The organism is Pseudomonas sp. NPDC090201, from assembly GCF_044746825.1.
Classification (GTDB): domain Bacteria; phylum Pseudomonadota; class Gammaproteobacteria; order Pseudomonadales; family Pseudomonadaceae; genus Aquipseudomonas; species Aquipseudomonas putida_AD.
Map to the genome: position 1 here is coordinate 57,672 of NZ_JBIVCX010000009.1, position 115,004 is coordinate 172,675.

Genomic DNA, 115,004 nt, shown 5'->3' on the forward strand with positions numbered 1-115,004 from the left:
GACCAACTGCCGGCCGAGCTGTTCGAAGAACAAGCCAAGCGTCGCGTCGAGCTGGGCCTGATCGTTGCTGAAGTGGTCAAGCAGTTCGACCTCAAGCCTGACGAAGCTCGCGTTCGCGAACTGATCCAGGAAATGGCTTCCGCCTACCAGGAGCCTGAGCAGGTCGTGGCCTGGTACTACAAAAACGAACAGCAGATGAACGAAGTGCGTTCGGTTGTGCTGGAAGAGCAAGTTGTGGATACTGTTTTGCAGAAAGCGAGCGTGACCGACAAAGCGGTCTCGTACGAAGAAGCAGTCAAGCCGGTAGAAGCTCCAAAAGCCGACTGATTTCCTCTCTCGTTCGAAAACACCATAAGCCAGCCTTCGTGCTGGCTTATGCGTATTCAAGACATGACTATTTGGGAGTGAATGCGAGACATGTCCCGCAATTCTTATATTCAGCAGAACTCTGACATCCAGGCCGCTGGCGGCCTGGTCCCGATGGTTATCGAGCAGTCCGCCCGTGGCGAACGCGCCTATGACATCTACTCCCGCCTGCTCAAGGAACGCGTGATCTTCCTGGTAGGTCCGGTTGAAGACTACATGGCCAACCTGATCTCGGCGCAATTGCTGTTCCTGGAAGCCGAGAACCCGGACAAGGATATCCATCTCTACATCAACTCCCCAGGTGGTTCGGTGACCGCTGGCATGGCGATCTACGACACCATGCAGTTCATCAAGCCCGACGTGTCGACCACCGTCATGGGGCAGGCCTGCAGCATGGGCGCGTTCCTGCTGGCAGGTGGTGCGAAGGGCAAGCGTTTTGCCCTGCCCAATTCCCGCGTGATGATTCACCAGCCACTGGGCGGTTTCCAGGGCCAGGCGTCGGACATCGACATTCATGCCAAGGAAATTCTGTACATTCGCCAGCGCCTGAACGAACTGCTGGCGCACCACACCGGTCAATCGCTTGAAGCCATCGAGCGTGACACCAACCGCGACAATTTCATGAGCGCCGAGCGCGCTGCTGAATACGGTCTGGTGGACTCGGTGCTCGACAAGCGTCAAATGATCAAATGATTGCTTGATAGGCAGTAAATCCCGGGTGGCGTGCACGTGCGTGCCACCTGCGGACTTGAAAAAGCCCGCAATTGCCTTCATCTTGTGTTGCAAGCCTACCGGATTGGATCGATCGAATGACTGACACCCGCAACGGCGAGGACAACGGCAAACTGCTTTATTGCTCCTTCTGCGGCAAAAGCCAGCATGAAGTGCGCAAATTGATTGCCGGCCCCTCGGTATTTATCTGTGACGAGTGCGTCGACCTGTGCAATGACATCATCCGCGAGGAGGTGCAGGAAGCACAGGCAGAAAGCAGCGCGCATAAATTGCCATCGCCTAAAGAAATCAGCGGCATCCTTGACCAGTACGTCATCGGTCAGGAGCGTGCCAAGAAGGTTCTCGCAGTAGCGGTGTACAACCACTACAAGCGCCTGAACCAGCGCGACAAGAAAAATGACGACGTTGAACTGGGCAAGAGCAACATCCTCCTGATCGGGCCTACCGGCTCGGGCAAGACCCTGCTCGCGGAAACGCTGGCACGTTTGCTCAACGTACCGTTCACCATCGCCGACGCCACCACCCTGACCGAAGCCGGTTATGTGGGTGAGGACGTGGAAAACATCATCCAGAAGCTGTTGCAGAAATGCGATTACGATGTCGAGAAGGCCCAGATGGGTATTGTCTACATCGACGAAATCGACAAGATTTCGCGCAAATCCGACAACCCTTCGATTACCCGCGACGTGTCCGGCGAAGGCGTGCAACAGGCCTTGCTGAAACTGATCGAGGGTACCGTGGCTTCGGTTCCGCCCCAGGGCGGTCGCAAGCACCCACAGCAGGAATTTCTGCAAGTGGACACGCGCAACATCCTGTTCATCTGCGGCGGTGCGTTCTCGGGCCTTGAAAAGGTCATCCAGAACCGCTCCACCAAAGGCGGCATCGGTTTCAACGCCGAAGTGCGCAGCAAGGAAGAGGGCAAGAAGGTTGGCGAATCCCTGCGTGAAGTCGAGCCTGACGATCTGGTCAAGTTCGGTCTGATCCCGGAATTCGTGGGCCGTCTGCCAGTACTGGCAACGCTCGACGAGCTGGACGAAGCTGCGCTGATGCAGATTCTGACCGAGCCGAAGAACGCGCTGACCAAGCAGTACGCCAAGTTGTTCGAAATGGAAGGCGTGGACCTTGAGTTCCGCACCGATGCGCTGAAATCTGTTGCCCGTCGCGCGCTGGAGCGCAAGACCGGTGCCCGTGGCCTGCGTTCCATCCTCGAGGGCGTGTTGCTCGACACCATGTATGAAATCCCGTCGCAGACCGACGTGAGCAAAGTGGTGATCGACGAAAGCGTGATCGAAGGGACTTCCAAGCCGCTGTTGATCTACGAAAACAGCGAGCCACCTGCCAAGGCGGCTCCCGACGCGTAACCCTCTGGGCTGCGCACCGGGCGACTGGAACAGAAAAGGGGCCCTCGGGCCCCTTTATGCATTTGGGCCTCTCTTTCTCATTAACTAAAAGCGAAGCTTGTTTTTTTGGGGCAGTGCCCCCATCTTGGTTTTCAGCTTATTTCTATCTGTCCATGGCCTTATGGCCGCCGTAGAGGCGAAATCATGAAGACGACCATTGAATTGCCTCTTTTGCCATTGCGTGATGTCGTGGTGTATCCGCATATGGTTATCCCACTGTTCGTGGGGCGCGAGAAGTCCATCGAGGCCCTTGAGGCCGCGATGACCGGCGACAAGCAGATCCTGCTTCTGGCGCAAAGAAACCCCGCAGACGATGATCCCGGTGAGGACGCTCTTTATAGCGTGGGTACCGTTGCAACCGTATTGCAGCTGCTGAAACTGCCGGATGGCACCGTCAAGGTGCTGGTCGAAGGCGAGCAGCGTGGTTCCGTCGAGCGCTTCATGGAAGTGGACGGTCACTGCCGTGCCGAAGTCGCGCTGATCGACGAAGCCGATGCCCCTGACCGCGAATCCGAAGTGTTCGTGCGCAGCCTGCTGGCGCAGTTCGAACAATATGTACAGCTGGGCAAGAAGGTCCCGGCTGAAGTCCTGTCCTCGCTGAACAGCATCGATGAGCCTGGGCGCCTGGTCGACACCATGGCCGCGCACATGGCGCTGAAGATCGAGCAGAAGCAGGAAATCCTCGAGATCATCGATCTGCCAGCCCGTGTCGAGCACGTACTGGCGCTGCTGGATGCCGAAATCGACCTGCTGCAGGTGGAGAAGCGCATCCGTGGTCGCGTGAAGAAACAAATGGAGCGCAGCCAGCGCGAGTACTACCTGAATGAGCAGATGAAGGCCATTCAGAAAGAACTCGGCGACAGCGACGAAGGCCATAACGAAATCGAAGAGCTGAAAAAGCGCATCGATGCCGCTGGCCTGCCTAAGGACGCCATGACCAAGGCCACTGCCGAGCTGAACAAGCTCAAGCAGATGTCGCCAATGTCTGCCGAGGCAACCGTGGTGCGCTCGTACATCGACTGGCTGGTCCAGGTGCCGTGGAAGGCCCAGAGCAAGGTGCGTCTGGATCTGGCGCGCGCCGAAGACATCCTCGATGCCGACCACTACGGTCTGGAAGAAGTCAAAGAGCGGATCCTCGAATACCTCGCCGTGCAGAAGCGCGTGAAGAAGATTCGTGGCCCTGTGCTGTGCCTGGTCGGTCCTCCTGGTGTGGGTAAAACCTCGCTGGCCGAGTCGATTGCCCACGCCACCAACCGCAAATTCGTACGCATGGCCCTGGGCGGCGTGCGTGACGAGGCTGAAATCCGTGGTCACCGTCGCACCTACATCGGTTCGATGCCAGGTCGCCTGATCCAGAAGATGACCAAGGTGGGCGTACGCAACCCGCTGTTCCTGCTCGATGAAATCGACAAGATGGGCAGCGACATGCGCGGCGATCCGGCCTCGGCACTGCTTGAGGTGCTCGACCCCGAGCAGAACCACAACTTCAATGATCACTATCTGGAAGTCGACTACGACCTGTCCGATGTGATGTTCCTCTGCACCGCCAACTCGATGAACATTCCGGCGGCCCTGCTGGACCGTATGGAAGTGATCCGTCTGCCGGGCTACACCGAGGACGAGAAGATCAACATCGCCACCAAGTACCTCTCGCCCAAGCAGATCGCTGCCAACGGCCTGAAGAAAGGTGAAATCGAGTTCGAAGAAGAGGCCATACGCGACATTATCCGGTACTACACGCGTGAAGCGGGTGTGCGTAGCCTGGAGCGTCAGATTGCCAAGGTCTGCCGCAAGGCGGTCAAGGAGCACGCCGGCGAGAAGCGTTTCACCGTCGTGGTCACGGCCGCGATGCTGGAAAATTTCCTGGGCGTGCGCAAATTCCGCTACGGCCTGGCCGAACAGCAGGACCAGATCGGTCAGGTGACGGGCCTTGCGTGGACTCAGGTGGGTGGCGAATTGCTGACCATCGAAGCCGCCGTGGTACCGGGCAAGGGCCAGTTGATCAAGACCGGTTCCCTGGGTGACGTGATGGTCGAATCCATCACCGCCGCGTTGACCGTGGTGCGCAGCCGCGCCAAGAGCCTGGGCATTCCCCTGGACTTCCACGAGAAGCGCGACACCCACATCCATATGCCGGAAGGGGCAACGCCCAAAGACGGCCCCAGCGCGGGCGTAGGCATGTGCACGGCGCTGGTATCGGCGCTGACACAGATCCCGGTACGCGCCGATGTGGCAATGACCGGCGAAATTACCCTGCGCGGGCAAGTTCTGGCGATCGGCGGTTTGAAGGAAAAACTGCTGGCGGCTCACCGCGGCGGAATTAAAACGGTGATCATTCCGGAAGAAAACGTACGTGATCTGAAGGAAATCCCCGACAATATCAAGGCCGACCTGCAAATCAAACCTGTTAAATGGATTGACGAAGTCCTGCAAATTGCGCTGCAATACGCGCCGGAGCCCTTGCCGGATGTGGCTCCGGAGATGGTTGCAAAGGATGAAAAACGCGAGTCTGACTCTAAGGAAAGAATTAGCACGCATTAGTCTGGGGGGCTTCCTTGACAGCTTTTTAGAGCCCTTGTTATAAAGCGGCTCTTTGAAGCCCATGCAGTCAATGCAGCGGGGCCACACAGCGTTCGTTTAGTGACATCAAAAAACTTAGAAAATATACTCAATATAGATATAAGGGGACTTAGAGTGAACAAGTCGGAACTGATTGATGCTATCGCCGCATCCGCTGACATCCCGAAAGCTGCTGCTGGCCGTGCGCTGGACGCAGTAATCGAATCCGTCACTGGCGCTCTTAAGGCTGGCGACTCTGTTGTACTGGTTGGTTTCGGCACTTTCTCCGTAACTGATCGTCCTGCCCGTACTGGCCGCAACCCGCAGACCGGCAAGACTCTGGAAATCCCAGCGGCCAAGAAGCCAGGCTTCAAAGCCGGTAAAGCTCTGAAAGAAGCGGTCAACTAAGTTTCTTTTTTACCTTTGCCCAGCCAGGACAGCGTTACCTCTGTCCTGGTCGCGAAGCGGCAAGTGCGGTTGGTCAAGCGCTGGCCTGTCACCCCAGGGGACGCACATTCGAACCCTGTCCGCTTAGCACGTTACGGGAAGGCGCATCCTCGGATGCGCCTTTCTTCTATCCGGAATACACCCACGCTCCGCTCCGTGTGTCGCAGCTTGGTGAGTTGAGTACAACCCTCTGGGGGACGCATGCTGCAGAATATCAGGGACAATTCACAAGGCTGGATTGCCAAGACCATCATCGGCGTTGTCATGGCGCTGATGGCACTGACTGGCTTCGATGCCATTTTCAGGGCCACCAGCCACAGCCAGGATGCCGCCAAGGTCAATGGTGATGAAATCACCCAGACCGAACTGGGCCAGGCCGTAGAGATGCAACGCCGCCAGCTCATGCAACAGCTGGGCAAGGATTTCGATCCTGCCATGCTCAACGAGAAGATGCTGCGTGACTCGGCCCTCAAAGGCCTGATCGATCGCAAGCTGCTGCTGCAAGGCGCAGCCGACGCCAAGTTCAGCTTCTCGGAAGCCGCGCTGGACCAGCAGATCCTGCTCACGCCTGAATTCCAGGTCGACGGCAAGTTCAACGCCGACCGTTTCGACCAGGTGGTTCGTCAGCTCGGTTACAGCCGGATGCAATTTCGCCAGATCCTCGGTCAGGAAATGCTGATCGGCCAGATCCGTGCGGGCATTGCCGGCAGTGCCTTCATTACCGATGCCCAGGTTGATGCGTTCGCCCGTCTGGAAAAACAGACCCGCGACTTCGCCACCCTGACGCTGCCTGCCGATCCGTCCAACGTGAAAGTCACCGACGACGAAATCAAGGCCCACTACGATCAGCACGCCAAGGAATTCCTGAGCCCTGAGCAAGTGGTGCTGGACTACATCGAGCTGAAGAAATCCTCGTTCTTCGACAAGGTTTCGGTGAAGGATGCAGACCTGCAAGCCGCTTACCAGAAGGAAATCGCCAACCTGGCCGAGCAGCGTCGCGCTGCGCACATCCTGATCGAAGTCAACGACAAGACCACCGATGCCCAGGCCAAGGCGAAGATCGAAGAGATCCAGCAGCGCCTGGCCAAGGGCGAAGACTTCGCGGCGCTGGCCAAGGAGTTCTCCCAGGATCCGGGCTCGTCGGCCAAGGGTGGTGACCTGGGCTACGCAGGCAAGGGCGTTTACGACCCGGCCTTCGAAGACGCGCTGTATGCGTTGAACAAGGACCAGGTATCGACCCCGGTCAAGAGCCAGTTCGGCTGGCACCTGATCAAGCTGCTGGGCGTCGAGGCGCCGGTGGTACCGACCTTCGCCAGCCTGAAAGACAAGCTGACCCACGACCTCAAGTCGCAGCAGGTCGAGCAGAGCTACGTGGACGCCAGCAAGAAACTGCAGGACGCCGCATATGAAGCCTCCGACCTGGCTCAGCCTGCCCAGGACCTGGGCCTGAAGGTGCAGACCACCCCGGCGTTCGGTCGTGAAGGCGGCGAAGGCATCGCGGCCAACCGTGCCGTGATCCAGGCTGCGTTCAGCCCGGAAGTGATGGAAGAGGGCTCCAACAGCTCGGCCATCGAGCTGGATCCTGAAACCACCATCGTGGTGCGCGTCAAAGAGCATCGCCAGCCTGAGCAATTGCCTCTGGAAGCGGTCTCTGATGCGATTCGTGCGCAACTGACCAAGGACCATGCAAGCGAGGCCATCAAGGCCAAGGGCGACACGCTGCTGGCTGGTCTGCGCGATGGCAAGGTGCCGTACACCGCCATCCAGCAGGAAGGTCAGAACTGGAAAGTCGTGGAAGCGGCATCGCGCGGCCAGGAGGGTGTCGACCCTCAGGTGCTGCAGGCGCTGTTCCGCATGACCAAGCCGCAAGGCAAGGACAAACCGGTCTACGGCAGCCTCACCGCCGCCGACGGCAGCTTCGTGATCGTGCGCCTCAACGGCGTGAATCAGGCAGCCCCGGCGACCGACGCCGAGAAGACCCAGTACCGTCGCTTCCTGGCATCCCGCGAGGGCCGTCAGGACTTCGAATCGTTCCAGGCACAGCTGCAATCGGCAGCGAAGATCGAGAAATACTGATCCTCGCAACACGCTGAAACAAAAAGCCCCGGCTCGAAAGAGTCGGGGCTTTTTGTTGGGTGGCGTTTATTACGTAGCAGCACGGCTTGCTGGCGGGGGCGATCATGAGGACGCCGTCGCGGGCAAGCGCGCTCCTACAGGTAACAGCCCCTAGCCGTCCGGCCTGCCGGCGAAGGCACTCGGTCGGGTAACGCAGTGTCGTTTGCCCCGACGCTTTCGCGGGCGAGCCCGCTCCCAAACAAAAAGCCCCGGCTCGTGAGAGTCGGGGCTTCTTTTGGCAGCACGCTATCGCTGTAGGAGCGCGCTTGCCCGCGATGACGTCGTGTCAGGCACCACCAAGGTCACTGGCCGATGGCTGTCGCGGGCAAGCGCGCTCCTACAAAAAGCGCGTCAAGCCCTTGTGAATCAGTCCTGCAGATCACCCATCGCAGTGGTGTTGAAACCACCGTCAACGTACATGATCTCACCGCTCACACCCGACGCCAGGTCCGAGCACAGGAATGCGCCGGCGTTGCCGACTTCGTCGATGGTCACGTTGCGACGGAGCGGAGTCTGAGCCTCGTTGGCGTCCAGCATCTTGCGGAAGTTCTTGATACCCGAAGCTGCCAGGGTACGGATCGGACCTGCCGATACCGCGTTCACGCGGGTGCCGTCCGGGCCCAGGCTGCGGGCCAGGTAACGTACGCCGGCTTCAAGGCTGGCCTTGGCCATGCCCATCACGTTGTAGTTGGGCATGGTGCGCTCGGCGCCCAGGTACGACAGGGTCAGCAGGCTGCCGTTGCGGCCTTGCATCATTTCACGGCCAGCCTTGGCCAGGGCCACGAAGCTGTAGGCGCTGATGTCGTGAGCGATGCGGAAACCGTCACGGGTAGTGGCTTGAGTGAAGTCGCCGTCCAGTTGGTCACCCGGGGCGAAACCTACGGAGTGAACGATGCAGTCCAGGCCGTCCCACTTCTTGCTCAGCGCTTCGAAGACCTTGGCGATTTCTTCGTCGCTGGCCACGTCGCAAGGGAAGCACAGGTCGGCATTCGAACCCCAGCCAGCGGCGAATTCTTCGACGCGGCCTTTGAGTTTTTCGTTCTGGTAGGTGAAGGCAAGCTCAGCACCCTCGCGATGCATGGCGGCAGCGATACCGGATGCGATGGACAGTTTGCTGGCGACACCGACGATCAGGACGCGCTTACCGGCGAGAAAACCCATGGTTTTTTCCTCTTCAGGTTAATCGACAGTTGCTGGTGCCAGAAAAGCGGCTTCCAGCAACTGCTGTGTATAAGGATGTTGCGGTGCGGCGAAGATATCTTCTGCCACACCCTGTTCGACCACTTGGCCTTGCTTGACCACCATCAACTGGTGGCTCAGCGCTTTGACTACCGCCAGGTCATGGCTGATAAACAAATACGTCAGGTTGTACTTCGCTTGCAGGGAGCGCAGAAGCTCCACCACCTGGCGCTGAACGGTCCGGTCGAGGGCCGAAGTGGGCTCGTCCAGTAAAATCAGCGCAGGTTTTAACACTAATGCCCGTGCGATGGCGATCCTTTGCCGCTGTCCGCCGGAAAACTCATGGGGGTAGCGGTGCCGGGTTGCCGGGTCCAGGCCTACCTCCTTGAGCGCTTCGATCACCGCCGTTTCCTGCTCGGCGGGGGTTCCTATCTGGTGAATCCGCAGGCCCTCGCCAACGATGTCGCACACCGACATGCGCGGGCTGAGGCTGCCGAACGGGTCCTGAAACACCACCTGCATCTGCCGGCGCAGGGGCCTGACCTGATCCTGCTTGAGGCAGGCCAGCGACTGGCCCTGAAAGCGTATCTCGCCTTCGCTGCGAATCAACCTGAGAATCGCCAGGCCCAACGTCGATTTGCCCGAGCCGCTTTCGCCGACGATCCCCAGCGTCTGGCCCTTGGGCAGACTGAAGTGGATGCCGTCCACGGCCTTGACGTGATCGACGGTACGCTTGAACACACCTTTCTTGATCGGAAACCAGACTTTGAGGTCTTCTACTTCCAGCATCGGTGCGCCCGGAGCGTTGTCTGCCGGCCCCCCTTTGGGCTCGGCACTGAGCAATTCTTTGGTGTACGGATGCTGCGGCGCACGGAACAGTTCTTCGCACGATGCCTGTTCGACGATGCAACCGCGCTGCATGACACATACTCGGTTGGCTATTTGTCGAACCACGTTCAAATCATGGCTGATCAGCAGCAGCGCCATGCCCAGACGGGCCTGCAATTCCTTGAGCAGTTCGAGGATTTTCAGCTGCACCGTGACGTCCAGTGCGGTGGTCGGCTCGTCGGCGATCAGCAGTTCTGGCTCGTTGGCCAGGGCCATGGCGATCATCACCCGCTGACGCTGGCCGCCCGAGAGCTCGTGGGGCAGGGCCTTGAGGCGCTTGAGCGGTTCGGGGATGCCGACCAGCTCCAGCAACTCCAGGGTGCGGCGTGTGGCCGCCTTGCCGGTCAGACCCTTGTGCAGGCCGAGCACCTCGTTGATCTGCTTTTCCACCGATTGCAGCGGATTGAGCGAGGTCATCGGCTCCTGGAAGATCATGGCGATGCGGTTGCCACGGATGGCGCGCATGCGTTTTTCGCTGACCGTCAGCAGCTCGTTCCCGGCGTACTGGATGGTACCCGTCGGGTGGCGCGCCAGCGGGTAGGGCAGAAGGCGCAGGATCGAATGCGCAGTGACCGACTTGCCCGAGCCGCTTTCCCCGACCAGCGCCAGGGTCTCGCCCTTGCGGATGTCGAAGCTGATGCCCTCGACCACGCGCTGGGTTTTCTGGCCGGTGACGAACTCGACCGACAGGTTGCGGATTTCGATCAGATTGTCCTGATTCATCTCATTTCCTCGGGTCGAATGCGTCACGGGCGGATTCACCGATGAACACCAGCAAACTCAACATCAGTGCCAACACCGCAAAGGCACTGATGCCCAGCCACGGCGCCTGCAGGTTGGATTTGCCCTGCGCGACCAGTTCGCCCAGCGACGGCGAGCCTGCGGGCAGGCCGAAGCCCAGGAAGTCCAGCGCGGTCAGGGTGCCGATGGCGCCGGTGAGGATGAACGGCATGAAGGTCATGGTCGAGACCATGGCGTTGGGCAGGATGTGACGGAACATGATCCCGCCGTTCTGCATGCCCAGCGCCCGGGCGGCGCGCACGTATTCCAGGTTGCGGCCGCGCAGGAATTCGGCCCGCACCACGTCCACCAGGCTCATCCACGAGAACAGCAGCATGATGCCCAGCAGCCACCAGAAGTTGGGCTGCACGAAGCTGGCGAGGATGATCAGCAGGTACAGCACCGGCAGCCCCGACCAGATTTCCAGAAAGCGCTGGCCGACCAGATCGACCCACCCGCCATAGAAGCCCTGCAGGGCGCCGGCGATGACGCCGATGATCGAGCTGAGCACGGTCAGGGTCAGGGCGAACAGTACCGACACCCGGAAGCCGTAGATCACCCGGGCCAGCACATCGCGGCCCTGGTCATCGGTGCCCAGCAGGTTGTCCCGCGAGGGCGGGGCAGGGGCGGGGACCTTCAGGTCGTAGTTGATGCTCTGGTAGCTGAAGGGGATCGGCGCCCAAAGCGTCCAGCCATCCTTGCTGGCGATCAGCTCCTTGATGTAGGGGCTCTTGTAGTTGGCTTCCAGCGGGAATTCGCCGCCGAAGGTGGTCTCCGGGTAGCGCTCGAACACCGGGAAATACCACTGGCCGTCGTATTTGACGATCAGCGGCTTGTCATTGGCGATCAGTTCGGCGCCAAGGCTTGCAACGAACAGGATCAGGAACAGCCACAACGACCACCAGCCACGCTTGTTGGCCTTGAAGCGTTCGAAACGGCGTCGATTGAGAGGGGACAACGTCATGTCAATGATCCCTGCGGTCGAAGTCGATACGTGGGTCAACCAGCGTGTAGGTCAGGTCGCCGATCAGTTTCACCACCAGCCCCAGCAGGGTGAAGATGAACAGGGTGCCGAACACCACGGGGTAGTCGCGGTTGATCGCCGCCTCGAAACTCATCAGGCCCAGGCCGTCGAGGGAGAAGATCACTTCGACCAGCAGGGAACCTGTGAAGAAAATGCCAATGAATGCCGACGGGAAGCCCGCGATCACCAGCAGCATGGCGTTGCGGAACACGTGACCGTAGAGCACCCGGCGCTGGGTCAGACCCTTGGCCTTGGCGGTAATGACGTACTGCTTGCCGATTTCGTCCAGAAAGCTGTTCTTGGTGAGCAGGGTCATGGTGGCAAAGTTGCCGATGACCAGCGCGGTGATCGGCAACACCAGGTGCCAGAAGTAATCACCGACCTTGCCCAGCCAGCTCAATTCGTCGAAGTTGCTGGAGGTCAGGCCGCGAAGCGGGAACCAATCGAAATAGCTGCCGCCGGCGAACACCACGATCAGCAGGATGGCGAACAGGAACGCCGGGATGGCATAGCCGACGATGATCGCCGAACTGGTCCAGACGTCGAACTGGCTGCCGTGGCGCGTGGCCTTGGCGATCCCCAGCGGGATCGACACCAGGTACATGATGAGCGTGCTCCACAGCCCCAGCGAGATCGACACCGGCATCTTCTCGGCGATCAGGTCGATGACCTTGGCGTCGCGAAAGAAGCTGTCGCCGAAATCCAGCTTCGAGTAGTTCTTGACCATGATCCACAGGCGTTCCGGGGCCGACTTGTCGAACCCGTACATGTGCTCGATTTCCTTGATCAGGGCCGGGTCCAGGCCCTGGGCACCACGGTAGTTCGAGCCGGCCACCGAGACCTCGGCGCCGCCACCGGCGATGCGGCTGGTGGCGCCTTCGAAGCCTTCGAGCTTGGCGATCATCTGTTCCACCGGGCCGCCTGGTGCGGCCTGGATAATCACGAAGTTGATCAGCAGGATGCCGAACAGGGTCGGCACGATCAGCAGCAAGCGCCGCAGAATGTACGCCAGCATGTTATTGCTCGTCCTTGGATGGGGCCGCTTCAGGCTCGGCGCCGTCTTGCGCCGGTTGCACCGAAATGGCTGGCGTGGTGTCGGGCTTGACCCACCAGGTCATGGTGCCGATGTCGTACAGCGGCGATTTCTTCGGATGGCCCAGATGGTCCCAGTACGCCAGGCGCCAGGTCTTGATGTGCCAGTTGGGAATCACGTAGTAGCCCCACAGCAGCGCACGGTCCAGCGCACGAGTATGGTCGATCAGGCTCTGGCGCGAGTCGGCGTTGATCAGGCCGCTGACCAGTGCATCCACCGCCGGGTCCTTGAGGCCGATGAGGTTGTAGCTGCCCGGCTTGTCGGCGGCCGACGAGTCCCAGTATTCGCGCTGTTCGTTACCTGGCGAGCTGGACTGCGGGAAGCTGCCGACGATCATGTCGTAGTCCCGCGAGCGGCGCCGGGTGACGTACTGCGAGACATCGACCCGGCGAATCTCCAGGTTGATACCGATGTCGGCCAGATTGCGCTTGAACGGCAGCAATACCCGTTCGAACTCGGTCTGGGCCAGCAGGAATTCGATGCTCACAGGCTTGCCCTGGGTATCGACCATCTTGTCGCCGACGATCTTCCAGCCGGCTTCCTTGAGCAGGGCAAAGGCCTTGCGCTGCTGTTCGCGGATGATGCCGCTGCCATCGGTGATCGGCAGCTTGAACTCCTCGGTGAATACCTGCGGCGGCAGTTGTGCGCGCAGCGGTTCGAGGATTTTCAGCTCGGCTTCAGACGGCAGGCCGCGCGAGCCCATGTCCGAGTTGTCGAAGTAGCTCTTGGTGCGCGTGTAGCTGCTGAAGAACAGCTGCTTGTTGGTCCATTCGAAGTCCAGCAGCAGGCTGATCGCCTGGCGCACGCGGGCGTCCTGGAACATGGGCTTGCGCAGGTTGAAGATGAAACCCTGCATGCCTTGCGGGTTGCCGTTGGCGATTTCTTCCTTGACCAGCCGGCCCTGCCTGACAGCCGGGACGTCATAGGCGGTGGCCCAGTTCTTGGCGGTCATTTCCTGCCAGTAGTCGAACGCACCGGCCTTGAGGCCTTCCAGCGCAACCGTGTTGTCGCGGTAATAGTCGGTGGAGAGGCGGTCGAAGTTGTAGAAGCCCTTGTTCACCGGCAGATCCTTGCCCCAGTAATCCTTGACGCGCTCGTAGCGGATCGAGCGGCCGGCCTTGACCTCCGACACCTTGTACGGCCCGCTGCCCAGCGGGATTTCCAGGTTGCCCTTGTTGAAGTCCCGGGTGGCCCACCAATGCTTGGGCAGCACTGGCAGTTGCCCGATGATCAACGGCAACTCACGGTTGTTGGTGTGCTTGAACTTGAACAGCACCGTGAGCGGGTCTTCGGCCACCACCTGATCGACGTCGGCGTAGTAGCTGCGATACAGCGGCGAGCCGTCTTTTATCAGGGTGTCGAAGCTGAACACCACGTCTTCGGCGCGCACCGGATGGCCATCGTTGAATTTCGCCTCGGGGCGCAGGTAGAAGCGCACCCAGCTGTTGTCCGGGGCCTTTTCGATCTTGCCGGCGATCAGGCCGTACTCGGTGAACGGCTCGTCCAGGCCCTGGCGCATCAGGGTGTCGTAGATCAGGCCGATGTCATCGGCGGGCACGCCCTTGCTGATGAACGGGTTGAGGCTGTCGAAGCCGCCGAAACTGGCGCTGCGCAGGATCCCACCCTTGGGCGCGTCCGGGTTCACGTAATCGAAGTGCTTGTAGTCGGCAGGGTACTTGGGGGCTTCGCCGTACAGGGTAATGGCATGCTGCGGGGCGGCGTGCACGGAGCAGGCCAGCCCGAACAGGAACAGGCCGCCAGCCCGCGTCAGTGAGCGCAGTGCGGTCATTGGGTTTTCTCCGAAGGCTTGAGCCACCACGCACGCAGGCCCAGGGTGTAGGGCGGGGTGGTGACCATGGCGAAACGACTGCGGTACGCCAGACGATGATTGTTGAGGTACCAGTTGGGAATCATGTAGTGCTGCCAGAGCAGGACGCGGTCCAGGGCCTTGGTGGCCGCGACCTGGTCGTCACGGGTTTTCGCGGCCAGCAGCTGGTTCAGGAGGTTGTCCACCACCGGGCTTGCGACACCTGCATAGTTCTTGCTGCCCCGGATACCGGCCTGGCTTGAGTGGAAATACTGCCACTGTTCGAGGCCGGGGCTGAGCGTCTGGTTCAGGGTCATCAGAATCATGTCGAAATCGAACTGGTCCAGACGCTGTTTGTATTGGGCGCGATCCACCGTGCGCAGGCGCGCGTCGATGCCGATCCGCGTGAGGTCTTCGATGTACGGTTGCAGAATGCGTTCAAGGTTCGGGTTGACCAGCAGTATCTCGAATCGCAACGGCTGCCCGGCACTGTTGGCAAGGCCGCGGTCAGTGTATTTCCAGCCGGCCTCGGCGAGCAGCCCCAGAGCTTTACGAATCGTGTCGCGAGGCACGCCGCCACCGTCGGTTTTCGACACGGCGAAGGGCTGGGTGAAGAGTTTTGCCGGCAGTTGATCGCGGTACGGCGACAATGCCAGAAATTCACGCCCGGCCGGCAGGTCCGTCGCCGAGAACTCGCTGTTGGGGTAGTAGCTGACCGAACGGCTGTAGGCGTTGTTGAACAGCGTGCGGTTGGTCCACTCGAAATTGAACATCAACCCCAGCGCCTCGCGCACCTTGATGTCAGCGAAAGTGCTGCGGCGGGTGTTCATGAACAGGCCCTGGGTCTGGGTCGGGATCTGGTGCGGAATCTGCGCCTTGATCACGCTGCCGTTGGCCACGGCAGGGAAGTCGTAGCCGGTGAACCAGTTCTTGGCCTGATGCTCGATGTAGATGTCGAACTCGCCGGCCTTGAAGGCTTCGAAGGCCACATCGGCATCACGGTAGAACTCCACCTGCACGCGGTTGAAGTTGTACTTGCCGCGATTGACCGGCAAATCCTTGCCCCAGTAATCCTTGACCCGCTCGAACACCAGGCTGCGCCCCGGGCGCACCTGGGTGATGCGGTATGGGCCGCTGCCCAGCGGCGGTTCGAAGGTCGTGGCCTTGAAGTCGCGGTTCTTCCAGTAGTGCTGCGGCAGCACGGGCAATTCGCCGAGACGCAGAATCAGTAATGGGTTGCCGGACCGCTTGAGCACGAAGCGGATGCGATGACGGTTGAGGATGTCCACCCGCTGCACTTCCTGCAATGCGGTACGGTACTGCGGGTGGCCGTCACGCAGCAGCGTCCTGTAGGAAAACGCCACATCGTAGGCAGTAATCGGCTTGCCGTCGTGAAAGCGCGCTTCCGGGCGCAGGTTGAACACCACCCAGCTGCGGTCCTCGCTGTACTCCACCGACTTGGCAATCAGGCCATAGCTTGAGGTTGGTTCGTCACCGGAGGGGTCGTATTGCCCGGTGCCGACCATCAACGGCTCGTTCAGCTCGCTGACGCCGTACTGGCCGAAATTGGGCGTGGAAATCGGGCTGCTGCCCTTGAAGGTGTAGGGGTTGAGGGTGTCAAAGGTGCCGAATGCCATGATCCTCAAGGTGCCAGCCTTCGGCGCCTCGGGGTTGACCCAGTCGAAATGGGTGAAACTGGCCGGATACTTGAGGACACCGAACTGGGCGTAACCATGGCTTTCGCTGATGGTCGCGGCGGCTGTCGTGCTCAAGACCAGGCTGGAAAACAGCAGCAGAAGGCGTATCAAGTCGGCTTCGATCCAGGCAGCGGTCGGTCACAGTAACAGCTTGTATGGGCTGGAAAAAGGGTGGGGTGGAGGGCGCGTGAGCGTTGCATAGGTCTGTAGGAGCGCGCTTGCCCGCGATCGCGGTGTGTCAGCGAATAATACGGCGACAGGCAAAACGCAATCGCGGGCAAGCGCGCTCCTACAGGTGAAGCGGTGCTGGCTGGATCAATGCGGCAAATAAACCGTCAACGTCTGCCCCGGCTTGAGCGCCTGGCCGCTGCGCGGGTTCCAGCGCTTGAGGTGCTGCATCTCGACGTTGAAACGTTTGGCCACCAGGTACAGCGAGTCGCCTTTCTGGATCTTGTACTGCGTGGCCTTGCCTTCGGCGTCCTTCGCTTTGCTGTCGTTTTTGGCGACGGCGCGGGAACTGGTCTTGGCCGGCTTGCTGTTGTCCTGCATCACCAGGGTCTGGCCGACCTTGAGGTTGTAGCCGGACAGCTTGTTCCAGTGCTGCAGATCGTGCACTTCAACCTTGTTGATGCGGGCGATCTGGCCCAGGTTGTCGCCTTTCTTCACTTTGTAGGTGCGGGTGCGGGCCGGTTTCTCGTCGACTTCGGCCACTTCCTCGAACACCGGCATCGCGTATTTCATGCCGGGCTGTACCGGAATGGTCAGCGCCTGGCCGCGCTTGAGGTGGTTGCCCGACAGCTTGTTCAGATCCTTGAGCGTACTGGTCGACACCTTGTAGCGGCTGGCGATGCTGGCCAGGCTGTCACCCGGACGCACGCGGTATTGCTGCCAGTCCACCAGTTCCTCGGGTTTCATGTTCGAGAGGCTGGTGGTCAGCAGTTGCGATTTGGAAGTCGGCACCAGCAGGTGCTGCGGTCCGTCGATGGTCAGGCGCTTCTTGAAGGCCGGGTTGAGCTGGATCAACTCGTCCTCGTCGATGTTGGCCATCTGCGCGACCTTGGTCAGGTCCATGCGCTGGTTCAGCTCGACCACTTCGAAGTAGGGCTTGTTGTCGATGGGGTTCAGGTTCACGCCGTACGCTTGCGGCGACATGACCACCTGCGACAGGGCCAGCAGTTTCGGCACGTAGTCGCGGGTTTCCTGCGGCAGTGGCAGGTTCCAGTAGTCGGTCGGCAGGTTGAGCTTTTCGTTGCGCTCGATGGCGCGGCTGACCGTGCCTTCCCCGGCGTTATAGGCGGCAAGCGCCAGCAGCCAGTCGCCGTTGAACATGTCGTGCAGCTTGGTCAGGTAGTCCAGCGCCGCCGTGGTGGAGGCAGTGATGTCACGACGACCGTCATAGAAGCTGGTCTGACGCAGGTTGAAGTAGCGCCCCGTGGACGGGATGAACTGCCAGATGCCAGCAGCATCGCTGCGCGATAGGGCCATCGGGTTGTAGGCGCTTTCGATCACTGGCAGCAGCGCCAGCTCCAGCGGCATGTTGCGCTCTTCGAGGCGCTCGACGATGTAGTGCATATAAAGGCTGCCGCGCTCACCGGCTGTTTCCAGGAACGACGGGTTGTTGGCGAACCAGAGGCGCTGCTGGTCGATACGCGGGTTGAGGTCGTTGCCATCCTGCAACTGGAAGCCCTGGCGCATGCGCTCCCAGACATCATGGGGCGGGGCCAGTGGAACCGGCTTGCGGGCGATGAAAACCTGTTTTGGCTTGACGGAAGCGGGGGGATGAGCGGCACTCGTCGCGTTGCTGGATTCCAGGCTGCCGGTAGTCTGGCAGCCTGCCAACGTAGCGCTCGCGACCACCGCGATTGCCTGTGCCAACCGAGTCAATGCGTCGGAATTAAAGGTTTTACGTATAGATGACGACATTGGCTGGGAGATAGTTCCAGTCGAAAATGTCGGGCGATTCTAGAAAGCGTCTTGGGAACGGTCAACCTTTCAGAATTTTTGTACCAAAGCCATGCACCTTTAGAACGTGTCTTTCCACGCTCGCAACGCTGCAAAAACGGCCGCAGGCGAGCTGTTGTCTGTACCAGTCCGTTCGTCTGCTTTTTGTTTGACAGAACGTTGCGAAACCCGCAGAAACGGATTGGTCCGATGTTCCAGCTCGATACTCGACGGCAGGCTGATGCGGTTTTGCTCGCGCAGGCGGGTGACGTCCTCGAAGCGTGCGCGCACATCCTGATTTTCCGGCTCGACCGCCACGGCAAAGCGCAGGTTGCTCAGGGTGTATTCGTGGGCGCAGTAGACTTGCGTGTTGCCGGGCAGGGCAGCGAGGCGCGAGAGCGATGCGTGCATCTGTTGCGGCGTGCCTTCGAACAGGCGACCGCAACCGGCGGCGAACAGCGTGTCGCCACTGAACAGCAGGGGCCGTTGCGCATCCTCATGGTAAAAGGCGATGTGGCCCAGGGTGTGGCCGGCGACCGCATGCACGGTGAAGGTCAGGCCCAGGGCGGTGACCTCATCACCATCGGACAGGGCGACGTCCCGTGCCGGGATATTCTCGTTGGCCGGGCCGTAGACCCTGGCCTGCGTGATACTTTTAAGCTCTGCTACGCCACCGGTATGATCGGCATGATGGTGAGTGACCAGAATGTCGCTCAACTGCCAGCCAGGATTGCGTTCCAGCCAGGCCAGTACAGGCCTGGCATCGCCCGGATCGACCACCGCGCAGCGTTTGCTGGCATTGTCTTGTAACAACCAGATGTAGTTGTCAGAGAAAGCGGGCAGGGCATCGATCTGTATCATGGCGCGATTCGCTTTTTTGAAAACAAAGAAGCATCTTAGAGTCTGAACCGTTTCTGTGCGAGCCAGTCGCATGAGGGACCCCTCCAGGAGACCGGAAATGACCGATGAAGCGTTCGCCCAGGCCGACCCCGAATGGCTTGAGTTGATCAGCTCTGCCCGAGAGTGGTTGTCCGGGCCCTTGGGCCAGTTACTGCTGGAAGAGGAGCGCCGGGTACTCGAAGAGGAGCTGGAGCGCTTCTTTGGTGGCTATCTGGTGCACTACGGCCCGTCCGCGCAAACCCCGCCGGCGGCCAAGCAGGTGCAGCGCAATGTACGCCTCGGCGCGCCGCTGCCCGGCGTCGAGATCGTCTGCGAAGAGCAGGCCTGGCCCTTGAGCGAGCATGCCGCCGATGTGGTGGTGATGCAGCACGGCCTGGATTTCTGCCTGTCGCCCCACGGGCTGCTGCGCGAGGCGGCTAGCAGCGTGCGGCCTGGTGGCCATTTGCTGATTATCGGAATCAATCCCTGGAGCACTTGGGGCATTCGTCATTTCTTCACCAACGACGCCTTGCGCCGGGCCCGCTGCATCTCGCCGTCGCGGGTCGGGGACTGGCTCAACCTGCTGGGCTTCGCGCTGGAGAAACGCAGGTTCGGGTGCTATCGTCCGCCCCTTGCCTCACCTGTGTGGCAGCAACGCCTGTCGGGCCTTGAGCGTCTGGGCGACGGCTGGCAGAGCCCGGGTGGCGGCTTCTATTTATTGGTGGCGCGCAAACTGGTGGTCGGATTGCGGCCTGTGCGCATGCCGCGGCGCGAACCGATGGGCAAACTGTTGCCCCTGCCGATGGCCAAGGTCAACCGGCGTACCCCCGAGCCTTGATCGGCAATGGCCGAAACAAGCCTTCTGAATTCTGGAAAGAGTCGTAATGAGCGATACCGTAGAACTGTTCTCCGATGGCGCCTGCAAAGGCAACCCCGGCCCTGGCGGCTGGGGCGCGTTGCTGGTGTGCAAGGGCGTGGAAAAGGAACTCTGGGGCGGTGAAGCCAACACCACCAACAACCGCATGGAGCTTCTGGGCGCGATTCGCGGCCTGGAAGAGTTGAAGCGGCCGTGCGAGGTGATTCTGGTCACGGACTCGCAGTATGTGATGAAGGGCATCACCGAGTGGATGGTCAACTGGAAGAAGCGCGGCTGGAAGACGGCGGCCAAGGAGCCGGTCAAGAACGCTGACCTGTGGAAACAGCTCGACGAGCAGGTCAACCGCCACACCGTGACCTGGAAATGGGTACGCGGCCACATTGGTCATCCGGGCAACGAACGGGCGGACCAACTCGCCAACCGCGGCGTAGATGAAGTGCGCGGGATCAAGCACGGCTGAATGCCTTGGTTCGGTCACGTGGTGCGGCACGGTGGTAGAGAGATCGGTGGGTATATCCGTTGGCGAGGGTGACGCGGATTCACCGTTCCGCCCGTACGGCGGGTCACTTTTTCCAAGAGCTGAAAAAGTAACCAAAAAAGCCCTGCGACAGGCTGGGCCTCGACTTCGTCTCGGTTCCCTCACTCCGGCGCCGCTCCGTGGGTCCGCCGTGATGGGCCGTCCCTGGCCCGCACGGCTTTCGCGGCATCCTTGCCGCTCAACCCACTATGCAACGCCTGCGTTCGGCCTGGCGCCTTAACGTCGCGTTCGGCGGCGCCTGTGCCATCGCGCACCAAGATCAAGCTCAAAAGCACGCCACCGACCCGTAGCAGCACGGCTTGCCGGCGGGGGCGAACTTGAGGACGCCATCGTCCGAATGCGGCCCAGACCAAGCGCGCTCCTACAGGGGTGAGTCGATCCGCACGTAGCAGTCCGGCTTGCCGGCGTCGGCGATTTTGAGGGCGCCGACGCCGGCAAGCCGGACTGCTACGGGGCGGTGGTGTGTTTTAGATGTTGATTTTGATCTTCTTACGCGGTGGTGCAGGCGCCGCCGAACGCGACGTCAAGGCGCCAGGCCGAGCGCAGGCGTCGTGGAGGGGGATGAGCGGCAGGAAGCCGCGAAAGCCGTGCGGGCCAGGGACGGCCCATCATGGCGTGCCCCCGGAACGGCGCCGGAGCGAGGGAAGTCCGAAGGACCCCAGCCTGTCGCAATGGCTTTGCTTACTTTCCCCGTAAGGAAAGTCAGTCGCCCGTAAGGGGCGAAACCCAAAATCCGGACCACCGCAAAAACGGATCAACACCCGATCCCAAAGTCCGCCAGCGACGCGGAGCGTCGCACACTGCATTCCCACGCAGAGCGTGGGAACGATCAACATACACACGACCTCAGCGTCGCAAGAAAAAGCGAGGGAGCGCGAAGGGCGCACGCCCAAAACTCCCGTGTTAATATCCGCGCCTGAAGCTGAGGCGTAGGTTATGACTGCAGAAAACAACATCACAGAACGAAGAATCGTACTCGATACCGAAACCACCGGTATGCCCGTCACCGACGGCCACCGGGTGATCGAGATCGGTTGTGTGGAAGTGATCGGGCGCCGGTTGACCGGGCGGCACTTTCACGTCTACCTGCAACCGGACCGTTCCAGTGATGAAGGCGCGATTGGCGTCCACGGCATCACCGACCAGTTCCTGATCGGCAAGCCACGCTTTGCCGAAGTGGCCGATGAGTTCTACGAATTCATCAAGGGCGCCCAGCTCATCATCCACAACGCGGCGTTCGACGTCGGCTTCCTCAACAACGAGTTCGCCCTGATCGGCCAGACCGACCGCGCGGACATCGCCAGCTTCTGCACGGTGCTCGACACCCTGGCCATGGCCCGCGAGCGTCATCCGGGGCAGCGCAACAGCCTCGACGCGCTGTGCAAACGCTACGACGTCGACAACTCCAACCGCGAGCTGCATGGCGCCTTGCTCGACTCCGAGATTCTGGCGGACGTCTACCTGGCGATGACCGGCGGCCAGACGACCCTGTCCCTGGCCGGTAACAGCGACGGTGAAGGCGGGGCCGAGCGGCCGTCGGAAGTGCGCCGTATCGCCAACCGCACGCCGGGCCGGGTGATTGTCGCCAGCGAAGCGGAACTCGCCGACCACGCTGCCCGCCTGGCAGTGATCGCCAAGTCGGCCGGTGCGCCGGCGTTGTGGACGCAGTTATCAGAGAGCGAGGCCCAGGCCTGACGTCAGGGGGCGGTCCTGTGAACGATCCAGCGTGCCGAGACGAGTTGAACCTGAGCATTCGGGTCGCCGACGAGAGCTTCGAGGATTACATCCTCAACAGCGAATTCACCTTCACGGTCACTGGCTACGCCCAGGTGCAGATCGGCGTACCGGTTGCGCAATGGCCCATCGACGCGGTCGAGCCTTATCTGAAGAACTACGGGATCGATTCTGAAGAGTTCTGTCATTACCGCGATGCGGCCGATGGCACGGTGCTGGTGGCCTGGCTGGACGAAGATCCGGTGGGGCACATCGTCATCAGCAAGCACTGGAACGGTTTCGCCCATATCGACGAGTTGGCGGTGGACACAGCCATGCGGCGCAGCGGTGTGGCTCGCAAGCTGCTGGACGTGGCGCGCTTCTGGGCGCGCAAGCACGAGTTGCCGGGGATCATGCTGGAAACCCAGAACAACAACCTGGCGGCATGCCGGTTGTATGAACGCTACGGGTTCGTGGTGGGTGGGGTGGATCACCTGCGCTATCGCGCGATCGACCCGAGCACTCGGGAATCCGCGATTTTCTGGTATCTGCTGTTTGACGACACCATCCCGTAGCAGCACGGCTTGCCGGCGGGAGCGGTGTGTCATGCGACGCATGTGTCACAGGTCGGCCGCTCCCGCCGGCAAGCCGTGCTGCTACGGGGTTGCGGAGGTTCAGCTGACGCGGGTCAGCTTGATCCCCGACTGAATCAGTTCGAACTCGTCACCGCCCAGATGATTCACACGGTCGCCGATGACCAGGCGATAGGTGATGACCTGCTTCATCTCGCCCGTCTCGTCTGGCTTTAAATCATGGAATTCCCGCACGGGATAGATGCGACCCTCTGCATCTCGTGCATGAAATTGTGCGACATGATCGTTTGAAGCCATTTGCTTTGTAACCTCTGGAAATAACTGCTCGTTTCGCCTGCATCGTACCACCGCAGGCCGTGAATCCGTGTCCGCTTGTAAGACCGTTCCCTGGGTTGCGAAGGGGCTTTCCCCGCTCAAGGCTTTCAGACCGCCGTTTTACGGGGTAGTTTTCGAATGAGGAAAAAATAGTCGCGACCAACGGTAGGCTCACGGAGCGAAGTTTTGCGTTGCAGATCGGCTGGTTCGATCAAAGAGAACGAAAAAACTGCGCTGACCAATTCGTCGCCTTGATCTATAACTGTCACTCCTCCATCAGAAGAAGGTCAGGTTCATGAGCCAGGTTCATACGATTGCAGTGATCGTCGGCAGCTTGAGAAAAGAGTCCCTCAACCGCAAGGTCGCCAAGGCGCTGGCGGAGCTGGCACCTTCGAGCCTTGCGCTGAAAATCGTCGAAATCGGCGATCTGCCCCTGTACAACGAAGACATCGACCTCGATTCGCCACCTGCGGCCTACACCGCGTTTCGTCAGGCCCTGCAAGGCGCTGACGGTTTCCTGTTCGTCACCCCGGAATACAACCGCTCGGTGCCGGGTGTGCTGAAAAACGCCATCGACGTGGGTTCGCGCCCGTATGGCAAGAGCTCCTGGGGCAAGGCCAAGCCTGCGGCGGTGGTCAGTGTTTCGCCCGGCGCCATCGGCGGCTTCGGGGCCAACCAGCACTTGCGTCAGTCGTTCGTGTTCCTGGATGTGCTGTGCATGCAGCAGCCGGAGGCGTATCTGGGCGGTGCCGGGAGTTTCTTCGATGAGCAAGGCAAGCTGAACGAGAAGACCCGCCCGTTCCTGCAGAGCATCATCGATGCGTTTGCCGGGCATGTTGAGCGGACCCTCAAGGCCTGATTGGCAACGCTCTTCGTAGGAGCGCGCTTGCCCGCGATGGCGGTGTGTCAGCCCAATCAACGCCGGCTGACACACCGCGGTCGCGGGCAAGCGCGCTCCTGCGGTTCAGGCGCTTTGCGGCATCTCGCCCTTGGCCAGGCGCCGGTTGATATCGGCGATCACCTTGGGCAATTCGTTGATCGTGTCCACCAGGTAATGCGGGCGTGAGCCTTCGAACAGGGTGTGGATGCGTTTGCGTTCGGCGTCCAGCTTCTCCGGCGCCAGAGCCTGATACTGCTCGTAGGTCAGGCCCAGCGCGTTACCCGAGCAGACCAGCGCCACAGTCCACATCCCGGCGCGACGCCCTTCGAGAATCCCCGGCACGGTGTCATCGACCTTTACGCACGCCGCCACATCATCGATCCCCAGGGCAATCACGTTGGCCAGCGCTTGAGCAGGCCACGGGCGGCCATTGGGCACCTCATCGGTGGCCACCACGTGATCGGCGACATAGCCGTTTTTCGCCGCCAGTTCGACCACCTTCTTCATCACCACCGCCGGGTAGCCCGAGCATGAGCCGATCTTCAGCCCTTGCTGGCGCAGGCCGGTGAGGGTATCCAGCGCACCCGGAATCAACGCCGAGTGGGTGGCGATCTTCTCGATCTGCAGCGGCATGAAGCGCTCGTAGATGGCGGTGACATCATCGTCGGTCGGCGTGCGGCCGAAGGCCTTGCGATAGCGCTCGGCGATCTGCGGCTGGTCGCACAGCGTGCGGATGTGGTCCCACTTGCCCATGCCCATCGGGCCGCGGGCTTCTTCGATGGAAACCTGCACGTCGAACTCGCCAAAGGCTTCGACGAAGATCTGCGTCGGGGCGAAGGAGCCGAAATCGACGACGGTGCCAGCCCAGTCGAGAATCGCGGCTTGCAGTTGGGTCGGGTTGCTGTAGTTCATGGGTCAATCCTCAAATTCGTAGCGAAGTCAGGGTGTCAGATCAGGGTTTCAAACAGGTGGCGAGGTTCAGATGTCCAGCACTTCCATTTCCCGCAGCACTTCGCCGATGGCGTCCACGGCGGCCTGCATGCCCTTGGCGTCCACGTGGCCGATGCAGCCGACGCGGAAGGTTTCGACCTGGGTCAACTTGCCCGAATAGAGGATGAAACCCTTGGCCTTGACCCGCTCGTAGAAGTCCTTGAACTGGTAGCGCGCATCGCGCGGGGCGTGGAAGGTAACGATGATCGGCGCCTGGATCGCGGCAGGCAGGAAGCTGCGCAGGCCCAGTTCGGCCATGCCATCGAGCAGCGCCTTGCAGTTGTCGACATAACGGGCGTTGCGCGCAGGCAGGCCGCCTTCTTCCTTGTATTGCAGCAGCGCCTCGTGCAGCGCGGCGACCACGTGAGTCGGCGGGGTGAAACGCCACTGGCCGGTCTTGGCCATGTAGGTGTACTGGTCGTGCAGGTCCATGGCCAGCGAGTGCGAGTTGCCGGCAGCGGCGTCCAGCGCCTCTTTGCGGGCGAAGACGAAGCCCATGCCCGGCACGCCTTCCAGGCATTTGCCGGACGCTGCGATCAGGGCGTCGAACGGGACTTTCGCAGCGTCCACCGGCAGCGCGCCGAAGGAACTCATGGCATCGATGATCAGGCGCTTGCCGGCCCGGGCGATGACCTCGGCGATTTCCGGCAGCGGGTTGAGGATGCCGGTGCTGGTCTCGCAATGAATCAGCGCGACGTGGGTGATGCGCGGATCGGTCTGCAGCATCGTTTCGACGTCGGCAGCGGTGGTCGGCTGGTCTTCGGCAGTTTCAAACGTGCAGAAGTCGCGGCCCAGCACCTCGCAGATTTTCGCCAGGCGTTTGCCGTAGGCGCCGTTGATCAGCACCAGCACTTTGCCGTCGCGGGGCACCAGGGTGCCGATGGCCGCTTCCACGGCGAAGGTGCCGCTGCCTTGCAGGGGGACGCAACGGTGGGTTTCGTGGCCGTTGATAATGTCCAGCAACTGCCAGCACAGGCTGGCGGTCAGCTTGTTGAAACGGTCGTCCCATGAGCCCCAGTCGACCATCATCGCCTGACGGGTGCGGGCAGAAGTGGTCAACGGGCCGGGAGTCAGCAGGATCGGTTGCGCAATGCTCATGGGCGTGTCCTCGAAGCGTCAGGGGATCGGAAGCGACGGGCATACGTTGACCGCAGGCGAACTATCAATCAAATTGCTTGTTGTTATCCGAACTATAAGTCAGGCCGATTCATGAACCTCTTCCAATTGCGTGCCTTCGACGCCGTCGCCCGGGAAGGCAGCTTCACCCGCGCCGCAGCACGCCTGTTCATCAGCCAGCCAGCCGTCACCGGGCATGTGAAGGCCCTGGAGGATCACTACCAGATCACCCTGCTGCGGCGAACGGCGCGGCGGGTCGAGCTGACCGACGAGGGCATCAAGCTGGCAGCGATCACCCGGGCGATGTTCGGCATGGCCGAAGAGGCCCAGGCAATGCTCGAAGCCAACCGGCAACTGCTTACCGGGCGGCTGGAAGTCGCGGCGGACGGGCCGCACATGGTGATGCCGATGCTGGCAAGGCTGCGCGCGAAGTTTCCGGGGATCACGGTCAATCTGCGTCTGGGTAACGCTCAGGAAACCCTGGCAGCGCTGGTGTCGGAACATGCGGATGTCGCGGTGCTCACCGAGGTGGAGTCGCGCAAGGGCATGCATCTGCAGAGCCTGGCGCAGTCGCGAATCTGCGCCTTGGTGCCTGCGCGGCATGAGTGGGCAGGCGAGGGCGAGATTGCGCTTGAGCGGCTGGATCAGCAGATCATGGTGCTGCGCGAACCGACCTCGATCACCCGCCGCACCTTCGATGAGGCCTGCTTGCTGGCCGTGGTCGGGCCGCGGGTGCTGCTGGAGCTGGACAGTCGCGAGGCGGTGACCGAAGCGGTGGCGGCGGATCTGGGCATCGGTATCGTGTCATCGGTGGAGGTCAGCCACGATCCCAGGGTGGTGGCCGTGCCGCTTGCGGGGGAGGGACTGCTCAATCAGCATTTCATCGGCTGCCTGGAGCGGCGTCGGGAGTTGCGCTTGATCAAGGCGTTTTTCGATTTGGCGGTCATTTGAACAGCCCCGGTCCTGTAGGAGTGAGCTTGCTCGCAATGGCGTAGTGTCAGTCAGCGAGTCCGGGGCAGACGGATCGCAGTCGCGGGCAAGCGCGCTCCTACAGGGATGAGGATGCCAATCCTTCATTCACCATTTCCAGAAAAGTCGCCACCACCCGCCGCGAGCTCTGCTCGGGCAAACACACCAGCGTTTCGGTCATGCGCCGGGTGCAGTCCAGAATCGGCAGGGCGATCACCCGTGAATCGGCGCCGAACTCGGCGGCCGACACCACCCCCACGCCGATCCCCACCACCACTGCCTCGCGGGCCGCTTCACGCCCCTCGACCTGAATCGCCGGGCGGATTTTCAGGCCCAGGCGGTTCATTTCTTCTTCGACGATCTGCCGCGTGACCGAACCCGGCTCACGCAGCACCAACGGCGTGTCGTGCAAGTCCGCCAGGGTGATGGAGGCGCGGCTCGCCCACGGATGACTCAGCGCAACGAACGCCACGAACGGGTCGCTGCGCAGCGGAATCGACAGCAGCCGGTCATCGCTGACATCACGCCCGAGCAAGGCCAGGTCGGCCTGATAGTTGAACAGCCGGTGCAGCGATTCATCGGTGTTGCCGGTTTCGATCTTCACCGTGATGCCGGGGTAACGCTCGCAGAAGCGGGCGATCTGCGGCAGCACGTGCACGGGCGCGTCCACCGCCAGGGTCAGGCTGCCGGTTTGCAAGGCCTGGGAATCCTGTAGCAGTTCCTGCGCTTCCATTTCCACGGCGAACAAGCGTTGAGTGATGCCCAGTAGGCGTTCGCCCAGGTCGGTGAGCTTCACCGAGCGCTTGTTGCGATGAAACAGCATCACCCCGTAACGCTCTTCGAGTTTGCGCACCTGATCGGAAATCGCCGGCTGGGTCAGGAACAGCTTCTGCGCGGCAACGGTGAAGCTGCCGTGTTGGGCGACGGCGTGAAAGGCTTTCAACTGCGCGTGGGACACCGACATGCAACCACCTGTTACAAGCTGAGCTTATATTTGAAATACGATAAATCGATTTCACTTATTAGTCTGCACTTGCTTTGATCCCCTCCAGCCCGAACGACGGTCGTGACACGACTGGCCGGTCGAGGCCATGAGCGACCACCGGGTGCTGTGTGCACGCGGCACACCGTTGGCGACTCATCTGACCATTCGCAGCCCATCAAAAGGCGGCGGATGCCGTGCTTACACCAATAAGAACACAGGCGTTATTCCTTCAATTTCTGCCGGCACACTCAACCCCGAGGTCAGATCCAATGAACCATACCGTCGCAACGATAAAGCGCTGGCGCGTGCAGATTTTCGCCATCACCTGGCTTGCCTACGCTGCTTTCTATTTCACCCGCAAAGCCTTTTCGGTGGCCAAGCTGGGCATCGCCGAAGACCCGACTTTTCACCTGGACAAGATGGCCATGGCGAACATGGACGCCATCTACCTGGCTGCCTATGCCGTGGGCCAGTTCACCTGGGGCATGCTCGCCGACCGCTTCGGCCCGCGGGTGGTGGTGCTCGGCGGCTTGCTGATTTCCGCCGCAGCCGCGGTGGTCATGGGTAGCTTCGCAACGCTGCCGATCTTTGCTACCTGCATGCTGATCCAGGGCCTGGCGCAGTCCACCGGCTGGTCAGGGCTGTGCAAGAACATCGGCGCGTTTTTCCCGGCCATCCAGCGCGGGCGGGTGCTGGGGCTGTGGAGTTCCTGCTACGCCTTTGGCGGCCTGGTGGCCTCACCGTTTGCCGGCTGGTGGGCCTATGACCTGATCGGCACCTGGCACGCGGCGTTCTTTTCCAGCGCTGCGGTGGTGGCTTTTGTGGCGCTGCTGTTTTTCATCTTTCAGCGCAACACGCCCCAGGATGTCGGCCTGCCAGCCGTGGAGCCCGAACCCGAGTTGAGTGCGGCGCAACTCGATGCGCAGAAGGGCATGAGCGTGTGGACGCCGCTCAAGGAGATCCTGCGCAATCGCACGGTGCTGACGTTGGGCCTTGCGTACTTCCTGCTCAAGCCGGCGCGTTACGCGATTCTGCTGTGGGGCCCGGTGATCGTCTTCGAGCAGATGCCCAATGTCGGCAAGGTCGGCGCCGCCATCGTGCCGACTGCATTTGAACTGGCCGGGCTGCTGGGACCGATCATGATTGGCCTTGCCTCGGACAAACTGTTCGGCGCCCGGCGTATGCCGGCCTGTGTCTTGAGCCTGGTGGCGCTGACCGTTGCGCTGGGCCTGTTCATGGGTGCGATGCACACCGGCAGCGTGTTGTTGGTGGTGGCGCTGTTGTTCGTCATGGGCCTGACGCTGTACGGGCCGGACTCAATGATCAGCAGTACGGCGGCCATCGATTTCGGCACCGCCAGAGCCGCCGCGACCGCCTCGGGTTTCGTCAACGGTTGCGGCTCGGTGGGGGCGATTCTCGGTGGTTTGCTGCCAGGTTATTTCGACACCGTTACGGTTTTCATCGTCTTCGCCGCCTGCGCGCTGGTCTCGGCACTGGTGCTGATTCCGCACTGGAACAGCCGCCCGGCTCTGGTCGAACTGCCTGAAGCACAAGACCCCGCGCAGGAGTTGAAGGCACTGCGTACCTGATCCATTGAATCGCAAATGTCGACGCGCATGTACAGCATTATGTAGCGCAGGCGGTACGACGTTTCTCCATACGCTCCTGTCATGAATGCCCGCCCGCTCTGGGCGGGCACAATGACCAGGAGCAGACATGCCCGACATTACACCCGAGTTTTTCCAGCGCGAGGCGCTCAAGCGTCGCTATATCGATGAACTGGCCGCTGCGCGTCAGAAGAAACTGTTCAGCCCCACCGAACACACCTGGCTGCTGGGGCCGGCACGGCCTGCGGTCGAGAACGATCCAGACCCTGTGCGCGTCGACCGGCTGATGCGTGGCGACGGATCGGCCAACCCGTTCGAGCTCTCGGCGGCACTGTTGTTGAGCCACACCGATGCCGCCAGGCCTCAGGTCTATCTATTCAGCCTGAGCAGGGGAGTAGAGGCTTACGCCGATCGTCATGCCTTGCTGGCCATGTTGCGCGACCGGTTCGCCAAGGATGACCCCGACGCGCTCTTCGAGTTCGAACGGCTCGAGGGTGACCCGTTCAAGGCGCAGGCACTGACGTGTATCGATCATCAGGTCGAACAGATGGGGCGAATGAGCGCTGAACTGTGCAAGATGCCGAGCCTTTACGATGCCTCGACGGCTTCATTGAAGCGGCAATTGGAGGTGGCGTTCCCCAAGCTTGCGATCGACCCGCAGACGCACCTGCTGCGCATCGTCATCGAAAAGGGTTCCAACGCCGGCAAGATCATCATGACTCAGACCCTGGCCGAGGCGGTGTTTGACCAGTATCGCGGTGCCACTGTGGTCAAGGGCTGCAGACGGCAGTTTCTCGACCTGCAAGGGGCAATCGTCGGCACCGCCGATGCCTTGCTGTACACCCAGGCAATGGCTGATGCGGTTACAGGGGTCAACGAACACTACGCCAAGCTGCTCGACAACTACTGGTTGGCACCGGTGAGCGCCGAGCACGCCCACACGCGCAAGGACATGGCCAATGACTGCTTCAGCGCGAGCTTGCTCCGTCATCTGGACGTGCGCGCTCGCGATGCCAACCTGACACCGGCTACGTTGAGGGCACTGAGGTCGGTGTTGCGCTGGGCAATGGACAATACTACCGAGCAGGCCGCCACCCCGTGCTGGAAGTTGACGCTGCAGGCCGGAGAAGGCGCGCCGTTGCCTCTGGCGAGCACCTTTGTGGTTCAGCCACGTATGGACGGCGATCAATCGTTGATATGGTTCGCGCCGGATCAGCAATTGACGGTATTTGCCGATTGGGCGGCGCTTACTGCTCACCTTGCCTCGGCCCAGGGGTTGGAGCAGCTTCGTCCTGCCCTCGCGCTGGATGACCTGCGAGCCCTGCCGACAGAGGCAGTGATGCGGGTCGAGCAGCACGAGATCCTGACGCCCCTGATCGCCGAGCGGGTGGCTTCGATCATCGCAATGCAGGCGCGCAACCTCGAGTACGCGACGCAGTTGTCCACCACGGGTGATGCCTGGGTAGCGATGATCGATGATGCATTGGACGTCCGTCAGTTGCTTGATCCCGGACAGCAGGTCCTTGGAGCACGACGCTGGCATTCAGAAGCCCGTGACTTCCTGCGTACCTGGCACACGCCTGCGCCTGACCCGGTCCCACCACCTGGGCCGCTGCCACAGATCGACGAAGACGCTGAGCAGGCGGTGGATCCGGAGTCCGGGCTCGACGAGTTCCAGATGCCCACCTGGGTCGAGCAGACGCACCTGCTCGAAAGCCTGTCGATCTCCCTGCGCCAGACCAGTAACGTGCTGCTGGATTACGCCGCCCAGGTCTTGCAGCCCTACCTCTGCGTGCTGTTCGGGCCGCAGGCGCGGGCCGAGGACCTGTACGTGACCTGGAGCACCAAGGCCGCCGAGGGCGACTCGACGCAGTTGGTCGCCTTCGATGTGAGGACCTTGCTGCTGGATCGGGTGAGTGGGCATCGGAGCTCGCCATTGCCTGTCGATGCGCAGATCGTGCAGGGACGCGGGACCACGTTCCATAGTCCGCCCGCCGAGGTCATCGACCACATGCTGGGCAAGGTAGCGACAGGTTTCGCCTCGGCGTATATCCAGGCGTTCCAACAGTCCAGAAGCGGGTTGCTGCGCCATGAAGACCAGGCGATTCAGCCTGCGCGAACGGCGATCAACCTGCGCCAGGACTGCATGCGCCTGGACCTTGCACTGAGCAAGCGTCAGGGCTGGACGGACCCGCTGGCGTTCGACATGGTCACTCAGGTTCTGGATTATCCGGCCCTTTCGTTGCGCCCCCGCACGGCAATGATGGTGCAGGCGTTCACCCTGTCGCTGGCCTTCGCCAGGTCAAACGCCATGCTGACCGACACCCTGGTGGTGATGCGGCCGGACGATCCCGACAGCGCCGTGATGTTCTGGAGCGGCGCGGGCGGCTGGCAGCAATTCACCTCGATCCAGCGCTTGAAGGATGCGCTGTTGCGCAAATTGCGCAGTGAGGATCGGGATGGCTGGTTGCAACGCCTTGGCGACGGTGACAGCGCCGACCTCCGTCAGCACCTGAGCGCCTCCGCCACCAACGGGGCGCAGGTGCACCTGCATATGGTAACCCAGGACATCGCCCAGGCACTGACGCAGCATGCACTGGCTCGCCAGCAACAGGATCTGCGACAGCTTTGCCAGCGTGTCGAGCGCTGCACACTTGGGGCGCAAGTGTTTGCCCGGGTTGCCGGGGCGGCCGAAGTCGATGGGCAACTGATCGAAACCCTCGACGGTTTGTGGACGCGAGTCAGCACCACGCTGTTCGAAGAGATGCTCCCAGAGTGGCTGACCAAGGTGCCGCTGGACGAACTGAAAGTGTTTCGCGACATGGTCCGCCGCTATTACGCGGCAACCGACGGCGGCAAGAAGTTTCTGGTGGATCTTCCGACGGTGCACGATTACGCCGCGAACCAGTTGAAGGCTCAACTTGCGCTGGATTTCCCCGGCCACACCATCGACCCGGACTCGGTGATCGTGACTGCTCGCCATTATGTGAACGCATTGCCTCCGATAGGACAAATGCCTTCTCTGGTCCCTGCCGCGACCCTCAAGAAAAGCGAAACGCTGACCCGCTATGCGATCAATCGCTTCAAGCACGAACAGGATGCCGCGCTGAGTGTCGAGTCTGCCGATCCCGAGGTCGTGCGCCTGCTGACGCCTGACCATCTGCGCAACCTGGTCAGGACCCTGGATGTCGGCAGCGGATATCTGGCCCTGTTGCGCAAGTCGCTTGGCCCCGCTGACCCCGGCTACGACGAGCGCAAGCGAATGTTCACCGAGCAATTGCCCGCGATGCTGCTCTCGCTGGCACTGGAGGAAAAGTTCAGGGAGCAGCTTAGCGCAAAGGCCTATCAGTACATTTTCCAGGTATTCGAGATGCCCGACGGCATCGCCCGCGAACCGATCGACAAGGTCGATGTGATTGTCAGTCCGCTGCGGCTGGTGGCCGATCCGGACATCCCGCCCGACACTGTGCGCGGTGTATACCTTATTTCGTCGGCGGGGGCAGAGCAGGGGCCGGTGGTGCTGTTCGCCTTGCTTCATCCGCTGACGACGTTTCGTGAATTCAGCGATCAGGCTGCCCTTCTTGCTGCCATCCGCACTGACAAAGCCCTGCAACAGATTCTGCTGGACCGGGTGGCTCCAGACGTGAAACCGCGCTACGACCATGGCGGTTTCGTCGAGCCGCACCTGCCGTTCACCACTGAAACGAACGACGTGCCGTTCACCACCCCAGGGCCGGTTACCCTTGCGGTGGAGCCCGTCAAAGGCAACGCCCTGCAGTTGATGTTCGAAGACACTGTAAAACTGCTCGATTCCAACAGCGTGGCTGCTGTCGTGACCAATGCACAGGAAGACCAGGCGGGTCGGGAGTTTCTGGGATTGCTGGGGCTTGAGCAGCTGCTCATGCTGCTGCCCGGCAGGCTGGCCACACTGGTCGCACTGTGGCAGAGCACCGGCCTGTTTCAAGCCTCTGCCGCTTCGGTATCCGGACGACGCTGGGGCGAGGCGCTTTCGGAGTTCTGCGCAGCCCTGGGGATCATGGTTTCGGCCCGTGAGCAGAAGATCAAAGAGGATATCCTGCATGATCGACATGGCAACCGTCTGGAGTCGGTCGGTGAGGAGAGCGAAGGCAAACCTGAAGCGGGCTGGAGTCATGAAGCGCTGACGGTTGAGCAGCTTCGCCGGCTCGATTCGCTGCAAGCGAAAAACGTGGCGCTCAAGGACATGGATCACGACGCCCTGTTGAACCTGTACAAGAGCAGGAACGGCGAGGTGCCCTATGCCGTCGTGAACGGTCGGGTCTATCAAGTGGCTCGGGTGGCCGAGGATGGGCACTGGCGGATCGTGGGGGCCGACGGTTCTCCCGGACCCAGTCTCAAGTCCGATAGCCATCAGCGTTGGCAACTCGATTTGCAACTGCGCCTGCGTGGCGGTGGCGGGTTCGCCAGCCGGTTCCGTGAGTCACGGATCATCAGCAGTGTCGAGAGCACGATCATCATCGAAGCCAGCGGTATGCCTGAAATCAGGATGCTGTTCCGCGATCGCGCCAGGCGCATCGGTCAGGCGCATCTGCATGCCAAGCGCGTGCTGGAAAACTGTCTGGATAACCTGCGAACACCTCGAGCCGGGGAGCGGCAGAATGAAGAGGTCTTGCGGATCATCAGGGAGTTTTTCGGAGTCAGCGAAGCGCTGCCCAGCCTGCTCACCAAGACCCGAAACGCTATCAGCATCCTGTTCGATGCGGTGATGGATCCTACGCTTTCGCCCTTCTCATCGTCGCGGTACGTGGTGGGCACCGCGCGACCTGGATTCGAGCAGGTGACGGCATTCGTGATCAAGACCGATCCGCAGCGGCGTGTGTTCCTCACTGAAAAATTCTTCCACCCCCCGCTGTCTGCGCTTAATGCCGAGGCGGCCGCCCAAGGCTTCAACGAAGGCGTGCACCATAGGGCGGCGAACCTGATCCATGAGTTGAGCCATCTGGTGCTCGATACCGAGGACATCGCCTACCTGGATTCGATGCTGCCCTATCCGGATCTGCTGGCCCAGGACACCCCGACCCAGATCAGCTTTCATCGAAAAGTGAAGCATCTGCGCGAGCGGCGCCTGTCTTCCAGCACGGACAGGGACAGCCTGTTCATGATTTCCACAGGCGGTGTCAGGCGCGCCCTGGAGCCTGCCGATGGGGCAGCGTACAAAGGGGTGCTCAAGTTCAGTGGTGCTGCGGACCTGGCTGAGGCCCGCCGGTTGTTCCTCGCCGACGAGGATGTGCGGGTACGGGTAATGATGGGCAACGCCGACTCGGTAACATTGCTGGTGCTGCTGTTGGGGCGTAACAGACTGGTGCCGCCAAGCCCCTGACAGCGTCACCGACTAGAGGCTGTAATGACGCAGCTCGCGGGCGATCAGCAAGCGCTGGATTTCGCTGGAGCCTTCGTAGATCTGGGTGATGCGTGCATCCCGATAGTATTTTTCCACCGGGTAGTCTTCCAGATAGCCGTAGCCGCCGTGGATCTGCACCGCCTTGGAGCAGACCCACTCGGCCATCTCCGAGGCGAACAGCTTGGCCTGTGAAGCCTCCGACAGACAGGGCCTGCCCGCCGTGCGCAAGCGTGCGGCGTGCAGGACCATCAGCCGCGAGGCGTTGATCCGCGTGTGCATGTCGGCCAGCAGATTGGCGACGCTCTGGTGTTCGATGATCGGCTTGTCGAACTGCACACGCTCGCGGGCGTAAATCAGCGCTGCTTCAAACGCGGCGCGGGCGATGCCCAAGGCCTGCGCGGCAATGCCGATGCGCCCGCCTTCGAGGTTGGAGAGGGCAATCGCCAGGCCCTTGCCGCGCTCGCCCAACAGGTTTGCCGCCGGGATGCGGCAGTCGCTCAAGGTCACCGCGCAGGTGTCCGAGGCGCGAATGCCCATCTTGTGTTCCATGCGATCGACTTTGTAACCGGGGTTGTCGGTGGGCACCAGAAACGCCGACAGGCCCTTCTTGCCAAGTTCAGGGTCGGTCACCGCAAACACGATGGCCAGTTGCGCACGCTTGCCGTTGCTGACGAACTGCTTGGCGCCGTTGAGCACCCACTCCCCATCCTTGAGTTCGGCCCTGGTGCGCAGGTTATGAGCTTCGGAACCGGCCTGTGGCTCGGTCAGGCAGAAGCAGCCGATGGCCGCGCCTGTGGCGAGTTTCTCCAGCCACCGGGTTTTCTGCTCTTCACTGCCGTAATTGAGAATCGGCCCGCAGCCCACCGAACTGTGGACGCTCATCAGCGTGCCGGTGGCGGCGTCGCCTGCGGAGATTTCTTCGACTGCCAGCGCATAGGCCACGTAATCGATGTAGGTACCGCCCCATTGCTCGGGGACGATCATGCCCAAGAGGCCCAGCTCGCCGAGCTTGGCCACCACGGCATCGTCGATCCAGCCGGCGGTTTCCCAATCTCTGGCGTGAGGGGCGATTTCATGGCGGGCGAACTCACGCGCCATGTCGCGGATCATGATCTGTTCTTCGGTCAGTTCAAGGTCTTGCATGGTCAGGCCTCATGACCGCTGAAGAAACTCGCCACGTGTTCAGGGTTCAAGGCCTGGACTGAGGACGGGCTCCATTGCGGTTTCTTGTCTTTGTCTACGATCAGGGCGCGAACGCCTTCGATCAGGTCGCCTCGTTCGAACCACTGGCGGTCCAGGTGCAGTTCAAGGCTGAAACAGCTTTCGAGCGGCAGGTGGCGCCCGCGACGCAACAGCTCAAGCGTCACGGCCATGGCCAGCGGTGAACGGGTTTTCATCAGGTTGGCGGTGTCGACGGCCCAGCGGTGGGTGTCGACGACCGTGACTTCCAGCAGTTGCTCGATGATGCTCGGGATGTCCGGCAGGGCAAAGAAGTGGTCGATGGCCGGACGCAGCTTTTCCAGCGGCGGGTCCGGCAGTTGTTGCACCGCGACCTTGGCCAGCGCGCCTTGCAGGTCCTTGAGCGGGGTCAGGGCCCACTTCAGGTTGTCGAACTGACGGTCCAGGTCATCGAGCCGGGCGCTTTGCAGGTACCAGTCGGCCAGGCCGCAATACAGCGCGTCGGCGGCCTGGATCTGCACGCCGGTCACGCCCAGGTAGATCCCCAGCTCGCCCTGGACCCGAGGCAGGAAATAGCTGCCGCCGACGTCGGGGAAATAGCCGATAGCCACTTCCGGCATCGCCAGGCGGCTGCGTTCCGTGACCACCCGCAGATCCACGCCTTGCGCCAGCCCCATGCCACCGCCCAGCACGAAGCCGTCCATCAAGGCCACGACGGGTTTGCGGTACTGATGCAGGGTCAGGTCCAGGGCATATTCTTCGACGAAAAACTGTTGATGGTGGGGCAGGTTGTTCTTGTAGCTGTCGTACAGCGCACGGATGTCACCGCCCGCGCAAAAGGCCTTCTCGCCGGCACCGCGCAGGACTACGGCGTAGACCTTGTCATCGTTTGCCCAGTGGTCGAGTTGCTGCTGCAGCTGGCGGACCATGTCCAGATCGATGGCGTTGAGCCCTTGCGGGCGATTGAGGGTGATGTGCCCGATATGGTTGCGTACTTCGGACAGAACGGCGTCGCAGGCCGGTTCCTGACCTGAAGAGTGGGCCGATACTACCTGTGCCGTCATTGCAGACTCCCTGTTGCTTCTTGTTCTCGTTCAGGCGGCCAAAAACCAGCCGCGCTCCATGAAGTTCGTCAGGGATGCTAACAGTGCAAATTTGCATATGACAATGACGAATAGTTGCAGGGTGGGCGGGCAACTTTGCCTGTCAGGATGCTGGCGAAGAGACACACTTGTAGGAGCGCGCTTGCCCGCGACTACGGTTTGTCAGCCAGCATCAATGCCTTAGACCCACCGCCGTCGCGGGCAAGCGCGCTCCTACAGTTGTTCAGGCCTGCAGGCTGAACAGCGCCACCTCTGGCGCGTCGCTGACCCAGTGCTCGGTCACGGTCCAGCCCGCTTGCGCAGCAAGGGCGGTGAAGGATTGCACGGTGAACTTGTGCGAGTTTTCCGTGTGCAACCGCTCATCGGCGGCGAAATGGAAACGCTGCCCGGCGACTTCGACCACCTGATCCATCTGGCTGACCAGATGCATTTCCATGCACGCCTGGTCGGCATTCCACACCGCCAGATGGCGGAAAGCGTCGACGTTGAAGTTCGCCCCCAGCTCACGGTTGATCCGCGTCAGCAGATTCTTGTTGAAGCGTGCCGTCACACCTTCGGCATCGTCATAGGCCGCCACCAGCGTGTGCTCATCCTTGACCATGTCCACGCCAACGATGAAATGCGCGTTCCTGCCCAGTACATCGTGGGCCGAGTGCAGAAACTCCACGGCCTGTTCATGGGAGAAATTGCCGATGGTGGACCCGGGGAAAAATCCGACGCGAGTGTGGCCGTTGGCTTCCTTGGGCAAAGTCAGCACGCGGGTAAAATCGTCCACCTGAGGCGCCACCACCAGCGACGGATAGCGCTGGCGCAAGGCCTTGGCCGCCTTGTTCAACGCCGTGGCACTGATGTCGATCGGCACATACACCGCGATGTGCGGCGCGGCGTCGAGCAGCAGGCGGGTTTTCTCGCTGGCACCACTGCCGAACTCCACCAGTGCGGCACCTTCGGGGATGGTCGCGGCAATCTGCCCGACGACATCCGTCAACAGTCCGGTTTCGGCGCGGGTGGGGTAGTACTCGGCGGTTTCACAGATGGCCTCGAACAGGTCCGAACCCTTGGCGTCGTAGAAATACTTGGGCGACAGCGTCTTGACCGGCGCCGACAGACCGGCGACCACGTCGCGGGCAAATTCGCTGTCGTGGGGGTTGACCACACCGGGCTGGCGCGCATCACGGGCCAGGCGCAGGCCCGACACCATCCAGCGTTTTTCGGCATGGAAGAAATTGCGATAGGTCACTCGGCAATGCTCGGGCGAGGTCACGCTGGCGCCACCGCGCAAGACCATCTGGTTGACCATGAACTTGCCGTTGTACTCGCCCACCGCACCCACCGAAGGCTTGAAGCCGGGGTAGGCGCTGTAGGCGGTCTGGGTCCACTGCCAGGCCACGTCGTCAACCTGTTCGAGCAAGCCTGCCCGGGCGGCGGCTTCCCATTCAGCCTCGGTGGGCAGGCGTGCGCCGGCCCAGTTGGCGAAGGCCGCCGCTTCGTAATAGCTGATGTGGGTGACCGGGGCATTCGGATCGATGGCTTCAAGGCCGCGCAGGCTCATGCGTTTCCAGCCGTTGTCGTCATGTTGCCAATACAGTGGCGCGTTCCAGCCAGCTTCCTGCACCAGCGTCCAGCCTTCGGACAGCCACAATGCAGCGGTGTGATAGCCGCCATCGGCGATGAAACTCAGCCACTGGCCGTTGGTGACAAGCCGGTCGCTGATCTCGAACGCCTGCAGGTAGGTGGTGTGGCGCGGGCCTTCGTTATCGAAGGCAAAACCCTCGCCGCCATGGCCGATCTGCGTGAGACCGGCGTTGAGCGGCTTGAAACGCCCGCGGCGGCCGGAGGTATCTTTGGGCCAGCGCGGATCATAGGCGGGCTTGAGCGAGGACAGGCTGAACAGGTGCAGGATGTCCATCAGCAGCAGTTCCTGATGCTGCTCTTCATGGGCCAGGCCCAGTTCGATCAGGCTGCAGGTTTGGGTCGAAAGGCTGCCGGCAAAAAGCCGGGCCATCTGTTCGTCGACATGGGCGCGGTAGGCGCGCACCTGATCGACACCGGGGCGGGTCATCAGGCCCCGTTGCGGGCGCGGGTGGCGCGGGCCGACGGCTTCGTAATAGGAGTTGAAGAGGTAGCAGAAGGTGGGGTCGAACGGGGTGTAGTCGGGGATATTCGGAGCCAGCAGGAAGGTCTCGAAGAACCAGGTGGTGTGCGCCATGTGCCATTTGGCGGGGCTGGCGTCGGGCATCGATTGCACCACCATGTCTTCGGGGCTCAGCGGTGCGACCAGTTGTTCGGTACGGCTGCGAACGCTCTGATAACGCTTGTACAGTGCAGTGGCGGCAGGTGTTTCACGTAGCTGACGGGAGTGGCGCGTCATCGGGGCTTTCTCCGGTGTTTGCCTGCGCATTGCTGCGCCGGTTTGAGCATCAGTGGACTTCGATCGTCACCTTGTCTGGATAGAACGCGACGTGCCCGGCGATCTCCTTGACCGCAGGGAAGGGCTGCTCATAGCTCCAGACGGCATTTTCAGCGGACTCGCCATTGGCCTTGAGGCTGAAATAGCTGGCATCCCCTTTGTAGGGGCAATGTGTTCGATGGTCGGTTATTTCGTAATGTTCCATGGAAATATCCGAACGGGGCACATAGATGACCGCCGGGTACTGTGCTTCCTTCAATTCCAGCGCCTTGTCGCTTTGCGCGACACGCACGCCCTTGAATTGCACGGTGACCCGGCCTTTGAGCGGGGCGATGGTGATGGGGTGATCCGGACCTGGGGTTTTCATGGCGCGTCATCCTGTCTGATCGAGGGAGATGGCAAACCAGGCGTGAGGCAGTCGGGCCGCCAAGGGAGGAAGGGCAGTGTAGTTGCCCTCCCGGCAGGTGACCGTGGTTTTTGCTGGCAGGTTCCTTGTCGAGCCGATGAACGGGCGACCCCTCAGTGCTGGCTATCCACCGAGCCGTCGACAGGATCGGGCGGCACCGGGCCGTCCTGGCTGGTGTCGATGCTCACCACCACTGACATCCCCGGGCGCAGGCGCTCTACGCCGTCCTGATCGTCGTCCACGGTGATCCGCACCGGGATCCGCTGGGCAATCTTCACGAAGTTGCCCGTGGCGTTGTCCGCCGGCAAAAGACTGAATTCCGAACCCGCCGCTGGCGAGATCCGCTGCACCCGCCCGCGCATCTTGCGGCTTTCCAGGGCATCGACGGTGAAGGTTACCGGCTGTCCCAGGCGCACATTGGCCATCTGGGTTTCCTTCATGTTGGCGATGATCCAGCGCGGTTTTGGCACCAGCGCCATCAGTTGCGCGCCAGAGTTGACGTAGGCGCCCAGGCGGGTGCCGATCTGGCCGAGCTGACCGTCCCGAGGCGCGGTGATGCGGGTGTTGCTTAGATCGATGCGCGCCAGCTCGATGGAGGCTTCGGCGTTCTGCACCGAGGCTTCGAGGGAGCCGCGGTTGACGATCACCGTCTGCAAATCCTGACGGGCGATTTCCAGCGTGGCCTTGGCCTCGGCCAGGGCGGCACGGGCCTGGGCATCGGCGGCGCGGGTCACGTCCAGTTCGCTTTTCGAGATCGAGCCATCGGTCACCAGTGCCGTGCTGCGGCGCAGGTCGGCGGCGGCTTTCTCGCTCTGGGCCTGAGCGTTGGCGACCGTCGCCTGGCGCTGCACGATGGTCGCCTCGGCGCTGCGCCGCTGTTGCAGATTGTTGTCCAGCGCGGCTTTCTGAATGCCCAATTGCGCCAAGCCCTGATCCAGATGCTGCTGGTAAATGCGGTCATCGATGCGCACCAGCAGGTCGCCTGCCTTGACCCACTGAAAATCCTGCACCGGCACTTCATACACGTAACCGCTCAGCTGCGGCCCGATGATCGTGGTCTGCCCGCGCACCTGGGCGTTTTCGGTGCTTTCGATGGGGCTGCTGAATGGCGGCAGTTGCCAGGCGTACAGCACCACCAGCACCCCGGCCAGCGCGACACCGCCGAACAGGATCGACGACACCAGGCGAATCTTCGCCGAACGCGGCTGGCTGGTGGCGGGCATCGCTGCCGGTGCCGGGGCGGGGCTTGCCGAAGGTGCCGGGGCGGCCTGGGTGGGCGGTGGGGTGCCGGAAGGCTTGCTCGGTTCTGTCATGAAGGTTGTACGCCGCTGGGTTGAACGGAAGAGGGTGTCGAAGGGGATGGCGTGAACGGCGCGACCGGTTCGGTGGTGATCCACAGCCAGGTCGCACGGCTGGTGATCCAGATCATGGTCAGGATCGCGATCAGGGCGATCAGCATGAACACATCGTTATAGGCCAGGGTATTGGCCTCCCGGGTCGCGGCGGTGGCCAGGGCGCGAATGCCCTGGTTGGTGCGCGCCGAAGGGTCGGCGATGGCCGAGAGGTACGAGGCGCTGGAACTCTGCAAGCGCGCCTGCACCTGCGGGTCCAGCAGGGTCACGTGCTCGACGATGTGCGCCGAATGAAACTTCTCGCGCCAGACCTGAAAGGTGCCCAGCAACGCCGAGCCGATCAGGCTGCCGACGTTCTGTGCGATCCCGAACAGCACCGAAAAACTGACCATGTTGCGCGGGTTGCTCAACACGCCGCTCATGCCCAGCACCAGCGTTGGCCCCAGAAAGAACGTGCCACCGAACGCCAGCAGGAACTGGCTGAAATACATCTGCGGGCCACGGGTCAGGCTGGTGGAGAAGCTGTCCATGATCGAACCTGTGGCCATCAGCGCCAGGGAGATGATGAGCGGCTTGAACAGGTGCTGCGGGTGAATTGTCATCGCACTGACCACCAGCCCCGCGACACTGCCCAGCAGCATGAAGAAATACAGGGTGTGCAACTGTTCGGTGCCCTGATTCATGCCCTGCAGAAAACCCACGGCGCCGGTGGCCTGCTCCGACAGCACGATACGGGTGAGCAACACGCCCATGGCGAAGCGGATCATCCGCCCACTGCCCAGCCAGCGGGTGATCAGCAAGGGGCGAGTGCGGTTGTGCTCGATACAGATGCCCATCACGATCAAGGCGATGGAGGAGGCCAGGGCCACGCCAATCCACGGCTCCTCCAGCCACCATTCGATGCGCCCCAGCGACAGCGCCGCACACAGGGCAGCGAAGCCGGTGGCGAGCAGGATGAAGGTCAGGAAGTCGAGCTTTTCAAAGGCCTTGAAGCGATCACCTGGCGGCAGCTTGAGGATCAACACACAACCCAGGGACAGCAGGCACATTCCCAGCTCGAACAGGTACAACCCGCGCCATTCGGCGATCTGCAGCAGGTCTTCGGACACCAGTCGCGCCAGCGGTGTGGCCAGCTGTGCCGTGCCCAGGCCCAGCACCAGCGCTTTCATGCGCCACTTCTGCGGGAAGGCCTGGATCATGTAGTAAAGGCCCAGGGAGCTGAGCGCCGCGCCGACCATGCCGTGGGCGGCGCGCACGGCGATGGCCGATTCGATGTCGTTGACGAACAGATGGGCGAAGGTCACCAGCGCGTAGAGCACCAGAAACACTTCGGTAAACGCCCGCAGGCCGAACTGCTGGCGAAACTTCACCAGCAGCAGGTTGATCGAGACGTTGGTCATCACATAGGCGGCAGGCAGCCAGGCGATCTCAGCCTGGGTCGCACCCAGCGCGCCTTGCAGGTATTGCAGGTTGGCAACCACCAGCGCATTCCCCAGGCCGCCGGTGAGGGCAACGATCACCCCGACAATCGCAAACGCCCAGCGCTTGGGCGTGGAATGCAAAGGTGTAGACGGCGATCCGGGAATCGTCGGCCGCTCGTGGGGTGCCCAATTGTGGGGTGTGTACTTGTCGTTCATCGAGCAGACCTGAAGGATGCTGTCCTGAGACCGTGGCTGCAGCGATATTACTCACCAGATGCCCGTGGCGTATGACGATTGTGCGTGAGAGGAGTTTAGATGCTCTGGATTGGATTGGAGGTGGGTCAGGAATTTATGTCTACGGCAGCACGGCTTGCTGATGCGGGCGATCTTGAAGACGCCGTCGCGGGCAAGCGCGCTCCTACAGATGCGAACACCGACCCGTACCAGCACGGCTTGCCGGCGGAGCGATCTCAAGGGCGCCATCGCGAGCAAGCTCACTCCTACAGGGTTGAGTCAACCCGCACGTAGCAGCACGGCTTGCCGGCGGGGGCGATCTCAAGGGCGCCGACGCCGGCAAGCCGGACTGCTACGGGATGGTGGTGTGTTTTTGATTTTGATTTTGATCTTCTTACGCGATGGTGCAGACGACACCGAACGCGACGTTAAGGCGCCAGGCCGAGCGCAGGTGTCGTGTAGGGGGATGAGCGGCAGGAAGCCGCTAGCCGTGCGGGCCATGGACGGCGCTCATATGGACGGGACGGCATGCCCCCGGAGCGGCGCCGGAGTCGAGGGAAGTCCGAAGGACCCCAGCCTGTCGCAATGGCTTTGCTTACTTTCCCCGTAAGGAAAGTCAGTCGCCCGTAAGGGGCGAAACCCTAGGCCAAAACCACCACGAAAATGGATATTCACACGACCTAGAAGTCACCCGCAGACGCGGAGCGTCACACAAGCCGTTACCACGCGGAGCGTGGGAACGATCATTCAGCAGGGGAACGCCCACGCGGATTTGTATCCCACTGTATCCACACCCCCCATAGACACTTACCGATGAAATAGCCCCGCCCCCCCGACACATCCGCGATACCTCCAGACCGTTCAATAGGCTCCAACGAAACACACAACCTTGAACACACTGAAAACCTCTGGAGATCGCCATGAACTGGAAAAACCTCTCAATCGCCACCCTGTTCGCCGCCCTGAGCCTGGGCGCCCTGTCTGCCCAGGCCCAGGACCTGGCCAAACCACAGGCCTACAAATACGGCGACCACCTGGACATCCAGAAAGTCATCTCCTCCCACGAAGGCACCACCCCGGTCTGCGGCGTCGTCACCTCGCAACTGACCTACCTGGATTCGATGAACCAGACCCACGTGCTCGACTACAAGAGCTTCTCCGGCGGCTGCCACGACAACTGATCAGGCAGGTACTCCCTATGTTGCTCATCGCATTCCTGGGCGGGATCGTCACCGTTCTCAGCCCCTGCATCCTCCCCGTGGTGCCGTTTCTGTTCGCCCGCGCCGACCGCTCGGTGTCCTCGGTGCTGCTGACGCTGCTCGGCCTGAGCCTGACCTTCGCCCTGGTTTCAAGCCTTGCGGTGGTGAGCAGTGATTGGGTAGTGACCGCCAACGGCATTGGCCGGCAGGTGGCGCTGGTGATCCTGGTGCTGTTCGCGCTGTCGCTGTTATCGGCCAGGATCGGCCACTGGCTGACCTGGCCGCTGGTGACACTGGGCAATCGCCTGGACCCGGCCACCCGCCGGCTGTCCGGCCCTTCGGCCTCGTTGCTGATCGGCGTGGCCACCGGGCTGTTGTGGGCGCCCTGCGCCGGGCCGATCCTGGGGATCATCCTGACCGGCGCCATGCTGCAGGGCCCGAGTGCACAGACCAGCCTGCTGCTGCTGGCCTATGGCCTGGGCAGCGCGGTATCGCTGGGGGCGCTGATCTTCGCCGGGCGCGGCCTGGTGGCGAAGATGAAACTGTCGCTGCCGGTCACTTCCTGGTTGCGTCGCGGGGCGGGCCTTGCGGCGCTGGTGGTGGCGGTGACCATCGCCAGCGGTTCGCAGAATCAGTTGCTGGCCGGCACCTCATCCCAGGGCGCGGCGGCGGTGGAGCAGGGCCTGCTGAGCGGCGTGCCGAAGGTCATCGATTACCTGGTCAGCAGCGTCAAGGCAGCCTCGGCACCTGATGTCAGTGCCAAGGGTGAAATGCCGTCGCTGTCCGGTGCCGTGCAATGGCTGAACTCACCCGCGCTGAGCAAGGAGTCGCTGCGGGGCAAGGTGGTGCTGGTGGATTTCTGGACCTTCGACTGCATCAACTGCCAGCACAGCATTCCGTATGTGAACGAGTGGGCGAAGAAGTACGAGAAGGACGGCCTGGTGGTGATCGGCGTCCACACCCCTGAATACCCTTACGAGCGGGTGGTGGACAACGTGCGCAAGAACGTCGCCAAGCTGGGCCTGAATTACCCGATTGCCATCGACAATGACTACGCCATCTGGCGCGCATTCGGCAATCAGTACTGGCCTGCGCACTACATCATCGATGCCCAGGGCCAGATCCGCTACACCCACTTCGGCGAAGGCGGCTACGACACCCAGGAGCAGGTGATCCAGCAACTCCTCGCCGAAGCCCGCGCCAAGGGCTGATCGAGCGGGCTACACCATGCGGCGCACGGTATTGTCCTTGCGCACGAAGTGATGCCAAAGGGCTGCAATCACATGCAGCCCGATGACGTAGTAGAAGATCGTCCCCAGCAGCACGTGGTAATGCTCCAGCGTTTCGGCGGTGTCCTTGGCGATGGCGAACGGAGCGGGAATGCTCAGCGACGTCAGCGGAATCGGTAACGCACCGCGTTCCAGCAACACGGTGAACAGGCCCAGCAGCGGCTGCGCGAGCAGGAAGGCATACAGCGCGTAGTGCGACAGGGTCGCGGCCAGGCGCAGGGCACCTTCCAGTGGGGGGGTAATGCCCGGGGGCGTGTGGCGGTGACGCTCGGCGATGCGAAACCAAGCCATGATGAACACCACGATCCCCACCCAGAAATGACTCTGGACCACCAGCGCGCGCAGATCGGTGCCCTTGGCGAACTGGCTGCGGCTGAGAATCAGCGCGTAGGCCAGCACGATCAGCACGGCCATCACCCAGTGAAACCAGCGGGCCTTGTAGCTGTAGCGTTCGGTATTGATAGGTGTACTCACGGTCGGGTCCCTCGGTTCCTGGTTTTTTTTCGCAGGCAGTTTGCCTTGCCTTTATGAACGCTGTCAGCGCCACAGGTTTCGATCAAGCGCTGTGATGGCTTTCAAATGGCGTGCCGGTTTTACCAGCGCAGCCCATGCCTTGAAACGTTGCAAAACGCTGATCGGCAGAATGTTGCAGATCACGGTCCTTAGAATGTTTTGCATCCATAACCGTAAAAGTGTGTGGTTTATATTCATGTCCAACAAATAGGCGCCAAATAAATAACTTGTCAGTAATAAGTAATACTATTTGTTAAAGAGTTAATTCGAATGATGTTATTCAAATGAGGGTATGGCTCGATATTGAAGTTATTTTGTTTTTAAGATCTATCAATTGCTATGTTTATAATTATTCATAATTAGCAATCCATCGAAACGAGTTTGACAGGTAATCCACTTGGATCCATCTTTATCACCGACGGTTCAGCGTCCCTGACTATCGGTCTGACCAGACTGGCATTTTGCCCAGCTCCACTGGGGCCTTCACCACCATTCATGGATATTTGCACACAGGACTCTGCACATGGACGTCCCCGGATTCGCTCGCCTGTTGAAACAGCAAAACATGGACTCCGAAGTGTGGTGGGATTCGTCCCCCACAGAGTGCGCCCTCTTTAAAAGGCGCATGTTGTCGCTTTATCCCGATATGTCGGATTACATCGCTCATTTATTGCCCGAAGTCTTTTCGCGACAAGCTGGCGATATCAGCGGTGCCACCACTAATCCGAGCCTGATCAGCCGCACCGTCCTGGAAAACAGCGCTAAATGGCGCGACTACCTCGCCAGCCTGTCCCTGAGCCTGCCCAGTGCCGAAAAGGCCCGCAGGGTCTATGACCAGGCCATTGTCGAAGGTGCCAATGTGCTTTATCCCTCGTGGGTGGGTTCTGCCAGGCGCCATGGCTGGCTGTCGGCGCAGATCGATGGCGGCGAGCGCATGGGCGAGGGGATGCTGGTGGCCCGGGGGCTGCAACTGGCGAGCCTGGCGCCGAATATCATGGTCAAGGTGCCCGGCAGCGAGCAGGGCTATCGCGCCATCGAACAGTTGGTGGCCGAGGGCTGTTCGGTCAACAACACCTTCTGCTTTACGGTGTCGCAGGTGGCCGCCTGCCTCAAGGCCATCCACAACGGACGCCTGCGTGCACAGGTTCAGGGCGTGAATACCGATCATGCACGCTATGTCATCAGTTTCATGATCGGACGGCTGGGCGCCGAGCCCGAGTTCGAAGGCCAGGCCCGGCAACGCCGTCTGCACCTGACTGCAGCCGACCGGCGCTGGGCCGAGCTTGCGGTGTATCAGGCGATGCAGGCGCTGCTGCGCCGCTGGCAGACACCGGCGCGGCTATTGCTGTGCAGCCTGAAGATCGACACCGATGTGCGCGGCCGCGAGCACTGCTGGCACCTGCAGCGCACCGGGGCAGATGCCACGCTCTATACCATGACGCCGCAGATCCTCGAGTTTCTCATCCGCCGCCAGCAGCAAGGCCAGCCGATCGTGCCCGCCCGGGACTGGGTGCAGGTGCCCAAGCGGGTGCTGAACCGGCTGATGGCGATTCCCTATTTCAACCAGGCGTACTTCGAAGGCGATCTGGCGCCGTCCGAATTTTCCCGTCATCCGGCGTTCATCACCGCCAGCCGCGATGCACGCGATGGCCAGGAGCGCTTGCTGGCGTTCGTCAAGAATGCACACGGCGCGCCTGTGAATGGCATGCCCATGGAGCGTGCCTCATGAACCGCATGATCGCGCTGTGGGCGCACCCGCGTTCACGCTCTACGGTGCTTGAGCGGGTGTTCATCGAACGCGGCGATTTCGAGGTGTTCCATGAACCCTTCGCGCACATGGCGTTCGACGAGCAGTCCGCCATCCCCCACGACGATCTGGATTGCGGCTTGCCGCGCAGCTACGAAGCGATCAAGGCGTTGCTGCGCGACACCCGCCAGGCCCGCAACGTGTTTCACAAGGACATGTGCTACCACTGCCTGGACGAGCTCAAGGCCGACCCCGAGTTTCTGCTGGAGCAGCAGAACGTGTTCATCATTCGCGAGCCGGGCCGGGCCATCCTGTCCCACCACGCGATGTTCGCGCAGATGCCGCTGGCGGCCATCGGGCACAAGGCACTGTACGAAATCTTCTGCGAGGTGACGCGGCTCACCGGAAAGATTCCCTACGTGGTCAATGGCGATGACCTGGCCCGGCAGCCGGAGCAGACCCTGCACAGGCTCTGTGACCACTTGCAGCTGGACTTCCTGCCCGAGGCGCTCAGTTGGGAGGCCGGTTGCCCTGCGCAATGGATGGCCTGGCGCAGTTGGCACAAGGAGGCGGAGAGCAGCACCCGGATCGTCGCGCCGGAAACCGGATTCGACGAACGCCAGCTCACTGAATCCCCCCATCTGATGGCGTATTACCAGGTCCATCGGCCGTTCTACGAGCGCATGAATCACTTCGTGCAGCAGGGACATCCATGAAAAAGATCGTTATCACCGGCGCCGCCAACGGCATTGGCAGGGCCACCGCGATGGCCTGTGTGGAGGCGGGGTTCTTCGTGATCGCTGCCGACAAGGATCGCCTCGGCTTGCAGGCCCTGCAACGCGACCTGCCACCCCACAGGCTGGAAACCCACCTGGTCGATTTCGCCCAGGCATCGGTCTACCAGTCGTTCATCGGCAATCTCTACGAGGTTCACAAGCACCGCAGCCTGCACGGGCTGGTCAACAACGCAGGCGTCTACAACGGCAAGAGCGTGTACGACTACAGCGACGGGGACATGGAGGAGATGTGGGCGGTAAACCTCAAGTCGCTGGTCTACCTGTCCAAGGATTTCGCCCGGCACGAACCCCAGGCGCAGCATTCGCGAAGCATCATCAACATCACCTCGGTGGCCGGCGAGGTGGGCAGCATGGACGCTCTCTACGGCGCCACCAAGGCGGGCGTCATCGGCCTGACCAAGGCCAACGCCTGGAATTTCGCCCCTCGGGTGCGGGTCAACGCGGTGTCTCCGGCGCTGGTGCGCAACACCTCCATCCATGACCGCATCCCCGAGCATCGGCGCAAGGAGTACGAACGACAGGAAATCCTCGACGAGCCCATCGAACCCCAGGGCGTGGCCGATGTGATCATGTTTCTGCTGTCTGACCAGAGCCGCCACCTGACCGGGAAAGTCATCGCAGTCGACAACGGCGCCTACCCGCGCTGACGCGACCGGGCGAGGGACGCTAACAAGGAGAACACGACATGCAACGCAAAAAGTTGTTGATCGTTGGCGGCGGCAATCTGTGCCTGCAGATCCTGCAGATTCTGGCCGGACGCAATCAGTTCGAATTTCACGTGGCCAGCCGCAACCTGGAACAGGCCACGCGGCTGTGCAACCTGGTGCGGCTGGCGGCCTTGCAGCGGGACGTGCAGGTCAGTATCCAGCCCTGGGAGATGGACCTGACCGAGGCCACCATCGAGCGCAACGCCTACACCCTCGCCAAGATCAAGCCCGACATCATTCTCAACTGCGCTTCGCTGCAGTCCTGGCGCATCATCACCCAGCTTCCCAAGGTGACCTTCGACGCGCTGGACGAGGCGCAACTGGGGCCCTGGCTGCCGATGCACCTGGCGCCGGCCTATGCCTTGATGCGGGCGATCAAGCAGTCCTGCCCCAGAAGCCTGGTGGTCAACGCCGCGTACCCCGATGCGGTCAATGCGGTGCTGTTCAAGGCCGGCCTGGCGCCGGACGTGGTCGTGGGCAATATCGCCAATCTGGTGCCGGCCACCCGCTGCGCCATCGCCCGGCTGGCGCACTGCGAGCCGCTTCAGGTCGGGGTCAAGCTGATCGGCCAGCATTACTTCAGTCATTACGTGCCCCGCCGTGGCTTGCCGGCCCAGGCCCATTTCAACCTGAGTTACTGGATTGACGGCCGCGAACGCACCGACGAATTCCCTGCCCAGGCCATCTTTGCCAGCGTCGCTGAACACTTCCGCCGGCTGGGCGGCATCGATGGCCAGTACCTGACCGCGATGTCGGCGATCCGGGTGCTGGAAAACCTGTTCGCCGAAGACGAAGTGCACGTCCATGCCCCCGGCCCCCACGGCCTGCCGGGTGGGTATCCGGTCAAGGTCGGCATGGGCCAGGTGCTGCTCGGGCTGCCGTATGGCGTCACCCGCGAGGAGGCGATCACGCTCAACGAGGCCGGGCAGCGCCAGGACGGCATCGAGTCGATCCTGGCCGATGGCACGGTGGTGTTCGGCCGCGCGCAGATGGGCGTGATGGAACAGATGCTGGGTTATTTCATGCCGCAGATGAAGGTATCGGAAGCGGCGCATTGTGCAGAGGAGCTGGGGCGTAAATACCGGGCGTTCGCCAGCGACATTCATCAGCAGGGAGTCAGCAGCCATGTCAGTCAGCAACCCGCTATCACCCGCCGCGCCAGTTGATCTTGACGATCAGGATTACGCGCAACAGTACAGCGCCGATTTCGTCGCCCGCTGGGATGAACTGATCGACTGGGACAAACGCGCCGCGGGGGAGGGGTCGTTCTTCACCGATCAACTGCTCGCGGCCGGCGCCTGTCGAGTGCTCGACGCTTCCACCGGCACCGGCTTTCACGCGGTGCAACTGCGCCGGGCCGGGTTCGATGTGGTGGCCTGCGATGGCAGCCCGAGCATGTTCGAACGGGCCAAAGTCAACTTCGCCCGGCGCAGCCTCGACATTCCGTTGCTGTGCCTGGACTGGCATCGTCTTGATCCCAGGCTGCTCGGCACCTTCGATGCGGTGGTGTGCCTGGGCAGCTCGCTGTGCCACCTCTTCGAGCAGGACGAGCGGGTCGAAGTGCTCAAGCGCTTTCGTAGCGTGCTCAAGCCCGGCGGACTGCTGTTGATCGATCAGCGCAATTTCCAGGCGATCCTCAGTGGGCATTTTTCGTCGTCGGGGCGCTATTACTACTGTGGCAAGAGCGCGAAGGTCACGCTGGGGGAGCTCAACCGCTCCCTGTGCGAGTTCATCTACACCTTCAGCGATGGCGCCTGTTTCCGGCTGCGGGTTTATCCCGTATTGCCCGCGCAGCTGAGAGGCGAGCTGGCGCTGGCCGGGTTTGATGTCGGCAAGAGCGTGGGCGACTTCAAGCATGTCTATGACCCGATGCGCGCCGACTTCATCATCCATCAGGCCTTCGCCTGAAAACAAAGCCAGGGAGGCTTTAGCATGAACATCCAGAGTGCCCCTTCAGGCTCGACCCACAACCTGTTCGCCTATTCATTCACCCGCAAGGCCTCGGGCGAAGGGCAGCCTGCGCCCCATGTCATCTGGCTGACCGGGCTCTCGGCGGCCGGCAAGTCCACCATCGTCGACGGTCTCAACCCGGTATTGCAGGGGCGCGGGCTCAGGACCTGCATCCTCGACGGAGACTCGGTGCGCAGCGGCCTGTGTCGCGACCTCGGGTTCAGCGACCATGACCGCGAAGAAAACGTGCGCCGGGTGGCGGAGGTGGCGGCGTTGATGGCCGATGCCGGGCTGACCGTCATGGTGGCGCTGATTTCGCCGACCTATGCCTGCCGCCATTACGCGCGATCGATCATCGGCACCGAGCGGTTCGTCGAAGTCTTTGTCGATGCGCCGCTGGCGGTGGCCGAGGCGCGGGATCCCAAGGGGCTTTACCGGCGTGCCCGCCAGGGTGAAATTCGCGGCTTCACCGGCATCGATTCGGCGTATGAACCTCCGGTGTGCCCTGAGCTGCACATCCACAGCGACCGGACCAGCGTGGCCGAGGCGGTGGGCATGATCGACGACTGGCTGCGCCGTTCCAGAGGCGAATGACCGTTCATCCCCCTCGTTTGAAGGGGCAGTCGTCAGAAATTCCCTCGAATTCGCCCGTCTCTGCCATTATTCAGCAGTGAGCCACTGCTGGGGACGGGCGATGTCTATCGGTCAGTTGAAGGTCAATGCCATCCGCCTGGTGGGCGGCATGGGCGTGCTCGACTTCCTCAATACCTGCGATGGCCGCAGGCCCGGCACAGGGCTTGATGAGGTGATCGACAAGTTGTCGAATCTCGAAGACGTCGTGCACTGGTTTCATCACGCTGGCCTGATCGGTTCGGACGAGCATGAGCGGCTGGTGCAACTGGTGCATGATGCGTCCTGGCACAGCATCACGGCGTTCAGCCAACTGATTGCGTTGCGCGAGTCGCTGTACCGGCTGTTCCTGGCCGTGGCGCTGGGCGAGGCCGCGGATCCTGTGGCCATGGACGAGCTGAACGCGGCCCTGGCCCAGACCGCTGCGCAGCGTCAGGTGGTAGCGGTGCCGGGCGGGTTCATCTGGCGCTGGTTGCCGGCTGACTCCCTGGAAGCCATGACCGCAGGTTTCATCGGGCGCATGGCGGTACAGGCTGCGGCGCTGCTGACATCTCCCGACCTCTCCAGGCTCAAGGCCTGCGCGACACCTGACTGCGACTGGCTGTTCATCGACACCTCGAAAAACGGCCGGCGCCGCTGGTGTCAGATGAGTGTCTGTGGCGCACGCGAGAAGGCTCGCAGGGCGGTTGGGCACTTCTAGGCCAGCCAAGCCCTGCAAAAAACTACGGAACCTGGCCACCTCTCAAGCTTCATATCCTTTTGAAGGCGCTCACGGCACGGGCCGTGGCGGGAAGCACAGAGAGCACTTGCATGGGCGATATCCGTATCGGCATCTCGGGCTGGCGCTATGTGCCGTGGCGCGGTGATTTCTACCCGGAAGGCCTGGCTCAGAAAAACGAACTCAAATTTGCGTCCAGAGCGGTGAACAGCATTGAAATCAATGGCTCGTTCTACTCTCTGCAGTCGCCGGATCTCTACGCCCGCTGGTATGCAGACACGCCCAAGGGCTTCGTTTTCAGCCTCAAGGCGCCGCGTTACATCACCCACGTCAAGCGTCTGAAGGACATCGACGAAGCCCTGGCCAACTTCTTTGCCTCGGGGCTGTTTCAGTTGAAGGACAAGCTGGGGCCGATCCTCTGGCAATTCCCGCCAAGCTTCAAATTCGACGCTGAACGCTTCGAGCATTTCCTGCAGCAGTTGCCCCACGATGGCAAGGCCGCCAAAACCTGCGCCCAGGGCTGCGCGCCGCGCATGGAGAAACCGGGCTATCTCGACATTCCGGCCAGGGCGCGCCTGCGTCATGCCGTGGAAATTCGCCATGAAAGCTTTGCCGCCGCCGAATTCATCGCCCTGTTGCGCAAGTACAAGGTGGCGCTGGTAACCGCCGACACGGCCGGCAAGTGGCCGTATCTGGAAGACCTTACCTGCGACTTCATCTACCTGCGCCTGCACGGCGACGAAAAACTCTACGCCAGTGGCTACACAAAGCCTGCGCTCAAGCGCTGGCGCGACCGCATCGATGCGTGGCGCCAGGGCGAACAACCCGCTGACGCTCATCTTGCCTCTAGCAAAGCTATGCGGGCGCGCAAGTCGCGGGATGTCTTCTGTTACTTCGACAACGACATCAAGGTGCGCGCGCCCTATGACGCACGGGCCTTGCTTGCGCGTTTCAAGCTGACCGACGCGCTGCAAGTCGCGCCCGGCGATCTGCAAGGAGTTGAGTTTTGAGCAGCATTTCCAGTAGCGTCCTCGCCCCTCAGGACACCGGCCGCCGACGACCGCCGGCGTCCACCCGCATCACCCTGCACGTGCTGACCATGAACATGCACATGGGCTTCGGTTTCCTCAACCGGCGCTTCATCCTGCCCGAACTGCGCGATGCGGTGCGCAGCGTGTCGGCCGATGTGGTGTTCCTCCAAGAGGTGCACGGCGAGCATCAGAGCCATGCGCAGAAGGTCAAGAACTGGCCGACCATTTCGCAGTACGAATTCCTCGCCGACAGCATGTGGCAGGACTTCGCCTACGGTCGCAACGCGGTGTACCCCCACGGCCATCACGGCAACGCGCTGCTCTCCAAATACCCCATCGTGCGCCATGAGAACCTCGACATTTCGATCCTCGGCACCGAAGAGCGCGGCCTGCTGCATTGTGTGTTGCAGGTGCCGGACTGTGGCGAGGTCCACGCCGTGTGCGTGCACCTGGGTCTCAAGGAAATTCATCGTCAGCAGCAACTGGCGCTGATGGCCGACCTGGTCGCGCGGCTGCCGGCCGATGCACCGGTCATCATCGCCGGAGACTTCAACGACTGGCGCCAGAAGGCCGATGCGGCGCTGGCCTCGACCGGCTTGCGCGAGGTGTTCGTCGAAACCTTCGGCGCTCCGGCCAAGAGCTTTCCGGCGCGTTTTCCCCTGTTGCGGCTGGACCGCATCTACGTGCGCAACGTCAGCATCGCCAAACCCCAGGTCCTGTCCAACCGGCCCTGGTCACACCTGTCCGATCACGCGCCACTGGCCGTGGAGGTGATCCTGTGAAGACATTCAACGATCGATGCGGCATCTGGCAGGACGGCAACTCGGTGGAGTTGCTGATCAATGGCGAGGACTATTTCAGCAAGGTCTTCGCCTGTATTCGTGCGGCCCGGCAGGAGGTATTGCTGGAAACCTTCATCATCTTCGAAGACCGCATCGGCGAAGGCCTGCAACAGGCGGTGATCGAGGCGGCCAGCCGTGGCGTGCGGGTGGTGATCACCGTGGACGACTATGGCACCTGTGACCTGAGTTCGGCGTTCGTGGCGAAGATGATCGAGGCCGGTGTGCAGATCCAGCTGTTCGATCCGCAGCCGCGGCTCATGGGCATGCGCACCAACCTGTTCCGCCGCCTGCACCGCAAGGTGGTGGTGATCGATGGCGAGCTGGCGTTCATGGGCGGCATCAACTACAGCGTCGATCACATGGCGGACACCGGCATCACCGCCAAGCAGGATTATGCGGTGCTGGTGCGCGGCCCCATCGTGGCCGACATCCATCGCTCGACCCTGAACATGCTAAGCCCCGCGTTGCGCAAGACCTTTGCGCCGCTCAAACCTGTAACCCGCCAGGCGGGCCCTGCGCGCATGTTGCTGGCCGAGCGCGACAATCGCCAGCACACCACTGACATCGAAGAGCAATACCTGCTCGCCATGCGCAGCGCCCAACAGCGCATCACCATCGCCAATGCGTACTTCTTCCCCAGTTACCGCTTCCTGCGTGAACTGCGCAACGCCGCGCGTCGGGGGGTGAAGGTCACCCTGATCCTGCAAGGCAAGCCGGACATGCCGTTCGTGCGCATGTGTTCGCGCCTCACCTACACCTGGCTGCTGCGCGAAGGGGTGGTGATCCACGAATACAAGCAACGTGCGCTGCACGGCAAGGTGGCGCTGATTGACCACGAATGGTCGACCGTGGGCTCCAGCAACCTCGATCCGTTGAGCCTTGCGCTGAACCTTGAGGCCAATCTGTTCATCCGCGACCGGGCGCTGAACGAGCAGCTGCATCAGCACTTGCAGGACCTGGCGGCCGCCCACAGCAAGCAGGCCAACCTCAAAGGGCTGGCGAAAGGGCAGTGGTGGCGGGCGCCGATGATCTTCCTGAGCTTCCACTTTCTGCGGCATTTCCCTGCCATCGCCGGCCTGTTTCCGGTCCACGGTCCGCGGCTCAAGCCCATGCGCGCCGCCGACGGGCTGCCAGAGGCCCAGGTGCTCAAGCATGAATTGGCGCCCGAACAGGAGAAGTCGTCATGAGCGGTCTGTCGCGGACAACCGGGCACCCAGGCACGGAGCAGGCCACTGGCAAACAAGGCCCCTGGCTGAAGTGGGCCAAGCGCCTGTTCACACTGTTTTTTTTCGTCGCCGTGCCGGTGTTGCTGTTTCTGCTGGTGAGAAACCTGGACTGGAACGAGGTGACCCACGCGCTGGAATCCTACAAGGCCAGCACCCTGGCGCTGGGCTTTGTGGTGGCGGCGGGCAGTTACCTGACCTATTGCGGATTCGATGTGCTGGCGCGGCGCTACACCGAGCACAAGCTGTCGGTGAAGCAGATCGTGCCGGTGACCTTTGTCTGTTATGCCTTCAACCTGAACCTGAGTTCCTGGGTCGGCGGCATCGCCCTGCGTTACCGTTTGTATTCGCGACTGGGGCTGGATGTGCCGACCATCACACGCATTCTCAGCCTGAGCCTGGTGACCAACTGGCTGGGCTACATGCTGCTGGCCGGGTTCGTGTTCGCCGGGGATTTCATCGACCTGCCCGAAGGCTGGAAGATCGGCGACACGACGCTGCAGTTGATCGGCTTCGTGTTGCTGGCGGTGTGTTTCGGGTACTTTCTGGCGTGCCGCTTTTCTCATCGGCGCACCTGGACCATTCGCAAGCAGAAGCTGGTCTTGCCGTCGTTGAACCAGGCACTGCGCCAGGCCTGCCTGGGGGCGCTGAACTGGGGGCTGATGGCGCTGCTGATTTACATACTGCTGCCGGAAAAGGCCTTCTATCCGGCGGTGCTGGGGATTTTGCTGATCAGCAGCATCGCCGGGGTCATCGCTCATATCCCGGCGGGGCTTGGGGTGCTGGAAACGGTGTTCATTACGCTGATGCAGCATCAGTTCAGCAAGGGGCAGTTGCTGGCGGCGCTGATTGGCTATCGGGTGATTTATTTCCTGATTCCGCTGATGCTGGCGGTGGTGGTGTATCTGGTGTTGGAGAAACGGGCCAAGGGCATGCGCAGGCGTAACGAAGCGCGGGATCTCTGATTTTTGTATTGATGATCGTTCCCACGCTCTGCGTGGTAACGGCTCTATTGACGCTCCGCGTCTTCTTGCGACGCTGAAGTCGTGTGTATATCCGTTTTCGCGGTGGCTGGGCTTTAGGGTTTCGCCCCTTACGGGCGACCTACTTTCTTTCGGGAAAGTAGGCAAACCATTTGCTCCTGGCTGGGCCTCGACTTCGTCTCGGTTCCCTCCCTCCGGCGCCGTTCCGGGGGCACGCCATGATGGGCCATCCATGGCCCGCACGGCTTTCGCGGCTCCTGCCGCTCATCCCCCTACACGACGCCTGCGCTCGGCCTGGCGCCTTGACGTCGCGTTCGGCGGTGTCTGAACCACCGCGTAAGAAGATCAAAATCAAAATCTAAAACACACCCCCGACCCGTAGCAGCACGGCTTGCCGGCGGGGACGTCCGCAAGATCGCCCCCGCCGGCAAGCCGTGCTGCTACGGGGGGGAGTTGCATCTGTAGGAGCGCGCTTGCCCGCGACGGCGGTGGTGCATCCGACACCTCTCCATCGAATGTACCGCCCATTCGCGGGCAAGCGCGCTCCTACGATTTTGGATATGGCGAAGAACACGGAACTGATCCAAACCCTGTAGGAGTGAGCTCGCTCGCGATGGCGGACCTGGGATCGCCGACGCCGGCAAGCCGTGCTGCTACGGGTGGGGGTTGCATCTGTAGGAGCGCGCTTGCCCGCGACGGCGGTGGTGCATGCGACACCTCTCCATCGAATGTACCGCCCATTCGCGGGCAAGCGCGCTCCTACGGTTTGCCGCGTTCGGACGATGTCGTCCGCAAGATCGACCCCGCCGTAAGGGCGGGAGGGTGAATCCCCGTCACCACAGCTAACGGATCAGCCCATAATCAAAAGCCAAAAAAACCTCAATCCTCAAACCCCACCTGCTCCGAAATCTCATCCACCTTCAATTCCAACCGATACGCCACAGCGATAAACAACGCCTGACACAAACACAGCGTCGCACTCAATGAACGAAACGCAAACGAGCTCCCCTCATTGACCAACAACACCGCATTGGCCCGCTTGGCCAGCGGCGACAGGTTGCTGTCGGTAATGATCAACGTCTTGGCCTGATGATGCTGGGCAATGCGCAGGCAGTGCTGCGTCTCCTTGCCATAGGGCGTGAAGCTGATCGCGATCACCAGGTCATTGGCGCGCACGCTGCGCATCTGCTCGCGATAGCTGCCGCCAAGGCCCGACACCAGATGGATGCGCTTGTTGGTGTGCTGCAGGTTGTAGACCAGATAATCGGCCACCGCGAACGAGCGGCGCACGCCGACCACGTAGATGTTGTCGGCGTTGACCACCAGATCCACAGCCTTTTCGAACGACTCGTCGTCCAGTTCCAGCGCCAGCCGCTCGAGCCCCGACAGCGTAGCGTTCACGCATTCGCGCGCCAGGTCGCCGCCGCTGGCTTTCTGCGATTTGTTGGCGATCATGCTGCGGATGCGTTGCTGGTAGTTCTGCACCGGCGTGGCTTTGTGGGTGTAGGCCTCGCGAAACAGCGCCTGCATTTCACTGAAGCCACTGAAGCCAAAACGCTGGGAAAACCGCACGATGGCCGAAGGGTGCACTTCACACTCGCGGGCGATGTCGCTGATGCGGTCGACCATGATCCGGTCGCTCTGCTGGCTCATGTAGCTGGCGATGCGCTTGAGCTGGCGCGGCAGGCTTTCGTATTCGGAGGTGATCAGCTTGAGCAGGGCATCAGCGGTTTCCGGCGCGGTGATGGACGACGCGGGGCTGTCGTCGGTGTCGGGCAGGGACGGCTGATCAGTGCTGGACATACGTTCGGATCCTCAAGCTTTTCTTATCGCCCCAGTTTACAGGGCTTCACATTTATATCCTGCCTGTTTAGCACGATCTGCCAGCATTTGCGCAAAATAGAAAAAAAGTTCCACATGAAAATAATTTAGAAAAAATCATTGATCCGGACGCGATGCCGTTCTAGTCTGCATTCACGAACGCGGCCTGCACCTCTCACGCAGGCCTGGCTGATAACAATAAATATGAGGAGCCGGCATGGGCCAGACTCGTTTTGCCAGTGGACGTCAGTTGGATGTGGTGTGCCTTGGGCGTCTGGGCGTGGACCTGTACGCGCAGCAGATCGGCGCGCGGCTGGAAGATGTCTCAAGTTTCGCCAAGTACCTGGGCGGGTCCTCCGCCAACATCGCGTTTGGCACGGCGCGCCTCGGGGTGAAGTCGGCCATGCTGACCCGCGTCGGCGACGATCACATGGGGCGTTTCCTGGTGGAATCCCTGGCCCGCGAAGGCTGCGATGTCAGCGGCATAAAGGTCGATGCCGAACGCCTGACGGCCATGGTGCTGCTGGGCATCAAGGATCGCGAAACCTTCCCGCTGGTGTTCTACCGGGAAAACTGCGCCGACATGGCCCTGGCCGCCGAAGACATCGATGAGGCGCAGATCGCGTCGAGCAAGGCGCTGTTGATCACCGGCACCCATTTCTCCACCGACCAGGTGTTCAAGGCCAGCAGCCAGGCGCTCGATTACGCCGAGAAGCACAACGTCAAGCGCGTGCTGGACATCGACTATCGCCCGGTGCTCTGGGGCCTGACCGGCAAGGCCGATGGCCAGACCCGCTTCGTCGCCAACCAGAGTGTCAGCCAGCATGTGCAGCGCATCCTGCCGCGCTTCGACCTGATCGTCGGTACCGAAGAAGAATTTCTCATCGCCGGCGGCTCGACCGACCTGCTCGGCGCCCTGCGTAACGTGCGCGAGCTGACCGCCGCTACCCTCGTGGTCAAGCTCGGGCCACAAGGCTGCACGGTGATCCATGGAGCGATTCCTGCGCGGCTCGAAGACGGCGCGATCTACCCCGGCGTGCGCGTCGAGGTACTGAACGTGCTGGGCGCAGGCGACGCGTTCATGTCCGGTTTTCTGAAAGGCTGGCTCAACGACGAAAGCGACGAGCGCTGCTGCCAGTTGGCCAATGCCTGCGGCGGGCTGGTGGTGTCGCGCCATGCCTGCGCCCCGGCCATGCCGACGCTGGCGGAACTGGACTACCTGTTCGAGAGCCCGGTACCAATCACCCGCCCTGACCAGGACGTCACGCTGCAGCGCCTGCATCAGGTCAGCGTGCCGCGCCGGGAATGGAAGCAGCTGTTCATTTTCGCCTTCGATCATCGCGGGCAACTGGTGGAACTGGCGCAGAAGGCCGGGCGTGACCTGGCCTGCATCGGTCAGCTCAAGCAGTTGTTCATTCAGGCGGTGGAGCGGGTCGAGGCCGACTTGGCCCGGCGCGGAATCGCCGCCGATGTCGGGCTGCTGGCCGATCAACGCTTCGGCCAGGATTCGCTGAACGCTGCCACCGGCCGCGACTGGTGGATCGCCCGGCCGGTCGAAGTGCAGGGCTCGCGGCCGCTGGCGTTTGAGCATGGCCGTTCCATCGGCAGCAACCTGATGGCCTGGCCCAAGGAGCAGATCATCAAATGCCTGGTGCAATACCATCCCGATGACGAACCCATGCTGCGCCTGGAACAGGAAGCGCAACTGATGGGGCTGTATCAGGCGTCGCAGGCCAGCGGTCATGAATTGTTGCTGGAGGTCATTCCGCCCAAGGATCACCCCAGCACTCACCCCGAGGTGATCTATCGCTCCCTCAAACGCCTCTACAATCTGGGGATTTACCCTGCGTGGTGGAAGATCGAAACCCAGCCGGCGCACGTCTGGGAACAGCTCGATGCACTGATTCAGGAGCGCGACCCTTATTGCCGTGGCGTCGTGTTGCTGGGCCTGAACGCCCCGGCCGAAGCACTGGCTGCCGGCTTTCGCGAAGCGAGCCGCAGTTCGACCTGTCGCGGCTTTGCCGTGGGCCGCACGATTTTCCACGAGCCCAGCCGTGCCTGGCTGGAAGGGGAGATCGACGACGCCGGGCTCATCAGCCGGGTGCAGAGCACCTTCGGTTTCCTGATCGAATCCTGGCGCGAGGCGCGGGGCTGAGCACCTGACCTGATCCGCTGCAATCCCATGTTCAACGCGAAAAAAACAACAAAGGTCCAGCCATGCACGCTTCTGCAATCCGAATTGGCATCAACCCGATTTCCTGGAGCAACGACGACCTTCCGGCCCTGGGCGGCGAAACCCCACTGAGCACCGCCTTGAGCGAGGGCCGGGAGATAGGTTACGAAGGCTTCGAACTCAACGGCAAGTTCCCCAAGGACGCCAAGGGTGTTGCCGATGTGCTCAAGCCCTATGACCTGGCGCTGGTATCAGGCTGGTACTCCAGCCGCCTGGCCAGCCGCTCGGTGGCCGAAGAGATCGAAGCCATCGCCGGCCACGTCGAGCTGCTCAAGCACAACGGCGCGGGGGTGCTGGTCTACGGTGAGGTGGCCGACTCGATCCAGGGCCAGCGCATTCGTCTGGTGGAGCGTCCGCGCTTTCACAGTGACGCGGCGTGGCAGCAATACGCGGACAAACTCACGGAGCTTGCGCGTTTCACCTTGTCACAAGGCGTGCGCCTGGCGTATCACCACCACATGGGCGCCTATGTCGAATCCCCTGAAGACATCGACAAGCTGATGGCGCTGACCGGCAGTGAAGTGGGCCTGCTGTTCGATTCGGGCCATTGCTACATGGGCGGTGGCGAGCCGCTTGCGGTGCTGCGCAAACACATCGACCGGGTGTGCCATGTGCACTTCAAGGACGTGCGCAAACCGGTGGTGCAACTGGCACGCAACAATTTGTGGAGCTTTCCGGATTGCATCGTCAATGGCACTTTTACAGTGCCGGGCGATGGCGACATCGATTTCGCAGCCCTGCTCGATGTGCTGATAAAGGCGCGCTACGAGGGCTGGCTGGTGGTCGAGGCCGAGCAGGATCCTGCGGTCGCACCCAGCTATGTCTATGCGAAGAAAGGCTACGACACCCTGCGCAGCCTGCTGGCCGCTGCGCAAAAACAAGGGAGTTTGTGAACATGAATCTTCTGGTCAAGAGCAAGGCTGAGGGGCGCGATGTGGTGGCCCTGGGTGAGGGCGTGCTGGAGTACGTCGGGTTTGCTGCCCATCGCCTGACAGTGGGCGAGCGTCTGCCGGTCAGCGCGGGCGACAAGGAGCTGTGCCTGGTGCTGCTCAGCGGGCGCGTCAGTGTCAGCGGCGAAGCGCCGGGGCAGGGCAGCTTCAACTGGGAAAACATCGGCGACCGACAATCGGTGTTCGAAGACAAATCGCCCTTCGCCGTATACTTGCCGCCCGGCAGCCAGGCGCAGGTGGTGGCCTTGAGCGCTGTGCAGATCGCGGTGTGCGCGGCGCCCGGCAATCCCGAAGGGGATCTGCCTGCACGCTTGATCAAGCCTGACACCATGAAGCGCAGCGTGCGCGGCAAGGCGGCCAACACCCGTTATGTGTGCGACATCCTGCCGGATTCGGAGCCTGCCCATTCGCTGCTGGTGGTGGAAGTGCGCACGCCGTCGGGTCATTCATCCAGCTACCCGCCGCACAAGCACGACAAGGACGACCTGCCTCACGAGAGTTTTCTGGAGGAGACCTACTACCACCAGATCAACCCGCCACAGGGCTTCATCTTCCAGCGCGTCTACACCGACGATCGCAGCATCGACCAGGCCATGGCCGTGGAAAACAACGACCTGGTCACGGTGCCCAAGGGCTACCACCCGGTCAGCGTGCCCTACGGCTACGAGTCTTATTACCTGAACGTGATGGCCGGCCCCAAACGCGCCTGGCAATTTCACAATGATCCGCAGCATCAATGGCTGCTGGATCTCTAAACCTGACACATACCCCGTAGCAGCCCGGCCGGGCGGCGTTCCGCTTGCCGGCGGGAGCGGTGGATCAGCAACATCATGGTCGCCTGACACACCGCACCCGCCGGCAAGCCGTGCTGCTACGTAAGTGCACTCTTCAAGGAGCCCCGCAATGAGCAACGCCCCGATCATCGGCCACTGCATCAACGGCCAGGAACAGGACGCCAGCGAGCGATTCAGCGATGTGTTCAACCCCGCCACCGGCGAGGTCCAGGCCCGGGTGGCGCTGGCCGAACTTGCAACCGTCGACCAGGCGGTAGCCGCCGCCAAGGCCGCGTTCCCCGCCTGGGCTGACCAGTCGTCCCTGCGTCGCGCACGGGTGATGTTCAAGTTCAAGGAACTGCTCGACCAGCACCACGACGAATTGGCCGAAATCATCTGCCGGGAACACGGCAAGGTGTTTTCCGATGCCAAGGGCGAAGTGGTGCGCGGCATCGAGATCGTCGAGTTCGCCTGTGGCGCGCCGAGCCTGTTGAAAAGCGATTTCAGCGACAACATCGGCGGCGGCATCGACAACTGGAACCTGCGCCAGCCCCTGGGCGTGTGCGCGGGCATCACCCCGTTCAACTTCCCGGTCATGGTGCCGCTGTGGATGATTCCCATGGCCCTGGTGACCGGCAACTGCTTCATCCTCAAGCCTTCGGAGCGCGACCCTTCGGCCAGCCTGTTGATGGCCCGCCTGCTCAAGCAGGCCGGGTTGCCGGACGGCGTGTTCAACGTGGTCCAGGGCGACAAGCTGGCGGTCGATGCGCTGCTTCAGCACAAGGATGTCGAGGCGATTTCCTTCGTGGGCTCAACGCCCATTGCCGAATACATCTACCAGCAAGGCACTGCCAACGGCAAACGGGTGCAGGCGCTGGGCGGCGCCAAGAACCACATGATCGTGATGCCCGATGCCGACCTGGACCAGGCCGCCGACGCCCTGATTGGCGCCGCCTACGGTTCGGCGGGCGAGCGCTGCATGGCGATTTCCATCGCCGTGGTGGTCGGCGATGTAGGCCAGAAGCTGATCGACAAACTGCTGCCGCGCATCGACTCGCTCAAGGTCGGCAACGGCATGAACAAGGATTCGGACATGGGCCCGCTGGTCACGGCGGTGCACAAGGCCAAGGTCGAGGGCTACATCGAACAGGGCGTGAAGGAAGGCGCGAAACTGATTGTGGATGGCCGCAACTTCAAGGTGCCGGGCGCCGAGAAGGGCTTCTTCGTGGGTGCGACGCTGTTCGATGACGTCACCCCTGAGATGACCATCTATAAAGAAGAGATTTTCGGGCCGGTGCTGGGCATCGTTCACGTGGCGGATTTCGCCGCAGCGGTGGAGCTGATCAACGCCCATGAGTTTGGCAACGGTGTGTCGTGCTTCACCAGTGACGGCGGCATCGCCCGCGCGTTCGCCCGCAGCATCAAGGTGGGTATGGTCGGGATCAATGTGCCGATTCCGGTGCCGATGGCCTGGCATTCGTTCGGCGGCTGGAAGCGCTCGCTGTTCGGCGATCACCACGCCTACGGTGAAGAGGGCTTGCGTTTCTACAGCCGCTACAAGAGCGTGATGCAGCGCTGGCCGGACAGCATCGCCAAGGGCGCGGAGTTCAGCATGCCGACGGCGAAGTAACGCATACGCCGAACTCTGTAGGAGCGCGCTTGCCCGCGACGACGCAGGTACATCCAACGCATATCTTGCGTTCGAACGATTGCCGTCGCGGGCAAGCGCGCTCCTACAGGGTGTTTCATGTACCTCCAATGTAAAATAACAAGGTGCAAGCATGACCACGACACGATTGACCATGGCCCAGGCCCTGGTGAAGTTTCTCGATAACCAGTACGTCGAAGTCGACGGCGTGCAGAGCAAATTCGTCGCCGGGGTGTTCACCATTTTCGGCCACGGCAACGTGCTGGGCCTGGGCCAGGCCCTCGAGCAGGACAGCGGCGAGCTGGTGGTGCATCAGGGCCGCAACGAACAGGGCATGTGCCACGCAGCAATGGGCTTTGCCAAGCAACACCTGCGCCGCAAGATCTACGCCTGCACCTCATCGGTGGGGCCGGGCGCGGCGAACATGATCACGGCGGCGGCCACTGCGTCGGCCAACCGCATCCCGCTGTTGCTGCTGCCGGGGGATGTGTACGCCAGCCGTCAGCCCGACCCGGTGCTGCAACAGATCGAGCAATTCCACGACCTGAGCATCAGCACCAACGACGCCTTCAAGGCCGTGAGCAAATACTGGGACCGCATCAACCGCCCCGAGCAGTTGATGAGCGCCGCGCTCAATGCCATGCGCGTGCTCACCGACCCCGCCGAAACCGGCGCAGTGACCCTGGCCCTGCCTCAGGATGTGCAGGGTGAGGCCTACGACTACCCCGATGCCTTCCTGCAAAAACGCGTGCACCGCATCGACCGTCGCCCGCCGACCCAGGCCATGGTCAAGGACGCCCTGGCGTTGCTCAAGGGCAAGCGCAAACCGCTGCTGATCTGCGGCGGGGGCGTTCGGTATTCCGGTGCGGCGGCGCAGTTGCAGGCCTTCGCCGAGCGTTTCGACATTCCCTTCAGCGAGACCCAGGCCGGCAAGAGCGCCATCGTCTCGGCCCATCCGCTGAACATGGGCGGGATCGGCGAAACCGGCTCGCTGGCCGCCAACACCCTGGCCCGCGAGGCGGATCTGATCATCGGAGTCGGTACCCGCTACAGCGACTTCACCACCGGTTCCAAGTCGCTGTTCCAGAACCCGGATGTGCAGTTTCTCAACCTCAACGTCGGCGCCTTCGACGTGCAAAAGCTCGATGGCGTGCAGGTGCTGGCCGACGCGCAACTGGCGTTGCAGGAGCTGGCGAACGGGCTGGGTGACTACCGCGCGCAATGGGGTGACGCACCTCGCCAGGCCCGTGCGGCGCTGGATGCCGAAGTCGATCGCCTGTACGCGGTGCAATACCAGACCAAGGATTTCGAACCGGAAGTGGCCGGGCACCTCGATCCGCAGGTACTCCGGGATTTCATCGAGATGACCGGCTCGTGCCTCACCCAAAGTCGCGTCCTGGGGGTGCTGAATAAACAATTGCCGGAAGATGCGGTGATCGTCGCCGCAGCGGGCAGCCTGCCTGGGGATCTGCAACGGGCATGGCGCAGCACCAGTGTCGACAGCTACCACGTCGAGTATGGCTATTCGTGCATGGGCTACGAGGTGAACGCGGCACTGGGGGCGAAGATGGCCGCGCCCGAGCGCGAGGTGTATGCGCTGGTCGGTGACGGCTCGTACATGATGCTGCACTCGGAACTGGCGACCTCGATTCAGGAACGGCGCAAGATCAACGTGGTGCTGCTGGACAACATGGCCTTCGGTTGCATCAACAACCTGCAGATGGGCAACGGCATGGGCAGTTTTGGCACCGAATTTCGATATCGCAACCCCGAAACGGGGCAGCTCGATGGCGACTTCGTGCCGGTGGATTTCGCCATGAGCGCGGCGGCCTATGGCTGCAAGACCTACAAGGTGAAAACCGTCGAGGAGCTTGAAGCGGCGCTGGCCGATGCACGCAGGCAGACGGTGTCGACGCTGATCGATATCAAGGTGCTGCCCAAGACCATGATCCACGGCTACCTGTCGTGGTGGCGCGTGGGTGTGGCCGAGGTGTCGACCAGTGGCAAGACCGCCGAGGCGTACGAACGGCAGAAAACGATGCTGGCCAAGGCCCGCAAGTATTGATTCACACGATACCTGTAGGAGCGCGCTTGCCCGCGACGGCGTTGTGTCATTGAAACAATATTTGCCTGACACACCGCCGTCGCGGGCAAGCGCGCTCCTACAAGTCAAGGAGAAAACCATGAAAATCGGACTCATCGGCTACGGCAAGGGCGGGCGCTTTTTTCACGCGCCGCTTCTGGCCAGCCTGCACGGCGCAACCTTCGCCGGCGTGGTGACGCGCTCCCCGGAGCGACGCCAGGAACTGCAACAGGACCATCCAAAAGTACCGGCTTTCGACAGCCTGGCCGATCTGATCGCCTCGGGCGTCGATGCCGTGGTGATTTCCACGCCGCTGGCCTCGCGTCGGGCGCTGATTCTGGAAGCCATCGAACTGGGCGTGCCGGTGGTCAGCGACAAACCCTTCGCCCCTGATGCAACGCATGCTCAGGAACTGGTAGACGCCGCCGAGCGTCGCGGCGTGCTGCTGGGGGTTTACCAGAACCGGCGCTGGGATTCGGATTTTCTCACCGTGCGCAAACTCATCGACCAGGGCGTGCTGGGGCAGATCATCCGGTTCGAATCCCGGGTCGAGCGCTACTCGCCGTCGTCGGTGGGCAAGGAATCGGGCGGCGGCATCTTGCGCGATCTGGGCAGCCATCTGGTGGACCAGGCGCTGCTGCTGTTCGGACCGGTGAAGCGGGTCTACGCCGAGCTCGAATTCGCCACGCCTGAACAAAAGGTCGATCACGGGTTTTTCGTGTCGCTGATTCATGCCAGTGGCGTGACCTCGCATTTATGGGGCAACTGCCTGCAAAACGCTCAAGGACCACGTTTTCGCGTCAACGGCGCTCAGGGCTGCTATACCGTTGAAGGCCTGGACGGTCAGGAGGCCGCCGCTCTGGCCGGGCAGTCTCCCAAGTCCGAGGGCGAGCGCTGGGGCGTCGAGGAACACCGACGCTGGGGCTGGTTCGAGCAGGGCGAACACCGCGAGCGAGTGCCCTCCGAACGAGGCTGCTGGACCGAATTCTATCGCCAGTTGCAGGAAGCGGTGATGAACCAGGGCAAGAACCCGGTGGACGCACGCGATGCAGTGGCTTCGGCCAAGGTGCTGGATGCCGCGCGGATCAGCGCCCAGGAAGGGCGGGTGGTCACTCTGTAAGAGGTGGTCACTCGTAGGAGCGCGCTTGCCCGCGACGGCGGTGTGTCAGACAAAGGTTGTTTCAATGACACTCCGCAGTCGCGGGCAAGCGCGCTCCTACAGGGGGGAATCGTGGAAAACGCTGTAGAAAAATGAAATAGAAATAAATTCTAAAATCAGTTGAAGTAGAAATTATTTTCCAATAAAGTCATTTCCAGGTTGCCGAATCTCGACGTCCACCCCTGTATCGGACCTTTCCTACACAGGGCTGGGCGGACGAAACAAAAAACAAGAACGCCAAAAAAGACAGGTACCGTCGATGAATATCCTCAAACGCGCCGTTCAGGCCTGCAGGACCGTATCACGCTCTCTTGTTGCTTCCCGCGCTGTCTCTGCCCTCAAGCCATCCCTTGCCGCCGCGCTCGACAAAACCCTCGAAACCGCCGCCCGCGTGCTCTGTGTGCAAAGCCACGGGGTGATGGTCTGCGGCTCGTCGGCGGCGTCGGTGGCGCACTTCTGCAATCCACATTTTTCAAGCTCCAGCGGCACAGTCTGAACATCCGCAGTCGTTAGCCAATTCACTACAACAACAAGAATTTGGAGAAAGACCGTTCATGAACACCAAAGCCCGTTTTACCTCCCTGGCACTGGCCCTGATGCTCGGCAGCGGCGCAACCCTGGCAGCCGACCTGAAAATCGGCGTGGCCATGTCGCAGTTCGATGACACCTACCTGACCTACATGCGCGAAGACATGGGCAAGAAGGCCAAGGACATGGGCGGCGTCGACCTGCAATTCGTCGATGGCCGCAACGATGTGAACAAGCAACTCGACCAGGTGCAGGAGCTGATCGGCAAGAAAGTCGATGCACTGATCGTCAACCCGGTCGACACAGCCGCCACCGGTCGCATCACCAAGGCGGCCACCGCTGCCGGGATCCCGCTGGTCTACGTCAACCGTCGCCCGGATGATCCCAAGCTGCCGGCGGGCGTCGCCTCGGTCACCTCCGATGACAAGGAAGCGGGCCGCATGCAGATGGAATACCTGGCCAAGAAGATGGACGGCAAGGGCACCGTGGTGATCTTGCTGGGTGAACTGTCCAACAACTCGACCCGCGACCGTACCGAAGGGGTCAAGGAAGTCCTGAAGAAATACCCCGGCATCAAGATCGCCGAGGAACAGGAAGGGGCGTGGGGCCGGCAGAAAGGCATGGACATCACCAACAACTGGCTGACCCAGGGCCGCGATTTCAGCGCAGTGGTTTCCAACAATGACGAGATGGCCATCGGCGCCGCCATGGCCTTGAAACAGGCCGGCAAAAAGCAGGGCGATGTGCTGGTCGCAGGCGTCGATGGCACGCCCGACGGGCTGAGCGCGGTGAAGAAAGGCGATCTTACGGTCTCGGTGTTCCAGGACGCCAAGGGGCAGGGCGAAGGCTCCATCGACGCCGCAGTGAAACTGGCGAAAAAGGAATCGTTGCCTGAACAGGCGATCGTGATTCCGTTCAAGCTCATCACTCCGGAAAACGTCAGCACCTTCTAATAACGTTCACATCACGACAACTGACAGGGTCCGGTGGCTGAAGCCTCCGCCGCCCATGTCAGGTGAGGAGCCTGTGACCATGTTCGCTTCCGCTACTGCGACCCCTGTCCAACCCGAGCTTGCCGGCACTGGCGCCGAACACCCTTATCTTCTGGAAATCACCAACATCAGCAAGGGTTTTCCCGGTGTGGTGGCGCTGGACAACGTGGAACTGCGCGTGCGGCCCGGCAGTGTGTTGGCCCTGATGGGCGAGAACGGCGCAGGCAAGTCCACCCTGATGAAAATCATCGCCGGGATCTACCAGCCCGACACCGGCGAAATCCGCCTGCGCGGCAAGCCGGTGGTGTTCGAGACGCCGCTTGCGGCACTGCAATCGGGCATCGCGATGATTCACCAGGAACTCAACCTGATGCCGCACATGAGCATCGCCGAGAACATCTGGATCGGCCGCGAACAGCTAAACGGGCTGCACATGGTCGATCACCGCGCCATGCACCGTTGCACCCAGGACCTGCTGGACCGGCTGCGCATCAAACTTGACCCCGAAGAACACGTCGGCAACCTGAGCATCGCCGAACGGCAGATGGTCGAGATCGCCAAGGCGGTGTCCTACGACTCCGACGTGCTGATCATGGACGAACCCACCTCGGCCATCACCGAGAAGGAAGTGGCCCACCTGTTTTCGATCATTGCCGACCTGCGTGCCCAGGGTAAGGGCATCATCTACATCACCCACAAGATGAACGAAGTGTTCGCCATCGCCGATGAAGTGGCGGTGTTTCGTGACGGCGCCTACATCGGCCTGCAGCGCGCCGACAGCATGGACGGCGACAGCCTGATCTCGATGATGGTCGGCCGTGAACTGACACAGTTGTTCCCGGAACGGGAAAAACCGGTGGGCGATTTGCTGCTCTCGGTGCGCGACCTGGCGCTGGACGGTGTTTTCGAGGGCGTTTCCTTCGACCTTCACGCCGGCGAAGTGCTGGGCATCGCAGGGCTGATGGGGTCCGGGCGGACCAACGTCGCCGAAACCATCTTTGGCATCACGCCCTGCAGCCGAGGGGAGATTGTGCTCGACGGTGCTCCGATCAAGGTCACCGATCCGCATTTCGCCATCGAGAAGGGCTTTGCCCTGCTGACCGAGGACCGCAAGCTCAGCGGGCTGTTTCCTTGTCTGTCGGTGCTGGAAAACATGGAGATGGCGGTCCTGCCTCATTACGTGGGCAACGGCTTCGTGCATCAGAAGGCCCTGCGCGCCCTGTGCGAGGACATGTGCAAGAAGCTGCGGGTCAAGACGCCGTCGCTTGAGCAGTGCATCGACACCCTCTCGGGCGGCAACCAGCAGAAGGCCCTGATCGCCCGCTGGCTGATGACCAACCCGCGCATATTGATTCTCGACGAGCCGACACGCGGCATCGACGTCGGCGCCAAGGCCGAGATCTACCGGCTGATTTCCATGCTCGCCAGCGAAGGCATGGCGGTGATCATGATTTCTTCGGAACTGCCGGAAGTGCTGGGCATGAGCGACCGGGTCATGGTCATGCACGAAGGCGAAATGATGGGCACCCTGGATCGCGCCGAGGCAACTCAGGAGCGGGTCATGCATCTGGCGTCGGGCCATTCGGTCCATTGACGGCGGTTTGCCAAAGGCCCGTCTCGGGTCAGAACAAGAACAAGAGGCAGCTATGAAGATGAACGCGATACTGGACAACAAACCGGCGCTGGCCCCGAACAAGCACAAGCGCCGCCTGCCGACCGAACTGAGCATCTTTCTGGTGCTGATCGGCATCGGCCTGATTTTCGAGCTGTTTGGCTGGATCGTGCGCGACCAGAGCTTTCTGCTCAACTCCCAGCGCCTGGTGCTGATGATCCTGCAGGTCTCGATCATCGGTCTTCTGGCCATCGGCGTGACGCAGGTCATCATCACCACCGGCATCGACCTTTCGTCCGGCTCGGTGCTTGCGTTATCGGCGATGATCGCTGCCAGTCTCGCGCAATCGTCGGATTACACCCGGGCGGTATTTCCTTCGTTGACCGATTTGCCGGTCTGGGCGCCGGTCATCGCGGGCCTTGGGGTCGGGCTGCTGGCGGGTGCGATCAATGGCAGCATCATCGCCATCACCGGCATCCCGCCCTTCATCGCCACCCTGGGCATGATGGTGTCGGCCCGTGGCCTGGCGCGCTTCTACACCGGCGGCCAGCCTGTGAGCATGCTTAACGATTCCTACACGGCCATCGGCCAGGGCGCGATGCCGGTGCTGATCTTTCTGGTGGTCGCGGTGATCTTCCACATCGCCCTGCGCTACACCAAGTACGGCAAGTACACCTACGCCATCGGCGGCAACATGCAGGCGGCACGCACGTCGGGGATCAACGTCAAGCGCCACCTGGTGATCGTCTACAGCATCGCGGGCCTGCTGGCCGGGCTTGCCGGTGTGGTGGCCTCGGCGCGGGCTGCGACGGGGCAGGCGGGGATGGGCGTTTCCTACGAACTGGATGCCATTGCGGCGGCGGTGATCGGCGGCACCAGCCTTGCGGGCGGCGTCGGCCGGATCACCGGTACCGTGATCGGCGCGCTGATTCTCGGGGTGATGGCCAGCGGATTTACCTTCGTAGGCGTCGATGCCTATGTACAAGACATCATCAAAGGGTTGATTATTGTGGTGGCGGTGGTCATCGACCAGTACCGCAACAAACGCAAGCTCAAACGCTGATGTCTTGATGCCAGCTGTTTGATCAACGTTGAAAAGGGCCCGGAGAGGGGCCCTTTTCGTTTTTCTGCCGGTTTGAACCGAACGGCCGATGGCCTGTCAGACAGCGTCCATACGCATTTGCACTGCACTGTAGGAGCGCGCTTGCCCGCGACCGCGTTATGTCAGGCGGTGCAGTGGTGTCGGTCATGACGTCTTCGCGGGCAAGCGCGCTCCTACAGGCGATACGCGTACCTGCTGGAGTGAGCGTGTCACGGCAGACACAGGTTGAAACACCGGTTTGGCTCAACGCCACCGGGGTTTTGGGGGGTTGTTGGGCGATTCTTGTTCAATTATGTTGCCGAGTACGAAACCCGGCCTTAGACTGCCGCCCCTCGTAAATTGAGTGCCAGGTGGCGCTTGGAGACCATGGCGCTTTTACGATGACGCAGAGGCGCTTCACTAAATCGCCTTAATGCACGTTTTTTTATAGAGAAATCAATGACCAAGGACAAGTTGCTGGCGATGCCGGCCGATGACTACATGAACGCGGAGCAACACGCCTTCTTCATCGAGCTGCTGCAAGCCATGAAAGTGGAAATCCACGAGCGTATCGAGCAGAGCCGTATCGCGATCGAAAGCCTGGATACCCCGGCTGACCCCGCCGACGCCGCTTCCGTCGAAGAAGAGCGCCACTGGCTGGTCAACGTGATCGACCGCGACCAGCGCATGCTGCCCCAGCTGGAAATGGCGCTGACCCGTATCGCCGAAGACACCTTCGGCTGGTGCGATGACAGCGGTGAGCCTATCGGCCTCAAGCGCCTGCTCATCAGCCCGACGACCAAATACTGCATCGAAGCGCAAGAGCGCCACGAGCAGATCGATCGCCACCAGCGTCAGGCCTGATCGCCGTTCCTGACCGCCAGGCCATGGCGCAGGAACCCGTCGCCCGAGGCATTAGCCTCGGGCGATTTTCGTTGTGGGTAATATTTAATTATTGTTCTGTTGATTTAATTCTGTTTAAGTTTTCTGAATATTTTAGGAAATCTGCTGCCTGCTTGTAAGACGAAAGTGCGGGCGGTTTTTTATTGTCTGATTTTTAAGTGGGAAGTTTCTGAAGTCATATTTACCCCATTGACGCTGTCGTGGGGGTGAGCATTCTGTGAGGTATATGTCCGGATATGTAAATAACTGTTCCGGATTGTGTCGACACTTACAGGAGTTTGAATATGACGATGCTTCGCTGTTTCAAGGGATCGACGTCCACGCCCGCCTCGCTGGGCGTCACAGTGCGCATTGGTGTGTTCTTCGACGGCACGGGGAACAACCGAATCAACAGCCAGATCGGCGCGGACTGCCAGGCCATGGCGGGCGTGTACCACAATGCCCATATCAAGGAATGCGGGGGGCGGCATTCCGATCCCGCCAGCAGTTACAGTAACGATTTCACCAATATTGCCCGGCTGGCCGATCTTTACCGCCAACAGTTCGTGGCCACTAACGACGGTAATGGATTGCGGGTGACTCAGCCGATTTATATCAGTGGCGTGGGGACTACATCAGGCGGGCGCGATTCAATACCGGGGCAGGGGTTCGGACGAGGTCATACTGGCGTAGTTGCCAAAGTCTGCAAGTGCGTGGAAAAACTCAAGAGCGTTCTGCATACCTTTGGCAGGCATAACCCCGGCTGTGTCATCGCCGCGCTGGAACTTGATGTGTTCGGGTTCAGTCGCGGCGCTGCATCGGCCCGGCATTTCGCCAATGAGGTGCTCAAGCAGGAGCGGGGTGCATTAGGCCCGGTGCTCGATGGTCAGAAGTTGCCGCTGGCTGCCGACTTCAATTGGCGTAACGGCAGCGTGCGGCTGAAGGTGATCGGCCTGTTCGACACGGTTGCTGCCGTGGGAGGCATTTCCGACCTGGGAAGCGTGGGCGATGACGTCAATAGACGGGTCAACCTGTTCCTGCCGCCGGGTTGCGCACAGCAGGTGATCCATCTGGTGGCGGCTGACGAGCATCGACGCAATTTCTCGCTCAACAGCGTGGCGCCCGGTTGGCTGCGGGAGATTGTGCTGCCCGGCTCACACTCGGACATCGGTGGCGGCTATCACCCGTACATGGTCGAGAAAGTGGCGCTGACCCGGCCCCGCCGCAGCCTGGTCGGCATCCAGACGCCCTACGACGCGACCCCGGCCTGGCAGCAGACCCACCAGGAAATGGACACGCTGGATGTGCAGCGCTGGATCGACCCGCGAGACGACACTGCCCGCATCACGGTGGATTGCGTGGAGCGGGGGCGCAAGAAAGGCCAGGGTCTGAAAAGTGTCATCGCCAGTGTCATGCTTGAGCGCGGGGTATTCGGGCACCTGTCGCGGGTCTATCTGCGTGTCATGCACGGGCTGGCGTGTGACGAGGGCGTGCCGTTCATGCCGGTGCCGGACCTGCCGGATCTCGCGTTGCCACCTGAGTTGCGGGGTGTTGCGGGCAAGCTGCTGGCGCGCGCCCGGGGCGAAGAGCAGCCACTGACCGCGGCAGAAATGCAGATGTTGTACCGGCGGTATATCCACTGTTCCGCCCATTGGAACAGCACCTTGACCAGCAGTAACTCGCTGATCGACGGTTTGTTCGTCCATGCTCCGGCGAAAGAGGGACGCTCACGCTTCCCCAATCTGGGCCAGCCGGGCTACCCCTATTGACGGTGGCGGCCTCCAGGGGCCGCCACCTTTTCAGCGGCCTGCTGCTACTTTGCCGGATGCAGCAGTTCGTTGAGTTCGTCCACCACCGGTGCCCATTCGGCATCGGTCAGCAGTTCCTCTTTGAGAAAGCGCGCCTGCTGGGGCGTCCAGAACTCGGCGTCGACCAGTTTCACATCGTCGCCGAGCCGGTGCTGGCTGACAAAGGCGTCGATGCTGGCCTGATCCGACTCAAGCCCCAATTGTTCGAACAGTGTCGCAAGCGTCGGTGTGGTGAGTTCCATGTTGTTTCCCTCTGGGAAGTGGACGGTGATTGACCTTGTGATGCATGTGAGTGCAGAGCGGCCCCAAGAGTTTCCAGACAATAGCGTTATCGATTCAGCCATCGCCGAAGCGCTTTTCGGCTTCAATTGGACACAGGCCAATGGCCATATTCGTGTACAAAACAGTAAACAATGCGGACGAAAGGCATATATCCCGTATAGACTCTAAGCCGGTAGAATCCAGTTTTTTGCCAGCGTCCGGCATCCGCGGCGCACCGTTTTCTTGTCTTTTCCTTGCCTGGCCCTGCGGTCGGGCAAGTTCATATCAGGTTGGGAGTTTGTACATTGGCAGTAAGTAATCTGGATACCCACGCGTTATTCGTGCTTGGTGATTTGCGCGCGAAGTTGGTGAAGCTGTTCCAGGCGCGTTTCGTCTATGTCATCGAACAGTCCCCCGAAGGCATCTACATGTCTGAAATCGACACCGAATCCGCACTGGTGGTCGATGACAAGCCGCGTCTGGAGCTCAAGGTCGGCGATCATTTTCGCGCCGCCGTATTGCCCAGCCGCGAAGGTGGCAAGTTCGAACTCAAGTTCCGCGACATCAAGATGACGATCTACGGCCTGGGCGAATACGCCTTTGTCGAGGTGCCTGAAGGCCAGGGTATCGTGTTCAAGGAATCCCACACGGTGTTCATGGTGTTCGCTGCCCACGAACAGATCCAGTTGGGCCTTGGCAAAGTGCTCAAGGCCGCGACCGCCAAGGCTGCCAAGTGGCGCAAGGGCGAACTGGTGTTCAAGGCCAGCGAGTGATTCGCCGGCCCTGTGTTGCCTGCTTCTAGAAACGAGTCTGTATCGCCAGCTCGAATGTGCGGGGCTCACCCAGGTAGTAGGCCGGTGATACATGGGCGAAGCGCGCGTAGACCTCGTCGGTCAGGTTGCGCACTCGACCGGTGATCGATGTGTGCTGGTCCAGCTTGAAGGTCAGAAAACTGCCGTACAGCGTGTACGACGGCACCCTTTGCGTATTGGCATTGTCGGCATACACCGACGCCACGTAGCGGGCGTCCACCCCTGCTTGCCAGGCCGGCGTGAAGTCATAGGTCAGCCACAGATTGCCGACGCGGTCAGGTACGTTGGTCGGTGTGTTGCCCTTGCGCGAGACCACGATGCCCGCCGAATTCTTTTCACTGAATTCATCGTATTGCGCATCCACCCAGGCGACGTTGCCCTCCAGCAGCAAGTCGGGGGTGATGCGCAAGGCACTCGCCAGCTCGATCCCCTTCGATGACTGCTGGCCCACCGGAACCGTGTTGGTGGGGTCCTGCGGGTCGGTGATGGCGAAGTCCTTGCGCTCGATGGTGTAGGCGGCAACGGTGGCCGAACCCCGGCCTTGCAGGTAGTCGAACTTGCTGCCGATCTCCCACTGCTTGCCGGTCGAGACGTCGAAGTTCTGCGTGCCGCTTGGCTGCTCGGCGGCGGTGCTGTATTGCACGTAGACGTTGGCGTTGGGCAGGAACTGCCAGGTCAGGCCCGCGCGGCCGGTCACCGGCTGCCAGTCGCGGCGCAGGTGGCGGGGATTGCTGGCGGTGACGACGCGATGGTTGGTCACGTCCAGGTCGATGTCGTCGTAGCGCAGCCCGGTCACCAGCGACCACTGCTCGCTCAGCGCCAGATGGTTTTCCACGAACAGCGCCTTGGTGGTCACCTCATTGGTCTTGTCCTTGACGAAGCCTTGGCGGGTGCCGGGCAGTGCGTAGAAATGCCCTGGGTCGAAATGATCCGGATCCACCGTGTTGTTCGCCGGCACGTTCCACGGGTTGTTGGTGGTCGAGTTGACCTTGTACTCGAAGCCACCCGCCCAGGTAGTGGCCATCCCCAGCAGGCTGCTGTCGTGGCGCAATTCGAACTGGTTGCCCTGCTGCCAGCCCTGATGGCGCACCAGATAAGCAGTGGAGCGGTTGATGGCGCTGTTGCTCGCGTTGTACTGGTAGGTTTCCAGGTTGCGGTAGTCGCGCTGGCTGTCCAGGCGATACAGTGTGTTGCGCAGGCTGGTGGCGTCGTCCAGGCGGTAGTCGATGATCGAGCGCACCCAGCGCGTGCGCTGCTCATACAGGCCATCCTCGACGTTGTAGTTGCGAAAGCGGTTGTGCTTGTCGATCTTGAGCTCGCCCGCCTTGGGGTTGAGCACCGGGGTGCCCCAGTAGGGGCTGTCTTCGTGCTCGTCCTGATATTCCAGGGCCAGGGTGTGGGAAAGGTCCGGGGTGATGTCGCTCAACAGGGAAAACGCCGCGCTCCACGCGTCGTTCTCCTGACGATCGATATAGCCGTTGCTGCTGGTATGGCTCACGTCCAGCCGGGCGTAGTGCTGTACGTCTGCGGTGGGGTCGCTCAGGCGGTGGTTGACGCCAAAGGCGGTTTGCGTGGTGTCGAAGCTGCCGTAGCTGACCCGGCCTTCGGCGGCCTGATCTTCCCGGTTTGCCAGCTTGGTGACGTAGTTCAACGAGCCACCCACCGATCCTGCGCCATTCATCAGTGACGACGGACCGCCGAGCACTTCGACGCGATCATAGATCCAGCTGTTGACCGGCCGCGCCAGACCGGTGGCGACGTTGATGCCGTTGAACATCTGCGTGACTTGGCTGCTGGTGAAGCCCCGATAGGAAATGAACCCGCCAAAGCCCGGCGGGGCGCTGGCGTTGACGCCGGGCAAGGTGTTGGCGACGTCCTGAAAGTTCTGTGCACCTCGGCGCTCGATGTCTGCCCGGTTGGCGACGGCAATCGAGGCGGGCGTCTGGCGCAGGCTCAAGCCCAGGCGGGTGGCGCTGGCGGCCTGTTGTTCCAGGTCCAGGCCTTGGGTGGGTTGTTCATCGCCATTGACCGTGATCGGGGCCAGGTCGAGGGCGGTTTGTGCGTGGGCGAAAGCGGGCAGGCTGCCGATCAGGCCGGCGAGCAGGGGGATGCGTTTCATGGTGAAAACCTGAAATGAGGTCGAGCGCAAAACCGTTTTTCAGCACTGTTGCCGCCTATCCCGTAGCAGCACGGCTTGCCGGCGGGGGCGGTGTGTCAGTGACGCATTCATTGCCTGACACACCGTTCCCGCTGGCAAGCCATGCTGCTACGGGATCGAAGTCGCTCTGCCAGGCACGGGCTGGCCGCAGACAACAGCATCTGAAAAACAGGTCAGTGAGTTTTCGAAGTCAGATCAGGGCGAACGGCGGGGCGCGGGGGTTGGCCGTGGGCCAATGCAAAGCGGCGGGGATATCGTAGGAGGCGACGACGGCAGGTGGCGGGCTGTGCTGTTCCGGCAGGATCGCCAGGGTCAGGCTGGAGTTGAGCGCCGGGCCCATGCCGCCGGTGGAGCACAGGGGGCAGCCGAAGGCGGCGGACAGGGTGGGCAGCTTCTGCTCGCCTGGCTTGAATTGATCGACCGCGGTGAGCGCACGGCCATCGGTGGAGCAGAATTCGCCGCCAATGCCGTTGAGTTGCATGCCGACCATCTGGCCGTGACCGATGCTGCAGGCGAACACGTTGAACAGGACGCAGCAATAGAGCATCCATGCAATCAGGTGTCGGTCGGATCGGGCCAGTTTCATGGGCGGCAAAGGTATCAGAATTGGGGCGACGAGCGGGGTGCGGCAAAATGGCGCGGGGGTACGCCTGGCCTCACTTGCCCTCGTGCCGCCCCTCGCTGACCTCTGGCGGCACGTCGTCATCGCCTGCCATGCGCTTGCGGAACAACCCGGTGCGAGCCAGCAACAGCGTCGTCACGGGCACGGTGATCGCCAGCAGGATCGGGATCAGCCAGGCGTGCAGCACCGGCCCCTGCTTGAGCGCGGAAAAGTAGATGATCGAGGCCAGGGCGACGCACCACGCACCGAGGGTCGAGGCCAGGGCCGGTGGGTGCATGCGCTGGAAGAAGTCCTTCATGCGCAGCAGCCCCATCGCGCCGGTCAGGGCGAACAAGCCGCTCAAGACCAGCAAAACCGCGGTCAGGGTCTCAACCCACACCGGCAACTCCTGTAACGCATTCATTCGATCACCTCGCCACGCAGCAGGAACTTGGCCAGGGCGAAGGATCCGACAAAGCCGAACAGCGCGATCAGCAGCGCCGCCTCGAAATAGGTGTCGCTGGCGTAGCGAATACCCAGCACCAGCATCATCAGCATCGCCAGCAGGTACAGGTAGTCCAGCGCCAGAACCCGGTCCTGGGCCGACGGGCCTTTGAACAGGCGGATCAGGGTCATGACCATGGCGACGGTGAACAGCCCCAGGGTGAGCAGGATCGCGTTGGTGAGCAGCGGGCTCATTGGAAAATCTCCATCAGCGGGCGTTCATAGGTGCGCTTGAAATGCTCGATGAAGCGCACCTCGTCGTCCAGGTCGAACACGTGCATCAGCAGCACGCTGCGATCCAGGGCCAGCTCCGACCACACGGTGCCCGGCACCACGGTGCAGATCATCGACAGCGCCGCCAGGCCATGGGCGTCATGCAAATCCAGCGGCACCTTGACGAACGCCGAGCGCGGCGGATGCCGGCGAGCGCGCCAGACTTGCAGCGCCACTTGAACGTTGGATACCAGCACATCGCGGCCCACCGCAAAGAACAGCCTGAACGCCACGCCCGGCCTGCGGATGCGTGCAGGCAACGGGCGCAGCGGCGCGAACATGATTGGTGCAAGCAACCCCAGCAGCGCGCCGAACAGCAGGTTTCCGGCGCTCAGGGACAGGTTCAGCAGCAGCCACAATGCCCACAGCGACAGCGACAACAACGGCGCAGGGAACAGGCGCTTCATGGCTGCACCTCTGCCAGGTCAGTCGGGCTGGGAACGGGTTTGGCGGCCATCACCGACAGGATGTATTGCTGCGGATCGTGCAGCGCCTGTGCCGTGTCCTGGGTGTAGCGCAGCAGCGCCTGAGCCTTGAAGGTGAGGGCGATGCACAGCCCCAGCAGCAGGACGATGGGAATGCACTCATAACGGCGCAGCAGCGGGGACGGGCGCTCCTGTGGTGTCCAGAAGCGCTTGATACCGACCCGCACGAAAGCGAACAGCGAAGCCAGCCCCGAAACGATCAGCAGCGCCACCAGCGTCCAGCTGTCGGCGCGGATGGCTTCGTCCTTGGCCACGTCCAGGCCCAGCGGGTTGAGCAGGGCGCTGATCAGCGTGAGCTTGCCGAGAAAGCCCGACAGCGGCGGCATGCCGATGATCAGCAAGGCGCAGATGATGAAACTCAGGCCCAGGAACGCCATGGTCCAGGGAATCACCTGGCCGACCACCGCTTTCTGTTCATCGTCCAGGTTGGTGCCCGGCACCGGGTGCAAGGCTTCCAGCGGCTTGGGCAACTGATCGGCGTCGTCTTCCAGCGGGATTTCATTGGCCGAGCGCGAGCGCTCCACCAGTTCGGCCAGCAGGAACAATGCGCTCAAGGCCAGCGTGGAGCTGACCAGGTAGAACAGCGCGCCGGAGGTCAGACTCGGCTGGCCGAAGCCGATGGACGACAGCAGAATCCCCGCCGACACCAGAATGCACAGGCTGGCCATGCGCTCCAGACGCTGGGCGGCGACGATGGAAATGGCCGCCACCGCCAGCGTCGCCATGCCGCCCCAGATCATCCAGTCACCGCCGAAGAATGCCGAGTCACCGGCCTGGCCCGAGAACAGCAGCGTCCACAGGCGCAGCAGGGTGTAGGCACCGACCTTGGTCATCAGGGCGAAGATCGCGGCCACCGGCGCGCTGGCGGCCGAGTAGGCCGGCACCAGCCAGAAGTTCAGCGGCCACATGCCCGCCTTGGCCAGGAACGCCACCGCCAGGATCGCCGCGCCTGCATGCAACAGGCCGATGTCGGCTTCGGATACCTGTGGGATCTTGACCGCCAGATCCGCCAGATTCAGGGTGCCGGTGACGCCGTAGATCAGCGCAGCGCCAATCAGGAACAGCGAAGAAGCCAGCAGATTGATGGTGATGTAATGCAGGCCCGCCGAGACCCGCGCCCGCCCCGAGCCATGCAGCATCAGGCCATAGGACGCCGCCAGCAGCACCTCGAAGAACACGAACAGGTTGAACAGATCGGCCGTGAGGAAGGCGCCGTACAAGCCCATCAGTTGAATCTGGAACAGGGCGTGGAAGCTCGCACCGGCCCGGTCCCAGCGCGCCAGGGCGAACAGCAGGGCGCAGAAGGCGACGATACCGGTCAACACCAGCATCATCGCCGACAGGTGATCGACCACCAGCACGATGCCGAACGGCGATGACCAGTTGCCGGGCAGGTAGACGCCGATGGAGCCGGTGGTGCCGGTCTTCTGCACCCACATCATCAGGGTGATGGCGATCCCCAGGCCCAGCGCCGTGGACAGCAGGTTGATCCGCGCCTTCAACGGGCGATGGCGTTCACCCAGCCACAGCATCAGCGCGGCGGTCAGCACCGGCAGCAGGATCGGCGCGACGATCAGTTGGTTCATCAGACTCATTCACTGCTCTCCCGGCCGTCCACATGGTCGTTGCCAGTCAGGCCACGGGAGGCCAGCAGCACCACCAGGAACAGCGCGGTCATGGCGAAACTGATGACAATTGCAGTCAGCACCAGCGCCTGGGGCAAGGGGTCTGTGTAGTTGAGCAGGTCCTGCGGCACGCCGTCCTTGATGATCGGCTCCTTGCCGATGAACAGGCTGCCCATGCTGAAGATGAACAGGTTGACGCCGTAGGACAGCAGGCACAGGCCCATGACCACCTGGAAGGTCCGTGGGCGCAGGATCAGCCACACGCCGGAGGCTGCGAGCACGCCGATGGCAATGGCGATGACTTCTTCCATCACAAGGCTCCTTGGGTAGGGGTGGCCGAGGCCGGCTGGATCGGCTGCGGCAGCGACGTCGGACGATGGCTGCGCACCGACTGGTGAGCCAGGGCGGTCAGGATCAGCAGCGTCGAACCCACCACCACGGCGTACACGCCGATGTCGAAAAACAGCGCGCTGGCCAGGTGCACGTCACCGAGCAGTGGCAGATGCAGGTGCGCGGTGTGGGTGGTCATGAACGGATAGCCCAGCGCCATCGACCCCAGCCCCGTCGCCAGGGCGAAGAACAGGCCGGCGCCCATCCAGCGCAGGGGGCGCAGGCTCATGTGCGCCTCGACCCACTGGGTGCCGGCGACCATGTACTGCAGAATGAACGCCACCGACATCACCAGCCCGGCGACGAAACCGCCGCCGGGCTGGTTGTGGCCGCGCATGAACAGGTACATCGAGACCACGAAGGCCACCGGCAGCAGCAGACGCACCAGCACCGCTGGCACCATCATGAAGCCCAGCGCGGTGTCGGTGGCGTGGCGCGGGTTGACCAGATCGGTCACCACATCACGCGCCAGCAAGCGTTGCTGGGCGGGTAGGGCGATGCTTTCTTTGGGTGGGCGGAAACGGCGCAGCAGGGCGAACACGGTCAGGGCGACCACCGCCAGCACGGTGATTTCGCCGAAGGTGTCGAAGCCGCGGAAGTCCACCAGCATGACGTTGACCGCGTTGGTTCCGCCGCCCTGGCTCAGGGCACGGCCCAGGTAGAACTCGGAGATGGTGTTGGGCGTCGGGCGGGTCAGCATCGCATAGGACAGCAGCGCCATGCCGCCACCGACCGCCACGGACAGGATAAAGTCCCGTACCCGACGGGCCTTGGCGCGGTTGCGCGACCGGGACGGCGGGGCGACGTTTTCGTTACGCCGTGGCAGCCAGCGCAGGCCCAGCAGGATCAGCACGGTGGTCACCACTTCTACCGCCAGTTGGGTCAGGGCCAGGTCCGGCGCGGAGAACCAGACAAAGGTCACGCAGGTCATCAGGCCGCAGACGCCGACCATGGTGACGGCCGCAAGACGGTGATACTTGGCCTGCCACGCGGCACCGACGGCGCAGGCAATCGCGATCAGCCAGAGCATGACGAAGACCCCGGAGCCGGCGATCTTCGGCCGGTCGCCCCAAGTCAGGCCGCTCTCGTACATCGGCACGAAACCCACCACCAGCGAGACAAACACCATCAGGAACAACTGCGCCTGCAAGCGGCGCGTGGTCAGCAGGCCTTCAAGCTTGCGCGCGACGATCAGCTTGGTCACCAGCACCCGTTCGAACAGGCGCTTGCCGTTGAGGCGCCAGATCAACGGCGGCCCGACGAAGCGGTCATGCTTGAAAGAGCCGCGCAGCAGCAGGTACAGGAGGATGCCCGCGCCCATGGCGACCAGGCTCATGATCATTGGCGCATTCAAACCGTGCCAGATGGCCAGGCTGTACTCGGGCAAGGTCCCGCCTACTACAGGCTGTGCGGCAGCGGCCAGCAACGGACCGACCGATTGTGCCGGGAAAATCCCGACGATCAGGCAGGCCAGCACCAGCAGTTCGACCGGTACCCGCATCCAGCGTGGCGGCTCGTGGGGCGTGTGGGGCAGGTCGGTGGCTTTGGGGCCGAAGAACACATCCACCGTGAAGCGCAGCGAATAGGCAACGCTGAACGTCCCGGCCACCGTGGCGATCACCGGCAGCGCCATCTCGACCCAGGCCGTTGAGGTGATGAACACGGTTTCGGCGAAGAACATCTCTTTAGACAGAAAACCGTTGAGCAGGGGCACGCCGGCCATGGCGGCGCTGGCGACCATGGCCAGGGTGGCCGTGTACGGCATCAGCTTGACCAGGCCGCTGAGCTTGCGGATGTCGCGGGTGCCGCTTTCATGGTCGATGATGCCCGCCGCCATGAACAGCGAGGCTTTGAAGGTGGCGTGGTTGAGAATGTGGAACACCGCAGCGACGGCGGCCAGCGGGCTGTTCAGGCCCAGCAGCAGGGTGATCAGGCCCAGGTGGCTGATGGTGGAATAGGCCAGCAGGCCCTTCAGATCCGTCTGGAAAATCGCCGAATAGGCGCCGATCACCAGGGTGCAGGCCCCCGCGCCGCTGACGATCCAGAACCACTGTTCGCTGCCCGACAAGGCCGGCCACAGGCGCGCCAGCAGAAACACCCCGGCCTTGACCATGGTCGCCGAGTGCAGATAGGCCGACACCGGCGTCGGTGCGGCCATGGCGTGGGGCAGCCAGAAATGGAAGGGGAACTGCGCGCTTTTGCTCAGGGCGCCGATCAGGATCAGCGTCAACAAAACCGGGTACAGGGCATGGGCGCGGATCGCGTCACCTGCGGCCAGCACCCGGTCCAGATCGTAGCTGCCGACCACATGCCCCAGCAGCATGACGCCCACCAGCAAGGCCAGCCCGCCCGCGCCGGTGACCATCAACGCCATGTAGGCGCCGCGCCGGGCGTCTGCGCGATGGTGCCAGTAACCGATCAGCAGGAAGGAGAAAACGCTGGTCAGCTCCCAGAAGAACACGATCTGGATCAGGTTCCCGGACATCACCAGGCCCAGCATCGCCCCCATGAACGCCAGAAAGAACGAGAAAAACCGCGGCACCGGATCGTTCGGTGACATGTAGTAACGGGCGTACAGCGACACCAGTGTGCCGATCCCCAGGACCAGCATCGAGAACAGCCAGGCAAAGCCGTCCAGGCGCAACACGAAGTTGAGTCCCAAGCTCGGGACCCAGAAATATTCTTCGCGAATGACCCCGCCATGGGCGATCTGGGGGTACCAGAGAGCAACCTGCACCGCGCCGATCAGAGCGATCACGCCTGCAAGAAAAGATTCGGTGTTGCGCGCGTTGTGCGGCAAAAGGGCCGCCAGACAACTGCCGATGAAAGGCAGAAGAAGTAGAACTATCAGGGACATAGGCTTCTAATCTGCGAATGAATGTCAAGGATCATACGTGCCGGGTCGTGGATCACCAACCGCCAAGATGTCGCAGAATCCTACAAAGTCTGTAGGCAGCAGCGTAGTTGATACGTTTCCAAATACGATTTCAGAGTGATTTCGGCATGGCTTGTGTATGTGGCGAGGGGCATGGCTTGTTGGCGTCGGCGATCTCAAGGACGCCGTCGCGGGCAAGCGCGCTCCTACAGGTGTGAACATTGACCCGTAGCAGTCCGGCTTGCCGCCGGGGGCGATCTCAAGGGCGCTCCCGCCGGCAAGCCGTGCTGCTACGGGTCGGTGGTGTGTTTTAGATCTTGATTTTGATCTTCTTACGCGGTGGTTCAGACACCGCCGAACGCGACGTAAAGGCGCCAGGCCGAGCGCAGGCGTCGTGTAGGGGGATGAGCGGCAGGAAGCCGCGAAAGCCGTGCGGGCCATGGATGGCCCATCATGGCGTGCCCCCGGAACGGCGCCGGAGTCGAGGGAAGTCCGAAGGACCCCAGCCAGGAGCAAATGGTTTGCCTACTTTCCCGAAAGAAAGTAGGTCGCCCGTAAGGGGCGAAACCCTAAAGCCCAGCCACCGCGACAACGGATAAGCCCCCAATTCAAAAGTCACCCGCGACGCGGAGCGTCACAAGCGCCGTTAACAGATGATCAGATCTACCCGCCTACCACCATTTAAGCGACAATGCCCACCAGTTTCCGGAGTGCCCCATGTCTGATTCCCTCGAAAGCCTTGCCGTCGACGCCGTCCTCGACGCCACCGGCCTCAATTGCCCTGAGCCGGTGATGATGCTGCACCAGAAAGTCCGCGACCTGCCGGCCGGCGGCCTGCTCAAAGTCATCGCCACCGACCCGTCCACCCAGCGCGACATCCCCAAGTTCTGCGTGTTTCTCGACCACGAACTGGTCGACAAACAGATTGGCGACGGCGTCTTTCTGTACTGGATTCGCAAGAAACAGGCCTGACCCGGCCCGGCTTGTGTCTTCGGGCTGGCTCCCTCACCCGTCAGCGCCTACACTGCCGCGACTCCAGGGAGCCCACCATGCGCATAGTTGCTGACGAAAACATTCCACTGCTCGACGCCTTCTTCCAGGGTTTCGGTGAAATCCGCCGCTACCCCGGCCGCACCCTCGACCGCGCTGCCGTGGCCGACGCCGACATCCTGCTGGTGCGCTCGGTGACCCAGGTGACGCGCGAACTGCTCGAAGGCACCCCGGTGCGTTTCGTCGGCACCTGCACCATCGGCACCGATCACCTCGACCTGGAATATCTCAAGCAAGCGGGCATCCAGTGGTCCAGCGCGCCAGGCTGCAATGCCCGAGGCGTGGTGGATTATGTGCTGGGCAGCCTGCTGACCCTGTCTGAAATCGAAGGCGCCGATCTGGCCAAGCGCACCTACGGCGTCGTGGGTGACGGGCAGGTGGGTGGTCGGCTGATCAAGGTGCTGCGCGGCCTGGGCTGGAACGTGCTGGTCTGCGATCCGCCCCGTCAGGCCGCCGAAGGGGGTGACTACGTCAGCCTCGACGAAATCATCGCTCGCTGCGACGTCATCAGCCTGCACACCCCTTTGAACAAGACCGGCGAATCGCCGACCTGGCACCTGTTCGACCGCAGCCGCCTGCAAGGCCTCAAGCAAGGCACATGGCTGATCAACGCCGCACGCGGGCCGATCATCGACAACCTGGCCCTGCGCCAGGTGCTGCTCGAGCGTGAAGACCTGCAAGCGGTGCTGGATGTCTGGGAAAAAGAACCCCTGGTGGATCCGGACCTCGCCGAACTCTGCGTCATCGGCACCCCGCACATCGCCGGCTACAGCCTCGACGGCCGCCAGCGCGGCACGGCGCAGATCTACCAGGCGCTGTGCGAGCACCTGGGCCAGCCTGCGGCCATTCGCCTGGAGGACCTGTTGCCCCGGCAATGGCTGGCCCAGGTGACCCTGGACGCCGAGACCGATCCGGTCTGGGCGCTGAACATGCTCTGCCGCGGTGTCTACGATCCACGCCGTGACGACGCCGACTTTCGCCGCAGCCTGGTCCCCGATGCCACCCAGCAGAAGCTGGCCTTCGATGCCCTGCGCAAACACTATCCGCCGCGCCGGGAAATCGAGGGCCTGCACGTGGATATCAAGGGGCAATCGGCTGCACTGATGCAGATCGTTCAGGCCCTTGGCGCGGTGCTGGTCGACGAGTGATTACCGGGTGTACTTCTTGATATAGCCCCACAGCGTCTCGGGCAGGCGCGGCGGAATCTGCTGCCAGAATCCACGCATGCGGCCCAAGGCGCGGTAGGCGCTCTCCCAGGCCTCGCGGCGGTCATTGTCGCCTACGACCGGTGCATGGGTCATCTCGATGAAATTGGCGAAGCTGCAAGGCACGGGCAGCAGCTCGCTTCGTTCGATGCGTCGGATCTGCCGTTCCAGAGTGATCGGCTGGCCCGTTTCGTCGAGAAACTCCAGCGGCGTGAGGCTGTTGATGTGATCGCAGCGGCTGCGGCACAGCAGCCGGCGGTTTTTCAGCTCGCCGAACCCGCGTTCGTACATGCTGATGGTCGATCCACTGACACGCATGCAGGCTGCCTCGAAGGCATTGAGGATTGCCTCGGCGTTCTCCAGGCTGGCCTCGATGGTCGCGACATCGACAAAGCGCTCCAGCGTGCCTTGCTCAAGGGCGTCGAGCGCGCGCTTGATGGTCGACAGGTGGACGAAGTCCTTCTTGCAGCCGATCAGGTGCACGTCGAACTGGTAATCGGCCAGTTCCTTGCCGTTGATGACGGTCGCGAACGCCTTGGTGTCCAGCGCTGTTTCCATGATGATGTTGTACTTGTTTTCATGGGCGTAGGCGAAAATGCGCGCACACAACTCCCAGATAAACGTTTCGGTGTGCTTGTAGCGGCTGAGAACGTCCTGATCGGCGAATTCGGCATAGCGCGGGTGAAGTTCCCGAAAGCTCTCCTTGTACAGACGCACGTAATTGGCGTAACCGCCATCCTTGAGCAGCGTGTTATTGAGCATGTAGGTCTTGCCGGAGCCCTGAACCCCGGCGACCACCAGGATCTTCGGCGCGGGCAGTCCATCGTCGCCAATGTCTTTCCTGACGTTGAACAGGCTCGCTTCCAGTGTTTCGTAGGCGGCGTCCAGTTCTTTGGGCGTGTAGCTGTAATGTGTAGCGGGCATAACGATCTTCCTTGGATTGAGTCGATTGACTGATAAGCCGGGGACGTAATCGCAAGGAGGTGGGTAGGGCAAGCAGTTAGCAGCCCTTGTTTATTGCAGGATGTTTAAAACGCCCATAAAAAACCCGGCAATGGCGCCGGGTTTCAAGTAAGTCTGTTCATCAGTCTTGTTTTTCAGGTTTGACCCAGTACTTTTCGCATTCCTGACATGCGGCCTGAACCATCTCTTCAGTAATCAGGACTTCCTTTCCGTCCTTGTCAAGAATCGCGCCCCCCAGTTGAAACTCCGGTTGAGGGCGTACGACGGGTTCGTGACTGCTCTGCTGCAAGCTCATGGGCCTCTCTCCTCATCAGGTTGTGCGTTTTACGGTATCCACGCTTGATGACCACCCCGTGACATCCGCGGGTGCTGCGCGGGCACCTTTTACCTGACTGGCTGTGCCGCCCCGAGTTCAGCGCATCTCGACGAGCGTGCAGGTGACGAGCGGTGTAGGCTCTGCCACTTGAGCCGTCTATCCAGGTGTATTTCATGGCAGCAGTGTTATCAGGGCGTCAGCGTCACGCCATTCGTCTGGCCATGCGCATGCTCGCGCCTTATCGCAGGCAGGCCATCGGTGCGCTGGTGGCGTTGATTGTCACGGCGGCCATCACGTTGTCCATGGGGCAGGGCATCCGGCTGATGGTCGATCAGGGATTCATGACCCGCTCGCCGACCCTCCTCAACGAAACCATCGGCCTGTTCATGTTGCTGATCCTGGCGCTGGCGGTGGGCACCTTCACCCGTTTTTACCTGGTGTCGTGGATCGGCGAACGGGTGGTGGCCGATCTGCGCAAGCAGGTGTTCGATCACCTGGTCAGCCTGCATCCCGGCTTCTACGAAAACAACCGCAGCTCGGAGATCCAGTCACGCCTGACCGCCGACACCACGCTGTTGCAATCGGTGATCGGCTCGTCGCTGTCGATGTTTCTGCGCAACGCGCTGATGGTGATCGGCGGGGTGATTCTGCTGTTTTTCACCAACCCCAAGCTGACCAGTATCGTGGTGATCGCGTTGCCGCTGGTGGTGGCGCCGATCCTGATCTTCGGGCGGCGGGTGCGCAGCCTGTCGCGGGAGAGCCAGGACCGGGTCGCGGATGTCGGCAGCTATGTCTCCGAGGCCCTGGGCCAGATCAAGACGGTGCAGGCCTACAACCATCAGGCCCAGGACCGGCAGCGCTTCGGGCAGACCGCCGAAGACGCGTTCGACACGGCGCGCAAGCGGATCCTGCAGCGTTCGTGGCTGATCACCCTGGTCATCGTGCTGGTGCTTGGCGCGGTGGCGGTGATGCTCTGGGTAGGTGGCATGGATGTCATTGCCGGGCGCATTTCCGGCGGTGAACTGGCAGCCTTCGTGTTCTACAGCCTGATCGTCGGCAGCGCGTTCGGCACCCTCAGCGAAGTGATCGGGGAGCTGCAACGGGCGGCAGGCGCGGCAGAACGCATCACCGAACTGCTGCAGGCGCGCAGTGAAATCACCCCGCCTGCCGAGGATGTCCTGGTGCTGCCGCAACGGGTCAGTGGGCGGCTGGAGCTTGCGAACGTCAGCTTCGCTTACCCGTCGCGGCCCGAGCGCAATGCCGTAGAGGACCTGACGCTGACCATCGAGCCCGGCGAAACCCTGGCGCTGGTCGGGCCGTCGGGGGCGGGCAAGTCGACGCTGTTCGATCTGCTGCTGCGTTTCTACGATCCGCAACAGGGGCAGGTGCGCATCGAGGGCTTGCCGGTCGAGCGTCTCGATCCGCTGGACCTGCGCCGCTGTTTCGCCTGGGTATCCCAGACGCCGGCGCTGTTCTTCGGCAGCGTCGAGGACAACATTCGCTATGGCCGCCCGGATGCCAGCCTTGAGCAGATTCAGGCTGCGGCGCGGATCGCCCATGCCCACGAGTTCATCGAGCTGTTGCCCCAGGTGTATCAGACTCACCTGGGCGATGGCGGGATGGGGCTATCAGGCGGGCAGCGCCAGCGCCTGGCCATTGCCCGGGCGCTACTGGCCGATGCGCCGGTTCTGCTGCTCGACGAGGCCACGAGTGCCCTGGATGCCCAGAGCGAGCATCTGATTCAGCAGGCCTTGCCTACCTTGATGAAGGACCGCACGACCCTGGTGATCGCCCACCGTCTGGCCACGGTGCAGAACGCTGACCGGATTGCGGTGATGGATCAGGGGCGGCTGGTGGCGGTGGGTACGCATCAGCAACTGATTGCCAGCAATGCGCTGTATGCGCGACTGGCGGCGTTGCAATTCAATGCGATGGGCCCTGCGAATGAGCTTGTGTAGCAGCACGGCTTGCCGGCGTTGGCGTACTTGCAGTCGCCACCGCCAGCAAGCGGAGCGCCACCCGGCCGGGCGGCGACAGGAAGAGGGTGTCAGTCCTTGCGGTATTCACACAGATAAGCGGTTTCGACGCTCACTTCCAGGTCGAACTTGCTGTTGGCCGGCACACGGAACTGGTCGCCCGCGTTAAAGGTTTCCCAATCGTTGCTGCCTGGCAGCAGGACTTTCAGCGAGCCGGACACCACGTGCATGATCTCGCGGTCGGCGGTGCCGAAGTTGTACTTCCCTGGCGCCATGACACCGATAGTGGCTGCGCCATCGGCTTGCTGGAAGGCGATGGACTTAACGGTGCCGTCGAAATATTCGTTGACCTTGAACATGGCGGATTCCTTGGAAAGGGCTGAAAAAGGCCGGACAGTATGCCCAACGTATAAAAGGACGTCATCCGCTTTGATAAATGCGTCACATCAGGCCGGAATCACCAGCGGCAACAGCCTTGCGGTGTTGCGCGCATCGGTCAGTGCCCGGTGTTGCTGGCCGCTGAAATGCATGCCCGCCAGTTGCAGGGCAGTGTTCAGGCCGCAGGGTTTCTGCAGATGCCGCGCCTTGGCGAAGCGCTGCTTGAGGTTGATGTGCGAGAGGCCGCTCAACTCGCTGACCAACTGATGCTGCTGCCATTGCAGTTCGAACTGCTGACGATCGTAGTCGCCCCAGCTGACCCAGCCCTGCAGGCGGCTGCGATGATTGCCCAGCCAGCGCTCGAATTGCGGCCAGATGGCTGGCAAAGGCTGGGCGGTGTCGATCTGCGCCTGCTGGATATGGGTCAGCTCGCGGCAGAACGGGGTCAGCAATGGCCGCCTGACCGGACGCACGAAACGCTCGAAATGATCGACCTCCCGCCCGTCCGAATTGACCACGCAGGCGCCGATCTCAATGATTTCCATCTCTGCCACCGGCCATCCGCCCTCTTCGGTGGTGGCCTCCAGGTCTATCACCAGCCAGTGGGGCATGTGCAACTCCAGTCTCAAATCCGTGGCACCGCCATGGAGCGTAGCTGCTCAATCAGACTCACAGGAAGGCCGATGGTTTGCGCGGTGCTGCGGATTTTTACCGCACGACCGTCGGGAATGTTCCACAAGCTGCTTGCCTGCCTGGCTTGCAGGGCATAAATTGCGGCGCGTCCGGCGATTTTGTAAGCGTTTTTTTCCGGGATGGCGGAGCCGGGAATGGCTTGCGTATTCCCGCGGCGATGCTCAAGCGATGCGCTCCGGGCGCGGCCCGTGGTTGCGGGGCATTCATATCAAGAATAAATCGGACTTCGCGTTGTTTGACCGTTGTCTAATTGTTTTCAAACGCATAGCTTACGTACTTCGATTCGTCGGGAGTGTTCTGTCTTGATGTCTATGCCAATGCGGATGGCTCTGAAAACGCTGCTGCTGGTCACGACCACCCTGTGCGCTTGGCAGGCGAGCGCGGCGCAGGTCGTGCGCATTGGCGCGGCGCATTTTCCGCCGTACACGATTCGCCCCGAGCGCGGTGAAGACACCGGTTTGCTGCCGCAGATGGTCAGCGCCCTGAACGCCATGCAGAGCGAATACCGTTTCGAGATGGTACCCACCTCCATTCCTCGTCGTTTCCGGGATTTTCAACAGGCGCGCTTCGATATGGCGATCTTCGAGAACCCGGGCTGGGGCTGGAAAGACATTCCCCACGAAGACGTCGACATGGGCCTGGAAGACGCGGAAATCTTCGTCGCCCACCGTGGCGCGGGTCGCACCCAGAGCTATTTCGACGACTTGCGCGGCAAGCGGCTGGCGCTGTTCAGCGGGTATCACTACGCCTTCGCCGACTTCAACGCCGACCCCAAATTTCTCGCCGAGCACTACAACGCCACGCTGACCTATTCCCACGACAGCAATCTTGCGATGGTGCTACGGGATCGGGCAGACATCGCCCTGGTCACGCGCTCGTACCTGAGCACCTTCCTGGCCAACAACCCGCAGGATGCCAACCAGTTCATGGCGTCGGACAAGGTGGATCAGGTGTATCGCCATTTCGCGCTGTTGCGGCCGGGGGCGCCGATCACGGGGGAGCGGTTCAGTGATCTGCTGCGTCAGTTGCGGGAAAACGGGCAGATGTTCAGGATTTTCCAGCCGTTTCGCATCGCCGTCACGCCACAGGCCAGCCACCACGCCGTGGCGCTGGACATGGATGAAGGTCGGGATTGAAGGGGAGCGGGCGGCGCCTTTGGCTCCGCCCGCAGTCATCAGCGGTCGCGAGCTTCCTTGGCATCCATTTCGGCATTGCGCTCATGAACTCGCTTGAGTTGTTCTTCGGTCAGGGGAAGTTTTTTTGCTGAATCCTTGAGCATCAGCAAACCACCGACGATCGAGCCTATTGCAACGACCAGTATCAACCACGCGTACCAGGGCATGATGCTCACTCCTTATTGTGATAAAGCTTTGAGCAATGGCGCTGCCCACAGGTTCCATTGTATGAGATGCCCGGTCGGGCGAGTATCGTGATGATGCTTCGGCAGGCCCCGTTTCAGGCATTGCGGGGTTTTACCATGGAGTTGCCGATCACCGGGTCCCGCGCCGGGACATGTTCAGCTACAATGCGCGCCGATTTCGACTTGCCAGAGAACCCGCTCATGTCCGCCTGCCAGACCCCCATCATCGTTGCCCTGGATTTCCCGACCCGCGAAGCGGCGTTGAAGCTGGCAGACCAGCTCGATCCGAAACTGTGCCGGGTCAAAGTGGGCAAGGAGCTGTTCACCAGCAGCGCGTCAGGCATCGTCGAAACCTTGAATGACAAGGGTTTCGAGGTGTTCCTGGACCTCAAATTCCATGACATCCCCAACACCACTGCCATGGCGGTCAAGGCTGCGGCCGAGATGGGCGTGTGGATGGTCAACGTGCACTGCTCCGGCGGCCTGCGCATGATGGCGGCCTGCCGCGACGTGCTGGACCAGCGCACCGGCGCCAAGCCATTGCTGATCGGCGTGACCGTGCTGACCAGCATGGAACGTGAGGATCTGGCCGGCATCGGCCTGGACATCGAGCCGCAGGAGCAGGTGCTGCGCCTGGCGGCACTGGCGCAGAAGGCCGGTATGGACGGCCTGGTGTGCTCGGCCCTGGAGGCCCAGGCGCTCAAGGCTGCGCACCCATCGCTGCAACTGGTGACCCCAGGTATCCGCCCGGCGGGCAGCGCCCAGGACGACCAGCGCCGCATCCTGACCCCGCGCCAGGCACTGGACGCCGGCTCCGACTACCTGGTCATCGGCCGCCCGATCAGCCAGGCGGCCGATCCTGCCAAGGCGCTGGCCGAAGTGGTTGCGCAACTGGCGTAAGGCTGCGATCCCCTTGTAGGAGCGCGCTTGCCCGCGACGGGTTTTAGCTGACGTTGCAAGGGTGGCTGACACTCTGCTGTCGCGGGCAAGCGCGCTCCTACTGGCCCGCCGGCAAGCCGTGCTGCTACGGGGTTGAGAGGTCAGGGCTCAGTAGCCGATCCGCTTGAGGATCGACTCCTTGCTCTCCTTCGAAGGCCGTCCGTAGAACTTCAGCAACTCCGAAGCGCGGTTGGTGAAGAAACCGTCGACACCGCGCTCGCTGATGGCCTTGAAGTCCACGGCATCGTCCACGGTGTAGGGGTGGATAATCATGCCGCGCTCGTGGGCCATCTTGTTCATCCATGGCTGCACCAGGTCCATGTAGCTCTGGTCACCGCCATTCTTCAGGGCTGCCGCAGGGCCTGTGCCCACCGCGCCATGGGCCTTGGCCCAATCCATCCACGCCGCGAAATCCTCCTTGGACTTGACCTGTTGCGTCGCGTAGAACGCCGCCTTGTCCTTGGCCCCCGAGTCCTTGAAGCCCTTGTCCGACGCTGCCGGGATATAGCCGTCGCCCAGCCACAGCAGCAGCACCTTTGGCGTGTCCGGCATGGCTTTGTGCAACAGTTCCAGGCTTGGCTTTTCAAAGGTCTGCAACACCACGCGACCTGGCATGTGTGCGACGTTCACATGACCTTTCTCGGCCGCCGGACGCTGGCTCAGCCAGCCACGTTGCGCGAGTTTGTTCTTCAAGTCTTCCTCGATACCGGGAAACTGCGCCGGCACCTTGGTTTCGATGTACAACCCGGGCTTGTTCTTACCGCCCTCGGCGATATCGATCACCTCGTCCAGCGTCAGGATCTTCAACCCCGCGTAGCTGGCGCGGGCGCGATCCGGATGGGCCTTGTTGAACCATGAGCCGGCATCCAGGCGCTTGATTTCTTCAAGGGTGAAGCTGCTCAGCGGATCCTTCACCCGGTCGGGGTAGACCTGGGCGATGTTGGTGGTCCTCTCCAGGGTGTCGTCGTGCAGCGCGATCAGGACACCGTCTTTGGTGCGCTGGATGTCCATCTCCAGATAGTCCGCGCCCAGTTCGCGAGCCAGGGTGTAGGAGGGCACGGTTTCTTCAGGGGCATCGAACGAGGCGCCGCGATGGGCGATGACCGCAGGCCACGGCACGCCGATTTTCGCCGCCAGCGCCTTGCCCGGCGCGTCGGCGGCACCGGCCAGTCCCGAAGACAACAGCGCACCGGCCAGTGCGGCGGTGCTCAACGTTCTACTGATTCCTTTGAACATAAGCTCTCGTTCCTTTTTTGTGCATGATTCGTTCAAGTGCTCAATCGGCAGATGGCCGAACGCATCGGGTTTGGGCACTATGACCGCAGGTTAGGTCATTTTTTATGACCTACCTCTCTCGAAAGCGTGAACGTTGGCTAATGCAGGTAGTGCTTTTCGCATGGAAACAAACACTTACGCGGCGCTTACGGGATTTGTCGACATGTTGCTGGACGCCATCTGCGTGGTCGACGCAGAAGGGCGGTACGTCTTTGTCAGCGCGGCGGCGGAGCGGATCTTCGGTTATCTGCCACAGGAGCTGATCGGGCGCAGGATGATCGAGCTGGTGCATCCCGATGACCAGGAGCGCACCCTTGCGGCGGCAGGCGAGATCATGGCCGGGCAACCCAACCTCGGTTTCGAGAACCGCTACGTGCGCAAGGACGGGCGCATCGTCCATATCATGTGGTCGGCGCGCTGGTCGCAGGATCACAAGCTGCGCATCGCCGTGGCCCGGGACATCACCGAGCGCAAGCGCGCCGAATCGATGCGCACCGCGCTGTTTCGCATCTCGGAGGCGGCCCACGTCGCCTGCGACCTGTCGGCACTGTTCAAGGACATTCATGGCGTCATCGGCGATCTGCTGCCGGCGCGCAATTTCTTCGTCGCCTTGAAGGATAAATACAGCGGCCTGCTGAACTTTCCTTACCACGTCGACGAACAGGACCCTTCGTTGCAACGGCCTATGGCTGACGCATTGGCAACGGAAGTGGCCAGCAGCGGGAAAACCCTGTTGCTGGCTTCAGGTTCCGAGCCCCGACAGAGCGACGATGGCGTGCCCGATTACCTCAGGCAGCGCATGGCAGAAGACGGGTTTTCCTGGCTGGGTGCGCCGCTGGAAACCCAGCACGGCATCATCGGCGCGCTGCTGGTCAAGAGTCACACCGATTGCCCGCCGTATGACGAGCGTGACAAGGAGTCGCTGCAGTTCGTCTCCACCCAGGTCGCTGCGGCCATCGAGCGCAAGCAACTCTACGAACGTCTCAAAAGCATGGCGCAGTACGATCAACTGACGCAGTTGCCCAATCGCATGCTTCTTCACGAGCGCTTGCAGCAGTCCCTTGAACGGGCAAAGAACAGCAAGGGCCGCATGGCGCTGTTGTATCTGGACCTGGACAAATTCAAGCTGGTCAACGACACCCTCGGCCACGCCGCAGGCGACCTGCTGTTGCAGGAAGTCGCGCACCGCCTCAAACAATGCGTGCGCGAGACAGACACCGTCGCCCGCATCGGCGGAGACGAGTTCGTCATCCTGCTCGATCGCGTCAACAGCCTCGAAGATTCCGGCAAGGTCGCCGACAAGATCTGCAAGACCCTCAACGTGCCAATGGTCCTCAAGGGCCACGACTGGCAGATCCTGCCCAGCATCGGCATCGCCAACTACCCCGAGAACGCAACCGACCTTGCGCAACTGTTCCGCCACGCCGATGAGGCGATGTACAGCGCGAAGAAGAATGGCGGGAATCGATTTCAGGGGTGAAAACCGCTCTAACTCGCGCTACTGTCTGTCCCTCTGCAAATTTCGGGACGTGATGATGGTGAAGACGGTTCTGGTGCTGGTGGAAAGTGTGAACGAGTATTTGCCGATTCTGGAGGAGGCAGGTTTTCGCCTGATCCTGGCGCCGACGCCGGCGACCCGGGCTGAAGCGGTGGCGACCCGGGGCGGAGAGATCGACGCGGTGTTGACCCGTGGTCCGCTGGGGCTGACGGCGGCGGAGATGGCGGCTCTGCCTGGGCTCGGGATCATCTGCGTGCTGGGCGCGGGGTACGAGCAGGTCGACTTGCCCGCCGCGCAGGCCCGGGGGATTACCGTGACCAACGGCGCCGGTGTCAATGCGCCGACCGTGGCTGATCATGCGATGGCCTTGCTGTTGTCACTGGTGCGCGACATTCCCCTGGCCGATGCATCGGTGCGTCGCGGTGAGTGGCGCAAGGTGACGCGACCTTCCTTCACCGGCAAGACCGTCGGGATTCTCGGCCTGGGTGCGGTCGGTCTGGCGATTGCCAAACGGGCGACGGGCTTCGACATGCAGATCGCCTATCACAACCGTTCGCCGCGTACGGACGTGGATTTCAACTATTGCGCGACGCCGCAGGCGCTGGCCGCCGAATCGGATGTCCTGATCGTGGCCACGCCGGGGGGCAGTGGCACTGCGCACCTGATCGACAAGGCAGCCATCGACGCATTGGGCGAGGAGGGGTTCCTGGTGAACATCGCCCGTGCCAGCGTGGTGGACACTGGGGCGCTGGTCGATGCCTTGCAGCACGGTCGCCTGGCCGGGGCGGCGCTGGATGTGTTCGACGACGAACCCCAGGTACCCGATGTCTTGAAGGCGCTGAGCAATGTCGTGCTCACCCCCCACGTCGGCGGGCTGTCGCCGGAGGCCTCTCGCGCCACGGTGCAACGGGTGGCTGACAATCTGCTGGCGTTCTATGCGGGCAAACCGGTGTTGACGCCGGTGTATGCCTGAAGGCCGGGCGGCCATCGTCCCGTAGCAGCCCGGCCGGGCGGCGCTCCGCTTGCCGGCGAGGCGCATTCGAGATCGCCGACGCCGGCAAGCCGGACTGCTACGGGTGAAGATTGTTTTTCAACATTCCAATAACAACAGGAGGTTCTCATGTCTGCATTGAAAGTCGCGCTGGTCAGCGGTGCCGGGAGCGGCATTGGCCGTGCGGTGGCGCTGAAATTGCTGGATGACGGCTATGCCGTGGTGCTGGCGGGTCGTCGTCTGGAGCCGCTGGTGGAGTTGGCCGAGCAGGCGAAGGCCGCGGGCCGCCAGGCGCTGGCGGTGTCCACCGACGTGCGTGATGCCGCCAGCGTACAGGCGCTGTTCGACAAGATCGAGAGTACCTATGGCCGCCTGGATGTGTCGTTCAACAACGCCGGGATTGGCGCGCCTGCGGTGCCGATGGATGAACTGTCGGTGGAGCAGTGGCAGAACGTGATCGATACCAACGTCACCGGCATGTTCCTGTGCGTGCGCGGGGCATTCGGCCTGATGCGCCGGCAGGTGCCTCAAGGCGGACGGATCATCAACAACGGGTCGATCTCCTCCCACACGCCACGCCTGTTCAGCTCGCCCTACACCTCCAGCAAACACGCGGTGCTGGGCCTGACCAAAAGCACTTCGCTGGACGGCCGCCAGTACAACATCGCCTGCGGCCAGATCGACATCGGCAACGCGCTGACCGACATGACCGACCGCATGACCAAGGGCGTGCCCCAGGCCGATGGCAGCCTGATGGTCGAGCCGACCATGAATGTGCAGCATGTGGCCGATGCGGTGAGCTACATGGCGTCGCTGCCGTTGTCGGCGAACGTGCTGAACATGACGGTCATGGCCAGCAGCATGCCGTTCGTGGGCCGTGGCTAAGCAGCACGCATCCACATCCCGTAGCAGCACGGCTTGCCGGCGGTCGCGGTGTGTCAGGAGCGGATATATTCACTGACACACCGCTCCCGCCGGCAAGCCGTGCTGCTACGCAGGCCAGCGTAGATTGACAGACCTTTGTTTCGTCCAAAACCTGACGGGATCTGTCCAACCCGGCGCGTTGGCGAGTCTGCACACTGTGTCCATGTCGAACACCTTTCATTCGAGGACATGACCATGAGCGAATTCGTCATCGCACCGGTCGCCACGCCATCGCTGGCGGTGGCGGGCACTTCCAGCCGCTTCCCGATCCGCCGGGTATTCTGCGTGGGCCGCAACTATTCCGAGCACGCCCGTGAAATGGGCCATGATCCGGATCGCGAACCGCCGTTCTTCTTTGCCAAACCCGCCGACGCCGTGGTCCCCGCGCAAGGCAGCATTCCCTATCCGCCGCTGACCGCCGACCTGCACCACGAGATCGAACTGGTGGTGGCGATCGGCAAGGATGGCGTCAACATTCAGCCTGAAGACGCATTGAGCCATGTCTGGGGCTACGGCGTTGGCCTGGACCTGACCCGTCGCGACTTGCAGGCCCAGGCCAAGAAAATGGGCCGTCCATGGGAATGGGCCAAGGCGTTCGATGCCTCGGCACCGGCCACTGCGTTGCTGCCGGTGAGCAAGGTCGGCCACCCTGAAACAGGCTCGATCTGGCTCGACGTCAACGGCGAAGCTCGCCAGCGCGGTGACCTGGCCGATCAGATCTGGGCGGTCAAGGATGTGATTGCCTACCTGTCGCAATCGGTGGGCGTGAAAGCCGGCGACCTGATCTACACCGGCACGCCAGCGGGTGTAGGCGCGTTGCAGCGCGGTGATGTGGTCACCGCCGGCATTGAAGGCATCGCTGAGCTGAGCCTGACCATCGACTAAAGCCGCAAGCCGCAAGCCGCAAGCCGCAAGCCGCAAGCTACAAGTCTCAAGCCAGTGCCAGGCGGCTTTTAACTTGCAGCTCGCGGCTTAAAGCTTGAAGCTTGTGTTTTTTTCAGGCCTCAAGCGATGGCGAACACCCCCCGCATCCAGACCTATGGCATGCAGCAGCGCAGCGACCGCATGGATTTCTACATCCGTGACAAATCGGCCCGCCCGGCCTTGACCTCGCCCCATCGTCACGAATATTTCCAGATCCAGATCAACCTCGGTGGCGACACCGTGCAGCACATCGGCGGTGCGATCCGGGCGTTTCCCCGCAACACCCTGGCGTTCATCCTGCCGCACCGGCTGCACGTGATTCCCCATCCTGAAGACGGCAATTTCGTGCTGATCAATTTCGCCCAGGAGTTCCTGCTGCAACATGTGCAGTGCGATCCGATGGACCTTGAGGACGTCTCCCTGACCGACTGCCCGGAGCTTGCGCCGTTCCGGTTCCAGGAGCATCTGGACTTCATTCTGGGGGACAGCGATTTCGCCGAGGTGACCGCGCTGCTGGACCTGATGCGCGAAGCGGACCGCACCCGTCAGTTGGGGTGCGCGGCGATTCTGCGGGGCTATCTGCTGCAGTTGATCGGCAAGGTCTGCAACCTGTTCGAGCCGCAGTTGCTGGCGCTTTCCCAGGACAAGGCCGAGCGAAGAGGGCGGCGCGACGCGATGGGGCGAGTCATGGTCTACATTCGCGAACACATCGCCGACCCGGCCATGACCCTGACCGATGCAGCGGCAGCGGCATTTCTGTCTCCTAACTACCTGACCCACCTGCTGCGCAAAGAGACCGGCAACACCTTTTCCGAACTGGTGCTGGAGCGGCGCATGCGCCTGGCGCGCACGCAATTGATGAACAGCGACAAACCCCTGAGCCATATCGCCCAGGTCTGCGGTTTCACCGACGAGGCCTATTTCTCACGGCGTTTTCGCAAGGCCCACGGCATGCCGCCGGGGCAGTTTCGGCGCGAACGCCGGTCTTGAGCACAACCCCGCTCTAACGCTGCCCCCCGCTTTCGTAGCAGTCCGGCTTGCCGGCGTCGGCGATCATAAGACCGCCCCCGCCGGCAAGCCGTGCTGCTACGGGGCTAGCTCAATGGTTCTGGTGAGTTCGCTGAACAACGCCGACACCGAGCGCAGCGCCCGGCAATCGGGGCGGGTGAGCAGCCACAGTTGCGTGTCGCAGCCTTGCAGAGGCTCACCCAGCGGTTGCAGTTCGCCCGCCCGCAGCATGAAGTCCGGCAACGCCGCCACGCCCATTCCCGCCCGCACCATCTGCGCCACGGTCTGCATCGAGCTGCAGCGGTAGCCGGGGTTGACCTGCGGCCATTGCTGACGGCGCCAGACAACCGTCGGGTGATCGGGCAGGAAATCATCCGGGGCGACCCAGACCATCCTGGCAAGGTCGCTGTGCTCGCAACGTTGCAGGTACTGGGCGCTGGCATAGACCCGGTACGACACCGTGCCCAGGCGCGTGCCTACTAGATGCTGGGGCGGTGCGTCGGTCAGGCGCAGCGCTATGTCGGCGTCGCGACGGCTGAGATTGGCGAAGGTATCGGACGTATTCAGTTCTAGGCGCAGGGCCGGATAGTCCGGCATGAAGCGCGTCAAGGCTGGCAGCAACAGGCTCTGCAACACCGCTTCGGTGCAGGTCAGGCGAACGCTGCCGCTGACCGTTTCGCGGTCCTGCTCCAGGGCGATCTGCGCCAATGCCAGCGCCTGCTCGGCAGTTTCGGCCTGTTGCGACAGCAGCAGCGCAGCGCTGGTGGGGCGATACCCGGCGCGGCTTTTCTCGAACAACGCGGTGCCCAAAGATTTCTCCAGGCGCCGTACCGCACGAAACACCGTGGAGACATCGACCTTGAGCTGTTCGGCGGCGCGGGCCAGGGTTCTGCCCCGCACCAGCGCGAGGATCAGCGACAGGTCCGCGTGGCAGATTCGATATTGCGTGGCTGCATGGATCACTTGCTTGAACGCCCATTTTGATTGCATGGACACAAGCTTATAGTCGCCGTCGCACGTTCAGCAAAGCGTTTTGATTTCAGGGAGCAGACATGCAAGACAAACAGGCAATTCGCATCGTATTGGTAGGTGACTACGACCCGCAGGTGGCCGCCCACCTGGCCATTCCGGTGGCGCTGGACCGAGTGGCGGGAGAGACAGGGGTTGTCGTCGAGTTCGACTGGTTGCCGACACCGGACGTGGGCAGCGGCGAAGTTCTCAAGTCATTCGACGGCATCTGGTGTGTGCCCGCCAGTCCCTATCGGGACATGAACGGTGCGTTGACCGCGATCCGTTTCGCCCGCGAACAGAAGGTGCCGTTTCTGGGCACCTGCGGCGGGTTTCAACACGCACTGCTGGAATACGCGCGCAATTGCCTAGGCTGGACCGATGCCGAACACGCCGAGACCGCGCCGGATTCGCAGCAAGCGATCATCACCGAACTCAGTTGTTCGCTGGTGGAGGCGTTCGCGCCGATTCGGCTGGTGCCCGGTTCGCGCATCGCCAGAGCCTACGGCAGCGAGCAGACCCAGGAGCGCTACCGTTGCCGCTACGGCCTGCGCAAGGCGCTTGAGAAAGAGGTGTTTGCCGGTCCGCTGAAGATAAGCGGCTACGATCCGGAAGGCGAGATTCGGGCGATGGAGCTGGAAGGGCATCCGTTCTTCGTCGCCACGCTGTTCCAGCCTGAGCGCGCCGCGCTTGAGGGCACCACACCGCCTTTGGTCAAGGCGTTCGTCAGCGCCTGCACGGCGCTGCGAATGTAACCGGCTTCCATACTAGGTTTCGGCTGCTTCTGGCCGAAGGCCGTGGGAGCGGGCTCGCCCGCGAATGCGTCGGACCTGACGCACTGGCGGTGGCTGGGCCACCACCTTCGCGGGCAAGCCCGCTCCCACAAGTCTGGGGGCGGTTACGGCATCACTGGCGGCAGGTACGCCAGGGTGGTGCCCAGTGCCCACAGCAGGAACAGCACCAGCGGGGTGTGCACCAGCAATTGCACGAAGGAGAAGCCGATCAGGTCCCGCGCCTTCAAGCCCAGCACGCCCAGCAGCGGCAGCATGTAGAACGGGTTGATCAGGTTCGGCAGGGCTTCTGCAGCGTTGTAGATCTGCACTGCCCAGCCCAGGTGATACTTCAGGTCATTGGCCACTTGCATCACATACGGCGCCTCGATGATCCACTTGCCGCCACCCGATGGAATGAAGAAGCCGAGGATCGCCGAATACACGCCCATCAGCAGCGCATAGGTGTCATGGGACGCGATGCTGGTGAAGAAGGTCGAGATGTGGTGCGCGACGGTCTGCGCATCGCCGCCCTTGACGGTGGTCAACAGGGCGGCAATCGAGCCGTACAGCGGGAACTGGATCAACACGCCCGTGGTGGTGGGCACGGCGCGGGCCACGGCATCCAGGAAGCTGCGTGGGCGCCAGTGCAGCAATGCGCCAACCATGATGAACAGGAAGTTATAGGTGTTCAGGCCGGAAATGGCGGTGATCGCAGGCTTGGTGGTGAACTCGTTGTACAGCCAGCCGGAGGCCAGCACGACCATCAGAATGATCAACAGCGGACTGTATTCCAGCCACTCGCCAGGGCGAGTGCGCGGTGGCAGGGGTGGCATGCTGAACGCAGGGTCGACGCCGCAATCCTTGGCTTCACGGGCGCTGTTCGGGCCGGGCGCAGTGGCGTAGGCGACGATGATCGAGACCACCACCAGCGCCAGCAGCATGACGCCCGATTGCCAGAGGAAGATGGTCTGGGTGAACGGGATCATCCCGGTGATCGCCAGGATCGACGGCGGCAGGCTGGCCGGGTTGGCTTGCAGTTGCGCAGCCGACGACGACAGGCCCAGTGCCCAGACAGCGCCCAGGCCCAGATAGGCAGCGGCGCCGGCGGCGCGGTAGTCCATTTTCAGGTCCGTGCGACGGGCCAGTGCCCGCACCAGCAAGCCGCCGAACACCAGCGACAGGCCCCAGTTGAGCAGCGACGCGACCATGGAAATCAGCGCGACCCAGGCCACGGCCGAGCGTCCGTTTTTCGGAATGCGTGCCAGGCGGTCGATCAGCTTCACGGCGGGTGGGGAGCTGGCGACGACATAGCCGCCGATGACCACGAAGGCCATCTGCATGGTGAACGGGATCAGGCTCCAGAATCCATCGCCGAAGGCCTTGGCGGTGTCGGCGGGTTTGGCGCCGATGACCAGGGTCGCCAGGGTGACGATGACCACGGCCAGGGCGGCGAACACCCAGGAGTCAGGGAACCAGCGCTCGGCCCATTTGGCGCAGCGCAGGGCAAATCGGGCGGAGCGGCTTTCTTCGATATCGGCGGCCACGTGTTGTACCTCTTGGAGTTATTTTAGGTGCTGTTTAAGTTGTTTTTATGTGTTGGCGGTGATGCAGAAAAAGGTGCCGCGCCAGATACGGCAATGCCCCTTCATTGCTGAAGGGGCAGGTTGGCATAGCGGTGTTACATCCGGGAGGCGCGCTCTCTGTAGGAGCGCGCTTGCCCGCGATGACGGTGTGTCAGCTAAGCAGATATTGAATCTACCTGCGCCGTCGCGGGCAAGCGCTCCTACAGGGAAACTGAACTCATCAGAACGTCATCTCGACCACATCGTCTGGCACGATCAGCTTGCCGGCGGTCTTGGCGACGATCTCTTCGATGCTCACGCCCGGCGCGGTTTCGCGCAGGATGAAGGCGCCGTTCTCGATTTCCAGGTAGGCCAGATCAGTCAGCACCTTCTTGATGCAGCCGGCGCCGGTCAGCGGCAGGCTGCAGCGCGACAGCAGCTTGGACTCGCCGTCCTTCGAAGCGTGGGTCATGGTGACGATGATGTTGTCGGCACCGGCCACCAGGTCCATCGCGCCGCCCATGCCTTTGACCAGCTTGCCGGGGATCATCCACGAGGCGATGTTGCCCTCGACATCGACCTCGAAGGCGCCCAGCACGGTCAGGTCCACATGACCGCCACGGATCATGGCGAAGGATTCGGCCGAGGAGAAGATCGAGGCGCCGACGCGGGCGGTCACGGTCTGTTTGCCGGCGTTGATCATGTCGGCATCGATGGTTTCCTCGGTAGGAAACGCGCCCATGCCCAGCAGGCCGTTTTCCGATTGCAGCATCACGTCGATGCCGTCCGGGACGTAGTTGGCGACCAGGGTCGGAATGCCGATGCCCAGGTTCACGTAGAAGCCGTCTTGCAATTCGCGCGCAACGCGCTGTGCCATTTGTTCGCGGGAGAGTGCCATGTCTTGGGTCTCTTTTATTCTGTTCGGTGGCCCATGTCGGATGGGGTGCGTCAGGCTTTTCTGACGGTGCGCTGCTCGATGCGTTTCTCGAAGGTGCCCAGGATCACCCGATCGACATAGATGCCGGGGGTGTGGATTTCAGTCGGCAGCAACACGCCCGGCTCGACGATTTCCTCGACCTCGACCACGGTGATCTTGCCTGCGGTGGCGGCAACCGGGTTGAAGTTCTGCGCGGTGTGGCGGTAGACCACGTTGCCGAAATGGTCGGCTTTCCAGCCCTTGACGATGGCGAAGTCGCCGGTGATGGCTTCTTCCAGGATCACGTTGCGGCCGTTGAACTGGCGGGTTTCCTTGCCTTCGGCGACAGGGGTGCCGTAGCCGGTGGCGGTGTAGAACGCGGGGATGCCGGCACCGCCTGCGCGCATTTTCTCGGCCAGGGTGCCTTGGGGGGTGAGTTCGACTTCCAGCTGGCCGTTGAGCAGCTGCTCCTCGAACAGTTTGTTCTCGCCGACGTAGGAGGCGATCATTTTGCGGATCTGCCGGTCTTCCAGCAGGATGCCCAGGCCGAAACCGTCGACGCCGCAGTTGTTGGAGACCACCGTCAGACCCTTCACGCCCATGCGCTTGATGTGGGCGATGAGGTTTTCGGGGATACCGCACAGGCCGAAACCGCCCGCCAGTACAGTCATGTTGTCGGTCAGCCCGGCGAGGGCCTCTTCGTACGTTGCTACTCGTTTGTCGAGTCCGGCCATGGTGCGATCTCCGCCTTCTTTGTAGTTGTGTCCGACAAGGGCGTGTCGGAAAGCGTTCACCGCATCTTCTCTCTCCCTCAGTGATTTGTTAATTTTGTTTTTTTCATGAATTCATAAGTTCTATAAATAAATGAACGTTAAACACCTTCGGGCGTTTCTCGCGGTGGCCCAGTGTCTGAGCTTTGCTCAGGCCGGTGAGCGGCTGCACCTGTCACAACCGGCGCTGAGCCTGACCATCAAGGCGCTGGAAGAGGACCTGGGCGGGCAGTTGCTGACCCGCACCACCCGCAGCGTCAGCCTGACGCCGGAAGGCGAGACGCTGTTGCCGCTGGCCCGGCAACTGCTGGCGGACTGGGACAACGCCGAAGAACTGCTGCGCCAGCGCTTCACTCTGCAGACGGGCAAGGTATCGATTGCCGCCATGCCGTCGTTCGCCGGCAACCTGCTGCCGGTGGCGCTCAAGGTGTTCCGCGAGCGCTACCCGAGGGTCAACGTGGCGGTGCACGACGTCATCAACGAGCAGGTGCTGGAACTGGTGGATCACAGGCGGGTGGAACTGGGCATCGGCTTTGAACCGGAGTCCAGCAACAACCTGAGCTTTACGCCGTTCTACATGGACCGCTTCGTGGCCGTCGTGCCGGTGGATTCGCCCTTGGCCGAGCAGGGCGAAGTGACCTGGGACGAGCTGCTGCATCACGACTTCATCACCCTGCAACGGCCGTCGGCAGTGCGCCTGCTGCTGGAGCAGGACCTGCAGACCCAGCACGGCAAATTATCAGTGGCGTTCGAAAGCCATCAGTTGTCGACCGTGGGGCGCATGGTCGCCAACGGCCTGGGGGTGAGCGCGGTGCCCTCGTTGTGCATTCAGCAGATGGAAGAGCTGGGCGCCCGTTGCATTGCCCTGGAAGGGCCGCGCATCGAGCGCAGGATCGGCCTGATGACCCTGGCCGATCACAAATTGTCGGCGGCGGCGCAGGCATTGCGCGATGTGTTAATCGAGTGTTCTAGAACCGCTTGATCTGTAGGAGCGCGCTTGCCGGCGACAGCGGTGGGCCAGACACATCCCTGGTGCTGGCACACCGCCGTCGCGGGCAAGCGCGCTCCTACAGTATCGGACGCTATTCATTTAGATGAATGGATGAATGGCAGGGCTTTTCGGCCAGTTTCTGTTAAAAAATCACTGCGACGTCTTGCCGCATCCGGTATCGTTCGGCCATCTGAAACAAATTGTTTCAGATCATCCTTCAATAAGAATCGAACGATAAGGGGTTCCGCTTGGATTTGTCGTCTGCTGCCTGGGTGTTCCACGACACCCGGCTCATCATCTGCTGCCTGATCGCCATTGCCACGATTATCGTGCTGATCAGCGCCACCAAACTTCCGCCGTTTCTGTCGATTCTGGTGGGTACTTTCATCGCAGGGATAGGTGCAGGGCTGCCAGCGGAGGCGGTTGCAAAGGCCTTCAGCAAAGGCGCGGGCGGGATCCTCGGAGAGGCCGGCATCATCATCGCGCTGGGTGCGATGCTGGGTGCCCTGATGGCCGAATCCGGCGCGGCGGACCGCATCGCATCGACGCTGCTGGGGCTGGGCAAGGGCCGGACGCTGCCGTGGGTCATGGCCCTGGTGGCGATGGTCATCGGGCTGCCGCTGTTCTTCGAGGTGGGCCTGGTGATGATGGTGCCGATCATCTTCGTCATGGCGCGCCAGTCGAACCTGCCGCTGTTGAAGATCGCCATTCCGGCGCTGGCGGGCATGACCACCCTGCACGCCCTGATGCCTCCGCATCCGGGGCCGCTGATTGCGGTCAGCGCGTTGCACGCCGATCTTGGGCTGACCATGTTGCTGGGCCTGTGTGTTGCGGTGCCAGCGGTGATCCTTGCCGGTCCCCTGTACGGCAACTGGCTGTCCAAACGCCTGCACATCGAAGCGCCGGCCGAATTGGGTGAGCTGTTCTCGGCCAAATCCAGTGCTGCGCGTCAGCCGGGGTTCGGCATTTCGCTGCTGATCATCCTGCTGCCAGTGATCCTGATGCTGGGCAGTACCCTGGCCAAGGTGGCGATGGAGCCTGAGAGCAACGTTGCGCTGACCCTGAAATTCCTCGGTGAGCCGCTGGTAGCGCTGGGTATCGCGGTGCTGGCGGCCACGGTTTGCCTGGGCTGGGCCAATGGCATTTCCCGCGAGCAGGTCGGTGGCACGCTGCGCAAGAGTCTGGCGCCGATCGCCGTGTTGCTGCTGACCATCGGTGCCGGTGGCGGCCTGAAGCAGACGCTGCTGGATGCCGGTGTCAGCCAGACCATCAGTAAAGTGGCCGAAGGGGCGCACATGCCGTACCTGTTGCTGGCCTGGCTGATCGCCGTGGCGCTGCGTCAGGCAACCGGTTCGGCGACGGTGGCGACCACCACCACCGCAGGCATCCTCGCGCCAATGATGGCCGGTCTTGCGCCGGTTGAAGCGTCGCTGGTGGCGCTGGTGATCGGCGCCGGTTCCGTGTTCTTCTGCCACGTCAACGACGCAGGCTTCTGGATGGTGCGCGAGTACTTCGGGCTGCAGCTCAAGCAGACGATCTGGGTGTGGTCGGTGCTGCAGACCATCGTCTCGGTGGTCGGGCTGATCGGTACGTCGCTGCTGTGGCATTGGCTGGTTTGAGATAGTTACGGGTTCGTCACCCTGTAGGAGCGCGCTTGCCCGCGACCGCGGTGGGTCATACACATCCATGGTGACTGACACGCCGCTCCCGCCGGCAAGCCGTGCTGCTACGGGACTGGATTGTCACCCTGTAGGAGCGCGCTTGCCCGCGACCGCGGTAGGTCATACACATCCATGGTGACTGACACGCCGCCGTCGCGGGCAAGCGCGCTCCTACGAATCTGAAGACTGTTTCATCCGCCGATAGCGACTATCAAGACGACTGATTTCTGCTGGAAAGGGCCCAGGCGTAGCCTTGGCTTCATTCCAGAAACGAGCCGAATGGAGGCTCCCATGAACCGTCTTCTTGCCCTCGCCCTGTTGCTTTCAGTCGCTGTCGTTTCTGGCTGTGCCGCTGGCAATCATCCTGAACTTCGCCCTTACACCGCTGAAGAAACCCATCAGTTGGCCCTCGAAGACCTCAACCGTCGCGGCCTGTCCTACGACGATTACCAGGCCCGCAAGGCGCAGTTGATGGCCCAGCCTCAAATGCAGCAAGCCCACGAATTCGACACCCGCGGCGAAGTGAACGCCGAGATCAGCGCCCCCTCGAAAGCGCGTCAGGGTTGAGCCAGGTGGTTTGATAACACTTTCATGAGTGACACGAATATCATGAAACTGTACGGGTAAAAGTCAGCCTCACTGTCCATGTGTTTTGCGCCGTGCTTTCGATAGCGTGGCAGGCAGAAAATCAAAACACATCCTGGACCTGCATCATGCTGACTGCCGACCTCTTGCTTGCCTTCATCCTCTTCGCCTTTGTGTCATCGATCACCCCAGGTCCGAACAACACCATGCTGTTGTCCTCGGGGGTGAACTTCGGTTTCAACCGCACCATCCCCCACATGCTCGGCATCAGTTGCGGTTTCGCGTTGATGGTGCTGGCGGTCGGCTTCGGCCTGGGCGCGGTGTTCAAGGCGTATCCGGTGCTCTACACCATCCTGCGTTATGCGGGCGCGGCGTATCTGTTGTACCTGGCGTACAAGATCGCAACCTCAGGTCCTGCCAAGGACAGTGACGAGAGCAAGGGCAAGCCGATGAGCTACCTGGGCGCGGCAGCGTTCCAGTGGGTCAACCCGAAGGCCTGGGTGATGGCGGTCGGCGCGATCAGCACCTACACGCCCATGAATGGCTACTTCACCAACGTGGCGGTGATTGCCCTGGTGTTCGGCATCGTCAACCTGCCTGCGGTGAGCATGTGGGCGGGGTTCGGCAGCCTGTTGCGCAACGTGCTGCGCGATCCGCTGTGGCTGCGGGTGTTCAACGGGGTGATGGCGGCGTTGTTGGTGCTGTCGCTGTATCCGCTGCTGGAACACTGATCCGCTTCCCGTAGCAGCACGGCTTGCCGGCGGGGGCGGTGTGTCAGGCGACTTATTCGTCACAGTCACACCGCTCCCGCCGGCAAGCCGTGCTGCTACGGGGTCGGCGCACTGGAACCTAAATCCAGTGCGCTCAAAGGCTTACAACGCCAGCTTCAAATGCCCGCCCGCTTCCTTGTGCCGGGCATTGGTGCGGTGTTGCAGGCCGAGGAGGAAATGATCCAGCCCGTCGTGCAGGCGCTGGGTCAGCAGCTCGTCCAGCTCGCCGCCAAGTTCACCTTCGCCGTAGCTGATCTGGCTGTCGATGGCGAATACCCCGTGCAGCACTTCCTGGCATTTGAGGGCCGACAACACCGGCTTGAGGGCGTAGTCCACTGCCAGCATGTGTGCGATGCTGCCGCCGGTTGCCAATGGCAGCACCACCTTGCCGTGCAGCGAGCGCTCCGGGAGCAGGTCAAGCAGGGTTTTCAGCGCGCCGGAAAACGAAGCCTTGTACACCGGCGTGCCGATCAGCAAACCATCGGACTTGGCCACTGCCTCGATAAAGGCGATCACGGCGGGGCTGTCGAACCGCGCATACAGCAGGTCTTCGGCGTTGAAATCCTGGATGCGCACCGTCTTGACGTCCACGCCATGATCGCTCAGCCACTGCGCGGCGTGCTTGAGCACCACCCCCGAACGCGAGCGGGTCGATGGGCTGCCTGAAATTGAAACCACCAGCATGTTCTGATTCCTTGGGGTCAGTCACCCGAGGTGCGCAAAGGCACCGTACAGGCCGCGTACCACGCGATTGAAATGGGCGGATAGACCCTGTACTGCGTTCAAAGCAGCATGCGTGCCAGTGTGGCAAAGCCCCGCATGGTCGGGGGAGGGCGAGCAGGCCGGTGCCTGAGTGCGTGCAGTAAATCGCAGGAATTGTTGATGCGCTGTTGCTGGAGCAACACCTGACTTGCGTTGTAGGAGCGCGCTTGCCCGCGACGGCGTCGGTTCATTCACCATCAAAGTGCCTGACAGAACGCCGTCGCGGGCAAGCGCGCTCCTACAGGTGGAGTGTTTTTCAGGCAAAAAAAATCCCCGCAGCCGGCCACTGCGAGGATTTTTGTTTGCGCTTCTTAGTTCCTGAACATCGCACCGGTCTGGATGATGTTGTTGGAACCCAGCAGCTGACTTACATAACGGCTCCAACGGGTGATGTTGGCAGGGCCGACAAACACCACGTCCTGGGCCGCCAGCTCAAAGCCCTTGGCCAGTGCGAAACTGGTCGGCTTCTTGGCGCTCAGGTGATACACGGTGGCCGAGTGGGTCGCATCCTGGGCGCGAATCACGTACACCGCATTACCGTCCGCCGAGTCAGGGCTCAGGCCACCGGAGCTGCCCAGCGCTTCGAGCAGCGTCACGCTGGTGGTGCTGAAGGAGATCACCTGAGGGCGTTGAACTTCGCCTAGCACGTAGATCTTGTTCTTCGAGTTGCTGTTGAGGTGCAGGTAGTCGCCGTCCTTGAGGAAGATCTTGCTCAGTTGCGAGTCCTTGCGGTTGAGCGAGTCGACGTCGATCACGTAGTCCTTGCCGTCGCGACGCAGGGTCAGGCCTGCGAGGTTGGCGTCGGTGAGGTCAAGACCTGCCTGGCTGATGGCCTGCACCAGGCTCAGCGGAATGTTGGTGATCGGCTGGGTGCCCGGCGTCTTGAAGGCACCGGACAGCAGCACGCGCTGGCTGTTGTAGCGCAGCACTTTGACGTCGACCTTGACCTCGGTGTATTGCGGCAGCAAACCCATGCGCAGTTGTTCACGGATCTGCGATACGGTCTTGCCCGCCGCCTGGATACGACCGACATACGGGAAGAACACAGTGCCGTCGTTCAGCACTTCCCGGCTGTTGGCGTCCAGTTGCTCCTGGGAGCCCGGGGCGGTCAGTTCAGGGTGTTCGAATACGGTGACCAGCAGGGCATCGCCCGGCCCGACCACGTACTCGGGTGTCTTGTAGGTCAACAGTTCAGGTGGCAATGGCTTGGCCAGGGCGGCGGCGGATTTCTGCTGTTGGGCCAGGGTCGCGGGGGTGATATTGACGAGGGTGACCGCGGGGCCGTCCGGGTCTTTGTCGGTTACATCGTCGAGGGACATGTACTGGCCGGGGGCGAATGCGCAGCCTTGCAAAATCAGACTGGAAAGCAGCACTACCGCTAACGTTACTTTCATATGTATGTTCCTTCTAATCCTAAATGGTGCGCACTGGCACCGCAGTGATTTCGTTGCATCCCTTACTTACACCGAACATCGGATTTCAATCGCTCATACACTCACGGACCTCCTGCCGAGCTTAGTAGCCAACGGCCATAGTTGTTGTTATTGGCAGACCCTTCTTTTCTTTTTTCATCGTTAGAAAGCGTTCTTGTTGACGAAGCCTTTGAAGAGCGTCAGCAGGATGATTTTCAAGTCCAGCCAGACCGACCAGTGCTCGATGTACTGCAGGTCGAATTCCACGCGTTTCTGCATCTTGTCCAGCGTGTCGGTCTCGCCACGCCAGCCGTTGATCTGTGCCCAGCCGGTGATGCCCGGCTTGACCTTGTGCCGGAGCATGTAGCCCGACACCTGCTTGCGGTATTGCTCGTTGTGCGCCACGGCGTGGGGGCGCGGGCCGACGATGGACATCTCGCCGCGCAGCACATTGAAGAACTGCGGCAACTCGTCCAGCGAGGTGCGCCGCAGGAAGGCGCCCAGCGGCGTGATGCGGCTGTCGTTGCGCGTGGCCTGGGTCACCACGTCGCCGTTTTCCTGGACGCTCATGCTGCGGAATTTCCAGACCATGATCGGTCGCCCGTCCAGGCCGTAGCGGCGCTGGCGAAACAGCACAGGGCCCTTGGAGGTGAACTTGATCGCCAGGGCAATCAGCATCAGGGGCAGGGCGATCATGGCCAGGATCAGGCTCGACAGCACGATGTCCTCGATGCGCTTGACCACGCTCCAGGCGCCGTCCATGGGCGAGTCGAAAATGCTGATGCTCGGCAGGCCGTTGATGCTTTCGCTGCGGGCATGCAGCAACTCGAACATGAACACGTCCGGGATCACGTAGACCGAGGCCGTGGTGTCGCTCAGGCCCTTGATCAGTTCCTGCAGGCGGGCCTGGGCACCCAGGGTGAGGGTGATGTAGACCTTGTCGATCTTGCCGTCGCGGGCATCGTTGATCAGCTGGTCCAGATCGCCGATCACCGGGATCCGCCGGCCAATCTGCGCAAGGTCCATCTGCTCCGGATTTTCGTCATAGAAACCCAGCAGGTTGAGGCCCATCCAGGGTGCGCTCTCGATGGACATCGCCAGGCGTTCGCCACAGTGGCCGGTGCCGACAATCGCCACCCGACGGGTGTTGAAGCCCCGGGCGCGAAAGCTGTGCAGCAGGCTGCGGATCGCCAGGCGATAACCGCACAGCGCCACCAGCACCGAGGCGAACCAGGCCATCTGGCTGTTATCGGCCAGGTTCGCCGGCTTGAGCAGCATGTAGTCCACGAACAGCAACAGCACGAAGGCCAGTCCCCAGTAATTGGCGACCTTGAGCAGTTCGCGCAGGATCCGTTCGCCACGCCATGAACCGTACAACTGGTGGTATTCGGCCAACCAGTGGAAGGCCACGGCGGCCAGCAGGATCTGCATCCAGATTTCGGTGCTCATGCCTGCGTCGGACAGCAGGTTGACGCCGTAGCCGCACAGCATGATGACGGCCAGGTCGAGCAAACGATGAGCGACCGACAGTGATGATTGATGCGCGTGCAAGATGCCGCGAAGAGGTGTGCTCATGTCAGGTGCTCGCTCAGACGGATTTGATCGGAACAACGCGGGCGCAAAGCTCGTTGGGTGCCACGGTTTGGGTGACTTGAGCAGCCGGTGCCGGCCTTGCGACCGGCGGCTGGCGTTTCTCCCGCGCGGCGCTCAGGCGCAGGTCGACGAACTGACGCATCTCCTGCTCGAAACGCGCCTGGCTGAAGCGCTCGGCGTTGGCACGGCAGGCCTGGGCAGTGATGCGCGGGCTGTAGGTCTCGAAGATCTGCACCGCTTCGATCAGCGACGCCACGCTCTGCTCGGGATACAGCACCCCGGTGGGTTGCGCATGGTCCAGGCCGCAGACGGTTTCCAGCACGCCACCCTTGCCAAAGGCGATCACCGGGGTGCCGCAGGCCTGGGCTTCCACCGGGCTGATGCCGAAGTCTTCCTCGGCGGCGAAGACAAAGGCGCGGGCGTTGCGCATGTGCTCCTGCAACACGCTGAACGGCTGGTAGCCCAGCAGCTGGATGTTGGGGGCGTGGGCCGCAGCGGCGCGGGCCTTTTCCATTTCCGGGCCGTCGCCGACCATCACCAGACGTTTGTCTGGCATGGCGGCGAAGGCTTCGACGATCATCGGCATGCGCTTGTAGGGCACCATGCGCGACGCGGTGAAGTAATAGTCCTGCTTGTGTTCCTGCAGGGTGAAGCCACGGGTGTCGACGGGCGGATAGATCACCGTGGATTCGCGGCGGTAGGCCTTGGTGATGCGCGCGCCGATGAAATGCGAGTTGGCGATGAAGTCATCCACGCCTGCGGCCGTGCGCTGATCCCACATGCGCATGTAGTGCAGGATCATGCGCGCCACCTTGCCTTTCATGCCGGTGCTCAGGTTGGCTTCGCGCAGGTACTGGTGTTGCAGGTCCCAGGCGTAGCGGATCGGCGAGTGCACGTAGCTCACGTGCAACTGGTCCGGGCCGCACAGCACGCCTTTGGCCACCGCGTGGCTGCTGCTGATGATCAGGTCGTAGCCGGACAGGTCCAGTTGCTCGATGGCCATCGGCATCAACGGAAGGTAGCGCTGGTAGTGGGTCCTGGCCTTGGGCAGGCGCTGGATGAAGGTGGTGGTCGCCACTTTGCCGCCCAGTTGGGCGCGGTCCTGATCGCTGAGGAAATCGATGACGGAAAACAGATCCGCCTCGGGCCAGATATTGATCAACGATGCCAAAACCCTTTCGGCACCGGCGTACGTCACCAGCCAGTCGTGGACGATTGCGATTTTCATTGGAGTTCTCTGCATTAACGGCGTTGAAAGGCCCCGCACGTCGAGCGAAGCTCGCGCGGACCTCAAGCGTTTGTGTTTGCGCAGGCTGACTTCAGATACTCAGCGGCTGCGTCCCTGCCTTGCGATTATTGAGTCGTTTTCCAAGTTGAATGAACGGGTGTTCGATGTAGTGAAAGCACAGGTGCGCGGCGCCCAGGGTCAGCACCGTGGCGAATACCGCGACCACCAGCGCCGGTGCGCCGGTAGGTTCGAGCAACCATTGGGCGAGCATGCCCATGGTCGGGTGCAGCAGGTACAGCGAGTAACTCACCGCGCCCAGCCAGACCAGCGCCGGGTGGTCCAGGCGTACGCTGCGCGTGAGCAGCAGAAAGCTGGTAATAGCCACTGCATAGGTGAAGCAGTAGCGGCCCCAGGTTTCACCGGTGCCCATGTCCTTGCTGTAGGCCATGACCAGCGTGGGCGGCAGCAGTACGGCGAAGGCGATCAGCAGCATGGTCAGGTTGCGGGTCAACTGCCTGCTGTGTTCGGCCAGAAGCCACTGGCGCCAGACCGAGCCGAAGAACATCAGCGACAAGGCCAGCGGCAGGGCCACCGGCAACTTGCGGTCGGTCAGGGCGCGCACGATGCCCATCGCCAGCGCCACCAGCAGAAACACCAGCGAGCAGCGCGCGCGAAAGGTCTGGTCGTAGAGCTTGCCGCCGATGAACAGCGCAAGGCACAGGCCGTAGAACACAAGCTCGATGAACAGCGTCCAGTACAGCCCGATCACGTCATCAAAACCCAGGGCCGCCTGGATCATGGTCAGGTTGGCGACCACCTGGGCCAGCGACGGCAGCAGCTCGCCGCTCAGCTTGAGCATCAGCACGAACACCAGCAGTGACAGCCAGTACGCCGGATACAGGCGCATGAAGCGCGACACCAGGAACCGCTGCGCGCCGTCAGGGCCGGGCTTGAGGCTGTAGGGGATGACCACCCCGCTGATCATGAAGAACCACAGCACCCCCAGCTTGCCGGGGTCGATCAGTGCGTCGAAGACCCAGACATGCCCCACGATCGGCAGATACAGGTGTGTGAACACCACCATCAAGGCGGCGATACCACGCAGCGCGTCGAGATAGGCCAAACGTTTCATGAGCGTGCCTCACAGCTTGCTGGACGATTCACGACGCAGGGCATCGGTGCCCGTTGCCGGGCTGGCGCGACGGTCGCGTGACTGGTTGAGCAGCACATCGATACGGTGCGAAACCCGCCGCGCCGATTCTTCCCAGGAAAACCGCGCCACGTTGTTCAGGCCGCGGCGGCGCAAGGACTGGCG

Annotated in this window: 100 protein-coding genes and 1 pseudogene (2 of these 101 cut by a window edge); 55 read left to right on the top strand and 46 right to left on the bottom strand. The window is 62.0% G+C overall.

The features are described 5' to 3' along the window. From tig to ACIPOO_RS20795, 6 genes are all read left to right on the top strand, one after another. Positions 1–327 carry the 3' portion of a trigger factor gene (tig, locus tag ACIPOO_RS20770; protein WP_400609487.1) on the top strand. It extends 984 nt beyond the left edge of the window, so the window shows 327 of its 1,311 coding nt (coding positions 985–1,311); the start codon falls outside the window, past its left edge; it ends in the stop codon at positions 325–327. Positions 328–417: 90 nt separating this feature from the next. Beyond that, the gene (clpP, locus tag ACIPOO_RS20775) at positions 418–1,059 is read left to right on the top strand and encodes an ATP-dependent Clp endopeptidase proteolytic subunit ClpP (protein ID WP_274135006.1); all 642 of its coding nucleotides are present in this window, start codon (positions 418–420) and stop codon (positions 1,057–1,059) included. 116 nt (positions 1,060–1,175) lie between these two features. Beyond that, on the top strand, positions 1,176–2,459 hold the full coding sequence (gene clpX / locus ACIPOO_RS20780; protein WP_081568662.1) for an ATP-dependent Clp protease ATP-binding subunit ClpX: 1,284 nt from the start codon (positions 1,176–1,178) through the stop codon (positions 2,457–2,459). 183 nt (positions 2,460–2,642) lie between these two features. Then, the gene (gene lon, locus ACIPOO_RS20785; protein ID WP_274135004.1) at positions 2,643–5,039 is read left to right on the top strand and encodes an endopeptidase La; all 2,397 of its coding nucleotides are present in this window, start codon (positions 2,643–2,645) and stop codon (positions 5,037–5,039) included. A gap of 153 nt (positions 5,040–5,192) precedes the next feature. Continuing rightward, positions 5,193–5,465 carry an HU family DNA-binding protein gene (locus ACIPOO_RS20790; RefSeq protein ID WP_003183171.1) on the top strand — a complete coding sequence of 91 codons (273 nt, stop codon included), beginning with the start codon at positions 5,193–5,195 and terminating at the stop codon, positions 5,463–5,465. Between the two features lie 240 nt (positions 5,466–5,705). Beyond that, positions 5,706–7,580 (top strand): SurA N-terminal domain-containing protein, encoded by a 1,875-nt coding sequence (locus ACIPOO_RS20795; RefSeq protein WP_400609490.1) that lies wholly within the window; start codon positions 5,706–5,708, stop codon positions 7,578–7,580. A 405-nt stretch (positions 7,581–7,985) separates the two neighbouring features. Here ACIPOO_RS20795 and fabI read toward each other — a convergent pair whose 3' ends face one another. The 9 genes and pseudogenes from fabI to gloB all read right to left on the bottom strand — a co-directional run bounded on the left by fabI (position 7,986) and on the right by gloB (position 18,889). Beyond that, the gene (gene fabI, locus ACIPOO_RS20800; protein ID WP_400609492.1) at positions 7,986–8,780 is read right to left on the bottom strand and encodes an enoyl-ACP reductase FabI; all 795 of its coding nucleotides are present in this window, start codon (positions 8,778–8,780) and stop codon (positions 7,986–7,988) included. Between the two features lie 18 nt (positions 8,781–8,798). Then, entirely contained in the window at positions 8,799–10,409 is a 1,611-nt protein-coding gene (locus ACIPOO_RS20805) for an ABC transporter ATP-binding protein (RefSeq protein WP_274136696.1), read from the bottom strand. A 1-nt stretch (position 10,410) separates the two neighbouring features. After that, entirely contained in the window at positions 10,411–11,430 is a 1,020-nt protein-coding gene (locus ACIPOO_RS20810; RefSeq protein WP_400609494.1) for an ABC transporter permease, read from the bottom strand. A gap of 1 nt (position 11,431) precedes the next feature. Then, the gene (locus tag ACIPOO_RS20815; RefSeq protein ID WP_274136699.1) at positions 11,432–12,505 is read right to left on the bottom strand and encodes a microcin C ABC transporter permease YejB; all 1,074 of its coding nucleotides are present in this window, start codon (positions 12,503–12,505) and stop codon (positions 11,432–11,434) included. A gap of 1 nt (position 12,506) precedes the next feature. Beyond that, positions 12,507–14,372, bottom strand: a complete 1,866-nt coding sequence (locus tag ACIPOO_RS20820; RefSeq protein WP_400609496.1) for an extracellular solute-binding protein — start codon at positions 14,370–14,372, stop codon at positions 12,507–12,509. Further along, positions 14,369–16,198 carry an extracellular solute-binding protein gene (locus ACIPOO_RS20825; protein ID WP_400609498.1) on the bottom strand — a complete coding sequence of 610 codons (1,830 nt, stop codon included), beginning with the start codon at positions 16,196–16,198 and terminating at the stop codon, positions 14,369–14,371. Before ACIPOO_RS20825 ends, ACIPOO_RS20820 begins: the two co-directional genes overlap by 4 nt. A 204-nt stretch (positions 16,199–16,402) precedes the next feature. Continuing rightward, complete coding sequence (locus tag ACIPOO_RS20830; protein ID WP_400609633.1) at positions 16,403–17,833, bottom strand: LysM peptidoglycan-binding domain-containing protein; 1,431 nt, start codon at positions 17,831–17,833, stop codon at positions 16,403–16,405. 65 nt (positions 17,834–17,898) lie between these two features. Continuing rightward, positions 17,899–18,010, bottom strand: a pseudogene (locus tag ACIPOO_RS20835) (lytic transglycosylase domain-containing protein); the annotation flags it as partial. Positions 18,011–18,109: 99 nt separating this feature from the next. Continuing rightward, complete coding sequence (gene gloB, locus ACIPOO_RS20840; protein ID WP_400609500.1) at positions 18,110–18,889, bottom strand: hydroxyacylglutathione hydrolase; 780 nt, start codon at positions 18,887–18,889, stop codon at positions 18,110–18,112. A gap of 97 nt (positions 18,890–18,986) precedes the next feature. On the opposite strand from gloB, the gene ACIPOO_RS20845 reads away from it, so the two are divergent. The 4 genes from ACIPOO_RS20845 to ACIPOO_RS20860 all read left to right on the top strand — a co-directional run bounded on the left by ACIPOO_RS20845 (position 18,987) and on the right by ACIPOO_RS20860 (position 22,610). Then, positions 18,987–19,745 (top strand): class I SAM-dependent methyltransferase, encoded by a 759-nt coding sequence (locus ACIPOO_RS20845; RefSeq protein WP_274136704.1) that lies wholly within the window; start codon positions 18,987–18,989, stop codon positions 19,743–19,745. A gap of 46 nt (positions 19,746–19,791) precedes the next feature. Then, a complete protein-coding gene (rnhA, locus tag ACIPOO_RS20850) occupies positions 19,792–20,244 on the top strand; it encodes a ribonuclease HI (protein WP_274136705.1) in 453 nt (150 codons plus the stop codon). 1,014 nt (positions 20,245–21,258) lie between these two features. Continuing rightward, the gene (gene dnaQ, locus ACIPOO_RS20855) at positions 21,259–22,017 is read left to right on the top strand and encodes a DNA polymerase III subunit epsilon (protein WP_400609503.1); all 759 of its coding nucleotides are present in this window, start codon (positions 21,259–21,261) and stop codon (positions 22,015–22,017) included. Between the two features lie 17 nt (positions 22,018–22,034). Continuing rightward, complete coding sequence (locus tag ACIPOO_RS20860; RefSeq protein WP_400609505.1) at positions 22,035–22,610, top strand: GNAT family N-acetyltransferase; 576 nt, start codon at positions 22,035–22,037, stop codon at positions 22,608–22,610. Positions 22,611–22,709: 99 nt separating this feature from the next. Here ACIPOO_RS20860 and ACIPOO_RS20865 read toward each other — a convergent pair whose 3' ends face one another. Next, on the bottom strand, positions 22,710–22,925 hold the full coding sequence (locus tag ACIPOO_RS20865; protein ID WP_274133584.1) for a hypothetical protein: 216 nt from the start codon (positions 22,923–22,925) through the stop codon (positions 22,710–22,712). Positions 22,926–23,238: 313 nt separating this feature from the next. Here ACIPOO_RS20865 and ACIPOO_RS20870 point away from each other — a divergent pair, with 313 nt between their 5' ends. Further along, positions 23,239–23,802, top strand: coding sequence for an NADPH-dependent FMN reductase (locus tag ACIPOO_RS20870; RefSeq protein ID WP_274133583.1), 564 nt, complete (start codon positions 23,239–23,241; stop codon positions 23,800–23,802). 105 nt (positions 23,803–23,907) lie between these two features. Here the strand turns inward: ACIPOO_RS20870 and phnX are convergent, their stop codons facing one another. Continuing rightward, positions 23,908–24,735 carry a phosphonoacetaldehyde hydrolase gene (gene phnX, locus ACIPOO_RS20875; protein WP_400609507.1) on the bottom strand — a complete coding sequence of 276 codons (828 nt, stop codon included), beginning with the start codon at positions 24,733–24,735 and terminating at the stop codon, positions 23,908–23,910. Between the two features lie 66 nt (positions 24,736–24,801). Next, entirely contained in the window at positions 24,802–25,911 is a 1,110-nt protein-coding gene (locus ACIPOO_RS20880; RefSeq protein ID WP_400609509.1) for a 2-aminoethylphosphonate--pyruvate transaminase, read from the bottom strand. Positions 25,912–26,022: 111 nt separating this feature from the next. On the opposite strand from ACIPOO_RS20880, the gene ACIPOO_RS20885 reads away from it, so the two are divergent. Next, on the top strand, positions 26,023–26,880 hold the full coding sequence (locus tag ACIPOO_RS20885; RefSeq protein WP_400609511.1) for a LysR substrate-binding domain-containing protein: 858 nt from the start codon (positions 26,023–26,025) through the stop codon (positions 26,878–26,880). A gap of 97 nt (positions 26,881–26,977) precedes the next feature. Here ACIPOO_RS20885 and ACIPOO_RS20890 read toward each other — a convergent pair whose 3' ends face one another. Beyond that, positions 26,978–27,862: a LysR substrate-binding domain-containing protein gene (locus ACIPOO_RS20890; RefSeq protein ID WP_400609513.1), complete on the bottom strand. Its 885-nt coding sequence runs from the start codon at positions 27,860–27,862 to the stop codon at positions 26,978–26,980. Positions 27,863–28,152: 290 nt separating this feature from the next. Between ACIPOO_RS20890 and ACIPOO_RS20895 the strand changes: the two genes are divergently transcribed. Both ACIPOO_RS20895 and ACIPOO_RS20900 read left to right on the top strand, forming a co-directional pair. Next, positions 28,153–29,472 carry an MFS transporter gene (locus ACIPOO_RS20895; protein ID WP_400609515.1) on the top strand — a complete coding sequence of 440 codons (1,320 nt, stop codon included), beginning with the start codon at positions 28,153–28,155 and terminating at the stop codon, positions 29,470–29,472. A 127-nt stretch (positions 29,473–29,599) separates the two neighbouring features. Further along, on the top strand, positions 29,600–34,849 hold the full coding sequence (locus ACIPOO_RS20900; protein ID WP_400609517.1) for a dermonecrotic toxin domain-containing protein: 5,250 nt from the start codon (positions 29,600–29,602) through the stop codon (positions 34,847–34,849). Positions 34,850–34,861: 12 nt separating this feature from the next. On the opposite strand, the gene ACIPOO_RS20905 is transcribed toward ACIPOO_RS20900, so the two are convergent. The 6 genes from ACIPOO_RS20905 to ACIPOO_RS20930 form a co-directional block, all read right to left on the bottom strand. After that, on the bottom strand, positions 34,862–36,013 hold the full coding sequence (locus ACIPOO_RS20905; protein ID WP_274133576.1) for an acyl-CoA dehydrogenase family protein: 1,152 nt from the start codon (positions 36,011–36,013) through the stop codon (positions 34,862–34,864). 2 nt (positions 36,014–36,015) lie between these two features. Beyond that, the gene (locus tag ACIPOO_RS20910) at positions 36,016–37,113 is read right to left on the bottom strand and encodes an enoyl-CoA hydratase/isomerase family protein (protein WP_274133575.1); all 1,098 of its coding nucleotides are present in this window, start codon (positions 37,111–37,113) and stop codon (positions 36,016–36,018) included. Positions 37,114–37,375: 262 nt separating this feature from the next. Next, complete coding sequence (gene egtB / locus ACIPOO_RS20915; protein WP_400609520.1) at positions 37,376–39,523, bottom strand: ergothioneine biosynthesis protein EgtB; 2,148 nt, start codon at positions 39,521–39,523, stop codon at positions 37,376–37,378. 49 nt (positions 39,524–39,572) lie between these two features. Beyond that, positions 39,573–39,929, bottom strand: a complete 357-nt coding sequence (locus ACIPOO_RS20920; protein WP_400609522.1) for a DUF427 domain-containing protein — start codon at positions 39,927–39,929, stop codon at positions 39,573–39,575. 152 nt (positions 39,930–40,081) lie between these two features. Continuing rightward, positions 40,082–41,281: an HlyD family secretion protein gene (locus ACIPOO_RS20925; protein ID WP_400609524.1), complete on the bottom strand. Its 1,200-nt coding sequence runs from the start codon at positions 41,279–41,281 to the stop codon at positions 40,082–40,084. After that, positions 41,278–42,957: an MFS transporter gene (locus ACIPOO_RS20930; protein WP_400609526.1), complete on the bottom strand. Its 1,680-nt coding sequence runs from the start codon at positions 42,955–42,957 to the stop codon at positions 41,278–41,280. Before ACIPOO_RS20930 ends, ACIPOO_RS20925 begins: the two co-directional genes overlap by 4 nt. A gap of 938 nt (positions 42,958–43,895) precedes the next feature. Between ACIPOO_RS20930 and ACIPOO_RS20935 the strand changes: the two genes are divergently transcribed. Together ACIPOO_RS20935 and ACIPOO_RS20940 are read left to right on the top strand one after the other, a co-directional pair. Next, positions 43,896–44,156, top strand: coding sequence for a DUF2790 domain-containing protein (locus ACIPOO_RS20935; RefSeq protein ID WP_274133570.1), 261 nt, complete (start codon positions 43,896–43,898; stop codon positions 44,154–44,156). Positions 44,157–44,173: 17 nt separating this feature from the next. Further along, on the top strand, positions 44,174–45,385 hold the full coding sequence (locus ACIPOO_RS20940) for a cytochrome c biogenesis protein DipZ (RefSeq protein ID WP_400609528.1): 1,212 nt from the start codon (positions 44,174–44,176) through the stop codon (positions 45,383–45,385). Positions 45,386–45,394: 9 nt separating this feature from the next. On the opposite strand, the gene ACIPOO_RS20945 is transcribed toward ACIPOO_RS20940, so the two are convergent. Then, positions 45,395–45,937, bottom strand: coding sequence for a cytochrome b (locus ACIPOO_RS20945; protein ID WP_400609530.1), 543 nt, complete (start codon positions 45,935–45,937; stop codon positions 45,395–45,397). Between the two features lie 685 nt (positions 45,938–46,622). Between ACIPOO_RS20945 and ACIPOO_RS20950 the strand changes: the two genes are divergently transcribed. The 11 genes from ACIPOO_RS20950 to ACIPOO_RS21000 all read left to right on the top strand — a co-directional run bounded on the left by ACIPOO_RS20950 (position 46,623) and on the right by ACIPOO_RS21000 (position 56,586). Continuing rightward, positions 46,623–47,705 carry a transaldolase family protein gene (locus ACIPOO_RS20950; protein ID WP_400609532.1) on the top strand — a complete coding sequence of 361 codons (1,083 nt, stop codon included), beginning with the start codon at positions 46,623–46,625 and terminating at the stop codon, positions 47,703–47,705. Then, complete coding sequence (locus tag ACIPOO_RS20955) at positions 47,702–48,439, top strand: sulfotransferase family protein (RefSeq protein WP_400609534.1); 738 nt, start codon at positions 47,702–47,704, stop codon at positions 48,437–48,439. The genes ACIPOO_RS20950 and ACIPOO_RS20955 overlap by 4 nt, the downstream gene beginning before the upstream one ends. Beyond that, positions 48,436–49,167: an SDR family NAD(P)-dependent oxidoreductase gene (locus ACIPOO_RS20960; RefSeq protein WP_274133565.1), complete on the top strand. Its 732-nt coding sequence runs from the start codon at positions 48,436–48,438 to the stop codon at positions 49,165–49,167. Before ACIPOO_RS20955 ends, ACIPOO_RS20960 begins: the two co-directional genes overlap by 4 nt. Before the next feature lie 38 nt (positions 49,168–49,205). Further along, on the top strand, positions 49,206–50,393 hold the full coding sequence (locus ACIPOO_RS20965) for a hypothetical protein (protein ID WP_400609536.1): 1,188 nt from the start codon (positions 49,206–49,208) through the stop codon (positions 50,391–50,393). Continuing rightward, positions 50,353–51,135: a class I SAM-dependent methyltransferase gene (locus tag ACIPOO_RS20970; protein WP_400609538.1), complete on the top strand. Its 783-nt coding sequence runs from the start codon at positions 50,353–50,355 to the stop codon at positions 51,133–51,135. Before ACIPOO_RS20965 ends, ACIPOO_RS20970 begins: the two co-directional genes overlap by 41 nt. A gap of 24 nt (positions 51,136–51,159) precedes the next feature. Then, complete coding sequence (gene cysC / locus ACIPOO_RS20975; protein WP_400609540.1) at positions 51,160–51,771, top strand: adenylyl-sulfate kinase; 612 nt, start codon at positions 51,160–51,162, stop codon at positions 51,769–51,771. A gap of 100 nt (positions 51,772–51,871) precedes the next feature. Then, a complete protein-coding gene (locus tag ACIPOO_RS20980; protein ID WP_400609542.1) occupies positions 51,872–52,507 on the top strand; it encodes a CGNR zinc finger domain-containing protein in 636 nt (211 codons plus the stop codon). Between the two features lie 110 nt (positions 52,508–52,617). Further along, positions 52,618–53,535 (top strand): DUF72 domain-containing protein, encoded by a 918-nt coding sequence (locus tag ACIPOO_RS20985; protein ID WP_400609544.1) that lies wholly within the window; start codon positions 52,618–52,620, stop codon positions 53,533–53,535. An 89-nt stretch (positions 53,536–53,624) separates the two neighbouring features. Further along, positions 53,625–54,338 (top strand): endonuclease/exonuclease/phosphatase family protein, encoded by a 714-nt coding sequence (locus ACIPOO_RS20990; protein WP_337993894.1) that lies wholly within the window; start codon positions 53,625–53,627, stop codon positions 54,336–54,338. Further along, positions 54,335–55,585, top strand: a complete 1,251-nt coding sequence (gene clsB, locus ACIPOO_RS20995) for a cardiolipin synthase ClsB (protein WP_274133559.1) — start codon at positions 54,335–54,337, stop codon at positions 55,583–55,585. The genes ACIPOO_RS20990 and clsB overlap by 4 nt, the downstream gene beginning before the upstream one ends. After that, on the top strand, positions 55,582–56,586 hold the full coding sequence (locus tag ACIPOO_RS21000; protein ID WP_400609546.1) for a lysylphosphatidylglycerol synthase domain-containing protein: 1,005 nt from the start codon (positions 55,582–55,584) through the stop codon (positions 56,584–56,586). The genes clsB and ACIPOO_RS21000 overlap by 4 nt, the downstream gene beginning before the upstream one ends. Positions 56,587–57,483: 897 nt before the next feature. Here the strand turns inward: ACIPOO_RS21000 and ACIPOO_RS21005 are convergent. After that, positions 57,484–58,407: a MurR/RpiR family transcriptional regulator gene (locus ACIPOO_RS21005; RefSeq protein ID WP_400609548.1), complete on the bottom strand. Its 924-nt coding sequence runs from the start codon at positions 58,405–58,407 to the stop codon at positions 57,484–57,486. 235 nt (positions 58,408–58,642) lie between these two features. Between ACIPOO_RS21005 and iolC the strand changes: the two genes are divergently transcribed. The 12 genes from iolC (at position 58,643) to ACIPOO_RS21065 (ending at position 74,135) form a co-directional block, all read left to right on the top strand. Next, positions 58,643–60,580 (top strand): 5-dehydro-2-deoxygluconokinase, encoded by a 1,938-nt coding sequence (iolC, locus tag ACIPOO_RS21010; RefSeq protein WP_400609550.1) that lies wholly within the window; start codon positions 58,643–58,645, stop codon positions 60,578–60,580. Positions 60,581–60,642: 62 nt separating this feature from the next. Beyond that, entirely contained in the window at positions 60,643–61,551 is a 909-nt protein-coding gene (gene iolE / locus ACIPOO_RS21015) for a myo-inosose-2 dehydratase (protein WP_400609552.1), read from the top strand. A 2-nt stretch (positions 61,552–61,553) separates the two neighbouring features. Beyond that, positions 61,554–62,363 (top strand): 5-deoxy-glucuronate isomerase, encoded by an 810-nt coding sequence (gene iolB / locus ACIPOO_RS21020; protein ID WP_400609554.1) that lies wholly within the window; start codon positions 61,554–61,556, stop codon positions 62,361–62,363. Between the two features lie 148 nt (positions 62,364–62,511). Then, positions 62,512–64,011 carry a CoA-acylating methylmalonate-semialdehyde dehydrogenase gene (locus tag ACIPOO_RS21025; RefSeq protein ID WP_400609556.1) on the top strand — a complete coding sequence of 500 codons (1,500 nt, stop codon included), beginning with the start codon at positions 62,512–62,514 and terminating at the stop codon, positions 64,009–64,011. Positions 64,012–64,162: 151 nt separating this feature from the next. Next, positions 64,163–66,094, top strand: coding sequence for a 3D-(3,5/4)-trihydroxycyclohexane-1,2-dione acylhydrolase (decyclizing) (gene iolD / locus ACIPOO_RS21030; RefSeq protein WP_400609558.1), 1,932 nt, complete (start codon positions 64,163–64,165; stop codon positions 66,092–66,094). A gap of 118 nt (positions 66,095–66,212) precedes the next feature. Continuing rightward, positions 66,213–67,232, top strand: coding sequence for a Gfo/Idh/MocA family protein (locus ACIPOO_RS21035; protein WP_400609560.1), 1,020 nt, complete (start codon positions 66,213–66,215; stop codon positions 67,230–67,232). A gap of 298 nt (positions 67,233–67,530) precedes the next feature. Next, positions 67,531–67,767, top strand: a complete 237-nt coding sequence (locus ACIPOO_RS21040; RefSeq protein ID WP_400609562.1) for a hypothetical protein — start codon at positions 67,531–67,533, stop codon at positions 67,765–67,767. A gap of 58 nt (positions 67,768–67,825) precedes the next feature. Then, positions 67,826–68,752, top strand: coding sequence for a sugar ABC transporter substrate-binding protein (locus ACIPOO_RS21045; protein WP_400609564.1), 927 nt, complete (start codon positions 67,826–67,828; stop codon positions 68,750–68,752). 79 nt (positions 68,753–68,831) lie between these two features. Further along, positions 68,832–70,385, top strand: a complete 1,554-nt coding sequence (locus ACIPOO_RS21050; RefSeq protein WP_400609566.1) for a sugar ABC transporter ATP-binding protein — start codon at positions 68,832–68,834, stop codon at positions 70,383–70,385. Between the two features lie 58 nt (positions 70,386–70,443). Further along, positions 70,444–71,466: an ABC transporter permease gene (locus ACIPOO_RS21055; RefSeq protein WP_274133589.1), complete on the top strand. Its 1,023-nt coding sequence runs from the start codon at positions 70,444–70,446 to the stop codon at positions 71,464–71,466. A 477-nt stretch (positions 71,467–71,943) separates the two neighbouring features. Continuing rightward, positions 71,944–72,348, top strand: a complete 405-nt coding sequence (locus ACIPOO_RS21060) for a TraR/DksA C4-type zinc finger protein (protein WP_274133547.1) — start codon at positions 71,944–71,946, stop codon at positions 72,346–72,348. A gap of 323 nt (positions 72,349–72,671) precedes the next feature. Next, the gene (locus tag ACIPOO_RS21065) at positions 72,672–74,135 is read left to right on the top strand and encodes a DUF2235 domain-containing protein (RefSeq protein ID WP_274133546.1); all 1,464 of its coding nucleotides are present in this window, start codon (positions 72,672–72,674) and stop codon (positions 74,133–74,135) included. 44 nt (positions 74,136–74,179) lie between these two features. Here ACIPOO_RS21065 and ACIPOO_RS21070 read toward each other — a convergent pair whose 3' ends face one another. After that, positions 74,180–74,416, bottom strand: a complete 237-nt coding sequence (locus tag ACIPOO_RS21070; protein ID WP_274133545.1) for a DUF2789 domain-containing protein — start codon at positions 74,414–74,416, stop codon at positions 74,180–74,182. Between the two features lie 324 nt (positions 74,417–74,740). On the opposite strand from ACIPOO_RS21070, the gene ACIPOO_RS21075 reads away from it, so the two are divergent. After that, positions 74,741–75,208, top strand: coding sequence for a hypothetical protein (locus ACIPOO_RS21075; protein ID WP_400609569.1), 468 nt, complete (start codon positions 74,741–74,743; stop codon positions 75,206–75,208). Between the two features lie 25 nt (positions 75,209–75,233). Here ACIPOO_RS21075 and ACIPOO_RS21080 read toward each other — a convergent pair whose 3' ends face one another. From ACIPOO_RS21080 to ACIPOO_RS21115, 8 genes are all read right to left on the bottom strand, one after another. Continuing rightward, positions 75,234–77,366, bottom strand: coding sequence for a TonB-dependent receptor (locus tag ACIPOO_RS21080; RefSeq protein ID WP_400609571.1), 2,133 nt, complete (start codon positions 77,364–77,366; stop codon positions 75,234–75,236). Between the two features lie 229 nt (positions 77,367–77,595). Next, positions 77,596–77,991, bottom strand: a complete 396-nt coding sequence (locus tag ACIPOO_RS21085) for a DUF2946 domain-containing protein (protein WP_274133542.1) — start codon at positions 77,989–77,991, stop codon at positions 77,596–77,598. Positions 77,992–78,061: 70 nt separating this feature from the next. Then, the gene (locus ACIPOO_RS21090; protein WP_274133541.1) at positions 78,062–78,430 is read right to left on the bottom strand and encodes a Na+/H+ antiporter subunit G; all 369 of its coding nucleotides are present in this window, start codon (positions 78,428–78,430) and stop codon (positions 78,062–78,064) included. After that, entirely contained in the window at positions 78,427–78,705 is a 279-nt protein-coding gene (locus tag ACIPOO_RS21095) for a K+/H+ antiporter subunit F (protein ID WP_274133540.1), read from the bottom strand. The genes ACIPOO_RS21090 and ACIPOO_RS21095 overlap by 4 nt, the downstream gene beginning before the upstream one ends. Then, a complete protein-coding gene (locus ACIPOO_RS21100; RefSeq protein WP_274133539.1) occupies positions 78,702–79,190 on the bottom strand; it encodes a Na+/H+ antiporter subunit E in 489 nt (162 codons plus the stop codon). Before ACIPOO_RS21100 ends, ACIPOO_RS21095 begins: the two co-directional genes overlap by 4 nt. Beyond that, complete coding sequence (locus ACIPOO_RS21105; RefSeq protein ID WP_400609574.1) at positions 79,187–80,863, bottom strand: monovalent cation/H+ antiporter subunit D; 1,677 nt, start codon at positions 80,861–80,863, stop codon at positions 79,187–79,189. Before ACIPOO_RS21105 ends, ACIPOO_RS21100 begins: the two co-directional genes overlap by 4 nt. Then, complete coding sequence (locus tag ACIPOO_RS21110) at positions 80,860–81,204, bottom strand: Na+/H+ antiporter subunit C (protein ID WP_081568723.1); 345 nt, start codon at positions 81,202–81,204, stop codon at positions 80,860–80,862. Before ACIPOO_RS21110 ends, ACIPOO_RS21105 begins: the two co-directional genes overlap by 4 nt. Beyond that, positions 81,204–84,140, bottom strand: a complete 2,937-nt coding sequence (locus tag ACIPOO_RS21115) for a monovalent cation/H+ antiporter subunit A (RefSeq protein ID WP_400609576.1) — start codon at positions 84,138–84,140, stop codon at positions 81,204–81,206. The genes ACIPOO_RS21110 and ACIPOO_RS21115 overlap by 1 nt, the downstream gene beginning before the upstream one ends. Before the next feature lie 735 nt (positions 84,141–84,875). On the opposite strand from ACIPOO_RS21115, the gene tusA reads away from it, so the two are divergent. Beyond that, on the top strand, positions 84,876–85,130 hold the full coding sequence (tusA, locus tag ACIPOO_RS21120; protein ID WP_274133536.1) for a sulfurtransferase TusA: 255 nt from the start codon (positions 84,876–84,878) through the stop codon (positions 85,128–85,130). A gap of 77 nt (positions 85,131–85,207) precedes the next feature. Continuing rightward, entirely contained in the window at positions 85,208–86,356 is a 1,149-nt protein-coding gene (gene pdxB / locus ACIPOO_RS21125; RefSeq protein WP_400609578.1) for a 4-phosphoerythronate dehydrogenase PdxB, read from the top strand. On the opposite strand, the gene ACIPOO_RS21130 is transcribed toward pdxB, so the two are convergent. Further along, a complete protein-coding gene (locus tag ACIPOO_RS21130; protein ID WP_400609580.1) occupies positions 86,357–87,337 on the bottom strand; it encodes a zeta toxin family protein in 981 nt (326 codons plus the stop codon). Positions 87,338–87,497: 160 nt separating this feature from the next. Continuing rightward, entirely contained in the window at positions 87,498–87,671 is a 174-nt protein-coding gene (locus ACIPOO_RS21135) for a PA1571 family protein (protein WP_274133533.1), read from the bottom strand. Between the two features lie 194 nt (positions 87,672–87,865). On the opposite strand from ACIPOO_RS21135, the gene ACIPOO_RS21140 reads away from it, so the two are divergent. Then, entirely contained in the window at positions 87,866–89,650 is a 1,785-nt protein-coding gene (locus ACIPOO_RS21140; protein ID WP_400609582.1) for an ABC transporter transmembrane domain-containing protein, read from the top strand. Positions 89,651–89,739: 89 nt separating this feature from the next. On the opposite strand, the gene ACIPOO_RS21145 is transcribed toward ACIPOO_RS21140, so the two are convergent. Both ACIPOO_RS21145 and ACIPOO_RS21150 read right to left on the bottom strand, forming a co-directional pair. Next, positions 89,740–90,027 (bottom strand): pyrimidine/purine nucleoside phosphorylase, encoded by a 288-nt coding sequence (locus tag ACIPOO_RS21145; protein ID WP_274133531.1) that lies wholly within the window; start codon positions 90,025–90,027, stop codon positions 89,740–89,742. Positions 90,028–90,114: 87 nt separating this feature from the next. Next, complete coding sequence (locus tag ACIPOO_RS21150; RefSeq protein WP_400609584.1) at positions 90,115–90,657, bottom strand: exonuclease domain-containing protein; 543 nt, start codon at positions 90,655–90,657, stop codon at positions 90,115–90,117. 387 nt (positions 90,658–91,044) lie between these two features. Here ACIPOO_RS21150 and ACIPOO_RS21155 point away from each other — a divergent pair, with 387 nt between their 5' ends. Continuing rightward, positions 91,045–91,875 carry a substrate-binding periplasmic protein gene (locus ACIPOO_RS21155; RefSeq protein WP_400609586.1) on the top strand — a complete coding sequence of 277 codons (831 nt, stop codon included), beginning with the start codon at positions 91,045–91,047 and terminating at the stop codon, positions 91,873–91,875. A gap of 38 nt (positions 91,876–91,913) precedes the next feature. On the opposite strand, the gene ACIPOO_RS21160 is transcribed toward ACIPOO_RS21155, so the two are convergent. Beyond that, positions 91,914–92,081 carry a DUF2897 family protein gene (locus tag ACIPOO_RS21160; protein WP_093469957.1) on the bottom strand — a complete coding sequence of 56 codons (168 nt, stop codon included), beginning with the start codon at positions 92,079–92,081 and terminating at the stop codon, positions 91,914–91,916. 219 nt (positions 92,082–92,300) lie between these two features. Between ACIPOO_RS21160 and pyrF the strand changes: the two genes are divergently transcribed. Beyond that, positions 92,301–92,999: an orotidine-5'-phosphate decarboxylase gene (pyrF, locus tag ACIPOO_RS21165; RefSeq protein WP_274133528.1), complete on the top strand. Its 699-nt coding sequence runs from the start codon at positions 92,301–92,303 to the stop codon at positions 92,997–92,999. A 147-nt stretch (positions 93,000–93,146) separates the two neighbouring features. Here the strand turns inward: pyrF and ACIPOO_RS21170 are convergent, their stop codons facing one another. Then, positions 93,147–94,274 carry a glycerophosphodiester phosphodiesterase gene (locus tag ACIPOO_RS21170; protein WP_400609589.1) on the bottom strand — a complete coding sequence of 376 codons (1,128 nt, stop codon included), beginning with the start codon at positions 94,272–94,274 and terminating at the stop codon, positions 93,147–93,149. A gap of 160 nt (positions 94,275–94,434) precedes the next feature. Here ACIPOO_RS21170 and ACIPOO_RS21175 point away from each other — a divergent pair, with 160 nt between their 5' ends. The 5 genes from ACIPOO_RS21175 to ACIPOO_RS21195 all read left to right on the top strand — a co-directional run bounded on the left by ACIPOO_RS21175 (position 94,435) and on the right by ACIPOO_RS21195 (position 99,640). After that, complete coding sequence (locus ACIPOO_RS21175) at positions 94,435–95,793, top strand: diguanylate cyclase domain-containing protein (protein ID WP_400609591.1); 1,359 nt, start codon at positions 94,435–94,437, stop codon at positions 95,791–95,793. Positions 95,794–95,851: 58 nt separating this feature from the next. Beyond that, complete coding sequence (locus tag ACIPOO_RS21180; RefSeq protein WP_400609636.1) at positions 95,852–96,784, top strand: 2-hydroxyacid dehydrogenase; 933 nt, start codon at positions 95,852–95,854, stop codon at positions 96,782–96,784. 147 nt (positions 96,785–96,931) lie between these two features. Then, entirely contained in the window at positions 96,932–97,687 is a 756-nt protein-coding gene (locus tag ACIPOO_RS21185) for an SDR family oxidoreductase (protein WP_400609593.1), read from the top strand. A 234-nt stretch (positions 97,688–97,921) separates the two neighbouring features. Then, complete coding sequence (locus tag ACIPOO_RS21190; protein ID WP_400609595.1) at positions 97,922–98,611, top strand: fumarylacetoacetate hydrolase family protein; 690 nt, start codon at positions 97,922–97,924, stop codon at positions 98,609–98,611. Between the two features lie 126 nt (positions 98,612–98,737). Further along, complete coding sequence (locus ACIPOO_RS21195) at positions 98,738–99,640, top strand: helix-turn-helix transcriptional regulator (RefSeq protein WP_400609597.1); 903 nt, start codon at positions 98,738–98,740, stop codon at positions 99,638–99,640. A 96-nt stretch (positions 99,641–99,736) separates the two neighbouring features. On the opposite strand, the gene ACIPOO_RS21200 is transcribed toward ACIPOO_RS21195, so the two are convergent. After that, a complete protein-coding gene (locus ACIPOO_RS21200; RefSeq protein WP_400609599.1) occupies positions 99,737–100,648 on the bottom strand; it encodes a LysR family transcriptional regulator in 912 nt (303 codons plus the stop codon). A gap of 62 nt (positions 100,649–100,710) precedes the next feature. Between ACIPOO_RS21200 and ACIPOO_RS21205 the strand changes: the two genes are divergently transcribed. After that, positions 100,711–101,421 (top strand): CTP synthase, encoded by a 711-nt coding sequence (locus ACIPOO_RS21205; protein WP_400609601.1) that lies wholly within the window; start codon positions 100,711–100,713, stop codon positions 101,419–101,421. A gap of 143 nt (positions 101,422–101,564) precedes the next feature. On the opposite strand, the gene ACIPOO_RS21210 is transcribed toward ACIPOO_RS21205, so the two are convergent. The 3 genes from ACIPOO_RS21210 to ACIPOO_RS21220 all read right to left on the bottom strand — a co-directional run bounded on the left by ACIPOO_RS21210 (position 101,565) and on the right by ACIPOO_RS21220 (position 104,651). Then, positions 101,565–102,983: a short-chain fatty acid transporter gene (locus tag ACIPOO_RS21210; protein ID WP_274133518.1), complete on the bottom strand. Its 1,419-nt coding sequence runs from the start codon at positions 102,981–102,983 to the stop codon at positions 101,565–101,567. A 259-nt stretch (positions 102,984–103,242) separates the two neighbouring features. Next, entirely contained in the window at positions 103,243–103,899 is a 657-nt protein-coding gene (locus tag ACIPOO_RS21215) for a CoA transferase subunit B (RefSeq protein WP_274133517.1), read from the bottom strand. A 50-nt stretch (positions 103,900–103,949) separates the two neighbouring features. Next, entirely contained in the window at positions 103,950–104,651 is a 702-nt protein-coding gene (locus ACIPOO_RS21220) for a CoA transferase subunit A (RefSeq protein WP_274133516.1), read from the bottom strand. Between the two features lie 130 nt (positions 104,652–104,781). Between ACIPOO_RS21220 and ACIPOO_RS21225 the strand changes: the two genes are divergently transcribed. The 4 genes from ACIPOO_RS21225 to ACIPOO_RS21240 all read left to right on the top strand — a co-directional run bounded on the left by ACIPOO_RS21225 (position 104,782) and on the right by ACIPOO_RS21240 (position 108,655). Continuing rightward, positions 104,782–105,669 (top strand): LysR family transcriptional regulator, encoded by an 888-nt coding sequence (locus ACIPOO_RS21225; protein ID WP_400609604.1) that lies wholly within the window; start codon positions 104,782–104,784, stop codon positions 105,667–105,669. Between the two features lie 257 nt (positions 105,670–105,926). Then, a complete protein-coding gene (locus tag ACIPOO_RS21230; RefSeq protein WP_274133514.1) occupies positions 105,927–107,297 on the top strand; it encodes a gluconate:H+ symporter in 1,371 nt (456 codons plus the stop codon). 333 nt (positions 107,298–107,630) lie between these two features. Next, on the top strand, positions 107,631–107,906 hold the full coding sequence (locus tag ACIPOO_RS21235) for a hypothetical protein (RefSeq protein ID WP_400609606.1): 276 nt from the start codon (positions 107,631–107,633) through the stop codon (positions 107,904–107,906). 143 nt (positions 107,907–108,049) lie between these two features. After that, positions 108,050–108,655 carry a LysE family translocator gene (locus ACIPOO_RS21240; protein WP_400609638.1) on the top strand — a complete coding sequence of 202 codons (606 nt, stop codon included), beginning with the start codon at positions 108,050–108,052 and terminating at the stop codon, positions 108,653–108,655. 141 nt (positions 108,656–108,796) lie between these two features. Here the strand turns inward: ACIPOO_RS21240 and ssuE are convergent, their stop codons facing one another. The 6 genes from ssuE to ACIPOO_RS21270 form a co-directional block, all read right to left on the bottom strand. Next, positions 108,797–109,378 carry an NADPH-dependent FMN reductase gene (ssuE, locus tag ACIPOO_RS21245; RefSeq protein WP_400609608.1) on the bottom strand — a complete coding sequence of 194 codons (582 nt, stop codon included), beginning with the start codon at positions 109,376–109,378 and terminating at the stop codon, positions 108,797–108,799. 389 nt (positions 109,379–109,767) lie between these two features. Next, a complete protein-coding gene (locus tag ACIPOO_RS21250; protein ID WP_274133511.1) occupies positions 109,768–110,850 on the bottom strand; it encodes a polysaccharide biosynthesis/export family protein in 1,083 nt (360 codons plus the stop codon). Between the two features lie 180 nt (positions 110,851–111,030). After that, entirely contained in the window at positions 111,031–112,443 is a 1,413-nt protein-coding gene (locus tag ACIPOO_RS21255) for an undecaprenyl-phosphate glucose phosphotransferase (RefSeq protein ID WP_274133510.1), read from the bottom strand. A 13-nt stretch (positions 112,444–112,456) separates the two neighbouring features. Then, the gene (locus ACIPOO_RS21260; RefSeq protein ID WP_400609611.1) at positions 112,457–113,689 is read right to left on the bottom strand and encodes a glycosyltransferase family 4 protein; all 1,233 of its coding nucleotides are present in this window, start codon (positions 113,687–113,689) and stop codon (positions 112,457–112,459) included. A 91-nt stretch (positions 113,690–113,780) separates the two neighbouring features. Further along, positions 113,781–114,821, bottom strand: coding sequence for an acyltransferase family protein (locus tag ACIPOO_RS21265; protein WP_400609613.1), 1,041 nt, complete (start codon positions 114,819–114,821; stop codon positions 113,781–113,783). A gap of 9 nt (positions 114,822–114,830) precedes the next feature. After that, on the bottom strand, positions 114,831–115,004 hold the 3' end of the coding sequence (locus ACIPOO_RS21270; protein WP_400609615.1) for a glycosyltransferase family 4 protein. The gene runs 954 nt beyond the window's last position; only the last 174 of its 1,128 coding nucleotides appear in the window; its start codon lies beyond the right edge, outside the window; the stop codon is at positions 114,831–114,833.

Excerpts from the sequence above, each read along its gene's own strand:
- ACIPOO_RS20980 (WP_400609542.1), top strand. The coding sequence starts at position 51,872 with ATGTCTATCGGTCAGTTGAAGGTCAATGCCATCCGCCTGGTGGGCGGC.
- ACIPOO_RS21190 (WP_400609595.1), top strand. The coding sequence starts at position 97,922 with ATGAGCGAATTCGTCATCGCACCGGTCGCCACGCCATCGCTGGCGGTG.
- ACIPOO_RS20960 (WP_274133565.1), top strand. The coding sequence starts at position 48,436 with ATGAAAAAGATCGTTATCACCGGCGCCGCCAACGGCATTGGCAGGGCC.
- ACIPOO_RS21140 (WP_400609582.1), top strand. The coding sequence starts at position 87,866 with ATGGCAGCAGTGTTATCAGGGCGTCAGCGTCACGCCATTCGTCTGGCC.
- ACIPOO_RS21160 (WP_093469957.1), bottom strand. The coding sequence starts at position 92,081 with ATGCCCTGGTACGCGTGGTTGATACTGGTCGTTGCAATAGGCTCGATC.
- ACIPOO_RS21065 (WP_274133546.1), top strand. The coding sequence starts at position 72,672 with ATGACGATGCTTCGCTGTTTCAAGGGATCGACGTCCACGCCCGCCTCG.
- ACIPOO_RS21225 (WP_400609604.1), top strand. The coding sequence starts at position 104,782 with ATGAACGTTAAACACCTTCGGGCGTTTCTCGCGGTGGCCCAGTGTCTG.
- gloB (WP_400609500.1), bottom strand. The coding sequence starts at position 18,889 with ATGATACAGATCGATGCCCTGCCCGCTTTCTCTGACAACTACATCTGG.
- ACIPOO_RS21185 (WP_400609593.1), top strand. The coding sequence starts at position 96,932 with ATGTCTGCATTGAAAGTCGCGCTGGTCAGCGGTGCCGGGAGCGGCATT.
- ACIPOO_RS20900 (WP_400609517.1), top strand. The coding sequence starts at position 29,600 with ATGCCCGACATTACACCCGAGTTTTTCCAGCGCGAGGCGCTCAAGCGT.
- ACIPOO_RS20865 (WP_274133584.1), bottom strand. The coding sequence starts at position 22,925 with ATGGCTTCAAACGATCATGTCGCACAATTTCATGCACGAGATGCAGAG.
- ACIPOO_RS21215 (WP_274133517.1), bottom strand. The coding sequence starts at position 103,899 with ATGGCACTCTCCCGCGAACAAATGGCACAGCGCGTTGCGCGCGAATTG.
- ACIPOO_RS21130 (WP_400609580.1), bottom strand. The coding sequence starts at position 87,337 with ATGCCCGCTACACATTACAGCTACACGCCCAAAGAACTGGACGCCGCC.
- ACIPOO_RS20895 (WP_400609515.1), top strand. The coding sequence starts at position 28,153 with ATGAACCATACCGTCGCAACGATAAAGCGCTGGCGCGTGCAGATTTTC.
- ACIPOO_RS21170 (WP_400609589.1), bottom strand. The coding sequence starts at position 94,274 with ATGTTCAAAGGAATCAGTAGAACGTTGAGCACCGCCGCACTGGCCGGT.
- ACIPOO_RS21260 (WP_400609611.1), bottom strand. The coding sequence starts at position 113,689 with ATGAAAATCGCAATCGTCCACGACTGGCTGGTGACGTACGCCGGTGCC.
- ACIPOO_RS21100 (WP_274133539.1), bottom strand. The coding sequence starts at position 79,190 with ATGAAGCGCCTGTTCCCTGCGCCGTTGTTGTCGCTGTCGCTGTGGGCA.
- egtB (WP_400609520.1), bottom strand. The coding sequence starts at position 39,523 with ATGACGCGCCACTCCCGTCAGCTACGTGAAACACCTGCCGCCACTGCA.
- tusA (WP_274133536.1), top strand. The coding sequence starts at position 84,876 with ATGTCTGATTCCCTCGAAAGCCTTGCCGTCGACGCCGTCCTCGACGCC.
- ACIPOO_RS20930 (WP_400609526.1), bottom strand. The coding sequence starts at position 42,957 with ATGAACGACAAGTACACACCCCACAATTGGGCACCCCACGAGCGGCCG.
- clpX (WP_081568662.1), top strand. The coding sequence starts at position 1,176 with ATGACTGACACCCGCAACGGCGAGGACAACGGCAAACTGCTTTATTGC.
- clpP (WP_274135006.1), top strand. The coding sequence starts at position 418 with ATGTCCCGCAATTCTTATATTCAGCAGAACTCTGACATCCAGGCCGCT.
- ACIPOO_RS21155 (WP_400609586.1), top strand. The coding sequence starts at position 91,045 with ATGTCTATGCCAATGCGGATGGCTCTGAAAACGCTGCTGCTGGTCACG.
- dnaQ (WP_400609503.1), top strand. The coding sequence starts at position 21,259 with ATGACTGCAGAAAACAACATCACAGAACGAAGAATCGTACTCGATACC.
- ACIPOO_RS21095 (WP_274133540.1), bottom strand. The coding sequence starts at position 78,705 with ATGAGCCCGCTGCTCACCAACGCGATCCTGCTCACCCTGGGGCTGTTC.
- pdxB (WP_400609578.1), top strand. The coding sequence starts at position 85,208 with ATGCGCATAGTTGCTGACGAAAACATTCCACTGCTCGACGCCTTCTTC.
- ACIPOO_RS21050 (WP_400609566.1), top strand. The coding sequence starts at position 68,832 with ATGTTCGCTTCCGCTACTGCGACCCCTGTCCAACCCGAGCTTGCCGGC.
- ACIPOO_RS21055 (WP_274133589.1), top strand. The coding sequence starts at position 70,444 with ATGAACGCGATACTGGACAACAAACCGGCGCTGGCCCCGAACAAGCAC.
- ACIPOO_RS21205 (WP_400609601.1), top strand. The coding sequence starts at position 100,711 with ATGCAAGACAAACAGGCAATTCGCATCGTATTGGTAGGTGACTACGAC.
- ACIPOO_RS20970 (WP_400609538.1), top strand. The coding sequence starts at position 50,353 with ATGTCAGTCAGCAACCCGCTATCACCCGCCGCGCCAGTTGATCTTGAC.
- ACIPOO_RS21110 (WP_081568723.1), bottom strand. The coding sequence starts at position 81,204 with ATGGAAGAAGTCATCGCCATTGCCATCGGCGTGCTCGCAGCCTCCGGC.
- ACIPOO_RS20815 (WP_274136699.1), bottom strand. The coding sequence starts at position 12,505 with ATGCTGGCGTACATTCTGCGGCGCTTGCTGCTGATCGTGCCGACCCTG.
- ACIPOO_RS21000 (WP_400609546.1), top strand. The coding sequence starts at position 55,582 with ATGAGCGGTCTGTCGCGGACAACCGGGCACCCAGGCACGGAGCAGGCC.
- ACIPOO_RS21060 (WP_274133547.1), top strand. The coding sequence starts at position 71,944 with ATGACCAAGGACAAGTTGCTGGCGATGCCGGCCGATGACTACATGAAC.
- ACIPOO_RS21175 (WP_400609591.1), top strand. The coding sequence starts at position 94,435 with ATGGAAACAAACACTTACGCGGCGCTTACGGGATTTGTCGACATGTTG.
- ACIPOO_RS21150 (WP_400609584.1), bottom strand. The coding sequence starts at position 90,657 with ATGCCCCACTGGCTGGTGATAGACCTGGAGGCCACCACCGAAGAGGGC.
- iolE (WP_400609552.1), top strand. The coding sequence starts at position 60,643 with ATGCACGCTTCTGCAATCCGAATTGGCATCAACCCGATTTCCTGGAGC.
- ACIPOO_RS20870 (WP_274133583.1), top strand. The coding sequence starts at position 23,239 with ATGAGCCAGGTTCATACGATTGCAGTGATCGTCGGCAGCTTGAGAAAA.
- ACIPOO_RS21005 (WP_400609548.1), bottom strand. The coding sequence starts at position 58,407 with ATGTCCAGCACTGATCAGCCGTCCCTGCCCGACACCGACGACAGCCCC.
- phnX (WP_400609507.1), bottom strand. The coding sequence starts at position 24,735 with ATGAACTACAGCAACCCGACCCAACTGCAAGCCGCGATTCTCGACTGG.
- ACIPOO_RS20935 (WP_274133570.1), top strand. The coding sequence starts at position 43,896 with ATGAACTGGAAAAACCTCTCAATCGCCACCCTGTTCGCCGCCCTGAGC.
- ACIPOO_RS21025 (WP_400609556.1), top strand. The coding sequence starts at position 62,512 with ATGAGCAACGCCCCGATCATCGGCCACTGCATCAACGGCCAGGAACAG.
- lon (WP_274135004.1), top strand. The coding sequence starts at position 2,643 with ATGAAGACGACCATTGAATTGCCTCTTTTGCCATTGCGTGATGTCGTG.
- ACIPOO_RS21085 (WP_274133542.1), bottom strand. The coding sequence starts at position 77,991 with ATGAAACTGGCCCGATCCGACCGACACCTGATTGCATGGATGCTCTAT.
- ACIPOO_RS20985 (WP_400609544.1), top strand. The coding sequence starts at position 52,618 with ATGGGCGATATCCGTATCGGCATCTCGGGCTGGCGCTATGTGCCGTGG.
- ACIPOO_RS20890 (WP_400609513.1), bottom strand. The coding sequence starts at position 27,862 with ATGTCGGTGTCCCACGCGCAGTTGAAAGCCTTTCACGCCGTCGCCCAA.
- ACIPOO_RS21090 (WP_274133541.1), bottom strand. The coding sequence starts at position 78,430 with ATGAATGCGTTACAGGAGTTGCCGGTGTGGGTTGAGACCCTGACCGCG.
- ssuE (WP_400609608.1), bottom strand. The coding sequence starts at position 109,378 with ATGCTGGTGGTTTCAATTTCAGGCAGCCCATCGACCCGCTCGCGTTCG.
- ACIPOO_RS20885 (WP_400609511.1), top strand. The coding sequence starts at position 26,023 with ATGAACCTCTTCCAATTGCGTGCCTTCGACGCCGTCGCCCGGGAAGGC.
- ACIPOO_RS20820 (WP_400609496.1), bottom strand. The coding sequence starts at position 14,372 with ATGACCGCACTGCGCTCACTGACGCGGGCTGGCGGCCTGTTCCTGTTC.
- ACIPOO_RS21220 (WP_274133516.1), bottom strand. The coding sequence starts at position 104,651 with ATGGCCGGACTCGACAAACGAGTAGCAACGTACGAAGAGGCCCTCGCC.
- ACIPOO_RS21035 (WP_400609560.1), top strand. The coding sequence starts at position 66,213 with ATGAAAATCGGACTCATCGGCTACGGCAAGGGCGGGCGCTTTTTTCAC.
- ACIPOO_RS21135 (WP_274133533.1), bottom strand. The coding sequence starts at position 87,671 with ATGAGCTTGCAGCAGAGCAGTCACGAACCCGTCGTACGCCCTCAACCG.
- ACIPOO_RS20845 (WP_274136704.1), top strand. The coding sequence starts at position 18,987 with ATGACCGATGAAGCGTTCGCCCAGGCCGACCCCGAATGGCTTGAGTTG.
- ACIPOO_RS20795 (WP_400609490.1), top strand. The coding sequence starts at position 5,706 with ATGCTGCAGAATATCAGGGACAATTCACAAGGCTGGATTGCCAAGACC.
- ACIPOO_RS20950 (WP_400609532.1), top strand. The coding sequence starts at position 46,623 with ATGTCGGATTACATCGCTCATTTATTGCCCGAAGTCTTTTCGCGACAA.
- ACIPOO_RS21265 (WP_400609613.1), bottom strand. The coding sequence starts at position 114,821 with ATGAAACGTTTGGCCTATCTCGACGCGCTGCGTGGTATCGCCGCCTTG.
- iolB (WP_400609554.1), top strand. The coding sequence starts at position 61,554 with ATGAATCTTCTGGTCAAGAGCAAGGCTGAGGGGCGCGATGTGGTGGCC.
- iolC (WP_400609550.1), top strand. The coding sequence starts at position 58,643 with ATGGGCCAGACTCGTTTTGCCAGTGGACGTCAGTTGGATGTGGTGTGC.
- ACIPOO_RS20955 (WP_400609534.1), top strand. The coding sequence starts at position 47,702 with ATGAACCGCATGATCGCGCTGTGGGCGCACCCGCGTTCACGCTCTACG.
- ACIPOO_RS21070 (WP_274133545.1), bottom strand. The coding sequence starts at position 74,416 with ATGGAACTCACCACACCGACGCTTGCGACACTGTTCGAACAATTGGGG.
- ACIPOO_RS21195 (WP_400609597.1), top strand. The coding sequence starts at position 98,738 with ATGGCGAACACCCCCCGCATCCAGACCTATGGCATGCAGCAGCGCAGC.
- ACIPOO_RS21115 (WP_400609576.1), bottom strand. The coding sequence starts at position 84,140 with ATGTCCCTGATAGTTCTACTTCTTCTGCCTTTCATCGGCAGTTGTCTG.
- ACIPOO_RS20965 (WP_400609536.1), top strand. The coding sequence starts at position 49,206 with ATGCAACGCAAAAAGTTGTTGATCGTTGGCGGCGGCAATCTGTGCCTG.
- ACIPOO_RS20920 (WP_400609522.1), bottom strand. The coding sequence starts at position 39,929 with ATGAAAACCCCAGGTCCGGATCACCCCATCACCATCGCCCCGCTCAAA.
- ACIPOO_RS20990 (WP_337993894.1), top strand. The coding sequence starts at position 53,625 with ATGAACATGCACATGGGCTTCGGTTTCCTCAACCGGCGCTTCATCCTG.
- fabI (WP_400609492.1), bottom strand. The coding sequence starts at position 8,780 with ATGGGTTTTCTCGCCGGTAAGCGCGTCCTGATCGTCGGTGTCGCCAGC.
- ACIPOO_RS21255 (WP_274133510.1), bottom strand. The coding sequence starts at position 112,443 with ATGAGCACACCTCTTCGCGGCATCTTGCACGCGCATCAATCATCACTG.
- ACIPOO_RS21045 (WP_400609564.1), top strand. The coding sequence starts at position 67,826 with ATGAACACCAAAGCCCGTTTTACCTCCCTGGCACTGGCCCTGATGCTC.
- ACIPOO_RS21235 (WP_400609606.1), top strand. The coding sequence starts at position 107,631 with ATGAACCGTCTTCTTGCCCTCGCCCTGTTGCTTTCAGTCGCTGTCGTT.
- ACIPOO_RS21105 (WP_400609574.1), bottom strand. The coding sequence starts at position 80,863 with ATGAGTCTGATGAACCAACTGATCGTCGCGCCGATCCTGCTGCCGGTG.
- cysC (WP_400609540.1), top strand. The coding sequence starts at position 51,160 with ATGAACATCCAGAGTGCCCCTTCAGGCTCGACCCACAACCTGTTCGCC.
- ACIPOO_RS20880 (WP_400609509.1), bottom strand. The coding sequence starts at position 25,911 with ATGAGCATTGCGCAACCGATCCTGCTGACTCCCGGCCCGTTGACCACT.
- ACIPOO_RS20925 (WP_400609524.1), bottom strand. The coding sequence starts at position 41,281 with ATGACAGAACCGAGCAAGCCTTCCGGCACCCCACCGCCCACCCAGGCC.
- ACIPOO_RS21040 (WP_400609562.1), top strand. The coding sequence starts at position 67,531 with ATGAATATCCTCAAACGCGCCGTTCAGGCCTGCAGGACCGTATCACGC.
- ACIPOO_RS20810 (WP_400609494.1), bottom strand. The coding sequence starts at position 11,430 with ATGACGTTGTCCCCTCTCAATCGACGCCGTTTCGAACGCTTCAAGGCC.
- rnhA (WP_274136705.1), top strand. The coding sequence starts at position 19,792 with ATGAGCGATACCGTAGAACTGTTCTCCGATGGCGCCTGCAAAGGCAAC.
- ACIPOO_RS20805 (WP_274136696.1), bottom strand. The coding sequence starts at position 10,409 with ATGAATCAGGACAATCTGATCGAAATCCGCAACCTGTCGGTCGAGTTC.
- ACIPOO_RS20910 (WP_274133575.1), bottom strand. The coding sequence starts at position 37,113 with ATGACGGCACAGGTAGTATCGGCCCACTCTTCAGGTCAGGAACCGGCC.
- ACIPOO_RS20905 (WP_274133576.1), bottom strand. The coding sequence starts at position 36,013 with ATGCAAGACCTTGAACTGACCGAAGAACAGATCATGATCCGCGACATG.
- iolD (WP_400609558.1), top strand. The coding sequence starts at position 64,163 with ATGACCACGACACGATTGACCATGGCCCAGGCCCTGGTGAAGTTTCTC.
- ACIPOO_RS21250 (WP_274133511.1), bottom strand. The coding sequence starts at position 110,850 with ATGAAAGTAACGTTAGCGGTAGTGCTGCTTTCCAGTCTGATTTTGCAA.
- pyrF (WP_274133528.1), top strand. The coding sequence starts at position 92,301 with ATGTCCGCCTGCCAGACCCCCATCATCGTTGCCCTGGATTTCCCGACC.
- ACIPOO_RS20940 (WP_400609528.1), top strand. The coding sequence starts at position 44,174 with ATGTTGCTCATCGCATTCCTGGGCGGGATCGTCACCGTTCTCAGCCCC.
- ACIPOO_RS21145 (WP_274133531.1), bottom strand. The coding sequence starts at position 90,027 with ATGTTCAAGGTCAACGAATATTTCGACGGCACCGTTAAGTCCATCGCC.
- ACIPOO_RS21080 (WP_400609571.1), bottom strand. The coding sequence starts at position 77,366 with ATGAAACGCATCCCCCTGCTCGCCGGCCTGATCGGCAGCCTGCCCGCT.
- ACIPOO_RS21200 (WP_400609599.1), bottom strand. The coding sequence starts at position 100,648 with ATGCAATCAAAATGGGCGTTCAAGCAAGTGATCCATGCAGCCACGCAA.